Annotated in this window: 110 protein-coding genes, 1 tRNA gene and 1 riboswitch (2 of these 112 only partly in view); of the genes, 62 read left to right on the forward strand and 49 right to left on the reverse strand. The window is 68.6% G+C overall.

Features of this window, described 5'->3' with window-relative positions; genetic code table 11:
• Nucleotides 1-616, reverse strand: the 5' end (the start) of a protein-coding gene (locus tag AC07O8_RS17660) for a hybrid sensor histidine kinase/response regulator (RefSeq protein WP_495049281.1). Its footprint begins 1,577 nt before the window's first position; the window shows 616 of its 2,193 coding nt (coding positions 1-616); it begins with the start codon at nucleotides 614-616; its stop codon lies off the left edge, out of view.
• Between the two features lie 219 nt (nucleotides 617-835).
• Nucleotides 836-1,474, reverse strand: coding sequence for a CHRD domain-containing protein (locus AC07O8_RS17665; RefSeq protein WP_495049282.1), 639 nt, complete (start codon nucleotides 1,472-1,474; stop codon nucleotides 836-838).
• Between the two features lie 245 nt (nucleotides 1,475-1,719).
• Between AC07O8_RS17665 and AC07O8_RS17670 the strand changes: the two genes are divergently transcribed.
• Complete coding sequence (locus AC07O8_RS17670) at nucleotides 1,720-2,856, forward strand: acyltransferase family protein (RefSeq protein ID WP_495049283.1); 1,137 nt, start codon at nucleotides 1,720-1,722, stop codon at nucleotides 2,854-2,856.
• On the opposite strand, the gene AC07O8_RS17675 is transcribed toward AC07O8_RS17670, so the two are convergent.
• From AC07O8_RS17675 to AC07O8_RS17685, 3 genes are all read right to left on the reverse strand, one after another.
• Complete coding sequence (locus AC07O8_RS17675; protein WP_297526162.1) at nucleotides 2,843-3,949, reverse strand: Glu/Leu/Phe/Val family dehydrogenase; 1,107 nt, start codon at nucleotides 3,947-3,949, stop codon at nucleotides 2,843-2,845. The two genes, AC07O8_RS17670 and AC07O8_RS17675, sit on opposite strands and share 14 nt — an antisense overlap.
• A gap of 200 nt (nucleotides 3,950-4,149) precedes the next feature.
• Nucleotides 4,150-4,896: a 2OG-Fe dioxygenase family protein gene (locus AC07O8_RS17680; RefSeq protein WP_495049284.1), complete on the reverse strand. Its 747-nt coding sequence runs from the start codon at nucleotides 4,894-4,896 to the stop codon at nucleotides 4,150-4,152.
• A gap of 82 nt (nucleotides 4,897-4,978) precedes the next feature.
• A complete protein-coding gene (locus AC07O8_RS17685) occupies nucleotides 4,979-6,016 on the reverse strand; it encodes a CDP-6-deoxy-delta-3,4-glucoseen reductase (RefSeq protein WP_495049285.1) in 1,038 nt (345 codons plus the stop codon).
• Between the two features lie 54 nt (nucleotides 6,017-6,070).
• Here AC07O8_RS17685 and AC07O8_RS17690 point away from each other — a divergent pair, with 54 nt between their 5' ends.
• Nucleotides 6,071-6,994, forward strand: coding sequence for an NAD-dependent epimerase/dehydratase family protein (locus AC07O8_RS17690; protein ID WP_495049286.1), 924 nt, complete (start codon nucleotides 6,071-6,073; stop codon nucleotides 6,992-6,994).
• A gap of 88 nt (nucleotides 6,995-7,082) precedes the next feature.
• Here AC07O8_RS17690 and AC07O8_RS17695 read toward each other — a convergent pair whose 3' ends face one another.
• Complete coding sequence (locus tag AC07O8_RS17695) at nucleotides 7,083-7,670, reverse strand: rhomboid family intramembrane serine protease (protein WP_297526155.1); 588 nt, start codon at nucleotides 7,668-7,670, stop codon at nucleotides 7,083-7,085.
• Between the two features lie 248 nt (nucleotides 7,671-7,918).
• Nucleotides 7,919-8,003, reverse strand: a tRNA-Leu gene (locus tag AC07O8_RS17700).
• Between the two features lie 165 nt (nucleotides 8,004-8,168).
• Between AC07O8_RS17700 and cysM the strand changes: the two genes are divergently transcribed.
• The 3 genes from cysM (at nucleotide 8,169) to AC07O8_RS17715 (ending at nucleotide 10,024) form a co-directional block, all read left to right on the forward strand.
• Nucleotides 8,169-9,098, forward strand: coding sequence for a cysteine synthase CysM (gene cysM, locus AC07O8_RS17705; protein WP_495049287.1), 930 nt, complete (start codon nucleotides 8,169-8,171; stop codon nucleotides 9,096-9,098).
• Nucleotides 9,099-9,211: 113 nt separating this feature from the next.
• A complete protein-coding gene (locus AC07O8_RS17710; protein WP_297526153.1) occupies nucleotides 9,212-9,739 on the forward strand; it encodes an NUDIX hydrolase in 528 nt (175 codons plus the stop codon).
• Nucleotides 9,740-9,796: 57 nt separating this feature from the next.
• Complete coding sequence (locus AC07O8_RS17715; protein ID WP_495049288.1) at nucleotides 9,797-10,024, forward strand: sulfurtransferase TusA family protein; 228 nt, start codon at nucleotides 9,797-9,799, stop codon at nucleotides 10,022-10,024.
• A 154-nt stretch (nucleotides 10,025-10,178) separates the two neighbouring features.
• Here AC07O8_RS17715 and galU read toward each other — a convergent pair whose 3' ends face one another.
• Nucleotides 10,179-11,048 (reverse strand): UTP--glucose-1-phosphate uridylyltransferase GalU, encoded by an 870-nt coding sequence (gene galU, locus AC07O8_RS17720; protein WP_495049289.1) that lies wholly within the window; start codon nucleotides 11,046-11,048, stop codon nucleotides 10,179-10,181.
• Nucleotides 11,049-11,132: 84 nt separating this feature from the next.
• Here galU and AC07O8_RS17725 point away from each other — a divergent pair, with 84 nt between their 5' ends.
• On the forward strand, nucleotides 11,133-12,107 hold the full coding sequence (locus AC07O8_RS17725; RefSeq protein WP_495049290.1) for an NAD(P)-dependent oxidoreductase: 975 nt from the start codon (nucleotides 11,133-11,135) through the stop codon (nucleotides 12,105-12,107).
• On the opposite strand, the gene AC07O8_RS17730 is transcribed toward AC07O8_RS17725, so the two are convergent.
• Nucleotides 12,049-14,907, reverse strand: coding sequence for a valine--tRNA ligase (locus tag AC07O8_RS17730; RefSeq protein ID WP_495049291.1), 2,859 nt, complete (start codon nucleotides 14,905-14,907; stop codon nucleotides 12,049-12,051). The genes AC07O8_RS17725 and AC07O8_RS17730 overlap by 59 nt on opposite strands.
• A 325-nt stretch (nucleotides 14,908-15,232) precedes the next feature.
• On the opposite strand from AC07O8_RS17730, the gene AC07O8_RS17735 reads away from it, so the two are divergent.
• Genes AC07O8_RS17735 through AC07O8_RS17750 form a run of 4 tightly spaced genes read left to right on the forward strand, consistent with a single transcriptional unit; the run spans nucleotide 15,233 to nucleotide 18,219 of the window.
• Nucleotides 15,233-16,039, forward strand: coding sequence for a hypothetical protein (locus AC07O8_RS17735; protein WP_495049292.1), 807 nt, complete (start codon nucleotides 15,233-15,235; stop codon nucleotides 16,037-16,039).
• A complete protein-coding gene (locus AC07O8_RS17740) occupies nucleotides 16,039-16,362 on the forward strand; it encodes a 4Fe-4S binding protein (RefSeq protein ID WP_495049293.1) in 324 nt (107 codons plus the stop codon). Before AC07O8_RS17735 ends, AC07O8_RS17740 begins: the two co-directional genes overlap by 1 nt.
• Nucleotides 16,340-17,056 (forward strand): response regulator transcription factor, encoded by a 717-nt coding sequence (locus AC07O8_RS17745; protein WP_495049294.1) that lies wholly within the window; start codon nucleotides 16,340-16,342, stop codon nucleotides 17,054-17,056. The genes AC07O8_RS17740 and AC07O8_RS17745 overlap by 23 nt, the downstream gene beginning before the upstream one ends.
• Nucleotides 17,053-18,219: a HAMP domain-containing sensor histidine kinase gene (locus AC07O8_RS17750; protein WP_495049295.1), complete on the forward strand. Its 1,167-nt coding sequence runs from the start codon at nucleotides 17,053-17,055 to the stop codon at nucleotides 18,217-18,219. Before AC07O8_RS17745 ends, AC07O8_RS17750 begins: the two co-directional genes overlap by 4 nt.
• Before the next feature lie 9 nt (nucleotides 18,220-18,228).
• Here AC07O8_RS17750 and AC07O8_RS17755 read toward each other — a convergent pair whose 3' ends face one another.
• The gene (locus AC07O8_RS17755) at nucleotides 18,229-20,517 is read right to left on the reverse strand and encodes a S8 family serine peptidase (RefSeq protein ID WP_495049296.1); all 2,289 of its coding nucleotides are present in this window, start codon (nucleotides 20,515-20,517) and stop codon (nucleotides 18,229-18,231) included.
• Nucleotides 20,518-20,889: 372 nt separating this feature from the next.
• On the opposite strand from AC07O8_RS17755, the gene AC07O8_RS17760 reads away from it, so the two are divergent.
• The 4 genes from AC07O8_RS17760 to AC07O8_RS17775 all read left to right on the forward strand — a co-directional run bounded on the left by AC07O8_RS17760 (nucleotide 20,890) and on the right by AC07O8_RS17775 (nucleotide 24,798).
• On the forward strand, nucleotides 20,890-21,534 hold the full coding sequence (locus AC07O8_RS17760; protein ID WP_495049297.1) for a hypothetical protein: 645 nt from the start codon (nucleotides 20,890-20,892) through the stop codon (nucleotides 21,532-21,534).
• Between the two features lie 218 nt (nucleotides 21,535-21,752).
• Nucleotides 21,753-22,436, forward strand: coding sequence for a response regulator transcription factor (locus AC07O8_RS17765; protein WP_495049298.1), 684 nt, complete (start codon nucleotides 21,753-21,755; stop codon nucleotides 22,434-22,436).
• Nucleotides 22,408-23,913: a sensor histidine kinase gene (locus tag AC07O8_RS17770; RefSeq protein ID WP_495049299.1), complete on the forward strand. Its 1,506-nt coding sequence runs from the start codon at nucleotides 22,408-22,410 to the stop codon at nucleotides 23,911-23,913. The genes AC07O8_RS17765 and AC07O8_RS17770 overlap by 29 nt, the downstream gene beginning before the upstream one ends.
• 87 nt (nucleotides 23,914-24,000) lie before the next feature.
• Nucleotides 24,001-24,798, forward strand: coding sequence for an N-acyl homoserine lactonase family protein (locus AC07O8_RS17775; protein ID WP_495049300.1), 798 nt, complete (start codon nucleotides 24,001-24,003; stop codon nucleotides 24,796-24,798).
• A gap of 91 nt (nucleotides 24,799-24,889) precedes the next feature.
• Here AC07O8_RS17775 and AC07O8_RS17780 read toward each other — a convergent pair whose 3' ends face one another.
• The 4 genes from AC07O8_RS17780 to AC07O8_RS17795 all read right to left on the reverse strand — a co-directional run bounded on the left by AC07O8_RS17780 (nucleotide 24,890) and on the right by AC07O8_RS17795 (nucleotide 29,726).
• Nucleotides 24,890-25,714 (reverse strand): helix-turn-helix domain-containing protein, encoded by an 825-nt coding sequence (locus AC07O8_RS17780; protein WP_495049301.1) that lies wholly within the window; start codon nucleotides 25,712-25,714, stop codon nucleotides 24,890-24,892.
• 32 nt (nucleotides 25,715-25,746) lie between these two features.
• Nucleotides 25,747-26,487 carry a lipase secretion chaperone gene (locus AC07O8_RS17785; RefSeq protein ID WP_495049302.1) on the reverse strand — a complete coding sequence of 247 codons (741 nt, stop codon included), beginning with the start codon at nucleotides 26,485-26,487 and terminating at the stop codon, nucleotides 25,747-25,749.
• A 17-nt stretch (nucleotides 26,488-26,504) separates the two neighbouring features.
• Complete coding sequence (locus tag AC07O8_RS17790) at nucleotides 26,505-27,368, reverse strand: alpha/beta hydrolase family protein (RefSeq protein WP_495049303.1); 864 nt, start codon at nucleotides 27,366-27,368, stop codon at nucleotides 26,505-26,507.
• 144 nt (nucleotides 27,369-27,512) lie between these two features.
• A complete protein-coding gene (locus AC07O8_RS17795; protein WP_495049304.1) occupies nucleotides 27,513-29,726 on the reverse strand; it encodes an OsmC domain/YcaO domain-containing protein in 2,214 nt (737 codons plus the stop codon).
• Nucleotides 29,727-29,813: 87 nt separating this feature from the next.
• On the opposite strand from AC07O8_RS17795, the gene AC07O8_RS17800 reads away from it, so the two are divergent.
• The 3 genes from AC07O8_RS17800 (at nucleotide 29,814) to AC07O8_RS17810 (ending at nucleotide 31,296) form a co-directional block, all read left to right on the forward strand.
• Complete coding sequence (locus AC07O8_RS17800) at nucleotides 29,814-30,257, forward strand: helix-turn-helix transcriptional regulator (RefSeq protein WP_495049305.1); 444 nt, start codon at nucleotides 29,814-29,816, stop codon at nucleotides 30,255-30,257.
• A 74-nt stretch (nucleotides 30,258-30,331) separates the two neighbouring features.
• On the forward strand, nucleotides 30,332-30,745 hold the full coding sequence (locus AC07O8_RS17805; protein WP_495049306.1) for a VOC family protein: 414 nt from the start codon (nucleotides 30,332-30,334) through the stop codon (nucleotides 30,743-30,745).
• A gap of 173 nt (nucleotides 30,746-30,918) precedes the next feature.
• Nucleotides 30,919-31,296: a DUF1801 domain-containing protein gene (locus tag AC07O8_RS17810; RefSeq protein ID WP_495049478.1), complete on the forward strand. Its 378-nt coding sequence runs from the start codon at nucleotides 30,919-30,921 to the stop codon at nucleotides 31,294-31,296.
• Between the two features lie 45 nt (nucleotides 31,297-31,341).
• Here AC07O8_RS17810 and AC07O8_RS17815 read toward each other — a convergent pair whose 3' ends face one another.
• Both AC07O8_RS17815 and AC07O8_RS17820 read right to left on the reverse strand, forming a co-directional pair.
• Nucleotides 31,342-31,935: an alpha-ketoglutarate-dependent dioxygenase AlkB gene (locus AC07O8_RS17815; RefSeq protein WP_495049307.1), complete on the reverse strand. Its 594-nt coding sequence runs from the start codon at nucleotides 31,933-31,935 to the stop codon at nucleotides 31,342-31,344.
• A gap of 78 nt (nucleotides 31,936-32,013) precedes the next feature.
• A complete protein-coding gene (locus AC07O8_RS17820; RefSeq protein WP_495049308.1) occupies nucleotides 32,014-32,544 on the reverse strand; it encodes a gamma carbonic anhydrase family protein in 531 nt (176 codons plus the stop codon).
• A 172-nt stretch (nucleotides 32,545-32,716) separates the two neighbouring features.
• Here AC07O8_RS17820 and AC07O8_RS17825 point away from each other — a divergent pair, with 172 nt between their 5' ends.
• The 5 genes from AC07O8_RS17825 (at nucleotide 32,717) to AC07O8_RS17845 (ending at nucleotide 36,527) form a co-directional block, all read left to right on the forward strand.
• Nucleotides 32,717-33,004: a hypothetical protein gene (locus AC07O8_RS17825; protein ID WP_421033785.1), complete on the forward strand. Its 288-nt coding sequence runs from the start codon at nucleotides 32,717-32,719 to the stop codon at nucleotides 33,002-33,004.
• A gap of 57 nt (nucleotides 33,005-33,061) precedes the next feature.
• Complete coding sequence (locus AC07O8_RS17830) at nucleotides 33,062-34,066, forward strand: threo-3-hydroxy-L-aspartate ammonia-lyase (protein WP_495049309.1); 1,005 nt, start codon at nucleotides 33,062-33,064, stop codon at nucleotides 34,064-34,066.
• 201 nt (nucleotides 34,067-34,267) lie between these two features.
• A complete protein-coding gene (locus AC07O8_RS17835; protein ID WP_495049310.1) occupies nucleotides 34,268-35,245 on the forward strand; it encodes a M15 family metallopeptidase in 978 nt (325 codons plus the stop codon).
• 146 nt (nucleotides 35,246-35,391) lie between these two features.
• The gene (locus tag AC07O8_RS17840; protein ID WP_297529972.1) at nucleotides 35,392-35,859 is read left to right on the forward strand and encodes a hypothetical protein; all 468 of its coding nucleotides are present in this window, start codon (nucleotides 35,392-35,394) and stop codon (nucleotides 35,857-35,859) included.
• 44 nt (nucleotides 35,860-35,903) lie between these two features.
• Nucleotides 35,904-36,527, forward strand: a complete 624-nt coding sequence (locus AC07O8_RS17845; RefSeq protein ID WP_495049311.1) for a phosphohydrolase — start codon at nucleotides 35,904-35,906, stop codon at nucleotides 36,525-36,527.
• An 18-nt stretch (nucleotides 36,528-36,545) separates the two neighbouring features.
• Here the strand turns inward: AC07O8_RS17845 and AC07O8_RS17850 are convergent, their stop codons facing one another.
• Nucleotides 36,546-36,776 carry a hypothetical protein gene (locus tag AC07O8_RS17850; RefSeq protein WP_495049312.1) on the reverse strand — a complete coding sequence of 77 codons (231 nt, stop codon included), beginning with the start codon at nucleotides 36,774-36,776 and terminating at the stop codon, nucleotides 36,546-36,548.
• On the opposite strand from AC07O8_RS17850, the gene AC07O8_RS17855 reads away from it, so the two are divergent.
• Nucleotides 36,775-38,901 carry an amidohydrolase family protein gene (locus AC07O8_RS17855; RefSeq protein ID WP_495049313.1) on the forward strand — a complete coding sequence of 709 codons (2,127 nt, stop codon included), beginning with the start codon at nucleotides 36,775-36,777 and terminating at the stop codon, nucleotides 38,899-38,901. The genes AC07O8_RS17850 and AC07O8_RS17855 overlap by 2 nt on opposite strands.
• A gap of 74 nt (nucleotides 38,902-38,975) precedes the next feature.
• Here the strand turns inward: AC07O8_RS17855 and AC07O8_RS17860 are convergent, their stop codons facing one another.
• Both AC07O8_RS17860 and AC07O8_RS17865 read right to left on the reverse strand, forming a co-directional pair.
• The gene (locus AC07O8_RS17860) at nucleotides 38,976-40,871 is read right to left on the reverse strand and encodes a TonB-dependent receptor domain-containing protein (protein WP_495049314.1); all 1,896 of its coding nucleotides are present in this window, start codon (nucleotides 40,869-40,871) and stop codon (nucleotides 38,976-38,978) included.
• A gap of 82 nt (nucleotides 40,872-40,953) precedes the next feature.
• A riboswitch (cobalamin riboswitch) is annotated at nucleotides 40,954-41,205 on the reverse strand.
• Nucleotides 41,206-41,358: 153 nt separating this feature from the next.
• Nucleotides 41,359-42,336 carry a GMP reductase gene (locus AC07O8_RS17865; protein WP_495049315.1) on the reverse strand — a complete coding sequence of 326 codons (978 nt, stop codon included), beginning with the start codon at nucleotides 42,334-42,336 and terminating at the stop codon, nucleotides 41,359-41,361.
• Between the two features lie 245 nt (nucleotides 42,337-42,581).
• Here AC07O8_RS17865 and AC07O8_RS17870 point away from each other — a divergent pair, with 245 nt between their 5' ends.
• The 3 genes from AC07O8_RS17870 (at nucleotide 42,582) to AC07O8_RS17880 (ending at nucleotide 44,534) form a co-directional block, all read left to right on the forward strand.
• On the forward strand, nucleotides 42,582-43,703 hold the full coding sequence (locus tag AC07O8_RS17870) for a beta-ketoacyl-ACP synthase III (RefSeq protein ID WP_495049316.1): 1,122 nt from the start codon (nucleotides 42,582-42,584) through the stop codon (nucleotides 43,701-43,703).
• A 71-nt stretch (nucleotides 43,704-43,774) separates the two neighbouring features.
• Nucleotides 43,775-44,143: a hypothetical protein gene (locus AC07O8_RS17875; protein WP_495049317.1), complete on the forward strand. Its 369-nt coding sequence runs from the start codon at nucleotides 43,775-43,777 to the stop codon at nucleotides 44,141-44,143.
• Between the two features lie 205 nt (nucleotides 44,144-44,348).
• On the forward strand, nucleotides 44,349-44,534 hold the full coding sequence (locus tag AC07O8_RS17880) for a DUF3592 domain-containing protein (RefSeq protein WP_495049479.1): 186 nt from the start codon (nucleotides 44,349-44,351) through the stop codon (nucleotides 44,532-44,534).
• Nucleotides 44,535-44,823: 289 nt separating this feature from the next.
• Here the strand turns inward: AC07O8_RS17880 and AC07O8_RS17885 are convergent, their stop codons facing one another.
• The 3 genes from AC07O8_RS17885 to AC07O8_RS17895 all read right to left on the reverse strand — a co-directional run bounded on the left by AC07O8_RS17885 (nucleotide 44,824) and on the right by AC07O8_RS17895 (nucleotide 47,610).
• Complete coding sequence (locus AC07O8_RS17885; RefSeq protein ID WP_495049318.1) at nucleotides 44,824-45,927, reverse strand: potassium channel family protein; 1,104 nt, start codon at nucleotides 45,925-45,927, stop codon at nucleotides 44,824-44,826.
• Between the two features lie 108 nt (nucleotides 45,928-46,035).
• Complete coding sequence (locus AC07O8_RS17890) at nucleotides 46,036-46,674, reverse strand: glutathione S-transferase family protein (RefSeq protein ID WP_495049319.1); 639 nt, start codon at nucleotides 46,672-46,674, stop codon at nucleotides 46,036-46,038.
• 63 nt (nucleotides 46,675-46,737) lie between these two features.
• Nucleotides 46,738-47,610, reverse strand: coding sequence for a helix-turn-helix transcriptional regulator (locus AC07O8_RS17895; RefSeq protein ID WP_495049320.1), 873 nt, complete (start codon nucleotides 47,608-47,610; stop codon nucleotides 46,738-46,740).
• A gap of 159 nt (nucleotides 47,611-47,769) precedes the next feature.
• On the opposite strand from AC07O8_RS17895, the gene AC07O8_RS17900 reads away from it, so the two are divergent.
• Nucleotides 47,770-48,441 (forward strand): hypothetical protein, encoded by a 672-nt coding sequence (locus AC07O8_RS17900; RefSeq protein ID WP_495049321.1) that lies wholly within the window; start codon nucleotides 47,770-47,772, stop codon nucleotides 48,439-48,441.
• A 174-nt stretch (nucleotides 48,442-48,615) separates the two neighbouring features.
• Here AC07O8_RS17900 and AC07O8_RS17905 read toward each other — a convergent pair whose 3' ends face one another.
• The 6 genes from AC07O8_RS17905 to AC07O8_RS17930 all read right to left on the reverse strand — a co-directional run bounded on the left by AC07O8_RS17905 (nucleotide 48,616) and on the right by AC07O8_RS17930 (nucleotide 55,239).
• Complete coding sequence (locus tag AC07O8_RS17905) at nucleotides 48,616-48,894, reverse strand: hypothetical protein (RefSeq protein ID WP_495049322.1); 279 nt, start codon at nucleotides 48,892-48,894, stop codon at nucleotides 48,616-48,618.
• A gap of 19 nt (nucleotides 48,895-48,913) precedes the next feature.
• Complete coding sequence (locus AC07O8_RS17910; RefSeq protein WP_495049323.1) at nucleotides 48,914-49,669, reverse strand: hypothetical protein; 756 nt, start codon at nucleotides 49,667-49,669, stop codon at nucleotides 48,914-48,916.
• Nucleotides 49,670-49,692: 23 nt separating this feature from the next.
• Complete coding sequence (locus tag AC07O8_RS17915; protein ID WP_495049324.1) at nucleotides 49,693-50,715, reverse strand: ribonuclease T2 family protein; 1,023 nt, start codon at nucleotides 50,713-50,715, stop codon at nucleotides 49,693-49,695.
• Between the two features lie 128 nt (nucleotides 50,716-50,843).
• Nucleotides 50,844-51,665, reverse strand: coding sequence for a transporter (locus AC07O8_RS17920; protein WP_495049325.1), 822 nt, complete (start codon nucleotides 51,663-51,665; stop codon nucleotides 50,844-50,846).
• Between the two features lie 67 nt (nucleotides 51,666-51,732).
• On the reverse strand, nucleotides 51,733-54,204 hold the full coding sequence (locus tag AC07O8_RS17925; RefSeq protein ID WP_495049326.1) for a penicillin-binding protein 1A: 2,472 nt from the start codon (nucleotides 54,202-54,204) through the stop codon (nucleotides 51,733-51,735).
• 135 nt (nucleotides 54,205-54,339) lie between these two features.
• On the reverse strand, nucleotides 54,340-55,239 hold the full coding sequence (locus tag AC07O8_RS17930; RefSeq protein WP_495049327.1) for a CPBP family intramembrane glutamic endopeptidase: 900 nt from the start codon (nucleotides 55,237-55,239) through the stop codon (nucleotides 54,340-54,342).
• A 159-nt stretch (nucleotides 55,240-55,398) separates the two neighbouring features.
• Between AC07O8_RS17930 and sbcB the strand changes: the two genes are divergently transcribed.
• Both sbcB and AC07O8_RS17940 read left to right on the forward strand, forming a co-directional pair.
• Nucleotides 55,399-56,856 carry an exodeoxyribonuclease I gene (gene sbcB / locus AC07O8_RS17935; RefSeq protein WP_495049328.1) on the forward strand — a complete coding sequence of 486 codons (1,458 nt, stop codon included), beginning with the start codon at nucleotides 55,399-55,401 and terminating at the stop codon, nucleotides 56,854-56,856.
• 101 nt (nucleotides 56,857-56,957) lie between these two features.
• Entirely contained in the window at nucleotides 56,958-57,887 is a 930-nt protein-coding gene (locus AC07O8_RS17940; RefSeq protein WP_495049329.1) for a GGDEF domain-containing protein, read from the forward strand.
• Nucleotides 57,888-58,146: 259 nt separating this feature from the next.
• On the opposite strand, the gene AC07O8_RS17945 is transcribed toward AC07O8_RS17940, so the two are convergent.
• The gene (locus tag AC07O8_RS17945; protein WP_495049480.1) at nucleotides 58,147-60,402 is read right to left on the reverse strand and encodes a TonB-dependent receptor; all 2,256 of its coding nucleotides are present in this window, start codon (nucleotides 60,400-60,402) and stop codon (nucleotides 58,147-58,149) included.
• 227 nt (nucleotides 60,403-60,629) lie between these two features.
• On the opposite strand from AC07O8_RS17945, the gene AC07O8_RS17950 reads away from it, so the two are divergent.
• A complete protein-coding gene (locus AC07O8_RS17950) occupies nucleotides 60,630-60,935 on the forward strand; it encodes a flagellar basal body protein (RefSeq protein WP_331614553.1) in 306 nt (101 codons plus the stop codon).
• A 67-nt stretch (nucleotides 60,936-61,002) separates the two neighbouring features.
• Here AC07O8_RS17950 and AC07O8_RS17955 read toward each other — a convergent pair whose 3' ends face one another.
• Together AC07O8_RS17955 and AC07O8_RS17960 are read right to left on the reverse strand one after the other, a co-directional pair.
• Nucleotides 61,003-62,958, reverse strand: coding sequence for a bifunctional 2',3'-cyclic-nucleotide 2'-phosphodiesterase/3'-nucleotidase (locus AC07O8_RS17955; protein WP_495049330.1), 1,956 nt, complete (start codon nucleotides 62,956-62,958; stop codon nucleotides 61,003-61,005).
• A gap of 4 nt (nucleotides 62,959-62,962) precedes the next feature.
• Nucleotides 62,963-63,478 carry a GAF domain-containing protein gene (locus AC07O8_RS17960; RefSeq protein ID WP_495049331.1) on the reverse strand — a complete coding sequence of 172 codons (516 nt, stop codon included), beginning with the start codon at nucleotides 63,476-63,478 and terminating at the stop codon, nucleotides 62,963-62,965.
• Nucleotides 63,479-63,582: 104 nt separating this feature from the next.
• Between AC07O8_RS17960 and AC07O8_RS17965 the strand changes: the two genes are divergently transcribed.
• Nucleotides 63,583-64,278, forward strand: a complete 696-nt coding sequence (locus tag AC07O8_RS17965; RefSeq protein WP_495049332.1) for a hypothetical protein — start codon at nucleotides 63,583-63,585, stop codon at nucleotides 64,276-64,278.
• Between the two features lie 36 nt (nucleotides 64,279-64,314).
• Here AC07O8_RS17965 and AC07O8_RS17970 read toward each other — a convergent pair whose 3' ends face one another.
• The 5 genes from AC07O8_RS17970 to AC07O8_RS17990 form a co-directional block, all read right to left on the reverse strand.
• Nucleotides 64,315-64,791, reverse strand: a complete 477-nt coding sequence (locus AC07O8_RS17970; protein WP_495049333.1) for a DUF2269 family protein — start codon at nucleotides 64,789-64,791, stop codon at nucleotides 64,315-64,317.
• A gap of 9 nt (nucleotides 64,792-64,800) precedes the next feature.
• Nucleotides 64,801-65,190 carry a DoxX-like family protein gene (locus AC07O8_RS17975; RefSeq protein ID WP_495049334.1) on the reverse strand — a complete coding sequence of 130 codons (390 nt, stop codon included), beginning with the start codon at nucleotides 65,188-65,190 and terminating at the stop codon, nucleotides 64,801-64,803.
• Nucleotides 65,172-66,053, reverse strand: a complete 882-nt coding sequence (locus AC07O8_RS17980; protein ID WP_495049335.1) for an NAD-dependent epimerase/dehydratase family protein — start codon at nucleotides 66,051-66,053, stop codon at nucleotides 65,172-65,174. The genes AC07O8_RS17975 and AC07O8_RS17980 overlap by 19 nt, the downstream gene beginning before the upstream one ends.
• Nucleotides 66,050-66,613 carry a thiol-disulfide oxidoreductase DCC family protein gene (locus tag AC07O8_RS17985; protein ID WP_495049336.1) on the reverse strand — a complete coding sequence of 188 codons (564 nt, stop codon included), beginning with the start codon at nucleotides 66,611-66,613 and terminating at the stop codon, nucleotides 66,050-66,052. Before AC07O8_RS17985 ends, AC07O8_RS17980 begins: the two co-directional genes overlap by 4 nt.
• Nucleotides 66,614-66,684: 71 nt before the next feature.
• Nucleotides 66,685-67,215 carry a GbsR/MarR family transcriptional regulator gene (locus AC07O8_RS17990; RefSeq protein ID WP_331614561.1) on the reverse strand — a complete coding sequence of 177 codons (531 nt, stop codon included), beginning with the start codon at nucleotides 67,213-67,215 and terminating at the stop codon, nucleotides 66,685-66,687.
• 287 nt (nucleotides 67,216-67,502) lie between these two features.
• Here AC07O8_RS17990 and AC07O8_RS17995 point away from each other — a divergent pair, with 287 nt between their 5' ends.
• Nucleotides 67,503-68,978, forward strand: a complete 1,476-nt coding sequence (locus tag AC07O8_RS17995) for a hypothetical protein (RefSeq protein ID WP_495049337.1) — start codon at nucleotides 67,503-67,505, stop codon at nucleotides 68,976-68,978.
• On the opposite strand, the gene AC07O8_RS18000 is transcribed toward AC07O8_RS17995, so the two are convergent.
• The 4 genes from AC07O8_RS18000 to ygfZ form a co-directional block, all read right to left on the reverse strand.
• Entirely contained in the window at nucleotides 68,943-70,217 is a 1,275-nt protein-coding gene (locus tag AC07O8_RS18000; RefSeq protein ID WP_495049338.1) for an alpha/beta hydrolase, read from the reverse strand. The two genes, AC07O8_RS17995 and AC07O8_RS18000, sit on opposite strands and share 36 nt — an antisense overlap.
• Nucleotides 70,218-70,355: 138 nt before the next feature.
• Nucleotides 70,356-72,092, reverse strand: a complete 1,737-nt coding sequence (locus AC07O8_RS18005) for a cation:proton antiporter domain-containing protein (RefSeq protein WP_495049339.1) — start codon at nucleotides 72,090-72,092, stop codon at nucleotides 70,356-70,358.
• A complete protein-coding gene (locus tag AC07O8_RS18010; protein ID WP_495049340.1) occupies nucleotides 72,092-72,433 on the reverse strand; it encodes a DUF4936 family protein in 342 nt (113 codons plus the stop codon). The genes AC07O8_RS18005 and AC07O8_RS18010 overlap by 1 nt, the downstream gene beginning before the upstream one ends.
• Nucleotides 72,430-73,407: a CAF17-like 4Fe-4S cluster assembly/insertion protein YgfZ gene (gene ygfZ / locus AC07O8_RS18015; protein ID WP_495049341.1), complete on the reverse strand. Its 978-nt coding sequence runs from the start codon at nucleotides 73,405-73,407 to the stop codon at nucleotides 72,430-72,432. Before ygfZ ends, AC07O8_RS18010 begins: the two co-directional genes overlap by 4 nt.
• Before the next feature lie 121 nt (nucleotides 73,408-73,528).
• Between ygfZ and mltG the strand changes: the two genes are divergently transcribed.
• The 11 genes from mltG (at nucleotide 73,529) to AC07O8_RS18070 (ending at nucleotide 81,458) form a co-directional block, all read left to right on the forward strand.
• Complete coding sequence (gene mltG / locus AC07O8_RS18020) at nucleotides 73,529-74,512, forward strand: endolytic transglycosylase MltG (RefSeq protein ID WP_495049342.1); 984 nt, start codon at nucleotides 73,529-73,531, stop codon at nucleotides 74,510-74,512.
• A 93-nt stretch (nucleotides 74,513-74,605) separates the two neighbouring features.
• Nucleotides 74,606-75,217 (forward strand): dTMP kinase, encoded by a 612-nt coding sequence (gene tmk / locus AC07O8_RS18025; protein ID WP_495049343.1) that lies wholly within the window; start codon nucleotides 74,606-74,608, stop codon nucleotides 75,215-75,217.
• Nucleotides 75,211-76,275: a DNA polymerase III delta subunit-related protein gene (locus AC07O8_RS18030; RefSeq protein ID WP_495049344.1), complete on the forward strand. Its 1,065-nt coding sequence runs from the start codon at nucleotides 75,211-75,213 to the stop codon at nucleotides 76,273-76,275. Before tmk ends, AC07O8_RS18030 begins: the two co-directional genes overlap by 7 nt.
• A 76-nt stretch (nucleotides 76,276-76,351) precedes the next feature.
• Nucleotides 76,352-76,741 (forward strand): PilZ domain-containing protein, encoded by a 390-nt coding sequence (locus AC07O8_RS18035; protein WP_088407064.1) that lies wholly within the window; start codon nucleotides 76,352-76,354, stop codon nucleotides 76,739-76,741.
• A gap of 3 nt (nucleotides 76,742-76,744) precedes the next feature.
• Nucleotides 76,745-77,530, forward strand: coding sequence for a TatD family hydrolase (locus tag AC07O8_RS18040; protein ID WP_495049345.1), 786 nt, complete (start codon nucleotides 76,745-76,747; stop codon nucleotides 77,528-77,530).
• A 37-nt stretch (nucleotides 77,531-77,567) separates the two neighbouring features.
• Nucleotides 77,568-78,344: an ankyrin repeat domain-containing protein gene (locus AC07O8_RS18045; RefSeq protein ID WP_495049346.1), complete on the forward strand. Its 777-nt coding sequence runs from the start codon at nucleotides 77,568-77,570 to the stop codon at nucleotides 78,342-78,344.
• A gap of 188 nt (nucleotides 78,345-78,532) precedes the next feature.
• Nucleotides 78,533-78,799 carry a hypothetical protein gene (locus AC07O8_RS18050; protein WP_495049347.1) on the forward strand — a complete coding sequence of 89 codons (267 nt, stop codon included), beginning with the start codon at nucleotides 78,533-78,535 and terminating at the stop codon, nucleotides 78,797-78,799.
• Nucleotides 78,800-78,974: 175 nt separating this feature from the next.
• The gene (locus AC07O8_RS18055; RefSeq protein ID WP_495049348.1) at nucleotides 78,975-79,685 is read left to right on the forward strand and encodes an OmpA family protein; all 711 of its coding nucleotides are present in this window, start codon (nucleotides 78,975-78,977) and stop codon (nucleotides 79,683-79,685) included.
• Nucleotides 79,686-79,712: 27 nt separating this feature from the next.
• Nucleotides 79,713-80,423 carry a hypothetical protein gene (locus tag AC07O8_RS18060; RefSeq protein WP_495049349.1) on the forward strand — a complete coding sequence of 237 codons (711 nt, stop codon included), beginning with the start codon at nucleotides 79,713-79,715 and terminating at the stop codon, nucleotides 80,421-80,423.
• Nucleotides 80,424-80,685: 262 nt separating this feature from the next.
• Nucleotides 80,686-80,847: a DUF1328 domain-containing protein gene (locus AC07O8_RS18065; protein ID WP_067270282.1), complete on the forward strand. Its 162-nt coding sequence runs from the start codon at nucleotides 80,686-80,688 to the stop codon at nucleotides 80,845-80,847.
• A gap of 62 nt (nucleotides 80,848-80,909) precedes the next feature.
• Nucleotides 80,910-81,458, forward strand: coding sequence for a hypothetical protein (locus tag AC07O8_RS18070; protein ID WP_495049350.1), 549 nt, complete (start codon nucleotides 80,910-80,912; stop codon nucleotides 81,456-81,458).
• 196 nt (nucleotides 81,459-81,654) lie between these two features.
• Here the strand turns inward: AC07O8_RS18070 and AC07O8_RS18075 are convergent, their stop codons facing one another.
• The 3 genes from AC07O8_RS18075 to AC07O8_RS18085 all read right to left on the reverse strand — a co-directional run bounded on the left by AC07O8_RS18075 (nucleotide 81,655) and on the right by AC07O8_RS18085 (nucleotide 82,622).
• The gene (locus tag AC07O8_RS18075) at nucleotides 81,655-81,873 is read right to left on the reverse strand and encodes a hypothetical protein (protein WP_495049351.1); all 219 of its coding nucleotides are present in this window, start codon (nucleotides 81,871-81,873) and stop codon (nucleotides 81,655-81,657) included.
• Nucleotides 81,863-82,000, reverse strand: a complete 138-nt coding sequence (locus AC07O8_RS18080) for a hypothetical protein (RefSeq protein WP_495049352.1) — start codon at nucleotides 81,998-82,000, stop codon at nucleotides 81,863-81,865. Before AC07O8_RS18080 ends, AC07O8_RS18075 begins: the two co-directional genes overlap by 11 nt.
• 142 nt (nucleotides 82,001-82,142) lie before the next feature.
• The gene (locus AC07O8_RS18085; protein WP_495049353.1) at nucleotides 82,143-82,622 is read right to left on the reverse strand and encodes a carboxymuconolactone decarboxylase family protein; all 480 of its coding nucleotides are present in this window, start codon (nucleotides 82,620-82,622) and stop codon (nucleotides 82,143-82,145) included.
• A 152-nt stretch (nucleotides 82,623-82,774) separates the two neighbouring features.
• Here AC07O8_RS18085 and AC07O8_RS18090 point away from each other — a divergent pair, with 152 nt between their 5' ends.
• Entirely contained in the window at nucleotides 82,775-84,064 is a 1,290-nt protein-coding gene (locus AC07O8_RS18090) for an MFS transporter (RefSeq protein WP_495049354.1), read from the forward strand.
• Nucleotides 84,065-84,199: 135 nt separating this feature from the next.
• On the opposite strand, the gene AC07O8_RS18095 is transcribed toward AC07O8_RS18090, so the two are convergent.
• A complete protein-coding gene (locus AC07O8_RS18095) occupies nucleotides 84,200-84,421 on the reverse strand; it encodes a hypothetical protein (RefSeq protein ID WP_495049355.1) in 222 nt (73 codons plus the stop codon).
• Nucleotides 84,422-84,676: 255 nt separating this feature from the next.
• Here AC07O8_RS18095 and AC07O8_RS18100 point away from each other — a divergent pair, with 255 nt between their 5' ends.
• Nucleotides 84,677-84,880: a hypothetical protein gene (locus AC07O8_RS18100; RefSeq protein ID WP_495049356.1), complete on the forward strand. Its 204-nt coding sequence runs from the start codon at nucleotides 84,677-84,679 to the stop codon at nucleotides 84,878-84,880.
• Nucleotides 84,877-85,269, forward strand: coding sequence for a hypothetical protein (locus AC07O8_RS18105; RefSeq protein WP_495049357.1), 393 nt, complete (start codon nucleotides 84,877-84,879; stop codon nucleotides 85,267-85,269). Before AC07O8_RS18100 ends, AC07O8_RS18105 begins: the two co-directional genes overlap by 4 nt.
• Nucleotides 85,270-85,390: 121 nt before the next feature.
• Here AC07O8_RS18105 and AC07O8_RS18110 read toward each other — a convergent pair whose 3' ends face one another.
• Entirely contained in the window at nucleotides 85,391-86,086 is a 696-nt protein-coding gene (locus AC07O8_RS18110; RefSeq protein ID WP_495049358.1) for a Bax inhibitor-1/YccA family protein, read from the reverse strand.
• A 104-nt stretch (nucleotides 86,087-86,190) separates the two neighbouring features.
• On the opposite strand from AC07O8_RS18110, the gene AC07O8_RS18115 reads away from it, so the two are divergent.
• The 5 genes from AC07O8_RS18115 (at nucleotide 86,191) to AC07O8_RS18135 (ending at nucleotide 92,310) form a co-directional block, all read left to right on the forward strand.
• Nucleotides 86,191-86,592, forward strand: a complete 402-nt coding sequence (locus AC07O8_RS18115; RefSeq protein ID WP_495049359.1) for a GlcG/HbpS family heme-binding protein — start codon at nucleotides 86,191-86,193, stop codon at nucleotides 86,590-86,592.
• Nucleotides 86,593-86,850: 258 nt separating this feature from the next.
• The gene (gene carA / locus AC07O8_RS18120; protein ID WP_495049360.1) at nucleotides 86,851-88,011 is read left to right on the forward strand and encodes a glutamine-hydrolyzing carbamoyl-phosphate synthase small subunit; all 1,161 of its coding nucleotides are present in this window, start codon (nucleotides 86,851-86,853) and stop codon (nucleotides 88,009-88,011) included.
• Between the two features lie 18 nt (nucleotides 88,012-88,029).
• Nucleotides 88,030-91,296, forward strand: a complete 3,267-nt coding sequence (carB, locus tag AC07O8_RS18125) for a carbamoyl-phosphate synthase large subunit (RefSeq protein ID WP_495049361.1) — start codon at nucleotides 88,030-88,032, stop codon at nucleotides 91,294-91,296.
• An 85-nt stretch (nucleotides 91,297-91,381) separates the two neighbouring features.
• A complete protein-coding gene (greA, locus tag AC07O8_RS18130; RefSeq protein ID WP_088406621.1) occupies nucleotides 91,382-91,861 on the forward strand; it encodes a transcription elongation factor GreA in 480 nt (159 codons plus the stop codon).
• Nucleotides 91,862-91,872: 11 nt separating this feature from the next.
• Nucleotides 91,873-92,310, forward strand: a complete 438-nt coding sequence (locus AC07O8_RS18135; RefSeq protein WP_495049362.1) for a DUF4149 domain-containing protein — start codon at nucleotides 91,873-91,875, stop codon at nucleotides 92,308-92,310.
• A 114-nt stretch (nucleotides 92,311-92,424) separates the two neighbouring features.
• Here AC07O8_RS18135 and AC07O8_RS18140 read toward each other — a convergent pair whose 3' ends face one another.
• Entirely contained in the window at nucleotides 92,425-92,904 is a 480-nt protein-coding gene (locus tag AC07O8_RS18140; protein ID WP_495049363.1) for a YhbY family RNA-binding protein, read from the reverse strand.
• An 18-nt stretch (nucleotides 92,905-92,922) separates the two neighbouring features.
• Here AC07O8_RS18140 and AC07O8_RS18145 point away from each other — a divergent pair, with 18 nt between their 5' ends.
• The 11 genes from AC07O8_RS18145 (at nucleotide 92,923) to phoR (ending at nucleotide 105,417) form a co-directional block, all read left to right on the forward strand.
• The gene (locus tag AC07O8_RS18145; RefSeq protein WP_495049481.1) at nucleotides 92,923-93,597 is read left to right on the forward strand and encodes an RlmE family RNA methyltransferase; all 675 of its coding nucleotides are present in this window, start codon (nucleotides 92,923-92,925) and stop codon (nucleotides 93,595-93,597) included.
• Nucleotides 93,598-93,872: 275 nt separating this feature from the next.
• Nucleotides 93,873-95,777, forward strand: a complete 1,905-nt coding sequence (ftsH, locus tag AC07O8_RS18150) for an ATP-dependent zinc metalloprotease FtsH (RefSeq protein WP_495049364.1) — start codon at nucleotides 93,873-93,875, stop codon at nucleotides 95,775-95,777.
• A gap of 203 nt (nucleotides 95,778-95,980) precedes the next feature.
• Nucleotides 95,981-96,829, forward strand: a complete 849-nt coding sequence (gene folP, locus AC07O8_RS18155) for a dihydropteroate synthase (RefSeq protein ID WP_495049365.1) — start codon at nucleotides 95,981-95,983, stop codon at nucleotides 96,827-96,829.
• A 107-nt stretch (nucleotides 96,830-96,936) separates the two neighbouring features.
• Nucleotides 96,937-98,274, forward strand: coding sequence for a phosphoglucosamine mutase (gene glmM, locus AC07O8_RS18160; protein WP_297525767.1), 1,338 nt, complete (start codon nucleotides 96,937-96,939; stop codon nucleotides 98,272-98,274).
• Between the two features lie 314 nt (nucleotides 98,275-98,588).
• Nucleotides 98,589-99,623 carry a phosphate ABC transporter substrate-binding protein PstS gene (gene pstS, locus AC07O8_RS18165; protein ID WP_495049366.1) on the forward strand — a complete coding sequence of 345 codons (1,035 nt, stop codon included), beginning with the start codon at nucleotides 98,589-98,591 and terminating at the stop codon, nucleotides 99,621-99,623.
• Nucleotides 99,624-99,792: 169 nt separating this feature from the next.
• A complete protein-coding gene (gene pstC / locus AC07O8_RS18170; RefSeq protein WP_495049482.1) occupies nucleotides 99,793-100,806 on the forward strand; it encodes a phosphate ABC transporter permease PstC in 1,014 nt (337 codons plus the stop codon).
• The gene (gene pstA / locus AC07O8_RS18175) at nucleotides 100,803-101,663 is read left to right on the forward strand and encodes a phosphate ABC transporter permease PstA (RefSeq protein WP_297525765.1); all 861 of its coding nucleotides are present in this window, start codon (nucleotides 100,803-100,805) and stop codon (nucleotides 101,661-101,663) included. The genes pstC and pstA overlap by 4 nt, the downstream gene beginning before the upstream one ends.
• A 73-nt stretch (nucleotides 101,664-101,736) precedes the next feature.
• The gene (gene pstB, locus AC07O8_RS18180; RefSeq protein ID WP_067270340.1) at nucleotides 101,737-102,522 is read left to right on the forward strand and encodes a phosphate ABC transporter ATP-binding protein PstB; all 786 of its coding nucleotides are present in this window, start codon (nucleotides 101,737-101,739) and stop codon (nucleotides 102,520-102,522) included.
• Nucleotides 102,523-102,540: 18 nt separating this feature from the next.
• Complete coding sequence (gene phoU, locus AC07O8_RS18185) at nucleotides 102,541-103,248, forward strand: phosphate signaling complex protein PhoU (RefSeq protein ID WP_067064277.1); 708 nt, start codon at nucleotides 102,541-102,543, stop codon at nucleotides 103,246-103,248.
• 77 nt (nucleotides 103,249-103,325) lie between these two features.
• Complete coding sequence (gene phoB / locus AC07O8_RS18190) at nucleotides 103,326-104,027, forward strand: phosphate regulon transcriptional regulator PhoB (RefSeq protein WP_088406639.1); 702 nt, start codon at nucleotides 103,326-103,328, stop codon at nucleotides 104,025-104,027.
• A 10-nt stretch (nucleotides 104,028-104,037) separates the two neighbouring features.
• Nucleotides 104,038-105,417, forward strand: coding sequence for a phosphate regulon sensor histidine kinase PhoR (gene phoR / locus AC07O8_RS18195; protein WP_495049367.1), 1,380 nt, complete (start codon nucleotides 104,038-104,040; stop codon nucleotides 105,415-105,417).
• Between the two features lie 135 nt (nucleotides 105,418-105,552).
• Here the strand turns inward: phoR and AC07O8_RS18200 are convergent, their stop codons facing one another.
• The 3 genes from AC07O8_RS18200 to rho form a co-directional block, all read right to left on the reverse strand.
• Entirely contained in the window at nucleotides 105,553-107,202 is a 1,650-nt protein-coding gene (locus tag AC07O8_RS18200; RefSeq protein ID WP_495049368.1) for a hypothetical protein, read from the reverse strand.
• Nucleotides 107,203-107,424: 222 nt separating this feature from the next.
• The gene (locus AC07O8_RS18205) at nucleotides 107,425-107,688 is read right to left on the reverse strand and encodes a type B 50S ribosomal protein L31 (RefSeq protein ID WP_297525758.1); all 264 of its coding nucleotides are present in this window, start codon (nucleotides 107,686-107,688) and stop codon (nucleotides 107,425-107,427) included.
• Between the two features lie 214 nt (nucleotides 107,689-107,902).
• Nucleotides 107,903-109,039, reverse strand: partial view of a transcription termination factor Rho gene (rho, locus tag AC07O8_RS18210; RefSeq protein ID WP_067270357.1) — the 3' portion only. It continues 126 nt past the right edge of the window; only the last 1,137 of its 1,263 coding nucleotides appear in the window; its start codon lies off the right edge, out of view — the gene reads right to left on this strand; it ends in the stop codon at nucleotides 107,903-107,905.

A 109,039-nucleotide genomic window follows, 5' to 3' on the forward strand; every position in this document is an offset into this window, starting at 1 on the left:
GGCTCACGTAACCGTCGAACTGCGTCCAGACGACCTCGTCGTTGTCCGCGCGCGTGATCGGGCAGGCCAGGCTGAAACGACCGCCGCTCTGCGTGGCGTAGCGGTAGCGGTCGCGAAAACGCGCGGCGTCCTGCGCCGACATGCCGGCCAGCATGTCGTCGATCGACTTCCAGTGCTGGCCGAACAGCTGCCTGGCGCCGCCGCCGGTGGTGGCGAAGCCGGTCACCGCGTCCCAGTCCCAGGTGATCATGCGCCCCGCCGCCAGTGCGAGGTTGAGCCGCCGGCGGCTGTTGCGCTCCTTCTGCATCAGCCGGCCGGTCCACGCCGAGACCGTCGCGACCAGCGAGCCGGTCAGCAGGAACAGCACGACCAGCGCCGCGTCCGCCATCGAATTGACCGGGAACATCTGCCCGACGGGCTCGATCCAGAAGTAGAGGATCGCCAGGCTCGCGGCCACCAGGAAGGCCAGCGAGGGCGCCAGGCCGCAGACCAGGCCGACGATCACCAGCGAGGGGAAGTAGGGCAGCAGCGGCTCGCGGCTGCTGAGCGCCGGCTGGAGGGACAGGTTGAGCCACGTGGCCGCGACGAAGACGAGCACGGCAACGGGCCAACGCAACCAGAGCCTCTCGATGACCATTCTTGCCTGTCCTCCCTTGCACGCGCGGGCGCTCCGATCGGAGGCCCGGTCTTGGTGCGGGCTCCCCGTGGGCGGCGGAGCCAGGAGCATACCGAGGCGGGAAGCGGTTCGACCGTCGCGCGTGTCCCCGAGGTGTGTCGGACGATGACAGGCCGCCGCCGTCGGGCGGGCGGCGTTGGAGCGCCGCCGTAGGGGCGTTCAGCCCTGGCGCGCGCGTCGCCGCGCCAGTCCGCCGACCGCCAGGACGCCCGCGAGCATCAGGGCGTAGCTCGCCGGCTCGGGCACCGCGCTGGCCTGCAGGAAGCCGCGGATCTCGCCGCCCGGGGCGAAGGTCGAGTGCACGTTCAGATACGCATTGCCACCGGCCAGCCCGGTCGACAGGGCCGCGAAGGCGCTCGCGATCGTGCCGCCGTTGGCGGTGATGAAGGCCGCGTTCCAGCTGCTGGCCTGGGTCAGGTCGAAGGTCTGGTCGTACATGCCCGCGCTCACGCCCAGCGGGAAGTTCGGGAAGGTCGGCGTCGTCGTCGCCACGCCCGCGTTGCCGGCGCCCGCGGCAGCCGTGCAGCAATGGATGTGCGAGGCCGTCGTCGTGCCGGTCAGGCCGGCGAAGGTGACCTGCACGCGCATCGTGAAGTCGTCGTCGTTGAAGGTCACGGTCGCCAGGCCGGTGCCGGCCGAGGCGTTCGGCGGGAACTCCGCCGCACCGCTCAGGGGCGCGGTGTACACGATGTCGTGCGCGAACGCGGGCAGGGCGACGCTCGCGGCGGCGAGTGCCAGCGTCGATCCGAGGAGGGCAGGCAAGGACTTCAAACGCTTGAGGCGGGTCATGGACGTCATGGAGGTCTCCTGGGTGAGGCTCCGCAACGGGCTGCGCGGAACTCAGACGGCGGTATACGCCGATGGCATCGGGCTTGTGAGCGATCGGCACCGTCGCGTGGGGAGATGACCTTGCTCGCAGGGACGGGACGCAACCGGATCGCGCGAATCCGGTACAGGGTCCGATGTAACGGGACGTGCGGGCAGGCATCGCGCTTGCTTTCGGGCGGGGTTGCGCGCGGGCCGGTCCGCGGCGGAGGAATCCCATGGAGTCATCGACGTTCCGCCTCGGACATCGTCCGCCCCTGGACGGCCTGCGCGGCTTCGCCGTGCTCTGCGTGATGGTCTTCCACGCGCACACCGGCTTCCTGGAGGGCGGCGGCCTCGGCGTGGAGATCTTCTTCACGCTCAGCGGTTTCCTCATCACGACGCTGCTGTGCGACGAGCTCGACCGTTACGGCGACGTCAGCCTGAAGAATTTCTATGCGCGCCGCGCTCTGCGGCTCGCGCCGGCGCTGATCCTGCTGGTGTTCGTGTACGCCGTGTGGAGCTGCCTCGCGCTGGACGGCGGCAAGGCTCGCCAGAACCTGCTGGAGGCCGGCATCGCGCTGACCTACATGTCCAACTGGGCGCGCGCCTTCTGGTGGAACGCGCCCGACCTGCTGGGGCACACCTGGTCGCTGTCGATCGAGGAGCAGTTCTACCTGGTCTGGCCCCTGGTGCTGCTGCTGGCCAGCCGCTTCACGTCCAACCGGCGCACGCTGGCGCTGCTCGCGCTGGGACTGGCCGCGCTGTCCTTGACCTGGCGCAACGTGCTGCTGGAACAGCAGCGCAGTCCCGAGCGGCTGTTCAACGGCCTGGACACACGCGCCGACGCGCTGATGGTGGGCTGCGCGCTGGCGTTGTGGCTCAGCGGCCAGCGGGTCGACGCGCTGCGCCGGCGCTGGGCCGGACCGCTTTCGGTCCTGGGGCCGCTCGCGTTCGTCTTCATCGCCGCGGTGATGCTCGTCAGCGGCAAGGAGGAATGGCGCCAGCCCTACATGTACCGCTGGGGCTTCGCGGCCGTCGAACTCAGCGCCGTCGTGCTGATGGCGCACCTGCTGCTCAACGAGCGCGCCGGCCTGGCGCGGCTCTTCAGCCTCGGGGCGCTGCGCTGGTTCGGCGGCATCTCCTACGGGCTCTACCTCTGGCACTACCCGGTCTACCGGATGATGCGCGCGCACGGCGCCGCGCCTCTGACCCTCCTCGTGGCCGGCTCCGCGGTGACCATCGCCGTCGCGCTGGTCTCGTACCACGGGCTCGAGCAGCCGGTGCTCAAGCTCAAGAAGTTCTTCGACCGACGAAAAAACGGCGCCGTGGAGGCGCCGTCTTCCGCCGAGGGCCAGTCGGTCAGACCGGCTTGACCAGCAGCGAACGCGCCCAGGCGTCCGCCTCGCGGGCCGGCGTCTGGCCGCTGACCTGGATGCGGTCCAGCAGCTCGGCGACGCGGCCGCGGATCTGCCCGACTTCCGCCATCACGGCGTTCTCTTCGCCTTCGTTGCGGAACTCCCGCGCGACGCTGATGATGCCGCCGGCGTTCACCAGGTAGTCCGGCAGGTAGGTGATGCCGCGGGCCTGCAGCGCGTCGCCGTCGGCCGCCGTGGCCAGCTGGTTGTTGGCGGCGCCGGCGATCAGCGCGGCCTGCAGCAGGGGGATGGACTGCGCGTTCAGCGTCGCACCCAGCGCGCACGGCGCGACGACGTCGACGTCCGCGGCCAGGATCTCGTTGATGCCGACGGCCTTCGCGCCCAGCTCGGTCTGCGCGCGCGCGACCTTCTCGGCGTTGACGTCGGCGACGACCAGCTTGGCGCCGGCGCGATGCAGGTACTCGGCCAGGTGCCAGCCCACCGCGCCCAGGCCCTGCAGCGCGACGCGCACGCCTTCGAGCGACTCGCGGCGCAGCACGCGCTTGACGCCTTCGTCGATGGACACGAACACGCCGTAGGCGGTCTTGGGGCTCGGGTCGCCGCCGAAGGCGCCTTCGCGCGGAATGCCCGACACGTACTGCGTCTGAGCCATCATGCCCTTCATGTCGGCCGTGGTCGTGCCCACGTCCTCGGCGGTGATGTAGGCGCCCTGCAGCGATTGCACCGCCCGGCCGAAGGCCGCGAACAGCGCGGCGCGGTCGAAGTCGCCCTGCGGCTTGATGATCACGGCCTTGCCGCCGCCGAAGGGCAGGTTGGCCAGCGCGTTCTTCAGGCTCATGCCCTGCGACAGGCGCAGCGCGTCGTTCAGCGCGGCCAGCTCGTTGTCGTAGCTCCAGAAGCGGCAGCCGCCGAAGGCCGGGCCGCGCGCGGTGCTGTGCACCGCCAGGATCGCCTTGAGACCGGTCACCGGATCGGCGGCCAGCAGCACGCGTTCGTGCGGGGCCTGGTCGGGCAGACCGAAGAGGGAAGAGGGGATGGCGTCGGTCGAGCCGGCGGCGAGCGCGCGGGCGATGTCGGTGATGGCGTTCATGGGAACCTGCACTTGTGATGCTTGAAGAAGACCGGGCCGAGGCGGTCCGGCGGGGCCCGCCACGCTTGTGGCGCGGGGGTCCCGAAGTTTAGCGTCTTGCACTGGAGGCCTTGCGCTTGAGGCCTCGCGCTTGAGGCCTCGCGCTGGAAGCCTCGCGCTGGAAGCCTCGCGCTGGAGGCCTTGCGCTGGAGATCCTGCGCTCAGCGCCCCATGAAGGCGTCCGCCCGCAGCGTCACGACCAGCGTGTCGCGGTGGCCGGCATGGGCGGGATCGATCGGCTGGATGGGCGTGGTCTCGTGGATGACGCGCTCGTCGTCGAGCAGCAGCAGCGTCCACGGCTCCATCATCGTGAAGCGCTGGCCCCGCGGGCCGTCGGCCTCGAAGACGCGCGACTCGCCGCCCTTGATGCCGTGGCGCGCCAGCATGAAGACCGCCACCAGGTCCACGCCGTCGCGGTGCGCGCCCTCGGGCGTCGGCCGGCCGATGCCGCCCGCGGTGTCGATGCGGAACTGGTGCGCCTCGACGAACCAGGGCCGCGCGCCCTTGAGCCGGTCCGCCACCGAGGCCAGCCCCAGCAGCAGCCGCGGCCAGATCGGCAGGTCGACCGCGGCGGGGTCCATCGGCTCGAACCAGCGCTCGATGCCGCCGTGCAGCGCGTTGTAGTCCACCGGCTGCCAGTGTGCGCGATGCGGCGCCAGGCGCACCGTCGGATCGGCCTGCGAGTCCACCACGAAGCTGGCATGCCGGCGGAAGCGGTAGCGGCCGCCGTCGCGCAGGTAGGCGTCCGGGGGCAGGTCGTTCCAGTAGGTCTGCAGGCCGCGCAGCTCGGCGGCCTGGCAGTGCAGCCAGTGCGACAGGCTCTCGGGCGCGATGACGGTGTGACCGAGGTCCTGCAGTTGCTGTTCGAACTGCGCGGCGCTGGAGTAGGGCGGCGGGAAATGCTTCATGGCCGAAAGTATGGAACCTCGCGCCGCGGATGGCGCATGTCACGCCGCCAACGCGGGTTTCGCGGTGCGTTGGGCGTTCCGATCAGCCGGCGTGCTTGTCGGCTTCGGAGGTGAACGCGTCGGCGTAGAACTCCTCGGCCGGCAGGCCGCAGGCGGCGACGAAGTCGCGCTGCGCGGATTCCACCATCACCGGCGCGCCGCAGGCGTAGACCTGGTGCTTCGACAGGTCCGGCAGGTCCGCCATCAGGACCTGGTGGACGAAACCGGTGCGTCCGGTCCAGCCGTCCTCGGCCTTCGGCTCGGACAGCACCGGCACGTAGGTGAACGAGGGCATCGCGGCGGCGGTCGCCTCGGCCCAGTCGTGCAGGTAGAGGTCGGCCTTGGACCGGCAGCCCCAGTACAGCGTCACCGGGCGGGTGATGCCCTGGTCCTGGATGCGCTCCAGGATCGCCTTGATGGGCGCGAAGCCCGTGCCCGAGGCGAGCAGCACGATCGGCTTGTCGCCGTCCTCGCGCAGGAAGAAGCTGCCGAACGGGCCTTCCATGCGCAGGATGTCCTTCTCCTTGAGCGCGCCGAAGACGTGGTCGGTGAACTTGCCGCCGGGCATGTGGCGGATGTGCAGCTCGATCGCCGGCGGCGTGCCGACCCGGCTCGGCGCGTTGGCCATCGAGTAGCTGCGCCGCGCGCCGTCGCGCAGGATGAATTCCACGTACTGGCCGGCGCGGTACTGCAGGTTCTGGTTGGCCGGCAGCTGCAGCCTGATCACGGCGACGTCGCCGGCCGGCTTCTCGACCGTGATGACGCGGCTGGGCAGCTTCAGCACGGGGTACTCGCCGGCGCCGGGCACGGTGCGGGCCTCGACCACGCAATCCGTCTGTGGCTTCGCGCAGCAGGTCAGGATCATGCCGGCGGCTTCGTCCTCGGGCGGCAGCGCCTTGGTCTGGTGTTCGCCGTGCACGACCTGACCCTCGACCAGCTTGCTCTTGCAGGAGCCGCAGGCGCCGTCCTTGCAGCCGTAGGGCAGGCCGATGCCCTGGCGGATGGCCGCGGCCAGCACGGTTTCGTCGTCGTCGACGGTGAAGTTGCGGCCGGCGGGCAGGACGGTGACCTGGAAGCTCATGGTGGGGATATGACTAAACTGGCCCGCCATTTTGCCCCACCCCGCTTCGACCCCATGCCCGGTGCCTCTCCTGCTTCGCCTTCCCTCCACCGCCGGGGCCGTCGCGGCCGTCTGCTGATCGTCGGATGCGGCGATGTCGGGATGCGCGTGCTGCGGCAGCTGGCCGGGAGATGGACCGTGTTCGCGCTCACCAGCAGCGCGGCGAGGGTCGATGAACTGCGGGCTGCCGGGGCGATCCCGCTGATCGGCAACCTGGACGACGCCGCGTCGCTGGGCCGGCTGGCGGGACTCGCGGACCGCGTGCTGCACCTGGCGCCGCCGGCGGTGCAGGGGCGCAGCGATGAGCGCACGCGGCGACTGCTGCAGGCGCTGTCGCGCTCGGCGCCGCCGGCCCACTTGGTCTATGCGAGCACCAGCGGCGTGTACGGCGACTGCGGCGGCGCGCGCATCGACGAGACGCGCCGGGTGAATCCGTCCAACGACCGCGCCTGGCGCCGCGTCGATGCCGAAGGCCAGTTGCGCCAGTGGGGCCGCGCGACGGGCGCGCCGGTGACGATCCTGCGCGTGCCCGGCATCTATGCGTTCGATCGCGACGGCGGGCATCCCCGCGAGCGGCTCGGCAAGGGGCTGCCGGTCCTTGCCCGCGAGGACGATGTCTTCACGAACCACATCCAGGCCGACGACCTGGCGCGCGCCTGCGTGCTGGCGCTGGTGCGCGGCCCGACGCAGCGGATCCTGCACGCGAGCGACGACAGCGAGCTGCTGATGGGGGATTACTTCGAGCTCGCCGCGTCCCTGTGCGGCCTGGCGCCGCCGGCGCGCGTGACGCGCGCCGAGGCGCCTGGCGTGTTCACGCCGATGCAGATGAGTTTCATGAACGAATCGCGCCGGATGGACAACCGGCGCCTCAGGCGCGAGTTGCGCCTGCGGCTGCGTTACCCGACGCCGCGCGAAGGGCTGCTCGCCGTCGAGGGCTGACGCAGGCGGCTGACGTAGGGGGACTGAAACGCTGAAGCGCTGTGGCGCCGGAGCGCCGATGCCCCGCAGCCCCGAGGTGCCGAGCCGATCAGCGCCGGCGGCTGCCGCGCCAGTAGTTGATCATCAGCCAGGCGCCGAGCATGCCGCCCAGATGGGCGAAGTGGGCGATGCCGCTGCCGCCGGTGATGCCCAGGAACAGTTCGAGGGCGCCGAAGAGGGCGACGAAGTACTTGGCCTTCATCGGGATCGGCGGGAACAGCGGCATGATGATCCGGTCGGGGAAGAGCAGCCCGTAGGACAGCAGCAGTCCGAACAGCGCGCCGGAGGCGCCGACGGTCGGCGCGAACGAGCCCATCAGCAGCGTGAACACCAGTTGCGCCGCCGCGGCGGTCAGCGCGCTGGCCACCAGCAGCTGCGCGTAGCGCTTGCCGCCCCAGATCGTCTCCAGCTCGGAGCCGAACATCCAGAGCCCGAACATGTTGAAGAACAGGTGCCCGAAGCTGCCGTGCAGGAAGGCGTAGCTGATCGGCTGCCAGAACTCGAATCTGCCGGAGTTCAGCGGCCACAACGCCATCAGGACGTTCATCGCGCCCAGCGGCGGAATGACGATCGGGAGACAGAACAGGCCCACGCAGATCAGCATGAAGGCCTTGGTCACCGGAGGAATGAAGGGCATGGATCGGGCGTCTTCAGAAGGCACCGGGAGTGGCGCGTTGGGCCGTTGGGCCGTTGGGCCGTGGGCGTTAGGCAGGCGCAAGGGACAGGCAGTCCAGCCCATGCGTTCGGGCCAGTGTAGCCGCGCCGTGCGCAAGACCCGGCCCGCGACGCGTACGGCTTTCCTGGGGAAAGATGCGGAACGATGGGGAGAACCATCCGAAGGGGGAGGGACGCGTTGCAGTTGCCAAGACCTGACCACTTCGAGGGTGGTGCCCGGAGCCGGACTCGAACCGGCACACCTTGCGGCGGGGGATTTTGAGTCCCCTGCGTCTACCGATTTCGCCATCCGGGCGTCACGGCAAGCTGCTGCGTGCGAGGCTACCCGGAGGCGGCCTGCATGATCTGAACGATCTGTTTCGAGGCCCGGAAGCGTTGCCGCGGAGGCAACGGTGAGCCGCGAAATGAGAAAGACATTATGCCACGCAGGACGAGGGCTCCACTGAGAGAATGCGGGGCTATGAGTGATGCAAGCGCCTTCGACCCCACGAGCTATCCGACCCTGGAAGACGTCATCGGCAACACGCCGATGGTGCGGCTGCAGCGCATGCTGGGGCCGGAACTGGCGGCGCGCGGCAACGTGCTGCTGGCCAAGCTGGAGGGGAACAATCCGGCGGGCTCGGTCAAGGACCGCCCGGCCATCAGCATGATCCGGCGCGCCGAGGAGCGCGGCGAGATCAAGCCCGGCGACACGCTGATCGAGGCGACGTCGGGCAACACCGGCATCGCGCTGGCGATGGCCGCGGCGATCCGCGGCTACCGCATGGTGCTGATCATGCCGGAGGACCTCTCGGTCGAACGCGCGCAGACGATGAAAGCCTTCGGCGCCGAGCTGATCCTGACGCCGCGCTCCGGCGGCATGGAGTACGCCCGCGACCTGGCCGAGCAGATGCAGCGCGACGGCAAGGGCCGGGTGCTCGACCAGTTCGCCAACAACGACAACCCGCGCATCCACTACGAGACCACCGGGCCGGAGATCTGGCGCGACACGGGCGGGCGCATCACGCACTTCGTCAGCGCGATGGGCACCACCGGCACCATCACCGGCGTGTCGCGCTTCCTGAAGGAGAAGGATCCGGAGGTGCGCATCGTCGGCGCGCAGCCGGCCGAGGGTTCGCGCATCCCCGGCATCCGCAAGTGGCCGGCGGCCTACCTGCCCAAGATCTACCGCCCCGAAACCGTGGACGAACTGGTGCTGGTCGGCCAGTCGGACGCCGAGGACATGGCCCGCCGCCTGGCGCGCGAGGAAGGCCTGTTCGGCGGCATCTCCGCCGCCGGCGCGTGCTGGGTCGCGATGCAGATCGCGCGCCAGGTCTCGAACGCGACGATCGTGTTCGTGGTCTGCGATCGTGGGGATCGCTATCTCTCCACCGGGGTGTTTCCCGCCTGAGCGGCGGCACGGCGGATCGGGGATGATGCCGGTTCCGCGCGATCCGCGAGATCCGCGGCATCCGCAACACCCGCAACACCCGCAACACGCAGGCGCTCCGACGCCCACCCCTCATGAGCTTCCGCTTCTGCCCGCAATGCGCCAGTGAGCTGGCATGGATCGAACTGCCGGAAGACGGCGGCCCGAAGACGCGGCTGCGTTGCCCGAACTGCGACTTCACCCACTGGAACAACCCGACGCCGGTGCTGGCCGCCGTCGTCGAATGCGTCGACCGCGAGGGCCAGGTCTTGCTCGCGCGCAATGCAGCGTGGCCGGGTCCGTTCTTCGGCCTGATCACCGGCTTCATGGAAGCCGGGGAATCGCCCGAGGAAGGCATCCGGCGCGAAGTGCTGGAGGAGACCTCGCTGGAGGCGCTCGGCGCGACGCTGATCGGCGTCTACGACTTCCAGAAGAAGAACCAGGTCCTCATCGCGTACCACGTGCCCGCGCGCGGCGAGGTGGTGCTGTCGCCGGAGCTGGTCGAGTACACGCTGACGCCGCCGGAGCAACTCGAGTGCTGGCCCGCCGGCACGGGCCAGGCGCTGGCGGACTGGCTGCGCGGTCGCGGCATCGAACCGAAGTGGATGGCGCCTCGCGGTTGAGGTGCCTGACTAGAATCTGCTGCATCGCCCCCGGTCATCGGCGGCAAGGACGCTCTCATGGACATTCACAAGGAACTCGACACCCGCGGACTGAACTGCCCGCTGCCCATTCTCAAGGCCAAGAAGGCCCTGGCGGAAATGGAAAGCGGTCAGTTGCTGAAGGTCGTCGCGACGGACCCCGGTTCGACGCGCGACTTCCAGGCCTTCGCGCGGCAGACCGGCAACGAACTGGTCGAGCAGACCTCGGCGGGCGACGAGTTCATCCACGTGCTCAAGCGACGCTGAATCGAAGGCCGCGGAATCTAAGACCGCTGAATCGAAGACCGCGGAAACGAACACCGGAAACGAAGAAGGCCACGCTCTGCGTGGCCTTCGCGCTTCATGACGGGACAGTGACGGGAAGTCCTGCTGTCAGAAGTTCAGCACGGGTTCCGCGCGGTCAGATTTCCAAGGCCTTGAGGTATTCGCGGAAGCTGGCGCCGAGTTCCGGGTGGGCCAGCGCGAGTTCGACGTTGGCCTGCAGGAAACCTTCCTTGCTGCCGCAGTCGTAGCGCTTGCCTTCATAGCGGAAGGCGAAGACCTTCTCGCGGCGCATCAGCGCGGCGATGCCGTCGGTCAGCTGGATCTCGCCGCCGACGCCGCGCGGCTGGGTCGCGATCTCGCGGAACACGCCCGGCGTCAGGATGTAGCGGCCGGCCACGCCCAGGCGCGACGGCGCGTCCTCGGGCGCGGGTTTCTCGACCATGTGGGTGAGATCCATCAGGCGGTCGCTGATCGCCGCGCCGGCCACGATGCCGTAGCGCTTGGTGTGCTCGGCCGGCACTTCCTGGACGGCCAGGATGGAGGCCTGCCATTCGGAGAACTGGTCCACCATCTGCTTGAGCACCGGGGGCTTGCCGACCATCAGGTCGTCGGCCAGCAGCACGGCGAAGGGCTCGTTGACGACCACGCACTGCGCGCACAGCACCGCGTGGCCCAGGCCCAGGGCCTTGGGTTGGCGGATGTAGATGCACTCCATGTCGTCCGGCTTGATGGAATGCACCATCGCCAGCAGTTCCTTCTTGCCGGCGGCTTCCAGTTCGGTCTCCAGCTCGAAGGCCGTGTCGAAATGATCCGGGATGGCGCGCTTGTTACGGCCGTTCACGAAGATCATCTGACGGATGCCCGCCGCGTAGGCTTCTTCCACCGCGTACTGGATCAGCGGCTTGTCGACCACCGGCAGCATCTCCTTGGGCTGCGCCTTGGTGGCGGGCAGAAAGCGCGTGCCGAGTCCAGCAACCGGGAAGATTGCCTTGTTGATGAGGGCCATTTACGTACACTCCGACGGTAATTGCGCAGGCATTCTTGCACGGCGCAGCTGAAAGAAAATCAAACAAACCTCTCCAAACCACTCATGGCAGTGCTAGTCCTGGAACCGCTGGAGGCTGACGTCCTGGAATGGCTGGCGGAGCGCCATGTCATCCAGACTGCACCCGATCCGGCGGCGGCGCCGCTGACCTTGAGAGAGCATGTTGCGCAGGCCCAGGCAATTTTCTTGCCCGCCTCGATTGCACTGGATGCGGAGATGGTCCGACGCGCGCCGCGTCTGCGTGCCGTCGGTCGCATCGGCGCCGGCGCGGAGAACATCGATCTCGAAGCCTGCCGCGCCGCCAACATCGAGGTGGTGCGCGCACCGACCGCGGCGGCCTCGGCGGAAGCCGAGTTCGTCATCGGCGCGCTGCTGGCGCTGCTGCGCCGCGTGCCGGTGCAGGGGGCGGACGGGCATTGGGTCGGTCGTGAGCTCGGATGCGCCACGGTCGGCCTGGTCGGCCTGACGCCGTCGGCGCGCCAATTGGCGACGCTGCTGCCGGCCTTTGGTGCGCGCGTGATCGGTTACGACCCCAGCCTGCACCATGCCGACCCACTGTGGGGTCAATGGGGCATCGAGCCTTACGGTCTGCGCGAACTGATGCAGGCCGCGGATGCGGTCAGCGTGCAGCTCGCCTACTTCCCGCGTTATCGCGGCCTGATCGGCGAACGGGTGCTGAACTTCTGCAAGCCCTCGCAGGTGCTGGTGTCGACCTCGCACTCGGCCCTGTTCGATGAACAGGCGCTGGCCGACGCGCTGCAAGGCGGCCGGCTGCTGGCCGCCTGGCTGGACCTGATGGAGCCCGGCCTGATGGAAGCCGGGCGTCCCTTGCACGGCGTGCCCGGCCTGCAGGTCACGCCGCGGATCGCGGCGACGACGCGCGAGTCGCGGATGCGCGCCGCGTGGAGCGTGGCGCGGCGGATCTCGGAGATCCTGTCCACGCCCGCCGTGCTGCCTGAATTCAGGCCGACCCACCCAGGCGCGCTGCCTGATCTTTTAGCCGAACCACGGTGGCGCTGAAGTCGGCGATGCGCTGACGTTCCTGCTCCACCACCGCCGCCGGCGCGCGCGCCACGAAGCTCTCGTTGCCCAGCTTGGCGGTGGCCTTGCCCACTTCGCCCTCCAGACGTGCGATCTCCTTGGCGATGCGGGCGCGCTCGGCCTCGACGTCGATCTCGACCTTCAGCGCCAGGCGTGCCGCACCGTGCACCAGCACCGGCGACATCGCGCTCTGCGCGTTGAAGGCGGCCTCGTCCTCGATCAGCTCGACGCTCTGCAGCTTGGCCAGCACCTTCAGCGCCGGTGCGGCCTCGCGCAGGAAGGACAGGTCGCCGCCGGCCAGCAGCGGCACGCGGTCGGACGGGCTCAGGCCCATCTCGGCACGCAGGCTGCGGCAGGTGCCGACGATGGACTTCAGCTGCTCGACCCAGGCGATGGCCTGCGGGTCGATGCGCTCGGGCTGGGCGACCGGGTAGGCGGCCGTGACCAGGTACTCGGTGGCCTTGCGGCCCGCGATCGGGGCGACGGTCTGCCAGAGTTCCTCGGTGATGAAGGGCGCGATCGGGTGCAGCAGGCGCAGGATGGTTTCCAGCACGCGGATCAGCGTGCGGCGCGTCGCCCGCTGCGCGGCTTCGTTGCCCTCGGCCTGCGCGGTCTGCAACTGCACCTTCGCCAGTTCCAGGTACCAGTCGCAGTACTCGTCCCACACGAAGGAATAGATCGCGTTGGCGACCTGGTCCAGGCGGTAGTCCGCGAAGCCCTGCGCGACGGCCTGCTCGACCTTCTGCAGCTCGCTGACGATCCAGCGGTCGGCCTGCGAGAACTGCAGGTAGCCGTGGGCGCTGCCGCCGGGCGCGCATTGCTCCTTCGTGTGCTCCACCAGGCCGCAGTCCTGGCCTTGCGTGTTCATCAGCACGAAGCGGGTGGCGTTCCACAGCTTGTTGCAGAAGTTCCGGTAGCCCTCGCAGCGCTTGCTGTCGAAGTTGACGCTGCGGCCCAGCGTCGCCATCGCGGCGAAGGTGAAGCGCAGCGCGTCGGCGCCGTAACCGGGGATGCCCTCGGGGAATTCCTTCTCCGTGGCCTTGCGGACCTTGGGCGCGGTCTCGGGCTTGCGCAGGCCCTGCGTGCGCTTGTCCAGCAGCGGGGCCAGCTCGATGCCGTCGATCAGGTCGACCGGGTCGAGCACGTTGCCCTCGGACTTGCTCATCTTCTTGCCCTGCGCGTCCAGCACCAGACCGTGGATGTAGACATGCCTGAAGGGCACCTGGCCGGTGAAGTGCGTCGTCATCATGATCATCCGGGCGACCCAGAAGAAGATGATGTCGTAGCCGGTGACCAGCACCGACGACGGCAGGAAGAGGTCCTGCTCGAGCGTCCTGGCCGGCCAGCCGAGCGTCGAGAAGGGCACCAGCGCCGACGAGTACCAGGTGTCCAGCACGTCCTCGTCGCGCGTCAGCGGGCCGGTGTAGCCCGCCGCGGCGGCCTTGGCCTGGGCCTCGGCCTCGTCATGGGCGACGAAGACCTCGCCGTTGCTGCCGTACCAGGCGGGGATCTGGTGGCCCCACCAGAGCTGGCGCGAGATGCACCAGTCCTGGATGTTGTTCATCCACTGGTTGTAGGTGTTGACCCAGTTCTCGGGCACGAACTTGACCTCGCCGCTGGCGACCACGTCGATCGCCTTCTGCGCGATGGACTTGCCGTCCTTGCCCGGCTTGCGGGTGGCCACGAACCACTGGTCGGTCAGCATCGGTTCGACGATCTGGCCGGTGCGGGTGCAGCGCGGCACCATCAGCTTGTGCTTCTTGACCTCGACCAGCAGGCCCTGGTCCTCGAGCGACTTGACGATCAGCTTGCGCGCGGCGAAGCGGTCCAGGCCGCGGTATTCGGCCGGGATCTCGTCCATCGTGTCCACGACGGTCGCATCCAGCGTGAAGATCGTCAGCATCGGCAGCTGGTGGCGCTGGCCGACCTGGTAGTCGTTGGTGTCGTGCGCCGGCGTGACCTTGACGACGCCGGTGCCGAATTCCTTGTCGACGTAATCGTCCGCGATCACCGGCACCAGGCGGCCCGTGATGGGCAGCTTCACCTGGCGGCCGATCAGGTGCTTGTAGCGCTCGTCCTCGGGGTGGACCATGACGGCGGTGTCGCCCAGCATGGTTTCCGGACGCGTGGTCGCGACGACCAGCGATTCCTCGCCCTCGGCCATCGGATAGCGGATGTGCCACAGCGAGCCGTCCTCCTCCTCGCTCTCGACCTCGAGGTCGGAGACGGCGGACTTCAGGACCGGGTCCCAGCTCACCAGGCGCTTGCCGCGGTAGATCAGGCCCTCGTCGAAGAGCTTGACGAAGGTGTCGACGACGACGGGCGAGAGCTTCTCGTCCATCGTGAAGTACTCGTGGCCCCAGGACACGGAGTCGCCCATGCGGCGCATCTGCTGGGTGATGGTCGAGCCGGACTGCTGCTTCCATTCCCAGACGCGGGCGACGAAGTTCTTGCGGCCCAGGTCGTGGCGGCTCTGGCCCTGGCCCTGCAGCTGGCGCTCCACGACGATCTGCGTGGCGATGCCGGCGTGGTCGGTGCCGGGGACCCACAGCGTGTTGTGGCCGCTCATCCGGTGGTAGCGCGTCAACGAGTCCATGATGGTCTGGTTGAACGCGTGGCCCATGTGCAGCGTGCCCGTCACGTTCGGCGGGGGCAGCTGGATGCTGAACGACGGCTTGGCCGGATCGAGCGTCGGCTCGTAAAGGCCCTTGGACTCCCACAGCGGGCCCCAATGGGCTTCAAGAGAGGCGGGTTCGAAGGAGTTGGCGAGTTCGGTCATGGGGCGCGCCGCCTTTCAGCGGGGTAGAGCGGTGTCATCTGGGCGAGGGACAAGGTCAGCCCGCGATTGTAGGGCGGCGGGACCCCGCGACGCCCCGTCCGGACGCCCGGAGACGGGGGACACCCCAGAGCGGGATAGAGAGGGAGGGCACCCCACCGAGGAGGGGCTGTCGAAACCCGACTCCCTGACGCGTCGTGTCAGCAGAAACGTTGTTTGCCGCTGCGTTTCGCCCGGTTCCCCCCTTGGAGGCATTCCCTCGGACAGGGCAACGGCGATACAAAACGAAAAACAGCGATACCGCGGTGAGATGCCCTGGCGAGGGGGCATGGGAATCATGGCGACATGGATTCACCGCCCGGACACCCGGGCTTTACCGAGGAATTGCAACATGCATCTGTTTCGACGCTGGAGCCACCACCATGAACGTCAGCACGCTCACTTCGGCCACGATGATCGCTTCGGTCCTGTCGGCCCTGTGTGTGACCATGGCTACTACGGCCCGCTGCCCGTCTCCGGGCCCTGGTTCCGCCTCGGCGGTTTCGGTGGGTTCCCCTGGGGCTGGGGCGGTCTTGGACACCGGCATGGCGGGGGGGCTGGACGGCATGGACGCGGACACGGTCGCCACGGCCACCACGGTCGCCATGGTCACCACGGCGGTCATGGGGGGGACGGCTTCGGCGGGGGCCTGGGACCCGATGCCCACCACGCCGGTCGCGGCCAGAGGCTGCAAGCCCGGGCCCGCGCCTTTCTGGACCTGAGCGACAGCCAGTCCGAGCTGCTGGAGCGGCTGGTCGGTCGACTGGAAACGGCCAAGCGCGCGATGAAGGCGCTGGCGCGCGGTCCCGAGGTCGCGCGGCTCGTCGAGAGCGAGAACTTCCGCCGCGACGAAGCGCAGGAACTCTTCGACGGCCAGATCGAGGCGCTGCGCGCGACCGGCCCCGCGCTGGTGGCCGCCTTCGGCGACTTCTTCGACGCGCTGGACTTCGACCAGCAGCAGATGCTGCGCTTTTTGCTGCGCCGGTTGCGCCGCCGGGCGGGCCGCGATGGCCGCGATGGCCACGATCGCCGTGACGGCCGCGATGGCCGCGATGGGCGCGGCGGCAACGACCGCAACGACGACCGGGGCCTCTGATGGACAGCCGCGACTGCCGGCAGCCTCCGGGGCTGCTGCGGCCGGTCATCGACCGCAACCGCTGCGAGGGCAAAGGCGATTGCGTCGAGGTCTGCCCCTACGGTGTCTTCTCGGTCGGCACGCTGCCGGTGGACAGGCGCAAGGCGCTGAACCTGTTCGGCAAGCTGCGCGGGTATGCGCATGGCTGGCAGCAGGCCTTCACGCCGAACGCCGACGCGTGCCGCGCCTGCGGGCACTGTGTCAAGGCCTGTCCGGAACGGGCGATCACGCTGGTCCGGCACAGCCACAATGGACGCCACGATGCATCGATTGCTGCTGATTGACGACGACGAGGCGCTGGCCGCGCCGCTGGCGAGCTACCTGGCGCGCTTCGACTTCGCGTTGAGCGCGGTGACGCGGCCCAGCGCCGCGCTCGCCCGCCTGGCCGAGGAGCGCTTCGATGCGCTGATCCTGGACGGCATGCTGCCGGAGATGGACGGCTTCGCGTTCTGCAAGCGCGTGCGCGGCGGCACCGCGCCGTGGCGCGAGATCCCCATCCTGATGCTCACCGCGCGCGGCGACCTGACCGACCGCGTGGTCGGCCTGGAGCTGGGCGCGGACGATTACTTGTCCAAGCCCTTCGAGCCGCGCGAGCTCGCGGCGCGGCTGCAGACGATCCTGCGTCGCACGCGGCTGTCCCCTGCGGCGGCGCCGGCGCCGGCCGCGACGACGCTGCGTTTCGTGGGCCTGGACATCGATACCGCGCGCCGGCAGGTCACCGTGGCCAGCGGTCCGGTCGAGCTGACCAGCACCGAGTACGAACTGCTCGTGATGCTGGCGCGAGAACCCGGGCGCGTGTTCTCCCGTGACGAGATCCTCAACCAGTTGCGCGGCCAGGAGGCCGACATCTTCACCCGGGCGGTCGACATCCTGGTCAGCCGGATGCGCCGCAAGCTCGAACCGCTGGAGGCGCTCAAGACGCTGCGCAACGCGGGCTACTGCTTCGCGCTGCCGGCCGCGGGCGAGGAGGGCGCATGAACGATCCGCGCCATCCCTACGATCACTGGCACGACCTTCGTGAGCAAGAGCGTCGGCGCGACGGATGGCGTCGCCGGGAGCGGCATGTCCGGCGCCTGCACCAGCTGGAGAAGATGCGCCGCTGGGCCGAGATGGAGGCCAAGGGCATCCCGTTCCCGCGCGAGCGCGGCTGGCGCTGGCACATGCGGGCGCGCAACCGCTGGCACCAGCGCTGGCACCGGCATCACGCGCACTTCAAGCATTCGCTGGGCGCGCGGCTGATCGCGATCTTCGTCGTGCTGGCCTGCGCCGGCATCGCCATCCTGTGGGCGTCGATGCAGGTCGACTACGGCCTGCTGTGTGCGGTGCCGCTGCTGCTGCTGGTGACAGGTCTTGCCTATGGCGGCATCCGCCATCTGGTGGGGCCGCTGCGCGAGCTGGCGGCCGGCGCGGAAGCCTTCGGCCGGGGCGATCTCGAGCATCGCGTCCCGATCTACCACCGCGACGAGATCGGCGACCTCGCGCACCGCTTCAACCAGATGGCCGAGGACATCCAGGCGATGCTCGACGGCAAGCGGGCGCTGCTGCTGGCGATCAGCCACGAGTTGCGCAGCCCGCTGACGCGGGCGAGGCTGCATGCGGAGCTGGTCGACGAGGGGGCGTCGAAGGACGCGCTGCTGGACGAGCTCGCGCAGATGCGGGAGCTGATCTCCGCGCTGCTGGAGAGCGAGCGGCTGGGCAGCGGCCATCGGGCGCTGCAGGTCGGCGACTGCGACCTCGGCGCGCTGGCGCGCGAGCAGGACCAGCCGGGCGTGGCGCTGCGTATCGATCGCGACCTGCCGGTGCTGAAGCTCGACCGCATGCGGGTGCAGTTGCTGCTGCGGAACCTGGTGCACAACGCGCTGCGGCACAACGATCCCGACGCCGGGCCGGTGATGGTCAGCGTCGAACGCGACGGCGAGGGCGCGACGCTCACCGTGCGCGATCACGGACCCGGCGTGCCGCCGGAGGTGCTGTCGCAGCTCGGCCAGCCGTTCTTCCGGCCCGACGAGGCGCGGGTGCGCAGCGAGGGCGGCGTGGGCCTGGGCCTGTCGCTGTGCCGGCTGGTCGCCGAGGCGCACGGCAGCCGGCTCGAGCTGCGCAACGCGCAGCCCGGGTTCGAGGCCGTGGTGAGATTCCCCTGAGGGCCTGCCTCAGACCAGCACCGCCGCGATCGCGTAATCCTGCGGCCCCTGCACCACGTTGGAGGCGATCACGGTGACGGTCCACGCGCCCTTGCGGGCCTTGGCCACCTGCACGACCTCGACGTTGTTGCGCGTGTCCATCGCCAGCGCGCCGCTCGCACCACTCGCACCGCTCGCGTTGGTCGCCAGGTTGCCGACGTGTCGCGTGCCGTCCGGTGCGGTCACCACCAGGTTCAGGTTGTTGATCAGGCCCTTGCCGGGGAAGTCCGAATAGGCCATCACCACGCGCAGCGTGCGGCCGGCCTTGGTCACCGGCAGCGCCTGGTTCACCAGCTGTCCGCTGGCCAGACCCTTGCCGTCGAGGGTCAGCAGCACGTCCTTCGTCGACCGGTCCAGGTTCACGGCGCCGTGGCCCTGGTGGTTGTCCAGCAGGGTGCCGGCGGGCGCCGTCCTGGGCAGCCGCCGCGCGCCCGCGATCAGCAGCGCCTTCAACAGCGCGGCCTTGGGCGCGGCGATGGCGCGCTTCGTGCGCAGGAACTCGCGCAGCAGCGCCAGCGCGCCCGAGGTCAACGGCGTCGCCATGCTGGTCCCGCCCATGTGGAAGTAGAGCTTGCTCTTCGGGAAGGCCGCCCAGGCGAAGTTGTTGGCCGCGAGCTGCGTCGAGCGCGTCGACAGGATGAAGGTGCCCGGCGCCACGACGTCGGGCTTGATGCGGCCGTCGAGCGTCGGGCCGCGGCTGGAGAACGCCGCCACCTGGTCGGCGCTGTTGGCCATCGGATCGGCCTTGTAGGGCGCGACCGGGAAGTCGTCCGGCCACCAGCCGCCGTAGCGCTCGGCGTCGAACTCCGGCCGCAGGTTCTCGCTGGCGCCCACGGTGATGCAGTTCTTCGCGGTGCCGGGCGAGGTCACGCTGCCCGTGTTGATCTGGCCGTCGCCGTCCGAATCGGTGCCGTCGTTGCCCGCCGCGATCACGAAGCACATGTCCTTGCGTTTCCAGACGAAGGCGTCGAACTGGCTGCATTGCTCGTCGTAGTCGCCGGCGTCGCCGCCGCCCCACGAGTTGGAATGGATGCGCGCGCCCTTGTCGTACGCGAACTGGAACAGGCCGGCCAGGTCCGACGGCAGGCCGGCCAGCAGGAAGCGCTCGCCCCTGAGATCGGCCGGCGCGCCCGGCTTCCATTGCATCTGCTGTTCGATGGCCTGGAACACCAGCTTCGCCTGCGGCGCGTGCCCGCGGATCGGCTTGGGCAATGAGGCCGACGCGCCGCCGTTGCCGAGCACGGAGCCCGCGACGTGCGTCCCATGGCCGGAGTCCAGGTCGGCCGGGCCGTCGTCGGCGCCGGCGTTGGTGACGTAGACCTTCCAGTCGGGCGTGACCGGATAGCTCCTGATCGCGGCGATGCGGCCGGCGAAATCGGGGTGGATGGTCGCCGGATCGCCGGTGTCCAGGCCGGTGTCGCAGACGGCGACGGTTTCGCCCTGGCCGGTCAGCTTGAGCCCGCTGGCCTGGACGGCCGAGAAGGCATTGCCCATCAGCGTCGTCGCCACGTTGTTGGAGGTCCGCGGCACCACGCGCTCGCGGATGTAGCGCACGCCGTGCACGGCGGACAGCGCGCGGAGCTGGTCGCGCTGTTGCCTGGCCGTCGCGTCGGACCCGAAGCGGAGCTTGAGCACGCGGGCGCGCGGATTGGACGACACGACCGCGAAGCCCAGCCCGCGCGCGGCGCGCTCGATCGTGCCGAGGTCGGCCGCGTCGAAGACCTCGACGACGAGCAGGTCCGGCACGACCCGCCGGCGCGGCAGCTCCGGCGCGCCGCCGGGGGATGCCAGCGCGGGCGCCACGCGGTCCGAGTGGGGCAGGTGTCCGACCCAGCGCACCATCGGCAAGGCCTCGATGGCGCGGAGGGCGGCCTCTTCGGCCTTGACCACGTAGGCGAAGCCGCTCATCGGCTGACGCAGCGCGCCGCCGGCGCTGCGCAGCTTCGCCAGCCACGGCCGCTTGACCGGACCGATGAACTGGACGACGTAGTGGTGGGCCCCCGGCGGCAGCGCCGCCGCCTTGGTGGCGAGCGTGCGCGACTTGGCCGTGCGGGCAGTCGGGTCGGTCGCGCCGCCGCCACCGATCTCGAGCCGGTACTGGTCGGCCATCTCCTCGACGGGGAACTGGCGCACGAGGCGCGCCGCATCGGCGTCGGCGGCGTCGATGAGGACGAACGCCGGATAACGCTCGACCACGCGCGCGTCGGGTGCGATCGCGGCGACGTCGGCGGGGGCCGCGAAGACTTTGAGCATGGTCATGTCGGTTCTCCTCGGCGCGCCGCGTCGAATGCTGAAGTGTGGTGCACGCCCGTCCGGACTTCACCCTTCAATGTTGGGGTGCGGGCGGCGGCTGGCCGGGGACGACGCCCGCTGACGACGCCTGCTGACGACGGCCGACCGACCCATGCGAGTGGCATCTGGCGATCCGCCTACCGAGACGAGTCGGTGTGCCGGCCAGAACCTGTGTGGCGCCGGCGCCATCGATTTCATCGAATCGATTTCATTGATCTTTTCGTGCCAAGTCTTGCGGGTGTCGCGAGGAAGATCGCTCTCCCGCGTCGCCTGGCGCGGTCCATGTCATCCCGATGAAGGTGATGTTGATGAATTGATCCGATCTGACTGGAGTTGTCCATGTCCTCGATGTCCTTCCCGCAAGCCGGCACGTCCGGTTCCTCCGCCGCCCCGGCCCGTTTCCGCGGTCCGGCGAGCTTCCATCCCAGCCTCGACGACGAGCTCGACGACGAACCCGGCGCCGATCTTGCCGCGCTGGCCCTCGACGAGGGCACCGGCAGCGGCGCGCCGCCGGTGCCGCCGCCGGCGTCCGGCGCGACGGCCGCCGCCCCGGCGCCGCGTCCTCCCCGGACGCTGTTCATGCAGCGACGTCTGATGGAGCTCCGTCCGCTGCTGCGCCTGAACGGCGAGGAGTTCGAAGCCTTCCTCTACCAGTCGCGCATGTACCCGTCGCTGAGCCGCTTCGCGCCGGGCAGCGTCGAGTACTTCGTGCCGCGGCGCGACATCACCGTCGGGCTGGCGATGAAGACGCTGCGCGAGCGCATCGAGCATGCGGCGGTCATCGCCGAGCTCGTCTGCCGCCTCAAGCGCGACGACGAGGAGGAGGGCGCTCTGTGCAACGACGACGAGGCGGTCGTCGCCACCGCCGCGATCCGCGACGACCTGCGCGAGGCGCTGGGCATGCTCGGCGTGTACGAGCAGGCGATCCGCGAGGGCGTGGCGGTGGTGCAGTACCACGAGCCCATCGCCAGCGACGCGGCGTGACGCCGCGTGAGTCGGCGTGAGACGGCGTCAGTCGGCGTGAGTCGGCGTCAGTCGGCGTGAGTCGGCGTGAGTCGCGTGAGGCGGGTCGGGCCGTACCCGGGCGCCTGCAGGCCCGGGCGCTTGTGGCCTTGAGCGCTTGCTCGCCCGGTAAGCCCCGGGTAAGTCGCCGGGGCGGAGGATGCGCCCTTAACATCAGCGCTTCCGCCCTCCCTCCGCCCATGAATCGAATCGCCCTGGTCGAGGACCACGTCCGGCTCGCCGGCCTGATCCGTCAGGCCCTGCAGGCCGCCGGCATCCCGACCGACGTCTTCCATGCGATGGAGGCCGCCTGGGTCGCCCATCGCGACGTCGGCTACGCGGCGCTGGTCATCGACCGGGGCCTGCCGGACGGCGACGGCCTCTCGCTGGTCAAGCGCCTGCGTGCCGCGCATCAAGGCACGCCGTGCCTGATGCTCACGGCGCGCGACGCGCTGCATGACCGGATCGACGGGCTCGAGTCCGGCGCCGACGACTACCTGGCCAAGCCTTTCCCGATGGAGGAGCTCGTGGCGCGCGTGCGGGCGCTGATGCGCCGGTCGGTGGCGGTCCGGCCGCCGCGGGCCGTCTTCGGCGACATCGAGATCGTGATCGAGGAGGCGTTGCTGGTGCGCGGCGAGGTCTCGGTGGCGCTGGCGCCGGCGGAGTTGCAGATCGCGATCGTGCTGGTGCAGCAGCAGGGGCGCACGGTCCGGCGCGCGGCGCTGGAGGCGGCGGCGTGGGGCCTGTCCGAGGCGGTGACGCCGAATGCGCTCGACGTCGCCTTGCATCGCCTGCGCAAGAAGCTGAGCTCGCTGGGCTCGGTGCTGCGCATCGTCAATCTCAGGAATCACGGGTATGCGCTTCAAGATGCGGTGGCCGAATAGCTTGCGCAACCGCGTGCTGGCGGTGCTCGGTGCGAGCATGGTGCTCAGCGGCGTGGTGGTGGGCGTGGCCTCCATGGTGCTGTGGGAGCCCTTCACGCGCTGGGTGCTGCGCGACCAGATCGAGGACAACGGCGCCTCGCTGGCGCGGCATCTGCGCTTCGATGCCCAGGGGTGGCCGGTCGGCATCGACGAGAAGACGATCGAGCCCTGGATGTTCGACAGCCTGCGCAGCGAGGTCATGCTGCGCGTGGCCGACAAGGAAGGGCACGTCGCGTATTCGTCGGATGGCGTCAAGAGCACGATCGCGCCGGACGGCAGGGCCTTCGAGGCGCACCGCCATTCCTTCGTCTTCCGCCGCAACGGCATCTCGATGCATGGCGCGACCGTGCCGTTCGATCACGCCGGGCGGCGCTGGTACGTGCAGTTCGCCGTCACCGACCGCATGGTGCTGAAGATGCGGGAGTCGATCGGCTTCGACGTCTTCCGGCAGGGCGTGATCGCGCTGGGCGCGACCTTCGTGCTCATCTTCCTGGTCACGATCCACATGGCGCTGCGGCAGGCCTTGCTGCCGGTGCGCGCAGCGTCGGGCGCCGCGCGCCGCATCGCGCCGCGGACGCTGGCCGAGCGCCTGCCCACCGTGGACCAGCCGCGCGAGTTGCGGCCGCTGGTCGAGGCGTTCAACGCGGCGCTGGATCGCCTGCAGGGCGGCTTCAAGACGCAGCAGGAGTTCCTGTCGAATGCCGCGCATGAGCTGAAGACGCCGCTGGCGCTGATCCGCGCGCAGGTGGAGCTGGCGGAGGCCGGCCCGTGGCGCGACCAGGTGCTGGAGGACGTCGATCGCGTCGCGCGGCAGGTGCAGCAGTTGCTCCTGCTGGCGGAGGCCAGCGAGCAGCGCAACTACCGCGTCGAGGCGATCGGTCCGACGCCGGCGCTGCGCGAGGTCTTCGAGTTCATGGAGCGCGTGGCCGCGAGGCACGACGTGACCCTCGGCCTGCACGTGAGCCCGTCGCTCCGGTCCTGGCGCGCGGACCGTGGCGCGCTGTTCACGCTGCTGAAGAACCTGCTGGAGAACGCGATCCAGCACAGTCCGCGGGAGGGCGTGGTCACGCTGATGGCGGACCCGGACGGCTTCACGGTCGCGGACCAGGGCAAGGGCGTGGCCGAGCAGGACCTGCCGCGCATCTTCGAGCGCTTCTGGCGCGGCGCCGACCGGCGGGAGCAGGGCGCTGGGCTGGGGCTGGCCATCTGCACGGAGATCGCGTCGGCGCACGGCTGGCGCTTGAGCGCGCATCGGCGGGTGCCGGGGCCGGGGTTGGAGCTGCGGTGCGAGATGGCGGTGGCGACAGAGGCCGGTCCGGACCGTGAGGCGCCGTCCGTGATGCAGGGTCGCGAGGCAACGCCGGCGAGGTCCACCTCGCTGTCCGGTGCCGCCATTCAAACCGGCTATTCGCAGGCGGTGCGGCGCGCGTTGTTCTGACGGAGATCGGCGGCGAGCTGAAACGTCCTGCGGCTTCGTGCCCGATCTCGGGTTCATCGCTATCATCCCCGCGATCAAGGAGACGACATGACCTCACGCTTCTGGATGGCGCTCACCGCGGGCGCACTGTTCTCGTTGTCGGCGGCGGCCCAGGAGGTCACGTTGACGCGGCTCGATTGCGGCAACGGGACCAACGACCCTCGGCGCTTCAGCGACACCTTCGCCTACACCGAGACGTCCAAGCCCTTCACCTTCAGCTGCTACGTGATCCGGCACGGCTCGGACGTGATGGTCTGGGACACGGGCTACCTGCCGGGCTCCGCGCCCAACGCGACCAACAAGCCGCTGGGCGATCTGCTCAAGCAGATCAAGATCGATCCCGCGGACGTGAAGTTCGTCGGCATCAGCCACTTCCACGCCGATCACACCGGCCAGGTGAGCCTGTTCAAGAACGCGACGCTGCTGATCGGCAAGGCCGATTGGGAAGCCATCAACGCGACGCCGCCGATGGCCGGCGCGAACGCGAAGGGCTTCGCCGAGTGGATCGCCGAAAAGCGCAAGGTCGAGCCGCTCAGCGCGGACAAGGACGTCTTCGGCGACGGCACCGTCATGGTCCTGCGCGCGCCGGGCCACACGCCCGGACACAGCATCCTGCTGGTCCGCCTCAAGGAGATGGGGCCGGTGATCCTCAGCGGCGATTCCGTCCACTTCCACGAGAACTACGAGCACGACGGCGTGCCCGGCTTCAACGACGACCGCGCGCAGACGCTCGCCTCGATCCAGCGCGTCAAGCAGATCGAGAAGAACCTCAAGGCCACGGTCATCATCCAGCACGACCCGCGCGACATCGGCAAGCTGCCGGCCTTCCCCGCCGCGGCGAAGTAGACGCGCAGGGCGCGACGGCGGCCAGTCGACAACTGGCGCCGCCGGTTGCCGCCGCGTCCCAGGTCAGGGATCAAGGACCAGGGCTCAGGGCTCAGGGCCCGGTCGCCCCTTGCAGGCTGACCCGCTGCCGCCACGCGTGGTCCACGCGGCCGTCGTGGGTGCTGCCATGTTGCGCGAAGTAGCGCGACGGGCAGTCGCCGTAACACCGCATCCACACCTTGGCCAGATGGGCGGAGTCGGTGAATCCCGATGCCTGCGCAATGGCGGTCAGGGCGCGTCCGCTGCCGAAGAACATCGCCGCGCGCTGGATCTTCACGGCCAGCGCGTATTGCCGCGCCGAGATGCCCAGCGATCGCAGGAAGCCGCGCGACGCCTGCGCGGCGGACATCCCGAGCGGCGCGCCGAGCGCCGCCAGATCCTGCGCGGGGTCCAGCCGCAGACCCGCCATCATCTGCGCCACGCGCGGATCCAGCGGCCGATGCGGCGCGACGCTGTCGGCCACGCTGCCCACCAGCATCTGCACCGAGGCCCGCAGCCGCCGGCCGCTCAGCGCGTCGCGCGCGAAGGCGGCGGCGCAGTCCAGCAGGCCCGCGAAGTGCTGCGCGTCCAGCACGCGCACCGGTGCGCGGTCCGGCCAGCGGCTGAAGGTGTTGTAGCGCGGGTGGGTCGGCTCGAGGTCGATCAGCACCACCGGTGCTCCGCCGGAGTCGAGCGCGCGCGCCGCGAACGGACGCACCGCCACCAGGCGGCCTTGCCACTGCTGGCCGCCGACGCTGACGCTCAGCGGTCGCGGCGTCAGCGCGCAGGCCAGCGTCACCGAGTGCCGCCGCACCTGCGAGCGCACGGCGCCGCTCGCATAGATGAAGCTGTCGCCCAACAGGCCCAGGCGAGGCCCGACGAAGTTGCCAGACGTCATGGGGACATGCTGCGTCCAGTCTCGCCGCCGCGTCAAGGCGGGACCGCGCCGCGCTCCTGGTCATAGCGGACCTGCGCGCGCATGGCCTTCTCCTCCATGCTGCGCGCGGTGGAGGTGTCCTCGCGCATCAGCTCCAGGATGCGCCGCGCGACGGCGTCGTCCTGCGCGAACATCTGCTGCGCCGCTTCCGCGCCGAAGTGGGCGGCTCGCAGCGCCTGCATCGTCTTCAACTGCGCCAGTCCCTCCTCGGGCACCAGGAGCGCCTGACCCGGCGGGAACGCGGCCGCCTGGGCAGTCTGGTAGGCCTCGAACTGCGTCACCAGTTCGCGGGCGCGCGCGGCTGCGGGCGCCGGCAGGCCGGACAACTCCTCGTCCATGCGCGCGGCCAAGGCCGCGCCCTCGTTGAGCGCCAGCAGCGCTTCGGCGCGCAGGCGCATCGGCTGGTCGACGACGAGCCGCCCCCGTGCATCGGTGCGGAACACGCGTGGCGACTTGCCCTCAAGACCTGGCACCGCCACGGCCGGCGGGACATCGGAGCCCGCGTCGACCGGGGCCCGTGTCATCCGCTCCATTTGCGTCACGGCCGTCGGCGTGTCGACCGGCTCGGAAGCGGCGGACGAGCGCGACCAGGGGAAGGCGGTTGTCGGCTCCTCGGCGACCGCCGGGGCGAGAGCCCCGGCGGCCAGCCAGACGAGGAGGGCCACGGCGCCCAGGCCGGTGGCGAGGGCCAGCGCGATGCGCCGGCCCCGTGGGCGATCGGACAGGTGCGACATGGCGTCCTCCCTCGTGCTCAGTACGGGCAGTTCTGGCTGTAGCGGTCGAAGACCAGCGCGGTCGCATAGGCCGTGTGCGGCGCGCCGCACAGGAAGGGCGAGTAGCGCGTGTCCGCGTCCACGAAGCGCTTCATCCAGGTCACGCCGTAGCGGCCGATCGGCGTGTTGGTGCTGTTGGGCGTGAAGTGGGTGGCGGCGTTGAGCTCCGCATAGGCCTTGAAGGTCGTGGCCGGCAGGCTGGCGTAGAAGGGCCGCGCATGCGCGGCGACCGGGGCCACCGTGTCGCCGTCCGAGCCGACGATGAGCGTCGGCACCCGCACCTGGGTGAAACTGGTGCTGAGGTTCCACGGCGTCAGCGGCAGCGCGGCCTTCAGCGTCGGGTTGTCCTCGGCCGCGATCAGCGCGCCGCCGCCGCCCATCGAATGCCCGGCCACGGCCAGCCGGGTGCTGTCCACGCGGCTCCTGACGGTGCTGCTGGCGCTGTTGACCACGTGGTTGAGCGCCGCCATCAACTGCGTGGCGCGGCTGGCGGGCTGGTCCAGCGTGGTGTTGGTGTTCATCGTGATCACCACCAGGCCGTGCGTGGCCAGGCGGCGACCCAGCCAGGCGATGCTGGATTCCGTGGCGGTGAAGCCGGGGCTGATCGCCACCACGCCGTAGCGCCCGGCGGTCGTGGGGTAGTAGATGGTGCCGCCGCCGAAGCCGCGCGCGAGCGTCACGTTGCTGGTCGCGACCGCGAACGATCCGGCGGTGGCGTTGAGGCTGGCGGAGGTGGGATCCGGGCCGATCTGCGCCGAGGCGCTGCCCGCGGCGAAGCTGGCGAAGGCGACGCACAGGGCGGCGGCCCGCAGGGCGGTCCGCGGCGAAGCTGTCTGAGTCATGGTGTCTCCCTTGATGAGGTGGCCCGGCGCGAGATGCACCGGGCCGGCCCAGTCTAGGAAGCGCACCGTCGGAGTGCCTTGTACGCATCCGGGGGAAGCACCCCCTAGGATGCTTCAGGGAAAACCCGCGACGGACGACGCGGTTCAGCCCCGCTTGCCGTTGCGGGCCGCGGCGGCGGCCCGTGCCACGTGCAGCTTGCGGTAGCTGTCGATCAGGCGGTGGTGCCGGTCGAGGCCTTCCAGCTTCATGCTCGTCGGCGTCAGGCCGTGGAAGCGCACGCTGCCGTCCACGGATCCGAGCACGGCGTCCATGCGCGCGTCGCCGAACATCCGACGGAAATTGACGACGTAGTCGTCCAGGTCCAGCTCGTCGTCCAGCAGCACCTCCAGCACCACGTTCACGGCCTGATAGAACAGGCCGCGATCGACGGTGTTCTCGTTGTATTGAAGGAAGGCCCCGACCAGTTCCTGCGCCTCCTCGAGCTGCCCCAACGCGAGATGGATCAGCAGCTTCAGTTCCTGGAGGGTCAACTGACCCCACACCGTGTTCTCGTCGAAGTCGATGCCGATGAGCGTGGCGATGTCGGTGTAGTCGTCGAGCTCGCTGTCTTCGAGGCGCTCCAGCAGCGCCTCCAGCTGCTCATCGTCCAGCCGATGCAGGTTGAGGATATCCGCGCGGAACGCAAGGGCCTGGTTGGTGTTGTCCCAAATCAGGTCCTCGACCGGATAGATCTCCGAGTAGTCCGGCACCAGGATGCGGCAGGCCGTCGCGCCCAGCTGGTCGTACACGGCCATGTAGGACTCCTTGCCCATGCCCTCGAGGATGCCGAACAGCGTGGCGGCTTCCTCGGCGTTCGAATCGGCGCCCTGGCCGGAGAAGTCCCATTCGACGAAGTCGTGATCGGCCTTGGGGCTGAAGAAGCGCCACGACACGATGCCGCTGGAATCGATGAAATGCTCGACGAAGTTGTTGGGCTCGGTGACGGCGTTGCTGGCGAAGGTCGGCCGGGGCAGGTCGTTCAGGCCGTCGAAGCTGCGGCCCTGCAGCAGTTCCGTCAGGCTGCGCTCCAGCGCGACCTGCAGGCTGGGATGCGCGCCGAAGGAAGCGAACACGCCGCCGGTCCGCGGATTCATCAGCGTCACGCACATCACCGGGTAGACGCCGCCCAGCGACGCGTCCTTCACCAGCACCGGGAAGCCTTGTTCCTCCAGGCTGCGGATGCCCGCCACGATGCCCGGGTACTTGTCCAGCACGGCCTGCGGCACGTCGGGGAGGGCGATCTCGCCTTCCAGGATGTCGCGCTTGACCGCGCGTTCGAAGATCTCGGACAGGCATTGCACCTGCGCCTCGGCCAGCGTGTTGCCGGCGCTCATGCCGTTGCTGACGTACAGGTTCTCGACGAGGTTGGACGGGAACCAGACCACCTCGCCGTCGGACCGCCGCACATACGGCAGCGCGCAGATGCCGCGCGCCACGTTGCCGGAGTTGGTGTCGATCAGGTGCGAGGCGCGCAGCTCGCCGTCGGGGTCGTACCAGGCGAGGCAGCGCTCGTCGAGCAACCCCTCCGGGATGGCATCGTCAGGACCGGGCTTGAACCAGCGCTCGTCGGGGTAATGCACGAAGGCGGCGTTGGCGAGGTCCTCGCCCCAGAACACGCCCGCGTAGAAGTGGTTGTTGTTCAGGCGCTCGATGTATTCGCCGAGGGCCGAGGCCAGGGCGCTTTCCTTCGTCGCGCCCTTGCCGTTGGTGAAGCACATCGGCGAGTGCGCGTCGCGGATGTGCAGCGACCACACGTTGGGCACGAGGTTGCGCCAGGAGGCGATCTCGATCTTGATGCCGAGGTCCGCCAGGATCTTCGTCATGTTGGCGATGGTCTGCTCCAGCGGCAGATCCTTCCCCGGGATGAAGGTCGCGGCCGCCGCGTCCGGATTCAGCGTCAGCAGGGCCTGCGCGTCGGCATCGAGGTTCTCGACCTCCTCGATGATGAACGCCGGTCCGGCCTGCACCACCTTCTTGACCGTGCAGCGGTCGATGGAGCGCAGGATGCCCAGGCGGTCCTTCTCGGAGATGTCGGCCGGCAGCTCGACCTGGATCTTGAAGATCTGCTGGTAGCGGTTTTCCGGGTCGACGATGTTGTTCTGGGAGAGGCGGATGTTCTCGGTCGGGATGTCGCGGGTGACGCAGTACAGCTTGACGAAGTAGGCCGCGCACAGGGCCGAGGAGGCCAGGAAATAGTCGAACGGCCCCGGCGCCGAGCCGTCGCCCTTGTAGCGGATGGGCTGGTCGGCGATGACCGTGAAATCATCGAACTTGGCTTCGAGACGAAGCTTGTCGAGAAAGTTGACCTTGATTTCCATGCGATGACTCTTCTGCGGGTTATCCAGCATTATCGGCGGCGACCTTCGCGACCCGGGCGAGACGGGTCCGGCGGATAGGATGTGCGGATGACAGCGCCCGAGACCTCCGGCACCCGCTTGCGCGACCTCGCGCGCCTGCGGCGCGTGCGCGACCGCATCGACCGCGAGTACGCCCAGCCGCTGGACGTGGAGGCGCTCGCGTCGGGCATCGGCATGTCGGCCGGGCACCTGAGCCGCCAGTTCCGGCTGGCCTACGGCGAGTCCGTCTACGCCTACCTGATGACGCGCCGCATCGAGCGCGCGATGGCGCTGCTGCGCCGCGGCGACCTCAGCGTCACCGAGGTCTGCTTCGAGGTCGGCTGCGCCTCGCTGGGCACCTTCAGCACCCGGTTCACCGAACTGGTCGGCATGTCGCCCAGCCTCTACCGCCGCGACTCGGCGGCCGAGGCCGAGGGCCTGCCGTCCTGCGTCGCCAAGCAGGTGACGCGTCCGATCAGGAATCGAGAAGCGCCGGAAAAGACGTCCCCCTAGACTGCGTTCCAAGGGTCCGGACCCCGGCGGCGACGGCCGCCGATCCTTCTGACATCACCCACCTGGAGACAAGCATGGACATCACCATCCACTCGACCTTCCTGCCGCACACGGACGCCGAGGCGTCGCTGGCCTTCTACCGCGACGGGCTGGACTTCGAGATCCGCAAGGACGTCGCCTTCGGCGGCAACCGCTGGATCACGATCGGGCCCAAGGGCAAGCCGGACACCTCCATCGTCCTGTTCCCGCCGAACGCCACGCCCGGCCTCACCGACGAGGAGAAGCGCACCATCGCCGAGATGATGGCCAAGGGCACCTACGCGATGCTGCTGCTCGGCGCCAAGGATCTGGACGCCACCTTCGAGCGCCTGCAGTCGCGGGATGCGGAGATCGTGCAGGAGCCCACCGACCAGCCCTACGGCGTGCGGGACTTCGGCGTGCGCGACCCGGCGGGCAACATGATCCGTATCCAGCAGCTCAAGACCTGACCCCGGAGACTCGCATGCCCAGCACCACCGATCCGAAGAAGAAGCCGCTGACCGGCGCCGCCAGGCACGCCGAGAAGTACGTGGCGAAGAAGGCGGTCAAGCCTGTCGCCAAGAGCACGTTCAGGAACGCCGCGCCGAGCGACGACATCGTCCCCGGCGTGGATGCTTCCAAGATGATCGATGCCCGCATCGCGGAGCTGGGGGATTGGCGCGGCGAACTGCTCGCGCGGCTGCGCAAGCTGATGAAGGAGGCGGTGCCGGGCGTCGAGGAGACGTGGAAGTGGCGCGGCACGCCGGTGTTCGAGCACAACGGCCAGATCTGCACCGGCGAGACCTACAAGGAGGTCGTGAAGATGACCTTCGCGAAGGGCGCGAAGCTGGCGGATCCGGGCAAGCTCTTCAACTCGAGTCTGGACGGCAACGCGCGCCGCGCCATCGACATCCGCAAGGGCGAGAAGATCGATGAGACCGCGCTGAAGGCGCTGTTCAAGGCGGCCGCGGCGCTGAACGACGCGGCGGCCAAGCCGAAGAAGGCCAAGCCGGCGGCTTGAGTCGCCCGTCCTGGTGTTCTTGCGCGGTCCTCTTGCCCGGTGCGCCTACCGGTCCCGGCGCGCGGTCCGGAACGTGATCGACCAGCGCAGCCGTTCGACCGGTGCGACGCTGTGCTGCCACGCCCATCGCGACGGTCCTCGCAGCGCGTAGATCGATCGTGGCTCGACGCTCACCTTGATGACGTCGGCGCGCTTGGGGGCATTGGGCGGGTACGGCCGGAAGCGCAGAGTCGCGGACGCGCCGAGCGAAACGCCGAAGACCTCTTCGAAGTCGGGCACGTCGCGATGCCAACCCAGCGGCGTGCCGGGCGAGTACTCGGCCACCAGCGCATGCACGAGCGCTTCCGGCGCCATGCCCGCCCATTCCGCGACACGTTGCCGCAGCGGCTCCAACTCCTCGATGAGCGCCTGCGCCGGGCGAATCCGGTTGGTGTCGTAGTCGAAGCTGCCGCCATAGCTGACGACGCGGCGCCGCGCGGTGTACTCCTTGTACTGCGCGGCCTCCAGCGGCAGCGAGCGGATCAGCGCGATCAGCACGACTTCCTCGTCCGACGACAGGAAGCCTGAGCGATACGCCATGCCGTCAGGCAGCGCGTCGGAGGGCGGGTCGAGGTCGTCGAAGAGCTTGGATTGGTCCATGACGTGAGGCTGGCCGCGAGACAGCGCGAGACAGCGCGAGGCAGTGCGAGTCAGCGCGGGCGATCGCGAGGGATCGGTTCAGCCGCGCAGGTAGTTGTCCTTCACCCGGATGTAATGCTCGGCGGAGTACTTCAGGTAGGCGATCTCGTCGGTGGTCAGTTCGCGCACGGGCATCGCGGGCCGGCCGATGTAGAGGTGGCCGCTCTGGAGCACCTTGCCCGGCGACACCAGGCTGCCGGCGCCCAGCATCACGCGGTCCTCGATGACGACGTCGTCCATCACGATGCTGCCCATGCCAATGAGGCATTCGTTGCCGATGCGGCAGCCGTGCAGGATGACGGAGTGACCGACCGTCACGTGGTCGCCGATGATCAGCGGCGAGCCTTCCGGCTTCTTCGGGTTTTTGTGCGAGACGTGCCCCATCGTCAGGTCCTGCACGTTGGTGCCGGCGCCGATCACAATGCGGTTCACGTCGCCCCGCAGCACCGCGTTGCACCAGACCGAGCTGTCCGGGCCGAGGGTGACGTCACCGATCACCTGGGCGGATTCATGGACGAAGACGCGCTCGGCGAGCACCGGGGCAGTATCTAGGTAAGGGGACAGCGGCATGGCGGGCGAGGGCGGGCAGCGGAAGAAGAAGACCATTGTCGCGGCGTCGAAGAAGACCGCCGCGAAGCCTGCTGCCAAACGCGCGACGAAGCCCGCAGCGACATCGGCCGAGAAGCCCGCCGTCAAGGCCCCGCGCGAGAAGCGCCATCACCACTACGTCTACGTCGTCGAGCTGGCCGACCAGGTCTGGAACGAGCCGCGCTTCCGCAAGGCAAATCCGGACTACCGCCTCGGCATGCCCTTCGTGTACGTCGGCATGACGGGGCTGGATCCCGACCTGCGCTTCGACAAGCACAAGGCCGGCATCCAGTCCAACCGCTACGTCTTCGATTACGGCCTGCGCCTGCTGCCGCAGCTGTACGAGGTCTACAACCCGATGCCCTACGAGGCCGCGCGGGAGATGGAGGTCGAGCTCGCCATCGGTCTGCGCGAGGCGGGCTACGGTGTATGGCAGGCCTGACGCTGTTGCGATACAGCGCTGCGGCATGATGGTCCGGCCTTTCGTTCCGGAGCAGAGATGAGCGCCACGTCCCCCATCGCCGCCACGCCCGTGGCCCTTCCGACCTACGCCGACGTCGAGGCCGCCGCCCGCCGCATCGACGGCCAGGCGCATCGCACGCCGGTGCTGAGCTCGCGCACCGTCGACGAGCTGTTCGGCGCGCAGGTCTTCTTCAAGTGCGAGAACTTCCAGCGCATGGGCGCCTTCAAATTCCGCGGCGCGTTCAACGCGCTGTCGCGCTTCACGCCGGAACAGCGCCGCTTCGGCGTGGTCGCGTTCTCGTCGGGCAACCACGCGCAGGCGATCGCGCTGTCGGCGCGCCTCCTCGGCATGCCGGCGACCATCGTGATGCCCAAGGACGCGCCCGCCGCGAAGATCGCCGCCACACGCGGCTACGGCGGCCAGGTCGTCCTCTACGACCGCTACACCGAGGACCGCCAGCAGATCGGCCGCGATCTGGCCGGCAAGCACGGCCTGACCCTCATCCCGCCGTTCGACCATCCCGACGTGCTGACCGGGCAGGGCACCGCGGCGAAGGAGCTGTTCGACGAGGTCGGCCCGCTCGATGCCGTCTTCGCGCCGCTGGGCGGCGGCGGTCTGCTGTCGGGCACCGCGCTGTCGACCCGCGCGCTCTCGCCCAAGGCAAAGCTGTACGGCGTCGAGCCGGAGGCAGGCAACGACGGTCAGCAGTCCTTCCGCAGCGGCCGCATCGTCACCATCGAGACGCCCCGCACCATTGCCGACGGCGCGCAGACGCCGCACCTCGGCGATATCACCTTCGCACTGATCCGCCAGCATGTCGACGATGTCCTCACCGCCACGGACGCGGAACTGGTCGACGCCATGGGCTTCTTCGCGTCGCGGATGAAGATGCTGGTCGAGCCCACCGGCTGCCTGGGGTTCGCCGCCGCGAAGGCGATGAAGGATCAGTTGAAGGGCCAGCGCGTCGGCATCGTGATCAGCGGCGGCAACGTCGACATGGCGCGCTTCTGCGAACTGGTCGGCACGGCCTCGGCGGCCTGAGCGGGCGAGACAGGCGGTCCGGGCGCGATGAGCGCCCCGGGGCGCTTGGACGGTCCGCGCGCTTTGGGCGCTCCGCGTTACCGCCCGTCACAGCTGCGAGGGACGCGAGGCCGTGCGCGTGACCTTGGTCAATGTCGCGCTTGGGGCCGGATGCCCAGAATGCGATCGCCATCCGACTTCAGACAGCAGGGGGATCCTCGCGTGCAAGCCCATCTCATCGACTCCGTCGGCGCCGCCGGCAAGAACCGCAAGGCCGACGTCGAATCCGTACAGCGTCTGCTGACGGCGCGCCATCTCTACCGGGGCCGCGTCGACGGCCTGTGCGGCCCGCTGACGGTCGACGGCATCCTGCGCTTCCAGCGCGGCTTCATGAGCAAGCCCGACGGTCGCGTCGACCCCAACGGCGGCACCTTCCGCCGCCTGACGGCCGCCGCTCCGGCCGCGAACACGCAGGCCGCCACGCCCGCCGCCCGCGTGGCGCCGGCCGCGGCCTCGCGTCCTGCCGCCGCGGCGCGTCCCGCGGCCTCGGCCACGCCGGCGCATGCGGCCACGACCGCGCCGGCCACCAGCGCCGGCAGCACCTCCGCCGCGACCCCGCAGAACGTCGCGGCCAGCGGCGATGCCGGCAGCGCCCGCGCCCTGCTGACCACCCTGGTGCCGCGTCCCGACGCGCACACGATGAACCCCGGCCTGGTGGCCGTGTCCTCGTCCTACATGGTCCAGGCGCTGGGCCAGCCGCGCCATTCGTACTCGCAGGACTGCCAGCCGCTGACCAACGAGAAGCTCAAGAAGCACATCGTGTCGAAGTCGGTCGGCCCCTTCCGGGCCACCGGCCTGGACCTGGCCGTCGAGAGCCTGGCCGCCGTGATGGAGGACATCCGCAAGGAGCAGCCCGCCGTCTACGCCGCGCTGGGCACCGCCGGCATGCTCTGCTGCCGCAACATCCGCGGCTCGACCACCGGCATCTCCAACCACTCGTGGGGCACGGCGATCGACCTGACCCTCAACGGCGTGCTGGACCGCCGCGGCGACAGCAAGGTGCAGGTCGGCCTGACGCTGATCGCGCCGATCTTCAACCGCCACGGCTGGTACTGGGGCGCCGCGTTCCGCACCGAGGACGCGATGCACTTCGAGGCCAGCCGCTCGCTGGTCTCGCAGTGGGCGCCGCGCCTGACCTGAGCGGATCCCGTCCGGCCGGCGACTGCGGTCGCCGGTGCTGACCGCAGGCTCCGGCCCCATCGGGTGACGCTTGCCGCGACACCCGTTGTTTCAATCTCCGCGCCGCTCGCCCACCGGCGTGCGGCGCTGCGTGGATACTCGTCGTCATGAAGCTCCGCCTGATCTCCGCTTTCCGCCTGCTGGCCCTGTCGGGCCTGGTGATGACCGCCGCCTGCCAGCCCACGCTGGCCGCCTGCAACGTGGCCACGCTGCCGGACGGCTGGGCCGCGGGCTCCGCGCGCTGGGACGGCGCCTGCGCCGCCGACCGGGCCGACGGCCTGGGCGTGCTCAAGGAGCAGCAGGGCGCCGCCGTGAAGCGCATGTTCCTCGGCCGCGTCGCCAAGGGTGAACTCGCGCTGGGCGTCGTCGACATTCCCGACCAGGGCTACATGGCCGGCCGCTTCGAGCAGGGCAAGCTCGTGCCCAGCGAAGACCGCCAGGTCTTCATCCAGGCCTTCGACGAAGCCGCCAAGGCCGCCACGTCGGTCGCGGACCGTTTCGAGAAGGCGGGCAACGCCGCTTCGGCGAAGTTCTATCGCGCCAAGGCCAAGGCCCTGCGCGAGCAGATGGACTGAGCGCTGCTGACAGCGGGCGCCAAGGCGCTCGCTACAGTCGGTTCATGACCGACAGCCCCCGCGCCTGGATCCGCCTGCCCTCCGGGGCGGCGCTCGACCTGATCAATCCGTCCCCCGACGCCTGGACCGACGAGGACCTGGCGCTGCGCCTGGCCCGCACCTACCGCTGGGGCGGCGAGTCCATCTGGCCCTGGCCGCTGTCGGTGGCGCAGCATTCGCTGCTGGTGCTCGCGCTGCGCCGCCGATGGGCGCAAGAGGACGGCGCCCCGCTGTCCGCGGCGCTCCAGCGGGCCGAACTCCTGCACGACGCCGAGGAAGGTTTCCTTGGCTTCGACTGCATCTCGCCGCTCAAGCGCGTGCTGGGCGAGCCGTTCCGCATCGTCGGCGACCGACTGATGGCGGCGATCGCGGTCCGTTACCGGTTGCCCGCGTGGACGCCCGACACGCACGCGACGCACAAGCGCGCCGACAGCATCGCCGCCGCGACCGAGGCCGTGCGCTGCACGGGCTGGTCCGAGCGCGAGGTGCGCGAGGTCCTGGGCATCACGCATCCGGTGCTGGCGGAGGATCCGCTGCAGGCCGCGTACGGCGGTACCCCGTGGGAGCCCTGGCCGGCGGACATCGCGGCGGGACGGTTCCTGGAGGAACTGCGCCGGCTCAAGGACTGACCGGCCACCTGGTGCCGTTCAGATGTGCCGCGCGATCGACCGCCTGGCAGTCTCGGCCAGCACGGCCGCGCGGTCCTCCGGGTAGGCGGCCCTCAGCACCTGCTCGGTCCTCGCGACGGCCTGGGCGGTCTTCGTGGGCAGGTTTGGAATACGCTTCTGGAGTTGTCGGCAGTCCCGCCCCGGCGTCTGGTCGATCGGGGGGCGACAGGCGCGATCATCCCTCAACGGCCACGGGATCCACGCACGCATGAAACCCTCCTTGCTCCCCGTCCTGAACGCCCTGGGTGTCCTGGACCACCGAAACCGGCATCTGCGGGTCTGCGCGGCGATGGTCATCTCGCTCTGGGCGCCGGTCGCCCGCGCGCATGACGATCCGGCGCGCCAATGGGCGCCGACCGCCGCCGACGTCCAGGCGGCGCAAGCCGCCTTGCCCGCGCCGCAGGTGCTGCCGGGCGCGAAGGCGCTGCTGACGCAGGTCCGGATCCACGGCATGACCGTCGGCCGGCAGGCGCTGAGCCGCCAGGGCGACGAGGTGATGGTCGACTACGCCTTCAGCGAGCGCGGCCGCGGCGACCAGCTCCGCGCGCGATGGACGCTTGATGCGCGCGGCCTGCCGCTGCGTTACGAGGCCGAGGGCAACGACTACTGGAAGGTCCCGCTCACCGAGCGCTTCGACCGTGCCGACGGCAAGGCGTCCTGGAAGAACCGCGTGGAGCAGGGCGGGGCGGCGTGGCCGGAGGCCGGTGCCTTCTACCTGCCCGCCAACGCGCCGCCGGAGTTCACCGGCGTACTGGCCCGCGCGCTGCTGAAGGCGCCGGGGCAACGCCTGACCCTGCTGCCGGCCGGCGAGGCGACGCTCACGAAGGGTCCGACGATCGTGGCGGGCGGGCGCCGGCTGACGCTGCATCAGATCTCCGGCATCGACTTCACGCCGGTGGCCGTGTGGCTGGACGAGCGCCAGCAGACCGCCGCCGTGGTCGACGACTGGTTCGAGGTGCTGGAAGCGCGCGACCTGCCGGCGCTGGCGCGCCTGACGGCCGCGCAGCGCGATGCGGACAAGCGCTGGTCCGCGGACCTGGCGAAGCGGCTGACACACGTGCCGCAGGGCGACTTGGTGATCCGCCATGCGCGGGTGTTCGAGCCGCGCGACCTGGTCGCGCGCGAGGACATGCGGGTGCTGGTGCGCGGCGGCTTCATCGTGCGCGTCGAGCCCGACGACGCCTTGCCGGCGCCGGCCGGCACCGAGGTCATCGACGCGGCCGGACGTTTCCTGATGCCGGGGCTGTGGGACGTGCACCAGCATTTCTCCGGCACGGACGGGGTCTTCGACCTGATCGCGGGCGTGACCAGCGCGCGCGACATGGCCAACGACAACGTCGCGCTGATCGAGCGCGTGCAGCGCTTCGACGCCGGCACCGAGCTCGGTCCGCGCGTGGTGAAGGCCGGCATCGTCGAGGGCGTCGGTCCGCTGGCCGCCCCGACCGACGTGCGCGTCGAGACGGTCGAGCAGGCGCGCAAGGCGGTCGACTGGTATGCCGACCGCGGCTACGCGCAGATCAAGCTCTATTCGTCCTTCAAGCCGGAGCTGGTGCGTCCGATCGCCGACATGGCGCATGCGCGCGGTTTGCGCGTCAGCGGCCACGTGCCGGCGTTCATGCGGGCGGAGCAGTTCATCGATGCCGGCGCGGACGAGATCCAGCACCTGAACTTCATCGTGCTGAATTTCTTCCCCGAGGTCGCCGACACGCGCGGCAAGGACCGCTACACGGTGATGGCGGAGAAGCTGCTGCAACTGGACCTCGACAGCGCGCCGGTGACGGGCTTCATCGCGGAAATGCGACGTCGGCACACGGTGCTCGACCCGACGGTGGCGATCCTGGAGGGGCTGTACTCGGGCGCGCCGGGCGAGCCGCCGGCGGCGCTGCAGGGCCTGGTCGAGCGCTTCCCGCCGATCGTGCGGCGCCGGCTGCTGTCCGGCGCGGTGGCGGTGCCGCCGGGCAAGGAGGAAGCGTATCGGCAGGCCTTGCCGCGCCTGCTGCAGCTGGTCAAGCGGCTGCACGACGGCGGCGTGACGCTGATGCCGGGCACGGACGCGTTCGCGGGCTACACGCTGCACCGCGAGCTGGCGCTCTACGTGCGCGCCGGCATTCCCAACGCCGAGGTGCTGCGCCTGGCGACGCTGACGCCGGCGCAGGTGCTGGGCGTGGCCGGCCAGCGCGGCGAGATCGCGGCGGGCCGGCAGGCCGACATGGTGCTGCTGGACGGCGATCCGCTGAAGGACATCGCCGCGCTGCGGCAGGTCGTGAAGACGATCAAGGCGGGCCGGGTGTTCGATCCGGCGCAGCTGGAGGCGGCGATGGGAATGGCGAAGTGAGGGGATGAGGCCCCGAACCGCGAGCGCTGCGCTCGGGGGGCCGCGCGAACGTTCTGCCCGCGCGGCCCGCGGGCTCAGAAGCCCTTCATGTCGTAGCGCACGCCGATCCAGGCTTGACGGCCCAGGCCCTGGTACGAGTAGACCGGCTCCACGTCGCGGTCGGCGGCGTTGAGGACCTTGGCTTCCAGGCGCCATTGCGGCAGGAAGCGCCAGGTCGCGCGCAGGTCCAGCAGCGCGTAGCCGCCCAGGTTGCCCGCCGTGTCCAGGCGCTTGCCGATGTCGGTCACCGTCGCGCCGGCGCTCCACGCGCCGGTGTCGTAGTCGACGGAGACGCTTTCCTGATGCGCCGCGCGACGGATCAGGCGCGCGTCGGTCTCGTCGTTCTTCGCATCGAGGAAGTCGACGTTGGCGGCGAAGTTCCAGTTGCCCAGGCGGTGCGCGCCGGTCAGCGTCGCGCCCTTCAGCGTGGCCTTGCCGACGTTGGCGGCGCAGCCGAAGGCGAAGTCGTCGTTCGCCGGGCACAGCGTCGCATCGGGGGTGTACACGATCAGGTCCTTGACCTTGTTGCGATAGACCGTCGCCGAGGCGCTACTCGCGCCCGAGCGCCAGTTCAGTCCCAACTCCGCGCTGCGGCCCTTCTCAGGACGGATGTCGTGATGGCCGTAGAAGGGAAAATCGGTGTCGTTGAAGGTCGGCGCGCGGAAGGTCTTGCCGGCCAGCGCGCGGACCTTCAGCGTCGAGCTCAGCGCGTAGCTGCCGCCGAGGCTGCCCGTCGTGTTGTTGCCGTAGAGCGAGTTGTCGTCCCGGCGCAGGTTGGCTTCAAGCGCCGCCCGGCCGAACAGGCCGCTGTAGCCGGCGATGTAGGCGTTGTTGGTGCGCTTGAGCGTGCCGTCGGTGACGCCGTCCGCCTTCTCCTCGAGGCGCTCGTAGGCCAGCACCACCTGCTGGTCCGGCGCGATGCGCAGCGCGTTCTGCCAGGTGGCCTGATCGCGCGTGGTCTTGAAGCGGCCGGCGTCGGCCAGGCCGGTCACGGAGTCATCGGTGCCGTGCGCCACCTGCAGCGTCGTGGTCCAGATCGGCGACAGCGTGCCGCGGTAGTCGACCGCGACTTCGCGCGTCTTGAGCCGGTTGCGATAGTCGCCCGACGGGTCGGCCGGCGGGCCGAACTCGTAGCTGTCGTACTGCGCGTTGAGGCGGCTCTGCGTCGCGCTGACGCCGATGCGGTGGCCTTCGGCGGGGGTGAATCCCAGACGTGCGGTCGCGACCGTGCGGTGGTAGCCGTCGTCGTCCGGGTTGTAGGAGGGGCTGCCGCGATCGCCGCGCACGGCGGTCGTGCCGTCGCTGGTTTCGCGGCTGATGCTGGCGGCGTAGTCGAAACCGGCCTGCGACCCGCTGACACCGAAGTCGCCCTGACGCGAGCTGTAGTCGCCGACGGCCAGGCCGCCGGTGACGTTCAGCGCGCCCTGGCCCTTCTTCGTGACGATCTGGATCACGCCGCCGACCGCGTCCGTGCCGTACAGGCCGGAGGCGGGACCGCGCAGCACCTCGATGCGCTCGATGCTGGCCAGGCTCATCGATTCGAAAGCCGCCTGGCCCAGCGTCGCGGAGCCCACGCGCACGCCGTCGATCATGACCACGGTCGAGCTCGTGTTGGCGCCACGCAGGAAGTAGCCCGTGGTCTGGCCCGGGCCGCCGTTGGACGCCAGTTGCACGCCGGCGTAGCGGCGCAGCACGTCGGCCACGCTGCTCGCGCCGCTGTTGCGCAGCGTGTCGGCGTCGATCAGGACCACGTCGGCCACGCTCTTGCTGAGGGGCTGTGCCTCGCGGGTGCCGATGACGATGACAGGATCTAGGGAGGACTGCGCGAAGGCGTTCGACGGAGCGAAGGACAGGGCGGGCAGGGCGACCAGCGCGGTCGCCGAAGCACGGGCGACAGCGCGCAGCGTGGCGCGGGGAGAAGAGGCTTGCATGTCGGAATCGGATGAGCAGCGGCAGACGGCCGCTTCCCCGCGGCCGCATGCGGAATGGACGCGCCATGCTCCTGGAAGCACGGCGACGATCCGCCTGTTGGCCGGTATCCGGGCTGTCGGAAGAATGAACCCGTGTTGCCTTCCCGGACGACCGTCCAGTGGTCTCAGACACGAGCCGCGCACCCTCTGCGTTCAGAAGCGGCGCGCCTTCCGCTTACCGTTGCGGGGGCAGCTCAGGTTGGGGCCACGACCGCGTGGGTGCAGCCCCTCCTGATTCCCGTTGAACTGCTCCGGCGGAAGGCCGGGCGCGAGCACCAACGGGGCGGATCATAACGGGAGGCCTCTCGACTTCGAGTCGTCTGGCGCGGGCTCTCCACGATGCAGGAGGCCTCCCTCCGGGAACCTCCAGCATCATTCCGGCCCCAGCAGCACTCGCTGTCCGCGGGCCTTGGGCCTTGGGCCTGCGGGCTGACTGCTGGCCTTTGGCTTACATGAACAGGTGTTCGCCGGCGTTCTCGCCGCCCAGGACCACGTAGTTCACCTTGCGCAGATCGCCGAGGGCACGGCCGCCGGCGTAGGAGATGGAGCTCTGCAGGTCCTCCTCCATCTCGCGCAGCGTGTCGGCCAGGTGGCCCTTCACGGGCTCGAGGATGCGCTTGCCTTCGACGTGCTTGTACTCGCCCTTGTTGAAGTCGGACGCGGAGCCGTAGTACTCCTTGTAGCGCTTGCCGTCGACCTCGACGGTGTTGCCGGGCGACTCCTCATGACCCGCGAAGAGCGAGCCGATCATCACCATCGCGGCGCCGAAGCGCACGCTCTTGGCAATGTCGCCGTGATGGCGGATGCCGCCGTCGGCAATGATGGGCTTGGTCGCGACGCGGGCGCACCACTTCAACGCCGACAACTGCCAGCCGCCGGTGCCGAAACCGGTCTTCAGCCGCGTGATGCAGACCTTGCCCGGACCGATGCCGACCTTGGTCGCGTCGGCGCCCCAGTTCTCGAGGTCGATGACGCCTTCGGGCGTGCCGACGTTGCCGGCGATGACGAAGGTGTCAGGCAGCTTGTGCTTGATGTGGGCGATCATGCGCTGCACGGCGTCGGCGTGGCCGTGGGCGATGTCGATGGTGATGTAGTCGGCGCCGACGCCTTCGGCGGCGAGGCGGTCGATGATGGCGTAGTCCGCGTCCTTGACGCCGGCGCTGAGGGAGACCAGCAGGCCCTTGTCGCGCATCGTGCGGGCGAAGGCGACGGCGTCCAGGTCGAAGCGGTGCATCACGTAGAAGTAGCCGTTGGCGGCCAGCCATTCGGTGATGGACTCGTCGACGACCGTCTTCATGTTCGCGGGCACCGCCGGCAGCTTGAAGCGGCGGGGGCCGAACTCGACGGAGGTGTCGCACTCGCTGCGGCTGTTGACGCGGCACTTGCGCGGCAGCAGCAGGATGTTGTCGTAGTCGAAGATTTCCATGGTCCAAAGTCGCAAAGTCGGGCTGCGTTGATGCAGTGCACGCCCTGGGCTGCGAGCGCTTGACTTGGGACCCGGCCAAAAAAAACCGGGTCCCAAAATTTGGGCCCGGTGACCCATTCTACGCGTGCTGCGGGGCGCCGCTGCCGCGCTGCGGTGCAGCATGCATCGATCAGGGGCTTTTGGGCGCAGTTCGCTAAACTTCGCCCCCTTGGCCCTTCAACGGGCGACATCCGAAGACCAGCCACATGCATTCCGTCGTCATCAGCGGCACCGGGCTCTACCAGCCCCCGCACGTCATCACCAACGCCGAGCTGGTGGACTCGTTCAACCGCTACGTGGACCTGCAGAACGCCGAGCACGCCGAGGCGATCGCCGCCGGCACGCGCGAGGCGCTGGTGCACTCCAACGTGGAGTTCATCGAGAAGGCCTCGGGCATCAAGCAGCGCTACGTGATCGAGAAGGACGGCGTGCTGGACCCGACGCGCATGTACCCGCGCTTCGAGGAACGGGCGGACGACCAGTTGTCGCTGATGGCGGAGATCGCGGTCGACGCGTCGCGCAAGGCGCTGGCGGCCGCGGGCAGGCAGCCCGAGGACGTGGACGCGGTGTTCTGCTCGGCGGCGAACATGCAGCGCGCATATCCCGCGATGGCGGTGGAGATCCAGCAGGCGCTGGGCGCGGGCGGCTACGGCTTCGACATGAACGTGGCGTGCTCGTCGGCGACCTTCGCGCTGGAGCAGGCGTACAACGCGGTGCGCTCGGGCGCGTCGAAGTGCGTGCTGATCGTGAATCCGGAGATCACGTCCGCGCATCTGGAATGGAAGGACCGCGACTGCCACTTCATCTTCGGCGACGTGTGCACGGCCATCGTCGTGGAGCGCGCCGACCTGGCGACGGCGCCGGAGCAGTGGGAGATCCTGGGCACCAAGCTGGCGACGCAGTTCTCCAACAACATCCGCAACAACTTCGGCTTCATGAACAAGGCCGAGGACAGCGATCCCGAGGCGCGCGACAAGACCTTCCGCCAGGAGGGCCGCAAGGTCTTCAAGGAAGTGGTGCCGATCGCCGCGGCGCACATCGAGAACCACCTGGCGTCGCTGCACATCCAGCCGACCGACGTCAGCCGCTACTGGCTGCACCAGGCCAACCTGGGCATGAACCAGCTGGTGATCAAGAAGCTGGTCGGCGGCGAAGCCGGCGCGGAGATCGCGCCGCTGATCCTGGACACGTATGCGAACACGGCGTCGGCCGGTTCGGTGATCGCGTTCCACGAGCACCGCGCCAACCTCAAGCAGGGCGACCTGGGGGTGATCTGCTCGTTCGGGGCGGGGTACTCGGTGGGGAGCGTGATCGTCAAGAAGCGCTGATCAAGGCGCAGGAGGAGGGCGACCCGCCGGCAAAGGCGGGCGCACGTTCGAGGATATCGAGGGAGGATTGAATGCCATTGGCAGACCAGACTGAGAGCCTGGCCGACAGGACCTGGCGCGGGCCGCCGCATCCGAGTTCGCGGGTGTCGTCCATGCACATGATCATCGGGGTCCTGTATCTCCTGACGACGGCGATGCTGACCATCGGCCTGCTGACGAAGATCCGGAACGGCACGCTCTCCGAGGGCCTGGTGATCGTCTGGCTGTTCCTGCTGGCGTTCTCGCTGGGGCACATCTGGCTGTCGCGCGTGAGCGCACGCCGCGTGCCCTGGTCGCGCGGGGTCAGCGTCGCGATTGTGCTGCCGCTGTTGCTGGCTTTCCCGATCGGGACGATCGCGGCGGGCTGGGTGATCTACCACGCGATGAAGGATTGGGACTGAGCGGACGGGGAGGGTGGTGCGGCTGAAGCGCCTTCTTCTCCAGGCATGCGATCGGCGGTTGCCCTGGCTGCTGATCGTGAGCTCATTCGCAGTTTGCTTGTTCATCGGAAGGGCAGCGGCGCGCCAGGGCATAGACATGTGCGTGGCCCAGGTTTCCAGCAGGGACTGGAAATCGACACATGCCACCGTGGAGCAGGTGTACTTGATGCCAGGTTGTGCGAATCGGTTTGGCTCCCGGTACTCGCTGCGCGTCGCGTACGCCTACGAGGTGCAAGGCCACCGCTTCAGGAACAATGAACTGGGGTTTGGTGTCAGTCCTTGCACGAGTCGGTCAGACGTTGAGTCCAGACTAGATCACTTCCCTGTGGGCGCGCAGATGGACATCCACTAAGACCCGCGAGCCACTTCCCACTCGGTGCCATTTTTGCGGTGGCTCGGGAACTGGCGCAATCTTCACTTCCATCCTGATATGTGCGCTGAGCTTTGCTGGCCCGTTGTGGCCAATCAATGTGCTGCGCGCTTGGTATATGGATTCTTCGAACGCCAGAGCGGAACGCACCTAAGCATCGAGTCTCCATTACATGAGCAGACCTTCTTGCAGAAGCTTGAGAATTAGACTAAGTCGATCGCAGTGTTCAGTCTTGATCGAAGCAGGCTTTGATTAAGTATGCGGGTTGCCTTCATTTTTTCGGAAGCCACTTTCGTTCAACCAGCTCCTTGATACCTTTTGCTGCCAGTGAGTTTGAGATGTTCAGTTGTTTGGCTACAGACTTGTGCATATCTTTGGGCCACGAAGCAGGTGCCCCAGTTGGCATATGTCTGAACACCTGCTCTAAGCGAGTCTCGGTTAAGTGTGTCGCTGCCCATTGCACAAGTGCCGCAGAGGCCTCCTCCATCGATCTCGCAATCGATAGAGGTGCGCTGCTTTTGAGCTCAACCGTTGAGACGCTGGCCGAGCGTCCGAAGGTTTTGGCCACCCATTGCAAAACCTGGCTGTTGTATGACTGGTGAAGCGGGCGCAGCTGGTGGAATTTCAAGACGATTGCCATCATCCCAGCAAGGCGAGTCGTGATGGAGAACGTGCGGTCGCTGACGGTCAGGTCCCGTAGCTGTTCAGTGTGAATTCGAATGCAAAGCTGTTGAATCTGTCGAAATTGAAAGTAGACGGAATTCAAAGCACTTGTGTTGCCGAATTCGATCAGGCGCGCTTGGCTTGCATTGAACAACAAGTAGTTGAACGCGGCTTCGAGAAGGCTGGCAAGGCTCTTTGTTGACTCACGCAATTGATTTAGATTCTTTCTTTTGAAGTCGTCTTCAGCCTTTGTTCTCAATTCTTCGAGCTGTGTGGCGAATCCCTCCAGCCTTCTCTGGGCGTCACTTGTGTAGAGCAGTAGAAGCGTTGACTGCTGTCGCTCGGACGCGAATTTTCCGACTAGAAGCGCTGTCAGCACCAGGCCGGACATCGCCACGCACGTGGCGATGACTCTTCCAAATCCAATTGGGGAGAGATCTCCGTAGCCAAGCGTTGTGAATGTCACTAGGCTGAAGTACAGCGCGTTAAAAAAAGTCGGGCTGGTCGGTGCGCCGTTCGCGATCAACGAATGAGAAGGCGGCGCCACGCTGTAGTACGTCGCCGCGAATATCAATACGAATGACGCTGCAACCAGGAGGTCAAGGTATGAGGCGCGTTCCACCCGTCTCCCCAACTTGGTCGTGAGAGGACCCTTGGGGTGTGGCGAGACGGGTCTTGTGGATAGTGAGAGTGGAGTCTCTTCTTCGGCCATCAATTCCTCCCTTGTTTTGGCCGAAAGTGTAGAAGCTGCCCATCGAAAAAGGGGAATCGATGCCGACCCCTCGTGACGTGTCGCCTCAGCAACATCCAAGCTCCGCCACTAGGTCAACTGTGTCGTCAGATCCGGATCTCCCTTCGCCATGGCCAACTGGTAAGCAGGCCTCTCGCCGATGCGCTGCAGATACGCTCGGATGCTCGGATACGGCGCCAGATCGATCGGCAGGAACAGCCGCATCGTGGTGAGCGAGAACACGCTCATGATGTCCGCCGCCGTGAACTCGTCGCCCGCGAAATAGCGCGCCTGACCGAGCCGCTCCTCGACGAGTGCGAGGACCTTGTCGAGGCGCTCTTGTGTCGCCGCCAGGACCGGATGATCGGCTGGCAACGCGCGTCCCAGCGTCATCCGTCGCAGCATTACCGGCTGCAGATTGCCGTTGGCGAAGTGGAACCAGTAGAGGAACGATGCGAAGTCCGGATGCTCTGCGTCGGGTTTCAACCGCCCGTTGCCGTGCCTGGCGATGAGGTACTCGACGATCGCGGCGGACTCCGCGAGTAGCAGGTCGCCGTCCTCGATCAGCGGCGCGGCGCCGAGAGGATGCAGTGCCTTGAGCTCGGGCGGCGATAGCCGCGTCACAGCGTCGCGCGCGTAGCGCTTGAGCTCGTAGGGAATGCCCAACTCTTCGCAGAGCCAGAGGATGCGTTCCGATTGGGAATGGCCGAGGTGGTGGAGGGTGATCATGGCGTTGCGTTGGCGTCGTTGAATTCGTTGAAGCCTCCGAGCGAGGCGATGCAGAACGAGGCGTCAGGCCGCGCGCTCGTGGCCGCGGACGGACGTCGGCGCGAAACCGAAGCGCTCGCGGAAGCGCACGGCGAAGCGCGAGGGAGAGTCGTAGCCCACAGCGCGCGCGATCTCGGACACGGGCTGCGTGGTGGCCTGAAGCAGCGTCAACGCGGAGGCCATGCGGGCGTCGACGATCAAGGTCGTCATCGAGGCGCCTTCGGCGACCAGCCGGCGCCGCAGCGTGGCCTCGGACATCGCCAGCGCGGCGGCGACGCGAGCGGTCGTCCAGTCCTCGTCCAAGCGACCGGCGATCAGCGCGCGCACGCCAATGGAGACGCTGGCATCGACGGGCGCGGATTGCAGCACGACACCGTCTTCCAGCAGCCAGTGCATTACCTCCAACACGCGTTGGCGGGCGATGGCATCGGGCAAGGCGAGGGCCGGCGAGAGCGCCTGCCTGGCGCGCTCGAAGGCATCGGCCAGTCCCGGCCGAACTTTCGACAGCAGACGCGCCGGAGATGGCCGGATTCCCGAACGATCCAGCTGCGCGACGCGTGCGGCGTAGAAAGGATCGTCGAGCAACCCGGCGTCGAAGAGGAGCCAGCGCGCTTCGTATTGCGAGCCCTGGACGACGAGGTTCGTGAAGTCGACGGTCTGGTTGCCGCTCAGCAGCAGCGCCTGCCCGGGTTGGGCCCGGACGCCGGCTCCACGCGCGGGCTTGACCGTCTTGATGCCCCGGTCGACGAGGATCAGCGCGGGCAGGTCGACTCGCATCCGCAGGATTTGCAAGCCGCGGCCTTGCAGCACGTGCGCCGCGACGCCGACGCCGGGGCGGAGGTACAGCTCGCGCGCAAGCGTGGCGCCGTCGGGCGGCTGGATCGTGCTCGGCTTCACATCGACTCCTCTTGAAGAGATGAATCGATCCTAGCGGGCGCACTTCACGCCGACGGTGCGGCGGCGATCAGGTTTGGTGCCGATCCGATCAAGCGCGGGCGCAGCGGGCGGCCCGCGCGGGCGCCGTGTCCGCGTGCCCGTTCATGCTCCAATTCCACGATGAACTCGATCACCCGCCATTTCGCCTCTGCCACGATCTGCTCGCTCGCCGCGCTGACAGCGGTCGCTTCCGCCGCCTCGCCGGAGCCGGGCACCTTCCCGCCGCTGACGGCCTCCACGCCGATCTTCGACGAGATCTTCGTGCAGCAGCTCCCGCCGGGCTTCAAGCCGCAGGTGGAGAAGACCGACGGCCCGTTGTACATGCGCTCGATGGTGCTCGCCGGCGATCCCGTCGATGGTCGATGGACGCAACGCTTCCTCCTGACGGCGGTGAAGGACGCCGCGCTCGCGCCGAACGCGACCGCCGCGGGTTATGCGATGAACGTCGCCGCGGGCTTCAAGCAGGCCTGTCCGACGAGCTTCATGGGCGCCCGCATGCTCGAAGGCCGCATCGAGACCGGACATGACGGCTACATCCTGATCATCGGCTGCGGCACGCACACGATGACGAACGACAAGTCGCCGACCAGCGAGTTCACGATCCTGGCCGTCTACAAGGGCGACAAGAACATGTACACGATCCAATGGTCGGAGCGCGGCGAGCCGACGAGCACGCCCCCGCATCCCGATCGTGCGCTGCTGCAGCAGCGCCTCAGCGCGATGTCGCCGGTGCGCATCTGCGCGAAGCAGCCCGGCGAGGCGCCGCCGTTCGCGAGTTGCCTGAAGAAGTGAGGCGTCGCGACCCGCATCGCCGTCGGCGGGTGACTCGCATCCGTCCGCCAGGATTCCGATCGGGACGCCGCCCGATGGCTGTCAGAGAAGACGGTTCAATGGCCGCGGCCATGCCTCGCTCCCTGGATCGTTTTATTGGACGCGGAGCATACAAGTCGCCCCGAGACGCGCCGATCAGGATTTCACCAGCCAGATGACGACGCCGATGGCCACCCACAGCATCATTCCGAACAGGGACCCCAGCTCCGCCTCCACCAGATAGAAGCCGCCGGGCTGCTTCACGATCCGCCCGAAACCCGGTTTGACGAACCCGCCGTTGGTACTGGGCTCGACCCGGAAGCGCCCCAGCGTCAGTACCGGCAGCAGCAGCCAGGCCGTGCCGAAGCCGGCGAGCTGGATCACGATCTCGACGATCGGCTGGATGAAGAATTCGACCAGGGCTTCAACGATCATGGATTCACCAGCGGGACGCTCAGATGTCCAGGCCATCGTCCATGTTGAACACGAACTCCCGCTCCACGAGCGAGACGATCGGCAATCCGGCGTAGCTCGCCGGAGCGAAGCGCGAGCGCTTCGTGGCCGCGATGCAGAGCTTGTGGAAGGCGCTCGGCGCGTCCGAGATGACCAGGAAGTCGGACGCCGTGCCGTCCAGGTTGAGCAGGAACAACAGCTTGACCTTGAACACGCCGGCATACAGCTGGGCTTCCGAGTCGAGCTCGACCTGCACGTCGTCCAGGATGGCGACCTCCCGGTAGGCGGCGAAATCGAGGGCGGGCAGGGCAAGCAGCGCGTCGACACGCGTCGGGAAGTGCTCGCGGAGGAAGGCATTGCGGGCCGCCACGCCCTCGCTGCCCGGCGCCAATTCCGGCAAGGCGCTCGGGGTCGTGCCCGAGAACACGAGCGTCATCCGCAGCGTGCGCGTTTCGTCGAGCTTCTCGCAGCGCAGCTCCCGCAGCCGGCTCTGCGCCGCCAGCAGCAGGTCGGCCCGCCCAGCCAGGAAATCGACGCTGTCCACACGACCGCGCACGAAACGCGCCTCGACGGTGATCTCGCCCGAAACACGCCGGCCGTTCGCGTCGATCGGCGCATTCGCTTGCAAGACCCGATCGCAGGAGAGCGGCTTCTGGCCGTCCACCTCGACGGCGTGCGCCGACGCCATCGCGAGGGCCGTCGTCAAGACCGCCAGCAAACCCGGCTTCAAGTGGCACATCGCGCGTTTCGAGATCACTGCGCGCTCCGGGCCTGTCGCGCTCACCGCCCGCTCGCCTCGATCCTGATCTCATCCCGGCGGCAGGTGCCGCCGCCGCTGCCGCTCGGCTGATCGCCCAGCAGCTGCTTCAGCGTTCCCCCGGCCTTGTAATCGCGCGGCAGCTTCACCTGGATCTCGGTGAGGTACTGGCCCGAGCACATCAGCTTCACGCTGTCGCGGTACGCGTCGCTGCCGGTCTCGGCCTGCAGCTTCTCGTAGAAGGTGTTGCGCGAGATCGCGCCGCCGATGTTCTGCCGGATGTACTTGCCGACGCCCGAATCGTTGAACTGCTTCACCAGGTCAACCGCGCGGCGGAAATACGCGTCGGGATTCAGCGTCGTCTGGCAGGTGCCGTGCTTGCGCCATTCGTGCTCGCCGAATCCCTTCTCGTACAGGAAATTCGGCATCCACGGACCGATGTAGGCGACCGTCTCCTTCGACAGGGTCATCGGCGCGTTGCCGCAATCGCCGTAGCTGATCCCGCACTGTTGCCGGTTGGGCCACAGGCCGTGCAGCGTCAGGTTGGTCACCTTGAGCTTGCCGTCCTCCATCGCCTCGCACTCGGGCTTGCCCCGCCGCCCGCCCGCCGTCCATTCGCAGAAGCCGGGCTGCCACGACATCGCCAGCACGAAGCTGTCGTACTGGTCCGGCGTCTTGCACATGCCTTGACCGCTGTTCGCCGCCGCGGTGTCGGCCGTTGGAGCGCGCGTGCCGGGGGAGGTCGACGTCGACGTCGACGGAGCACCACCGCCCGCGGCCGCGCCGCAGTCGTTCTGCACCCAGCGCTCCGGCGGTCGGGCGCCCGGCACCTGCACGCGGGTCCAGCCCGCGTTGTGCGATTCCAGTATCGTGTAGCCCGTCCCCGGCGCCAGCTTCGCGCCGTCCGGGTTGGTGCTCTTCCTGAAAGACTGGAACGCCTCGCAGGCCCGCGAGGCGGTGAAGGTGCCGCTCGCGGGATCGGCCCAGGCCGAGGGCAGGACGCTGATCACCAGCGACAGGGCGGCGATTCGGAGGGCAAGGCGCATGGGAGTCAGTCAGTGCTGTCAGGACAGCCGGCTTTGTACGTCATCCGCGCGCTCGGGGGAATTAGCCCGTGGCTAACAGCCTGCCAAGGTCCGGCTAACGTCTGGCCAAGTTCTGGCCGACGTCCGCGTCAGAAGCCGATCGAGATCCCGACGCCCAGCACCCAATCCGCCGTCTGCTTCGTCAGGCCGCGGTTGATCGACGCGTCCAGCTGCAGCTTGCGGTCGACCAGCCAGGTGACGCCGGTGCCCGCCGAGATGCTGCGCCCGCCGTTGCGCTTGGACGCGAGCTGATCGCCCGCGACCTCGACGTAGCCTTTCCACGATTCGGCGATCGGCCAGCCCAGCGAGGCGCCGAGGATGCCGCCGACGAAGTGCTTGCCGTCGTCGCGGCTGTCGCGGTAGAGCCCGCCGATCAGGCCGGCCGACCAGTCGTGCGGCAGGTCCCATTCCGACGTCAGGCGCAGCGACGGACGCAAGCCGTGACCCCGGAAGGCCGACGAGCCGCTGTCCATGTCCACGTTGAGCAGCCAGGCCAGCCCCGGCGTGTTGCGCTCGCCGTCGCCGTCCTGCACGTGCCACTTCACGCCGAGCGCCGTGTCGGCCCAGCCGCTGGCCTTCACCGTGCCGCCGCCGTCCGACGCCCGCAGGCGCTGGTAGCCGTCGGTCTCCACGCGGAACTCCCAGTCCTCGGCGAAGCCGAAGCGCAGCAGCGTCGGCGTCGACCACAGCCGGCTGCGCACGCCGTCGCTCTTGTCGCGTTGATAGCCGAGCCCCGTCTCCAGCAGCGCGCGTCCCTTGCCCACCGTGCTGCTCGATTCGACGAGGCCGGGCTGGTCCGGTTCGATCGCGTCGTCCGGCCCGTCCGCCGCAAGGGCGGGTGCCGACAACGCCGAGAGGGCGGCGAAAAGAAGGCCCGCCAGCGAGCCTCCGGACAGGAAAACGGTGTTCATCGCAAGCTCCCTCCGAATCAGGATGTCGAGGCCATGATCCGTGTTGTCGTCATGGCTGTCGATCCGGTCATTGACCGCCGCTGCGTTCGCCGCCCATCCACCACGACGGCGGCACGCCGGAGGCACCGGTCGCGGGCCCCGAGGCCGCGCCCGACGCCGCTTCCGCGGCCGGCAAGGGCGGCGGCATCGGCCCGATCGTCTTCAGTCCCGCGGCGCCCGCGTACTCGCTGAAGACCCAGTCGGGACCGAAGGGGCCTTCCTCCTGCACCAGCCCGCCGTCCTTGGGCGGCTCGATCTCGGACGGCTTGATGTCCTTCAGCGCGACCTGCATGTACTCGATCCAGGCCGGTAGCGCGACGCCGCCGCCCGACTCGCCCGCACCCAGGCTGCGCGGCTGGTCGTAACCGATCCACACCACCGTCGCCACGCGCCGCTGGAAGCCCGCGAACCAGGCGTCCACCGCGTCGTTGGTCGTGCCGGTCTTGCCGTACAGGTCGTAGCGCTTGAGCGACGCGCTCGCCTTGTAGGCCGTGCCGCGGATCGCCACCTCGCGCAGCAGTGAGCCGGTGATGAAGGCATTGCGCTCGCTGATCGCGCGGCGGTCGTCGGTGAGCTTCTCCGGCTCGGCCTGGAACAGCACCTGGTTCTGCGCGTCCACGATCTTGGTCACCAGCAGCGGCTTGAGCAGATAACCGCCGTTGGCGAAGACCGAATACGCGCTCGCCATCTGCAGCGGCGTCACCGAGCCCGATCCCAGCGCCAGCGTCAGGTTCTCGGGCTGCTTGTCGACGTCGAGGCCGAACTTGCCGGCCCAGGTGCGGCCGCGCGCCGGCGTGAGCTGCTCCAGCACCCGGATCGTGACCATGTTCTTGGACTTGGCCAGCGCCTGGCGCAGCGTCATCGGGCCGTCGAAATTGCCGTCGGAGTTGCGCGGGTTCCAGTCGCCGACCGAGATCGGCGCGTCGTCGACCAGCGTCGCCGGGCTCGCGCCGATCTCCATCGCGCCGGAGTAGAGGAAGGGCTTGAAGCTGGACCCCGGCTGCCGCCAGGCCTGCGTCGCATGGTTGAACTGGTTGCGGTTGAAGTCGAAACCGCCCACCAGCGCCAGGATCTTGCCGGTGTCGGGCTCGACCGAGACCAGCGCGCCCTCGGCCTCCGGCGACTGCGTCACCACCCACGCTCCCTTGGGGAACGCCTTGGTCGGCGCGCCGCGCAGCACGCGGATGATGGAGCCGCGCTGGATGCGCAGGTCGGCCTTGGCCTTGGGCGACAGCGCCGACTGCACCGAGCGCAGGCCTTCGCCCGTGATCTCGATGTCGTCGCCGTCGGACAGGCTCGCCTGGAGCTTGTTGTTCGCGACCTGCGTGACGACCGCCGTGCGCAGGTCGTCGTTGTCCGGATGCTCGTTGAAGACCTGCGAGATCGCGGCATCCTGCTCCTGGGCGTCCATGCCGTCGGGCAGGTCCACGTCTCCCTCCGGACCGCGCCAGGCCTTGCGGCGCTCGTAGTCCATCAGCGTGCGGCGCAGCGCCTTGTACGCGGCGACCTGGTCGTCCATGCGCAGCGTCGTCGTCACGCGCAGGCCGCGGTTGTAGGCGTCCTCGCCGTACTGGGCGTGCACCACCTGACGGACCATCTCCGTCGCGTACTGGCCGTAGGGCAGGCGCTGGTCCTGCACGCTGCGCAGCTTCAGCGGTTCCTCGCGCGCCTGCTTCGCCTGCTCCGGCGTGATCATGCCGACGTCCACCATGCGCATCAGCACCGTCGCCTGGCGGCGCTGGGCCAGCTTCAGGTTGGTGATGGGATTGGCGCGGTAGGGGCTCTGCGGCAGGCCCGCCAGCATCGCCGTCTCCGCGATCGACAGGTCCTTCAGCGACTTGCCGAAGTAGGCCTGCGCCGCCGCCTCGAAGCCGTAGGCCCGCTGACCCAGATAGATCTGGTTCATGTAGACCTCGAGGATCTTGTCCTTGGACAGCTGGCTCTCGATCTTGAAGGCCAGCAGGATCTCGACGATCTTGCGGGTGTAGAGCTTCTTCTTCGTCAGGTAGAGGTCGCGCGCCAGCTGCTGCGTGATCGTCGACGCCCCCTGGCTGCGCGAGGACGAGAACAGGTTGACCCAGAACGCCCGCAGCATCCCCGGCACGTAGACGCCCTGGTGGTCGTAGAAGTTGGTGTCCTCGACGGCCAGCAGCGCCAGCTGCATCTGCTTGGGGATCTTCTCCAGCGGCAGGTAGCTGCGGCGCTCGGTGCCGTACTCGGCGAGCAGCTGGCCGTCCTCCGAGTAGACGCGCAGGGGCTGCTTGGGGTTGTAGTCGGTCAGGCGGTCGAGGTCGGGCAGGCCCGGCCAGATGACGGCCGCCGCGCCGGCCGCCAGCAGCACCACGGCCAGCACGCCGGCGCCGGTCCACACGGCGATGCGTTTCCACGTGGGCAGCTGGCGCAGCGACTCCCGCATCGGCGCGGTGCGGCGCCAGAGCGCGAGGAAGAAGCCGGCCACGGTATGGGCGACCTTGCGGGCGAATTGAGCAATCTGCTGCATGCGGGGCGCACGAGTTCAGGTCGGCGGATTATCGTCAGACATCCGGGGCTGTCCCGGGCTCGGTGCGCACGGCAACAATCCGTACACATAAGACACACCGCCGACCCACAAGGGTGGAAATCGGCGGTCAGGGCATCAACCGTGCCCGAGGTTCAAGGTCAGGAAGACCAGGGCGTTGAGCGCGAAGTGCAGCAGGATGGCCACCTCGATGCGACCGGACAGCGCGTAGGCCAGGCCGTAGCCGAGTCCGGCCAGCATCGCCAGCGCGACGTAGGCGGTCCCGCCAGCCGCGTGGGCCAGGCCGAAGAGCAGGGCGGCCAGCAGGATCGGCAGCCAGCCGTTCATCGTGCGCAGGTCGCTGCCCAGGCGGCGTGCCAGCAGGCCCTGGATGACGCCGCGGAAGGCCACCTCCTCGGCCACGCAGGTCAGGAACAGGTTGGCCGCCAGGAACAGCCCGGCGTTGTCGGGCCAGCGCAGCGTGGGGCGGCCGAGGCCGCCGATCGCGGCCGCGAGCCAGGGCAGGGCGAGCGTCGCGACCAGCACCGCCCAGAGCGCCCAACCGGGCAGGCCCGCCGTGCCGGGCGAAGGCATCGGCAACAGGCCTTCTGAACGGCCTTCGTAACGGCCCTCGGACCGGCGCCGCTGCTGCGAGGCCAATACCGCCAGCATCAGCATGCCGGCGACGCCCTTGTCGAAGTTCAGGTACTTGAGCGTCGGCGGCCGGGCGTCGGAGCTTGTGGTCAGGTAGGTCGGATTCAGGAACCCCGGCAGCAGGTGCAGCGCCAGCGCGAAGCCGATCACCAGCATCAGCAGCATCAGCACCGCCTCGCGACGCGGGCGGTGCCGGGCCTCGATCGCCATCCAGGCCAGGGCGGCCAGCGCGGCCACGGGCACCATCGCGACGATCGTGAGTTGCCCGTGCACCAGCCCGGCGGTGACCGCCATGATCAGCAGGGACAGCCAGGGCCAGGGGGCGCGCACCGGCAGCAGGGTCGCGGCGATCGACAGGCACAGGAGCAGGTGGCTGAGCGGCATCGGGGTGAGGGCGGGGTAAGGGGCGGAGTCGGGTTGTCAGGAGGCAATCGCGCCGCAGTATCCGCGAAGCGGACCGTCTTCCTCCAAGGGGCCTGGCGCAGGCGCCATGGCCTGGCGCTTCCTCTGCCTCGCCGCCTCGCTGAGGTATCGTCCCGCCCCATGCACGAGATGACTTTCTACTGGCACGACTACGAGACCTTCGGACGCGTGCCGCGCCGCGACCGGCCGGCGCAGTTCGCCGGCATCCGCACCGATGCGGACCTGAACGAGATCGGCGATCCGCTGATGGTGTATTGCCAGCCGCCCACCGATTCGCTGCCCGATCCGGAGTCCTGCCTGCTGACCGGCATCCTCCCGCAGACCTGCGCCGAGCAGGGGCTGGCCGAACACCGCTTCGCCGCCGACATCCATGCCGAGCTGTCGCGTCCCGGCACCGTCGGGCTGGGCTACAACACGATCCGTTTCGACGACGAGGTCACGCGTTTCCTGTTCTGGCGCAACCTGATCGATCCCTACGGTCGCGAATGGCAGAACGACTGCGGGCGCTGGGACCTGCTGGACGTCGTGCGCTGCGCCTATGCGCTGCGGCCGGAAGGCATCGAGTGGCCGAAGCACGAGGACGGCCGCCCGTCCTTCAAGCTGGAGCACCTGACCGCCGCCAACGGCCTGGCCCACGAGGCGGCGCACGATGCGCTGTCGGACGTGCGCGCGACGATCGCGCTGGCGCGCCTGATCAAGGAGAAGCAGCCGCGGCTGTGGGACTTCTGCCTGAAGCTGCGCCGCAAGGACGCGGTCTGGGCCGAGATCGGCACGAACCGGCCCTTCCTGCATGTCTCGGGCATGTACGGCACGGAGCGCGGCTGCATCGCGCTGGTCTGGCCGCTGGCGCCGCATCCGACCAACAAGAACGAACTGATCGTCTGGGACCTGGGCAGCGATCCGGCGGAGCTGCTGGCGCTGGACGCCGAGGCGATCCGCCTGCGCATGTACACGAAGCAGGAGCTGCTGCCTGAGGGCGTGACGCGGCTGCCGATCAAGACGATCCACGTCAACAAGTCGCCGATCGTGATCTCGTCGATGAAGATCCTGTCGCCCGAGATGGCGGCCCGCTGGGGCCTGGATCTGGCGCAGGGTCAGGCGCATGCGCAGACGCTGGCGGCGCGCGGCGGAGAGCTGTCGCGGCTCTGGCCGCAGGTGTTCCAGCGTCCGGCGGGCGAGGGCGGCGTGGATGTCGACGAGGACCTGTACGGCGGCTTCGTCTCTAACGAGGACCGTCGGACGCTGGAACGCCTGCGCGGCCTGTCGCCCGAGGCGCTGGCCGACCGCGTCGCACAGGGCAAGGTCGCCTTCGAGGACGGCCGGCTGGACGAGATCCTGTTCCGCTACCGCGCGCGCAACTTCCCCGACAGCCTGACGGCGGACGAGCAGGCGCGCTGGGAGCACCACCGCGCCGCCCGCCTGCACCTGGGCGAGGGCGGGGCGCAGACGCTGGAAGCCTTTTTCGAACGCATCGACACCCTGGCCCAGACCGCCGAGGAGTCGGAAGACGAACGCGCCAGCGACATCCTCTCCGCCTTGTACGACTGGGCGGAGCAAATCGCCCCGCCGCCCCCCTGAAAGCGTGTCCAGCCGCTGACGAGGCCCGGGAACCGGGTCCTTTCCGGGCTTTCCAGGATGGGGCAAAACGGGTACACCTTCGGCATACGCCAGGAGACGACATGCAATCCCAACACGACGCCGCCGACCCGAACGCCGCCCGCATGCGGGCCATGCTGGTGCGGGCGCCGCTGGCCGTGGCCTTCGTGGCCGCCGGCCGCTTCGAGGTGGTCAGCGAGCACTTCAACCACCTGTTCGGCCACGGGGACGAAACCGACCTGACCGGCACCGACCAGCGCGCCTCGGTCGTGTCGGACTCGGCGCATCAGGCGCTGCAGGCCCGCATCGGCACCGCCTTCGGCGCCGGACGGCCGCTGGACGAGGAGGTGGAGTTCGTCCGCCGCGACGGCTCGCGCTTCTGGGGCCGGCTGCAGGCGACGCCGGTGCACTGGGAACAGCCCGCGGGCGAGGCGATGTGGATCCTCGACGACGTCACCGCCGCCCGCCAGCAACGGCTGCAGCCGACCTGGTCGGCCAAGCACGACGACATCACCGAACTCGCCAACCGCCGCGAGATCGAACGCCGCCTCGCCGAACACGTCGGCAGCCGCCGGCACGAGCCGGTGTCGGTGCTGTTCGTCGACATCGACAAGTTCAGCGAGATCATCCAGGGCATGGGGTCGGAGGTCGCCGACCACTTCCTGTACGGGCTCGGTCAGATGCTCATCACCAAGGTGCGCGCGTCCGACACCGTGGCGCGGCTGGAGGACGACCACTTCGTCGTGCTGCTGCCGGACTGCGACCAGCATTACGCCCAGATCGTCGCGGAGAAGATCCGCTCGTCCATCGCCGGCTACCGGCTGCGCTGGGGCCTGCACCGGGCGCGCGTGAAGGCGAGCCTGGGCGTGGTGCAGCTGCAGACGTCGCTGGATACCGTGGACGCGGTGCTCGGCGCCGGGCAGTTGGCCTGCACCGAGGCCAAGGCCGCCGGCGGGGATTCGGTCCGCGTGTTCATCTCGAGCGGGAGCTACGAGGAACTGGCGGGGGCTTGAGGCTCGGTTGAGCGCTTGAGGCTCAGCGCTGGTCGAAGCGCTCTCCCTTTGAGGCGCTCGATCGGACTCCCTCTCCCGCTTGCGGGAGAGGGCGGGGGTGAGGGCCAGCGGCGGTGGCAGTACGCAAGCCTTCTTGCTGACTGCCCAGACCGCGCGCGCTGCGCGCGCTGCGCGCGCCCCTCACCCCACAACCCTCTCCCGCAAGCGGGAGAGGGAGAACACTAGACACGGTCCGTGGGGTGCGGGCGACCGGCTTGGCTCAGTACTCGAACGACGCGTTCACGCTGACCGTGCGCGGCGTGCCGAGCACCAGGTAACCGCTGTTCGGGAAACCGCCCGACGACGCCCAGTAGTTGCGGTCCGCGACGTTGTCGACGCGGGCCCGCAACGTGACCAGGTGACCCCGGACGTCCATCGCGTAACGCGCGCCGACGTCCACGCGGCCCCAACCCGGCACGCTCAGCGTGTTCGTCGCGTTGGCGTAGACGCTGCCGGTGGCGATCACGCGGGCATCGAGGGTCAGGCCTTGCACGCCCGGCACGTTCCATTCGGTGCCGAGGTTCAGCATCGTGCGCGGCACGCCGATGACGCGCTTGCCCTCGGTCGTGGCGACGCCGGTGCTCATCTGCTCCGCATCCAGCCACGTCAGCCCGCCCAGCAGCTTCATCCCGGCCATCGGCTCGCCGAAGGCGGTCAGCTCGATGCCCTGGTGGCGGTCCTCGCCCTGCGCCTCGAAGCCCAGCGTGCTCGTCACCACGCCGCGCGGCTTGGCCGTCGAGAAGAACGCCAGCCCGCCGCCCACGCGCCCGGCGTCGACCTTCAGACCGACTTCCTTCTGCTTGGACAGGTAGGGATCCAGCACCTTGCCGATCGCGGCCGTCGCGGTCGAGGGCGCCGAGTCGCCCTGCGTCAGGCCTTCGATGTAGTTGCCGTAGACCGAGAGCCACTGGCTGAACTTGAACACGACGCCGCCCATCGGGCTGGTCTTGCTGCGGTCGTAGGGCGCGCCCGGCGCGCCGGTGTTGTACGCGTAGGTCCGCAGGTCCAGCGACTGGTGCCGCGCGCCCAGCGTCACGCGCAAGGAGTCGTCCAGCATCACCAGCGTGTCGGCCACGGCGAGGCTGCGCAGGCGGGTCATGCCGGTCGTGGCGGGATCCTCCAGCCGGTTGCTGATCGAGATCAACGCCGGCAGCGGCGCCGAACCCTCGCCGTAGAGGTTGGTCGGGATCAGGCGCGGCGTGGCGGTCGTCGTGGAGACGCCGAAGGCGGCGCGCTTGTCCAGCCGGAAGGCGTTCGCCGACACCACCAGCTCATGCTTCACCGGCCCGGTGGTCAGCAGGCCGCGCAGGCCGACCTCGCCGGTGCGGACGCGGTCCTCGCGGGTGTTGTCGAAGCGGGAGGTCGTGCCCGCGCCGGTCGTGCTGTTGGTCAGCGTCAGGTTGGCCAGCGAATTGGCCTCGTCGCTGCTGCGCGCGCCGGCAGCGAACCACGCGGTCCAGCCGGTGCCGAGCCAGCGGTCCAGATCGACCTCGCCGCGCAGCGTGCCGAACAGGTCGCGCTCGTTCGAATAGGTCCACGGCTGCGCCCAGTTGGACTCGCTGTCCGGCGCCGTCGGCACCGCCGTCGCGGTCGCGCCCAGCGTGACATTGGTGCGGGTGCGCTTGAGCTTGTGGTCCTGGTAACCGACATCGGCGGACAGGCGCACATCGCGGCTGCGCCAGTCCAGGCCGACCGAGGCCATGCCGAGGTTGACGCTTTCCTTGTCCACGCTGGTGTCGCCCGCGCGCGAGGCCAGGTTGACACGCACCCCAGTGGCGTTGTCCGGGCCGAAGCGCCGGGCGACGTCCACCGCAAGGATGGTCTGCCCGCCGCTGGCGGTGCCCACCGTCATCTGCGTCAGCGGCTGGCTGGGCGCGCGCTTGGGCAGCAGGTTGATCGAGCCGCCGATGGCGTCGCTGTTGGGCGTGGAGCCGTTGAGGAAGGCCGAGGCGCCGCGCAGCACCTCGACGCGTTCGAACAGTTCCGCCGAGATGTACTGGCGCGGCAGCAGGCCGTACAGGCCGTTGTAGGCGACGCTGTCGGAGTTCAGGATGAAGCCGCGGATGAAGTAGCTTTCCTGGAAATTGCCGAAGCCGCGCGCGACGCGCACGCCGGGGTCGTTCAGGAGCACGTCGCCGACGCTGTGGGCCTGCGTGTTCTGGATCAACTCGTTGGTGTAGGCCGTCGTGCTGAACGGCGTGCTCATGAGGTCCTGGTTGCCCAGCAGGCCGACCCGGCCGCCGCGCGCCACCTGGCCGCCGGCGTAGGACTTGATCAGGCCGCCGCGCGAGGCGTCCGCGCTGGCTTCGACGACGACCTTCTGCAACTGGGTCGTGGCGGCCGCCGAGGCCGACGAGGCCGCGGCTTCTGGCGGGGGCGGCACCGCCTGGGCGAAGGCGCCGCCGTGGACGGCGGCGGTCAGGGCAAGCGCCAGCGGCGCAAAGACAGGTCGGAAGGCAGCGGAAGGCGTCACGATGAGAAAGGTTCGCAGATAAGAATTACTCTCATTATCTGGACATCCCTCTCGTCAACCCGACCCGAAAGGAGGAGGTCGGCGGATCAGCAACAGGTGTTGTGCGCTGGACGGATCGTCGATCGACAGAAAAAGCGGGAATTTCAATTTCTTTTCTAAAGATCGCCCAGGAAGTGCCGATGACGGCGGGATACCTGGTCGCTTGAGGCCGGGAACCTGGGAAAAACGCCATGTCCAACGTCAGCCTGTCGACCGCCTTGTCCGGCATGTCCGCCGCCAACGAGCGCCTGCGCGCCTCGGCGAACAACGTCGCCAACGCCGCCACGCCGGGCTACCGCCGAGAGCGGATCGAGGCCCAGACGGCCGAGGACGGCAACGGCGTCACGACCAAGGTCGAGAAGCTGCCGGAACCGGGCGCCGACCTCGCGGCGGACATCGTCGAACAGAAGTCGGCGACCTATGCCTTCGTCGGCAACCTGCGGGTGCTGCAGACGCAGATCCGGGCCGAGGGCGCGCTGCTCGACATCCACGTCTGATCTTTCGCTCCCAATGACAAACGGCCGCTTCGAGCGGCCGTTGTCGTTTCTGGAGACAAGGCCCCGTTCAGGGCTTCAACTCGAACAGCGAGGACCCGTCGCCGTTGTCCCGGACCCGGGTCACCTGCGGCGTGTCCTTCAGGTGCGCCGCCGCGCCGTTGCCGGACACGAACTGCATCGCCACGCCCGGCACGGGTCGGATGCGCCAGGACGAGGCGGCGACCGCCGCGCTCAGCGACGGCTGGGCCGCCAGGAAGTGCGCCAGGGCTTCGCGCGTCTCGTCCGGGGCGTCGACGACGACCTTGTCCGACGCCAGCGCCGGGAAATGCCCGCCGCCGTAGGCGCGGTAGTTGTTCGTGACGACGAGGAAGTCCGCGCGCTCGTCCAGCGGCTGGCCGCGCCAGCTCAGGTTCACGACGCGCTGTCCGTCGCCCACGCGTTTGCCATCCTTGTCGAAGCGCGCGGGCTGCGTCAGGTCGAGCTCGTAGCGCAGGGCGCCGTCCTGCCCCAGCATCATGTCGAAGTTGAAGCTCGGATAGCTCGTGTCCACGACGTCCTGACGCGCGGGCCCCTGCGGATCGATGCGGCGGAACTGCCCGGCGGACATCTCCAGCCAGTCGCGCACCTGCGCGCCGCTCAGCTTCACGACCTTGATCGTGTTCGGGTAGACGTAGAGGTCGGCCACATGCTTGATCGCGACCGGTCCCGCCGGGATGTCGGTGTACTGCGTCCATCCCTGGCGTCCGCCGGACTTGAACGGCGCGGCGACGCTGAGCATCGGCAGCTTCTCCAGCGCCGTGCCCTGGACGGCCTTCAGCGCGTAGGCCAGTTGCGCCTGCGCGACCAGGCGCACGGCGGTGCCGTCGAGCACCTGCGAGAAGTAGCTCTGGATCGGCTGGTCGGCGACCGCGACTTGGCTGCGGACGTAGTCCAGCGTCGCCTGATGCTCGGTGGCGATGACGGCGGCCGGCATCGGGTCGGCCTCGACCAGCGGCTTGCGCGCGGTCCGGTCGAAGATCGGGCGCAGGCTCGACTGGCTGTCCACCACGTGCCAGGTCTTGCCGGTCTGCTTCAGCGTGAGGTCGACGATGCCGAGGTGATCGCCCCAACGACCGGGCATCACAGCCGGCGTTCCATAGAGCTGGCCCTTGGCGAGGTCCACGCCCGGATAACCGGCGAAGGTCGGACCCGGGAACTCGGTATGGGCGTGCCCCAGCAGCAGCGCGTCCACGCCCTTCACCCTGGCGAGCTGGGCGGCCATGTTCTCGGACAGCTTGGGCAGCTCGGTCTTGTCGATGCCGGTGTGGGCGATGACGACGACCAGGTCGGCGCCGCGCCTGCGCAGCTCGGCGACCTGCTCGGCGGCGGCGTCGACCATGTCGCGCACCCGCACCTTGCCGGCGAGGTTCTGGCGGTCCCATTCCAGGATCTGCGGCGGCGTCACGCCGACGACGCCGATCTTGAGCCCGTGGTCCTTGCCGGTCTCGTCGCGCATCGTGCGCTCGAGCATCACGCTGGGCGTGAACGCATGACGGCGGCCGTCGGCCTCCATCACGTTGGCGTTGAGGTAGGGGAAGTTGGCCCCGGCGATGGCCTGGCGCAGGAAGGGCAGGCCGTAGTTGAACTCGTGGTTGCCGAGGTTGGCGGCGTCCACGTCCAGCAGGTTCAGGATCTTGTAGGCGGGGTGGACGTCCCCGGCCTTCAGCGGTTTCACGCGCGCGACGACGTCGCCCAGCGGATTGCCCTGCAGCAGGTCGCCGTTGTCGAACAGCAGGCTGTTGGGCGCCTCGGCGCGGGCGCGGTGGATCAGCGTGATCGTCTTGGCCAGGCCGAACTCCTGGGCCGGGCGGTCCTGGTAGTAGTCGTAGTTCAGCAGGTTCATGTGGATGTCGCTGGTCTCCAGCACGCGGAGCTTGAGCTCCGCGGCGGACAGCGGCATCGGCAGGACACCGAGTCCGGCCAGGGCGATCAGCGCCAGCACCCCGGCCTTGGCGCGGCAGGCGCCCGTGGACGTCGCGCGCATCGGGTCAGGCCCAGTCGGTGCCGGCGACCAGCGCGGCGATCGCGCGCTGGAAGCCGTCGGCGTCGATCGCGTCGAAGCGCGCGGGCTCGGGGCTGTCGAGGTCGAAGACCCCGCGCAGCCGGCCGCCGGCGACGAGGGGCAGCACCAGTTCCGATCGCGAGGCCGCGTCGCAGGCGATGTGGCCGGGGAAGGCGTGCACGTCCTCGACGAGCTGGACCTCCTGTGTCCGTGCGCAGGCGCCGCAGACGCCGCGGCTGAAGGCGATGCGCACGCAGGCGACCTTGCCCTGGAACGGGCCGAGGACGAGTTCCTGGTCGTTCTTCGGATTCACGAGGTAGAAGCCGGCCCAGTTCAGCGTCGGGACGGCGTTGAAGACCAGCGCGGAGAACTGCGCCAGGTTGGCGAGCCAGTCGCGCTCGCCATGCAGCAGGGCCTGGGTCTGGGCGACCAGGGTGTCGTACGAGGCGCGCTTGGCCTCGGGGCTGGACATGTCCAGCAGCGGAGTGGGTTCGAAGCTCATGGGGCGGGATTGTGGCGGAGGTCATGCCGGACGGTCGTCCGTCACGGCGAGAATGCGCCCCGCTTCCAGGGAGATTCCAGGGAGGTTCAAGGGAGATCGGAACGATGAACGCACGAGGGAAGGCGGCGCTGCTGGCCGTCGCGATGGGGGTGTCGATCGCGGTCGGCGGCCGCGCTCAGGCCGACACGACGGCGACCGACGCGGTCCCCGCATCCGCGGCGGCGCCGGCTTCGCCGCTGCTGGGCCCGGACGAGCAGGTGGGCTGGGTGACGCAGGCCGAGTGGTCACGCCGCTGGTGGGAATGGGCCATGTCCTTCGACGACGACCTGAGTCCCGTGGCCGACCGGACCGGGATCCAGTGCGGCAATCGACAGTCGGGCGACGTGTTCTTCCTCGCGGGCACCTACGGCACGGCCCGCACCGTGCGCACCTGCCGCGTCCCCGCGGACAAGTACCTGTTCTTTCCGCTGATCAACTATGTCTTCACGCCGACGCGCACCGGCATGCCGAGCTGCGCGCAGGTGACGCGTGATGCCGAGCGGATCACCGAGGGGGCCGAGATGCTGGTGCTGGAGGTGGACGGCGTGCGCTACGCCGATCTCCGCCGCCACCGGCAGGCCAGCCCGGAATGCTTCAACGCCTGGGCGCGGCATCCCAGCGGCGCGCGGCTCTTCCCTTCCGCATCGAACGGCTACTACGTGATGCTGAAGCCGCTTCCGCGCGGCCGGCACACGCTGAACTTCGGCGGCGCGCTGCCGCGCATGTCGCAGGCGGTCAGCTATACGTTGATCGTCGAGTAGTCTCGTTGCAAGCGCTGACCCGGTGCGTCGCGCCGCTCAGCCCCACAGCGCGGGCTTGTTCACCATCAGGTAGAAGACGACGAGCACCGCGATGAAGGCCGGGTAGCCCAGGCCTTCCCACCAGCGCGCGTAGCGCCAGTACAGCGCCGGCAGCGGCTGGCCGCTGGCGAGCGCCGCGTCGGCCATCCGCGACAGCCGGATCTGCAGCCACACCACCGGCAGCCAGCAGGCGCCGGCGATCAGGTAGAGCCCGATGGACAGCGCCAGCCACGGCGTGTCCAGCGCCCAGCCGGCGGTCATCGCCAGCCAGACGCCGGTCACCGGCTGCACGATCACCGCGGGCGTCGTGAACCAGAGGTCCGCGCGCTTGACCAGCCGCGCCACCACCGCCTGCGCCGCCAGCGAGCCGCTGCGGTTCGCGAAGAACAGGTAGAAGGCCGAGCCGAAGCCGGTGCCCGCCAGCAGCACGCTCGACACGATGTGCAGCCACTTGATCACGAGGTAGGTGTTCATTTTTTTTCCTCAGGCCGGCGCGTCCTCGTCGAGGATCAGCAGCAGGATCGCCACCGGCAGGTTCTTGGTCAGGCCGCCCAGCGGGTCCAGCCACAGCGCGGGCAGGATCACCGTCGCCACCGCCGTCATCAGCAGCATCATCCCGCCCGCCAGGCGGTACACCCAGCGGCGATGCCAGCGCCACATCGCCGCCCCGATCAGCAGGTCGACGAGGGCGCCCGCCACGATGACCGGCGCGATCCAGGCTTCGGGCGTCTGGGCGGCCACCATCAGGTCGCGGCTGCGGCCGTCGAGTTCGACCAGGCTGGCCGCGCCGGTGGCGAGCCACAGCGCGATCAGTCCCGCCCGCGCGACGACGCGCGTGCGGCGGTGCCGGAAGTTCACACGTCCGATGCCCATGCGGCCTCCACGAAGCGTTCGACGGGCAAGGCCGGCCGGCCGAGCAAGCGCCCGAACACGGCGGCGTCGCCGACGTTGTCCTGCTCCAGCAGGGCCAGGCTCTCGCTGCTCCACGGCTGGCTGCTGACGAAGTCGCCCAGGCGGGCGCTCCAGCGGCTGGGCGCGTCGGGGAGCGGGATCACGCGCGCGGGCGGCTGCCCGCGCTGGCGCCGGAGTTCGCCGATGAAGGCCGACAGGCTCAGCGCGCGCGGGCCGACGGCCGTCACGATCTCCGGCCCGCCGTCCTGCAGCAGCCGCAGCACCGCCTGCGCGACATCGGCGACGGCGACCGGCTGGACCTGGGCCTGGACGGCCGCGCGGGGCAGCACCAGCACCGGCAGCCGGGCCAGGTTCATGAACAGCGCGGCGCTCGCGCCGCCGCGACCGAAGACGATGCTCGGGCGCAGGACGTTGCCGTTGAGGCGGCCTTCGGCGCGCAGGCGCAGCAGGACCTCGTCCGCGGCGCGCTTGGTGCTCGCGTAACGCGTGGGACTGTGCGCCACGCCGTTCGCGGAGATCTGGATCACCCGTGCCACGCCGGCCCGGGCGCAGGCCTCGAACAGCGCGGCGGGCGCCCGGTGGTGGATAGGTTCGAGCTGGCGGCGCGGCGTGTCGCGCAACACGCCGACCGCGTTGACGACGGCATCGAAGCCGGTCACCCGTGGCAGCCAGACGTCGGGGGACAGGTCTTGCTGGAAGTCCTGCGTGCGGGAATCGCCTTCGGTCACGGCCAGGCCCGCCTCGCGCAGCGAGCGCACGACGCGGCGCCCGACGAAGCCGCTGGCGCCGCAGACCAGGACCGATCGGATCGCGGGGGTGCTCATGAGGCGTCTCCAGTGTTGTCACGCCGCACGTGGTGCGGATGCGGGTGGGGATGGAATTCGCAGGCGTCGTCGCGGCACGCGGAGCGCCCGGCGCGCCGTTCCGCCGCGCGGCGCAAGCCGGTCTCGAAGACCAGCCGCACGATCGGACGAGGGATGCGGTAGCGGTTGCGGGCGACGACCGGGTAGGCGCGGTCGCACAGGGTCCGCAGCACCGGCAGGTCCATGATCCGCGCGATCCAGCCGAGTTGCGCGCCGCGGTAGGCCAGACGGATTGCGTCGGCGCCGATCGCAAGGCCGCCGTCGGCGCGCACGCCGTGCATCAGGTCCATCAGCGCGCGCAGGTCCGTGCCCGGTGGGAAGGCGGTGAATCCCGGCTCCGAGATGTCCACGAAGCGCAGCAGGCCGGCCGTGTTGCGCAGCATCAGGTTGTGCATCTCGCCGCTGCAGACGGGGCAGGCGCCGTCGAAATACAGGGTCAGCGGATAGACCGCCAGATCATGGCCGGGGCCGGGGCCGGGGCCGGGACCGGGGTCGGCGAGGGGAGTGGTGCTGGCTCGCATGGCGTCCTCCTGTTGTGGTGTGTTTGATATTTCAGTAGAGACAGAAATTCGTGCTCAAAAAAAGGGGCGGGTCAGGTCCCGTCCCCGCGCACGAAGCGCTGCACGCTCGCGCCGAGTTTGAGCACCTTTTCCAAGGTCGACGGCGAGAGCCGCATCATTTCCTCGGACCAGGCGCCCAGCGTCTGCATCAGGCGCAGGCACTCGCGCACGCGGTCCTGGGCGTCGGGGGATTCATCCTGGAACCCCTCGTCGGCGACGAGTTCCGAGAGCATGCGCACGGTCGGGTCGAACTCCCGGTGCTTGCGCTCGCGGACGATGGTGCGCAGCAGCTCCCAGACGTCGGCGGTCGTCTCGAAATAATCGCGCCGGTCGCCCAGCACATGGGTCACGCGGATCAGGTTCCAGCTCTGCAGTTCCTTGAGGCTGGTGCTGACGTTCGAGCGGGCGACCGACAGTGTCTCGGCCAGTTCCTCCGCGTTGAGCGGCCGGCCATGGAAGTAGAGCAGCGCATGGATCTGCGCCACGGTGCGGTTGACGCCCCAGGCGCTGCCCATCTCGCCCCAATGCAGGACGAAGCGGCGGGCGGTGTCGGTGAGTTCCATTGCCTCGCACTTTAGCTTGTCAGATGTTTCTGTCAATACAGAAACGACGGGTTCGCGAACCTCGCCGACCTGGATCCGGCGCGCGCGACCTGGGCGTGTCAATGGCGCGCGACCCGCCACGATCGTCTGCGAGTGCCGACGCGACGCCGCCTTCCCATACTTTCGCGTTTCATGACTCTGGGCTGAATGAGATGGACGGACAAAGGCGGGGACGGTCGGCGGTGGACGCGCAGGCGGCGCCCAGGACCCGGGGGCCCCGGGGTGGCAAGCGCAGACGTCTCGAGGGGATGCCGGCGGACGAGGGCGAGCAGGGGCACGGCGAGGCGCCGGCTGGGCCGGTGGTCCCGCCCGACGAGGCGCCCACGCCGGACGGGCTCCTGCCGCTGGCCTGGGGCGCCGTTTCGACGATGACCTTCGCGGCGCTGGCCGCGAGCACCGTCGGTGCGGCGCGGCCACCGCTGCCGTCGGTGCTGCCATTCGCGGAGCAACGATCCCGGACCATGAAGTCCGGGGACACGGCGTCCCCGGGGGCGCAGATCCAGGCCAAGCCGGTCGAGGAAAAGCCCATCCAAGAGAAGCTCATCCAAGAGAAGCTCATCCAGGAAAAGCCCATCCAGGAAAGACAGATCCAGGAAAGACAGATCCAGGGAACGCGTTTGCAGGAGATGCCGGTCCAGGAGAGTGCGGTGTTGGAGACGAGGATTCAGGAAGCGCCGGTCCAGAAGGCCTCGGCGGCGGAGCAAGCCGCCGACGAAAACCTCGTGGAAGAGATCGCCGAGGACAGGATCGCTCGCGACGAGCGCGACGAGCGCGACGAGCGCGACGAGCGCGACGAGCGTGACGACGACATGGCGCTCGACATGGATCTCCCGCCTGCGGAGACCTTTGAGATCCAGCGCGTGCAGGCAGATACGCAGATCAGCGTCAGCGGGGATGCCACGACGTTTGACGATGCGCCCATGCCCCTGCGCCGCACCGCGCGTCATAGCGTGAAGGACGACATCGGCATGCGCCCCGAGGAGACGGCCGAGCGCCTCACCGCCGATGCGACGCTGCAGGTCCAGCGCGCCGACGAGCAGCACGGCAGCAGCGAATCGAGTGGTGGTCTCCCGCCGGCGATCCGGCCGGAGGGAATGACGGACGGGACTCACCCGGAAGCACTGGCTCGCCTGGTGGTCGTGCACGATCGTGGTCGGGTCGTCGGCCGGACGTGGACAGGCGATCTTGTCGACTTCGTGCTGACCGGACAGCCCGAAGTCCGCCTGCCCGGCGTGGAGGGCGGTCTGGTCTTGGAGATCAGCCGCATGTCCCGTGACGCCCAGGGGGCGATCCAGAGATCCCACGTCGACGTCGACGCGAGCACCGAGCTGATCCCTGCCGACCTGTTTGTCGAAGGGCCCCAGATTTTCGTCGTCGGGGCGCGGAACCCTGCTGATGCCGCGCCCCTGCGCCTGCTGCGCGTGGAACACGTCTGGCTGGACACGCAGCCGCCGCAAGCACCTACCTTCCGCCCGATTGCGCAGGAGGTCACCGATGCCCTGCTGTCAGTCTCCAACCTCGAAGATCACGCGCAGCTCCAGTACCGCGCCGGGGGCGCTTCCGACTGGGTGACCGCCCATGCCGGCAGCAACCTCAAGGGACCGGTGGAGGTCCGTCAGGTCGACCGCGCGGGCAATGCGGGCCCGGCTTCCGAGTTGCCCGCCCATCAGATGATCCACGTCCTGCAATCAGTCCCGCCGACGTTCTCCGACGCCGTCCTGTGAGGCGGTGAGCGTCCCGCGCGTGCCCAACCAGGCGCGGACCGGTCCGGCCAGCCACGCGCGGGCCGTGTCGGCCCGCTTCACCTGCAGATCGAGGAAGGCCACGCTGACCTGCTGGGCCGCGGTCATGCCGAGTTGCTGCTCGTGCAACTGCCGGTAGTCCGGCACCGCAGGGACCGGCGCCATGCGCGTCGGTCCTTCCTGGCCGCGTCCGCCACGGCCGCCGCCGCGTCGACCCTGAGGCTGCGATTGCGCCTGGTCCTCGGCGGCGCGGATGCGTTTCTGCTCGCGCTCCGTGTCCTCGGGGCGAGGCTCGTTGCCGCCGAGCGCGGCGTGCCGGACCTCGTTCACGCTGAGCAGCCAGCCGCGCTCCACCGGCATCGCGGCGAACGGTGCCTGGCGCCATGGCACCTCCCGCACGAGGCCGAGCACGTCGCTGTCGTCCGGGCCGGTCAGGCCGAGCACCGGCATCGCGATGTCCCGGTACCTCGCGGCGTCCGGCGGTCCGAAGACCTGCGGGCTGATCACGATCGCGGCCACCGGCTGCACGGACTTCAAGGCCAGCACCGATCCGTCGGGCTGCCGCTCGCCCGCCAGCGCCAGCGCCGTCTGCGCGCCGAGTTCATAACCCGCGATCACCGTCTTCGACCAGTCCAGGGCGCGCCATGGGACGTCGCCTGGGCCCTGGCCCTGGCTCTGGCCTTGGCCTTGGCGACCCAAGCGCTGCGCTTCGGCGAGCAGCTCGTCGAGCCGCGCCAACCGCTTGCGCATCTGCGCGTCGGCGTAGTGGCGCCGGCCCAGCTCGGTGAACTCCGCCGAACGCGCCAGGTCCGACGACCAGGCGCTCGCGTCGTCCTCCAGCGGCTGCAGCGACAGCACCGCATAACCGGCCGCTGCCCAGGCACGGCGCCAGCGGATGCCCGCGGTGTCCGATTCGCCCAGGCCCGGCAGGTACACCACCACCGGGCGCGGCGTCGCGCCCGCGCTGGCCGGCAGCGTCAGGCTCAGGCGCACGTCGTCGCCGCGCATCCGCCACAGGATCGGCCACGCCGTCACCGCCTCGCCCTGCGGCGCGTAGCCGCGGGCGGCGAACTCGCGCTGCAGCTGTTGTTCCTCGACGCGTGCCTTCGGCGGTCCGCCGCCGCAACCGGCGAGCAGCGCGGCCGCGACCAGCGCGGCGGCGCTTCCGAGGGCCAGGAAACCAGCGCGGGCGCGCGGGCGAGGGCGGGTCAATTCGATCATGGGCGGCGACGCTAAGCGGACGATGTAAAGCGGCGATTGCTGGGAGGGCGGTCAGGCCGGCGGGCAAGAAAAAGCGACCCCGGAGGGTCGCTCATCATCGCCGCAACGGACATCGTCGCGAGGTCCGCCTGCCGGCGCTCAATGCGCCGGCGCCGCCATCGGCGACAGGCCTTCCGGGATGTCCGCGTTGAAGCGCTGCAGCACGTGCCGGCTCATGCCCTTGGCGAGTTCCTCCTCGCCGTAGAACACGGTGCCGAGCTGCTCCTTGCGCAGCAGCTCGGATTCTTCCTCGCCATGGGTGCGCAGCACGATCTCGATGCCGGGGTTCAACTGCCTCGCCGTGTCGGCCATCTGCCGCGCCTTCATCGAGTCGGGCACCGCCACCACCAGCATCGCCGCATTGGCGATGTGGGCCTGGACCAGCACCATGGGCTCGCTCGCGTCGCCGCTGACCGCCGCCATGCCGCGCTTGCGCAGCGCCTCGACGGTCTCGCGGCCCTCGTCCGCGACGACGAAGGGGATGCCCTGCTCGGTCAGCGCGTCGGCGATGCGCCGCCCCACGCGGCCGTAGCCGACCAGGACGACCTGACCCTCCAGGAACTGGCGATCGGTCGTCTGCGGCAGCTCGGCGTAGGGGTCGTCGCGCGCCTCGAGCGCCCGCGCGAACGACGAGCGCGCCAGCACCCAGCGCTGCAGCGGCGCGATCATCGCGAACATCACCGGATTCAGCGCGATCGAGATCAGCGCCGCCGCCAGCACCAGGTTCATCCCGGCCTTGGGCAGCAAACCCAGTTGAACGCCCAGCCCCGCGAGGATGAAGCTGAATTCGCCGATCTGCGCCAGGCTGGCCGAGACCGTCATCGCCGTGTTCAGCGGATAGCGGAACACGATCACCAGCGCCGCCGCGGCGATCGCCTTGCCCAGCATCACGATCGCGACCACGCCCAGCAGGTGCAGCGGCTGGTCCACCAGGGTCATCGGGTCGAACAGCATGCCCACCGACACGAAGAACAGCACCGAGAACGAGTCCCGCAGCGGCAGCGATTCCTGCGCGGCGCGGTGGCTGTACTCGGATTCGCGCATCACAGTGCCGGCGAAGAAGGCGCCCAGCGCGAAGGACACGTGGAACAGCTCGGACGCGCCGTAGGCGATGCCGATCGCCACCGCGATGACCATCAGCGTGAACAGCTCGCGCGACCCCGTGCGCGCCACCTGCCACAGCATCCACGGCAGCACGCGCCGGCCCACGACCAGCATCAGCACGACGAACGCGGCCATCTGGGCCAGCGTCTCGGCGATGGTGCGCCACAGCGGCGCGTCGGCGGAGGCGCCCGGCGCGGCGTTGCCGCCCAGCACCGTGGACAGCGGCGGCAGCAGCACCAGGATCAGCACCGTGGCCAGGTCCTCGACCACCAGCCAGCCGACCGCGATGCGGCCATTCATGGATTCGAGCGAGCCCCGCGATTCCAGCGCCTTCAGCAGCACCACCGTGCTGGCGCAGGACAGCGTCAGTCCGAAGACCAGCGCCTGGCCCGCCGGCCAGCCCCACCACATCGCCAGGCCCATGCCCAGCGCCGTGGCGGCGGCCATCTGCACGACCGCGCCCGGCAGCGCGATGCGCTTGACCGCCATCAGGTCCTTCAGCGAGAAGTGCAGCCCGACGCCGAACATCAGCAGCATCACGCCGATCTCCGACAGTTGCGCGGCGATGCCCACATCCGCGACGAAGCCCGGCGTGGCCGGGCCGATGGCGATGCCCGCGAGCAGGTAACCCACCAGCGCCGGCAGCTTCAGCCGCTCGGCGATGAACCCCAGGATCAGCGCCAGGCCGAAGCCCGCCGCCAGCGTGGAAATCAGGGAGACGTTGTGTTCCATCAGTGCGCCGCTCCCGGACCGGCGACGGCGGCGAAGGCCTCGCGGTGACGGGGACCCTGCGCGAAGGCGCCCAGGGCGGCGGCGATCCGGCGTTCCGCGTCCGCCGCGTCGGGCAGCTCGGGGCCGTAGATCTCCATCCAGGTCTGGAAGACCGGATCGTTGTCATGGCGCTGGAGCAGCCGCACCGGCTGCGCCTCACGCGCCTGTTCGAAGGCGGCCAGCGCGGCCGTCAGCTGGTCCGCGTGGACGCGGTAGTAGACGTAGAGCTCGACCGGCGGGGTCGAGCGGGGGACAGGATGGATGGGGCGCGCGGCAGGGCGCGTCGGCGGCGATGCATTCATTCAGGTTCTCCAATGACGTAAGGCAGGGGACGCGGGGTCAGGACGGCGCCGGATGCGCTGCCCAGGTGCAGGGTGCCGGATTCGAGCGCGGCGAGCTTCACCTCGGCCAGCAGCAGCGGGCGGCCTTCCTGGCGGCCGAATCCGGCGACCAGACCCGCGGGCTGCTCCGGATCGGCGCTGTGGAAGATCTCCTGCCCGGGCGTGGCGTCGGCATCGCTGCCTTCCATCGCGAACAGGTGAGTGCGTCTTTTGATCGTGCCGCGGTACTGGCTGCGCGCCACGATCTCCTGGCCCGGGTAGCAGCCCTTCTGGAAGTTCACGCCGCCCAGCACTTCGAGGTTGAGCATCTGGGGCACGAACTGTTCCACCGTGCCCTGCCGGACCCAGGCCAGCCCGGCGGTCACGTCCAGGCCCTGCCATTCCTCGGGATCGACCACGGGCAGCGCCGGCGCGGGCGCGTCGGCGGGCTGCAGCAGCAGGAAGCGGGGCGTGAGCCCGTCGTCGGGCAGGCGCGTCGCCAGCGCCAGGCGGCCGTCGGCCAGCGCGAGGCGGCCGACCGACCAGACGTCCGCGGGGGCCGCCTCGGCGAGCCAGTCGCGGGCCTGCGCGCCGGACAGGCCCCAGACCGCCCAGGCCGCGCTGTCGTCGCTCAGCTTGCACTTGGCGCGCAGCACGAACATCGACAGCCGCTTGACGGTCGCCGGCAGCACGTCGGCCGGCAGGGCCAGCAGCACGGACTGGTCGTCCGGCTTGAGCGCCAGCAGGGTCGCGAGCAGGCGGCCCTTGGCCGAGCAATAGCCCGCCAGCCGGGCCTGTGCCGTCGTCTGCAGGGCCAGGTCTTGCGTCAGCTGGGTGTGCAGGAACTTGGCGGCTTCCTCGCCCTGGGCGCGGATCACGCCCCAGTCGGCGAGCCGGACGGCGCCCAGCGCCGAGGACGGCACGGGCGGCGGAGCGTGGTGGAGGTCTTCGATCATGGTCCGATTATCATCAGCCCCCGCATTTCACGAAGGGCACCGGGTCTTGTCACGCGCGAAAAACAGATCTCGCGGCACCGCGAGAAAGACGAAGAGGCAGTCGGGCCGCATCGGGCGCTGGTTGCTGTCCCTGCTGGTGGCGGGCGTGGTGCTGGTCGGCGGCGGCGCGGGCGCGGTCTGGTGGTGGCTGCAGGCGCCGCTGCTGCTGGAAAAGTCGGGGATCGAACTGTCGATCGAACCCGGCACGCCGCCACAGCAGGTCGCGTCCGCCTGGGTGGCGGCCGGGGTGCAGACGGATCCCCGTTTCCTCTACGCCTGGTTCCGGTATTCCGGGCAGGCGCGCAAGATCCGCGCCGGCAGCTACGAGATCCACGCCGGCGTCACTCCGCGCGAGCTGCTCGACAAGATGGTGCGCGGCGACCAGGTGCTGGAACAGCTGCGCCTGATCGAGGGCTGGAACTTCCGCCAGCTGCGCGCCGCGATCGCGGCCGCGCCGGCGCTGAAGCAGACCACCGCGTCGATGACGGATGAACAGATCATGGCCGCGCTGGGCGCGCCGGGACAGGCTCCGGAGGGGCGGTTCTTCCCCGATACCTACGCCTACAGCCTGGGCGTCAGCGACCTGACGGTGCTCAAGCGCGCGCACGCGCTGATGCAGAAACGGCTGGAGAGCGCCTGGTCCGGCCGCAGCGACGGCCTGCCGCTCAAGAGCGCGGACGAGGCGCTGGTCCTGGCGTCCATCGTCGAGAAGGAAACCGGCGCCGCCGCCGACCGCGGCCTGGTCGCGGCGGTGTTCGTCAACCGGCTCAAGGCCGGCATGCCGCTGCAGACCGATCCGACGGTGATCTACGGCCTGGGCACGGACTTCGACGGCAATCTGCGCAAGGTCCATCTGCAGACCGACACGCCGTTCAATACCTACACCCGCGGCGGCCTGCCGCCGACGCCGATCGCGATGCCGGGGCTGGCCGCGCTGCAGGCGACGCTGCATCCGACGCCGTCCAAGGCGCTGTACTTCGTGTCGCGCGGGGACGGCACCAGCCAGTTCAGCGAGGACCTGGCCGCGCATAATCGGGCGGTCAACAAGTACCAGCGCGGCCGCTGAAGCGACCGCGCTTCGCTTTTTGCGCTTGTTTTGCGCTTGTTCCATCTGCGCTTCTTCCATCCGGGTTCCGAGCGAGCCGAGAGAGCACCACGCGTGAGCGGTCGATTCATCACCTTCGAAGGCATCGACGGGGCGGGCAAGTCCACCCACATCGAGTCCGTCGCCCAACACCTGCGCCAGCGCGGCGCCGAACTGGTCCAGACCCGCGAGCCGGGCGGCACGCCGCTGGCCGAGTCGCTGCGCGGCCTGTTCCTGCACCAGGACATGGACGGCCTGACCGAGGCGCTGCTGGTCTTCGCCGCGCGCCGCGACCACGTGCAACGCGTCATCGCCCCGTCGCTGGCGCTGGGCCAGACGGTGCTGTGCGACCGCTTCACCGACGCGAGCTTCGCCTACCAGGGCGGCGGCCGCGGCATGGACGTCCAGGTGCTGGCCACGCTGGAGCAATGGGTGCAGCAGGGACGTCAGCCGGACCTGACCTTCTGGTTCGACGTGGATCCGGCCGTCGCCGCGCAGCGCCGGGCGCAGGCCCGGGACGCGGACCGGCTGGAGCAGCTGGATCTCGAGTTCTTCGCCCGCGTGCGGGCCGGTTATCAGCGCCGGGCCGAGGCGTCCCGGGGGCGCATCGTCCGCATCGATGCGGGCGACACGATCGAAGGCGTCGCGGGCCAGATCCGCGCCGAGCTGGAGCGCCGCGGATGGTGACCGACACCTCCCTGGACGCGGACGGCGCCGCCGCGCTGGCCGAAGGCGGCCGGCTGCCGTTGCCCTGGCTGGCCGGGCCCTTGCACCAGGCGCTGACGCAAGGCCGCAGCCATGCGCTGCTGCTGCAGGGGCCGGCCGGTGTCGGCCAGTTCGACCTGGCGCTGCTGCTGGCCCAGGCCTGGCTCTGCGAGGCACGCACCGCGAGCGACCAGCCCGGCTGCGGCCGCTGTGCCAGCTGCCACCTGTTGCGCTCGCGCTCGCATCCCGACTTCCAGGTCCTGCTGCCCGAGGCGCTGCGCGAGGCCCTGGGTTTCGGCGCGATGGAGGCGGAGGGCGAAGGCGTGTCCTCGGCCAAGGCCAGCAAAGCCAAGCCCAGCCGCGAGATCAAGATCGAGGCGGTCCGCCAGATGCTGTCCTTCGCGCAGGTCAGCGCGGCGCGGGGCAAGGCCAAGGTGGTGCTGGTGTATCCGGCGGAGGCGCTGAACACCGTGGCCGCCAACGCGCTGCTGAAGACCCTGGAGGAGCCGACCGGGCTGCTGCGCTTCGTGCTGGCGAGCGCCGCGCCGCAGCAACTGCTGCCGACCATCCGCAGCCGTTGCCAGCCGCTTCAGATGGCCTTGCCCGCGCGCGACGCGGCGCTGGCCTGGCTGACGGGGCAGGGCGTCGACCAGCCCGGCGTGCTGCTGGACGCCACCGGCGGCCGCCCGCAGGAGGCGCTGCAGTGGAGCGAGGAGGGCATCGCCGCCAGGACCTGGCTGGAGCTGCCGCGCCGCATCGCCAAGGGCGAGGCCGTGGCGTTGACCGACTGGCCGGTGCCGCGCGCGATCGCGGCGATGCAGCGCCTGGTCCACGACCTGATGCGCATCGCCCACGGCGCGGGCCCCGCCTACTTCCCGCGCGACGCGCTGCCCAAGCTGCCGGCGGTGCGCACGGCGCTGGACCAGTGGGCGAGGACGCTGCAGCAGGCGGCGCGGCACGCCGACCATCCGCTCAACGCCGGTCTGCTGATGGAGTCGCTGGTGGCCCAGGGGCAACAGGCGATGCGGCCGGCACGCTGATCCACGCGGTAACCAAGTCTGACCTCGGGGCGCGGCGAGTAGACTTGCCGCCATGAGCGAACTCACCCTGAAACCGATGAGCACCACGCCCCCCGCGTCCGCCCCCGTCCCGGCTCCCGCCGGCGGTGCCCGCCCCAGCGTGATCCAGCTGGTCTTCAAGGAGAAGGGCGCGCTCTACGCGGCCTACATCCCGATCTTCTCGGAAGGCGGCGTCTTCGTCCCGACGACGCGCGACTACAAGCTGGGCGAGGACATCTACCTGCTGATGACGCTGCCCGAGGATCCCAACCGCTATCCGGTCGCCGGCAAGGTGGCCTGGCTGACGCCGGCCAACGCGTCGGGCGGCCGCACGCAGGGCGTCGGCGTGCGTTTCCCGGGCGACGAGAAGACGCGCGTGATCAAGCTCAAGATCGAGGAACTGCTGGGAACGGCAATTTCTTCGGCCAAGCCTACCCAGACGATCTAGACGGTGTACATCGATTCCCATTGCCACCTGAGCTTCCCCGAGCTCAAGTCCCAGCTCCCCGACCTGCTCGCCGCGATGGACGCGGCCAAGGTGACGCAGGCCGTCTGCATCTGCACGACGATGGAGGAGTTCCCCGAGGTCCGGGCCATCGCGGACGCGCATCGGCAGCTGTTCGCGACCGTCGGCGTCCATCCGGACAGCGACGAGGTCCATGAGCCCAGCGTCGACGAGCTGGTCGCCGGCGCCGCGCATCCCAAGGTCGTCGCCATCGGCGAGACCGGGCTGGACTATTACCGCCTGAACGGCCGGACCGTCGAGGACATGGAATGGCAGCGGGAACGCTTCCGCAACCACATCCGCGCCGCGAAGCGGACGGCCAAACCGCTGGTGATCCACACCCGCTCGGCGGCCGAGGACACCCTGCGCCTGATGCGCGAGGAGGACGCCGGCCAGCCTGGCGGCGTGGTGCACTGCTTCACCGAAACCATGGACGTGGCCAGGGCGGCGCTGGACCAGGGCTTCCACATCTCCTTCTCCGGGATCGTGACCTTCAAGAACGCGGCCGATCTGCGGGAAGTCGCGAAGATCGTTCCGGAGGACCGCCTCCTGATCGAGACCGACAGCCCCTATCTGGCGCCGGTGCCTTACCGCGGCAAGCTGAACCAGCCGGCCTATGTCCCTCACGTGGCCAAGCTGATCGCCGAGCTCCGCGGCGTGTCCGTGGAGACGCTGGCCGCGCAGTGCACGGCGAACACGCGGCGGCTGTTCCAGCTGCCGGAGGCCGCCTGACATGGCCGGCCGTTCGCCTCGGACAGCTTTGGACGGCGTGAGCGACTTGAGGGGCCTGAGCGACCTGAGGGGCCCGAGGGGTCTGAAGGCCCGGGCGATCTTCGCTGTGGGCGGTGCGGTCGCCGGCCTGATGTTGGCGGCGATGCCCGCCGGGCCGGCCCTGGCCCAGGGGCGATTCGGATCGCAGGCGCCGACGCCGGCGTCCGCGACCGCGGCGGCGCCGGAATTGCATGTCGCCGCCCGCAACGACCACGCCGCCACGGTGATGAAGCTGCTGCTGGCGGGCGTCGATCCCAACGTCCGCGATGCGCAGGGCAACACGGCCCTGCACGTGGCGATCCGCGAAGAGTCCGGCAAGGCCTTCGAGACCCTGCTGAAGAGTCCCGGCACCGACGTCAGCGCGATCAACCAGGCCGGCGAGACGCCGCTGATGCTCGCGGCGCTCAAAGGCCAGCTGGATTGGGTGAAGGAACTCGTCAAGCGCGGCGCCTTCGTGAACGAGCCCGGCTGGTCCGCGCTGCACTACGCGGCCGCGGGACCGAACGAGCAGGTGGTGCGCTGGCTGGTGGCGCAGGGCGCCGACATCGACGCCCGGTCGGCCAATGGCACGACGCCGCTGATGATGGCGGCTGGTTACGGCGGTCTCAGCGGCGCCGAGGTGCTGATCGCCGCCGGCGCCGACGTCACGCTGAGCAACGACCACAAGATGACGGCGGCCGACTTCGCCCGCCGCGCGGGGCAGGACGAGATGGCCGAGAAGCTCGACAAGCTGGCCCAGGCGCGGCATCCGTCACGCCCGCGCGCGTCGCCGTGAGGCGGCTGCTGGCAACCCCCTAGGAATCTGTCTGACACGCGGTTTGGCCCGCCGCCCACTGTCGGCGGACCGGGTCGGTCCCTACAGTTCATTCCATGCCGACACGGTGTCGGCGACGCCCTCAGGCCCTCGCAGGCTGGTCCTCGCGAACTGCCCTCGGAACGAACTGAATCCCCCTGGAGACCGACATGCAGACCACGACCCAAGACTTCGCCGCCAACCCGTTCGCGATGCTGCTCGATCCCGAGCGCGTCGCCCACGAAGTGGCCGCCTCCGAGCGTCTGGCCCGCCTGCGCAGCCGCATCTACCGCCCGCTGGACAAGCCGCTGATCGCGCACCGCGGCGCCGACGACCAGGCCGCTTTCGATGAGGAAGTCGACGCCGCCGAGCTGTCCGAAGCTGACCTGCTGCCGCTGGATGACGAACCGTCCGCCGGTGCCATGCTGAGCGCCTGATCGCTGCCGCGGCAAGCAACACGCCGTCGCGCGCGTCGAGCGCGTTTTGTCAGCCCCGTCTGACTTGCGCTTCCGACAGCCGACTACACCCGCCGCCCCGCGATCTCCCTAGCATGACGCTCATCAAGGTCGCCGTATCGTGTGACCGAGCCCCACAGCCCTCCTGGAGACTGTCATGCGTCGCCGCCCCCGCGTCCTCACCGTCCACGCCGCCGACGCCTTGCCTGTTGCGCGTGCTGAGCGAGTTGAGCGAGTCGAGCGTTTCGTACGAGCTTCCGCCGAGAGCCGCCAGCGATTGATGGCGGCGCTCAGCCTGCCGGTCCTGGCGGTCGGCGTGCTGCTGGCGCTGGGCGGATGCACGACGATGGACGGCCGGTCCGGTCCGGACGGCACCAACGCTTCGGCCGGGACCGCCCCGGGCGCAGCGCCGTCGGCCATCGGCGGCAATGTCTGGACATCGCGGATGGAAGAACGCCGTCAGGCCCTGGCCCAGATGGGCGCCGGGGCAGGCATCAGCGTTGCCCGTACCGCGGACAACCAACTCAAGCTGAGCGTGCCTGCCGATGCGACCTTCGACATCGGTCGTTCCGAACTGAAGCCGGCCCTGCGACCGATGCTCGATGAAGTCAGTCGCAACCTGGACGACACCGTGCGCGTCACCATCGTGGGTCACACCGACAGTTCGGCGGGCGACGCGGTCAACGGCCCCTTGTCGCTGGATCGAGCGGAAGCGGTGCGTGAATACCTGGTCCATCACGGCGTCCGGCGTGGCCGATTGCTCGTGGAGGGCCGCGGCGGTCGGCAGCCGGTGGCCAGCAACGCCACTGAGGCCGGGCGGGCTGCCAATCGTCGGATCGAGATTTTCCTGTCGCAACCCGCGTCCTAAGTTGTTCTCAAGAACGGGAGTTGAGCCATGAATGCTTTCTGCCCCCGCAACGTCCTCCGTGCCGCGTTGATGCCGGCGACCCTCTCGCTGGCTTCGCTCGTCCAGGCGGCGCCCGCCGTCGACGCGACGCCCAGTTCGCTCGATGACCCTGTCGAGCTCTCCGGTCGGAGCCTGTCGGAGCGCGCGCGCCAGCCCGCCTTGCGCGATGCGTCTTCGGGTTCCCGCTACACGGTGACCCAGAGCGCCGCTGAACCGCTGGCCACTGCCAACCAGTCCGCGGGAGCTGCCGGCTGGTACGGTCGCGCGCCGCATGCGACACAGACGATGGTCTGGGCCAAGCCGCTGTCCGGCAGTGGGTTGCGGCTGGGGGTGGGTGTCGAGCAACGCGGTGCCGCATTCGGCGGTGGGCTGTATGCGACGCCCTATCAGAACCTGCGTCCCGGCGCGGCCGGGGACGCCGGCGTGCTGGTCGGGCTGGCGATGCCGACCGGTCCCCGATCCCATGCCTTTGTCCAGACGCCGCTGGTCGATGCGCAGCGCGCGCAGATCGACGACCTCAATGTGCCGGGACTCAACAACCGGGATCAGCGCCAAGTGCGCGTCGGCCTGACCTTCAACAGCCGCAAGGCCTACGCGGACCTCCGCAAGGGCTTCAAGATGGAACTCAGCGGGCAGTCGTCGCTGACCTTCCGCCCCCGGGGCGGGCGCGTCGGGGTGACCTTCCAGAAGATCTGGTGAGGCGGGCCGCGGCAGCGGCGCTCCCACTCCTCCTCACGAAAGCCGGCGCGAGCCGGCTTTTTCATTGGTGCGGGTCGGTGTGCGGTCCTCGATGGAGGGACGTCCTCGCCGCCGCGATGCCCGCAAGGGGGCGGTAGGTCCTCTCCTACAGCGCATCGGTTGCGGCTCCGACGCGGGCTCGCGGTGCGGGACTGCCCCAGGCGGACCGGCCAGTCCCTAAAGTTCATTCCATCGCGGCACGGTGCCGCGCAGGAGAACCGAGATGCTGCACTACGCCGTCGTCTTTTTCGTCATTGCCTTGATCGCCGCGCTGTTCGGTTTTGGTGGCATCGCCGCCGGCGCCGCGAGCATCGCGAAGATCCTCTTCTTCGTCTTCGTGATCATGGCCGTCGTCACCTTCGTGATGAGCCTGTTGCGAAAGTGACGTTGCCGGATTTCCCGTCGATCGCCTCACTGCCTCCCTCCAAAAACAAGCAAAGGATGACCATGAACAAGCCCGCAACCACCGCCCTGATTGCTGCTGCCCTGAGCCTGTGCGCCGGCATGGCGCAAGCCGCCAACTTCTCCAAGTCGGTCTACGACGGCGCGAAGGACGACATCAAGAAGACCTACAAGGTCGACAAGGATGCGTGCGACCAGCTGTCGGGCAATGCCAAGGACATCTGCGTCAAGGAGGCCAAGGGCCGCGAGGATGTGGCGCTGGCCCAGCTGGAATACAACTACAGCGGCAACGCCAAGGATGAGGCCAAGCTGATCGAGGCCCGCTACGAAGCCCGTTACGACGTGGCCAAGGAGCGTTGCGACGACCGTTCGGGCGAAGCCAAGGACGTGTGCCAGCGCGAGGCCAAGACCGCTTACGAGAAGGCGAAGGCCGAACTCAAGATGAACAAGAAGGTGGCTGCGGCCGTCGATGACGCGGAAGAGACCCGTGTGAAGGCCGACTACAAGCTGGCCTCCGAGAAGTGCAACACGCTGTCCGGCGATGCCAAGGACGTCTGCGTGAACTCGGCCAAGGCGCGCTACAACCAGCGCTGATCGGTCGAAGACGTTTCATCCCCGGCGGGAGGCCCGTTCGACGCCATGTCGCTCGTGCCTGACGTTGAACCGGCGGATCCGGGTCGACAACTCGAACATTGCCCGGATCCCCCTGTCGACACCCATTGGAACGGCGCCCCACAGGGCGCCGTTTTTCTTTGGTTCGCCGAAGGCCGGGAGGACGTCGTGCGCTCGGTCAAGAACCGTCGCCTCTGGGCGCCGGCTCGGTCGCAGCACCCTCCAATGGCGATGCGGCTGTCGAGTGTGCGCTGGTGGGCAGGGCGGCGAGGTCGTCGGCGGACCACACCGGCGCGGTGAGGATCAACGCACTGGCGCCCGCGGCCACGACAATGCACAGCACCGTGCCGAGGTAGCGCGAGATGCGCCGGCTCTGCGTCGGGATCTCATTGATCATGGGCGGACTCCGGGCCGATGCGCCGGTCGACCAGGGCGCCGAACAGCAGGGGTGTCGCGCCGGCGGACAAGGCCGGACGAGCCAGCCAGTCGGCGAGCAGGCGGATCAGGAAGAAGGGTCGTGTCATCAAGGAACTCCGAGGGTCAGGCTTCAAGGTGAAGCGAAACACCGATGGTCGGAATTCCTCGAGTCGGGGCCTATGACCTTTCTTGGTGGCACATGACAACCCACTAGCAGATTCAAGGGGGTTGACCTGCTGACTTGCGTGGTCAGGCCAGGTCGGCCTTGTCCAGTCCGAAGGCCTTGTCCTGCGAGCCTGGCACGGTCTGGAACGCGACGTTGAGGCGGTTCCACGCGTTGATCGACGACACCAGCCAGGTCAGGTCGCACAGTTCCTTGTCGCTGAACTGTTCCCGGGCTTCGGCATAGGCGGCATCGGACACGCCGGCTTCGGGCAGGCGCGTGAGCGTCTCGGTCCAGCGCAGCGCGGCGCGCTCGCGGACCGAGAACAGCGGCGACTCCCGCCAGATCGCGACATGGTGCAGGCGCAGCGGGCGCTCGCCGCCGATGACGGCCTGCTTGACGTGCATGTCCAGGCAGAACGCGCAGCCGTTGAGCTGGGAGGCGCGGATCTCGACCAGGACCTGCAGGCCGTGCTCGAGGCCGCTCTCCTTCAAGGTCATGGACAGCTCGACCAGCTTCTTGAAGGCGGCGGCCGACTGTTGCATGTAGTTCAGACGTTGGCTCATGGGGGCTCCGTGATGAGGAAAGACAGTGAAGGGGGTATCCACAAGACGGCGCAGCCTCCGCACTTGTGACATCGCCTTGCGCCCAAGCCGGGGAGCCGCCTCGCTAAACTGGTCGGTGCCCGCCCAAGAAGGCCTTGAACACTTCCCGCGCCGTGACAGCACCTTCCTCACCGACTTCCCCAGCTTCCGGCACCACGCCGGCCCCCAGGACCAGCGTCTTCCGCCACCCCGGCTTCACGGCGTTCCTGATCTGCCGCCTTGCGGCGGTCTTCGCCGGACAGATCCAGGCGGTGGTCGTGGCCTGGCAGGTGTACGACCTGACGCGCGAGCCGTTGGCGCTGGCCTACGTCGGCCTGGCGCAGTTCATCCCGATGCTGCTGCTCCTGTTGCCGGCCGGCGACCTGATCGACCGCTTCAGCCGCAAGCCGATCCTGGCGATCAGCTGGGGCGTGAGCGCAGGCTGCAGCCTGGCGCTGTGGTGGCTGTCCGGTCACGGCCATGCGGGCGTGGCCGGGATCTATGCCGTGCTGGTGGTCTTCGGATGCTCGCGCGCCTTCTCCGGACCGGCGCTGCAGAGCTTGCTGCCGCAGATCGTGCCGCGAGAACAATTGGCCCAGGCGATTGCCGCCAACAGCATGCTGCTGCGCGTGGCCAGCATCGGCGGCCCGTTCCTGGGCGGGCTCCTGTACGGCTTCGGCGGATCAGGCCTGACCTACCTGGTCTGCCTGGCCTGTTTCGCGTTGGGCACCGCGCTGCTGGTCGGCGCCGTGCCGGTACGCTTCGCCGCGCCGCCTTCGCCCGCGGGCGGAAACATCTGGCAGCGTTTCGGCGCCGGCATCCACTTCATCCGGTCGCGGCCCATCATCCTCGGCACGATCTCGCTGGACCTGTTCGCGGTCCTGCTGGGCGGGGTCGTCGCGCTGCTGCCGATCTATACCCATGAAGTGCTGCATGCCGGTCCGGAGGGGCTCGGCGCATTGCGCAGCGCCATGGCCGTGGGCGAAGTCACCGCCGGCTTCTACTTGAGCCTGCGGCCCTTCAACCGGCACGTCGGCAAGGCGATGTTCGCGGCGGTGGCGGTGTTCGGCCTGGCCAATCTGGTGTTCTCGCTGTCGACGACCTTCTGGCTGTCCTTCGCGGCGCTGGCGATCGCCGGCGCGGCGGACATGGTCAGCGTCTACATCCGCGGCGCGCTGGTGCAGTTCTCGACGCCCGATGAGATGCGCGGCCGGGTCAATGCGGTGAACATGCTCTTCATCGGATCGTCCAACGAGCTGGGCGAGTTCCGCGCCGGCAGTGCGGCGGCGGCACTGGGCGCGGTGCCCGCAGCCGTGACGGGCGCGGTGTGCACGCTGGGGGTCGTCGCGGCCTGGGCGGCCTTGTTCAAGCCGCTGCGCACGGTCGACCGCTTCGAGGAAGCGACGCCGGCCGTCACGCGCTGATTCCGCGACTCCCCAAAAAAAGAGCCGCGCCGGCCGTGAGGCGCAGCGCGGCAACAGGGAGGATGCAGGGAGGTTTCGGCAAACGGCGAACCTGCCTTGTGACCATGGCGGCGTCCGCCGCGGCGGTGGGGCGGATCAGTGGTTGTTGCGGCCGCGCACGGCGGGCGGCAGGTAGTCCTTGCCGACCATGGCGCGGGCAAACAGATAGTTGTTGCGCGCCCGGGCAGGCAGGCTGTCGAGGTCGACGTGGCCTTGCTGATCGCAAGGGAAGGACATGGCACGTCCGGCGTCGAAGAGGGATTCGAAACGGATCTCGAACTGCGACGCAGCGGCGTCAACGGCAATCTGGAGGCTCATTTGGGTTCTCCTGCTGAGTTCCTTTGCTTTGACTATCGGCGCTGGGCCGTCCGCTTCCCATCAGTGCAGCGCGGTGCGTCGTGTCGGTGCTGGGAGGTGGGTCATGTGCGACGTCGTCCTACAGCCTGTGGGCACAACGGTCATGCGTCGGAGGCCGTTGACGGCCCGGTCAAGGATCGCCCTCGACTTCACACAGGTTTGCAGGGGCGGCCGGGCCCGGCGATTGCTGTGGGACAGCACCTACAGTGCGTTGCGGTGGCCGCCGCTTCGCCGCTGGAGCACCGACGGCGACGATGCCGTCATCGCAACCTGATCCCCCTGCGGTTCGAGGTCACCATGGACGACAACATGCTCATGCTGATGACGTTGGCCACCTGCACTGCCACTGCGTTGGCGGTGCGCATGTGGCAGTGGCTCGATGAACTGCCGCGGGATCACTCCCAGGAGGACCTTCCATGAGCGCCCGACCCCCTCTGCCACCCGAGCATCCCGCCGACGCGTCCACGGTCGATCCTTCCGTCGAACGTCAGGCGAGTGAAGACCAGCCGTTGAGCCAGTCCGCCTTCATCTGCGGCGAGGTGACCTACCGGACCGGTGACGGTCCGATGATGGCCATCCGTCCCGGCGCCGTGAAGGTCGAGATCAACGAGCACGACGTGACCCTGGGCTGGGAGGAGGGCGATTCCCGGCTGAGCGCCCTCATGCCTCGCAGCGAGTACGCCCGCTTCATCGGCACCGGGGCGATCAAGCCCGTGGTGACGCACCGTCCGGATGAGGCCGGCACTGCCGGGGAGGCCTCGAGCGCGCAGCCAGAACTGGACAAGGCGCAAGGCAAGACCGGGCATTGAGCCCGACGCACGCCCGGGTGCCGTGTCCGCCCGCGCGATACGGTCGCGCAATGAAAAACGCCTCGGGAAACCGAGGCGTTGTCGTTTGGGATCGTTGGGGCCGTGGGGGCTGCCGGCACGCTCAGTCGCGATCGCCGCCGAAGATGCCCAGCAGTTGCAGCAGCGCGGTGAACACGTTGTAGAGGTCCAGGTAGATGTTGAGCGTCGCGCTGATGTAGTTGGTCTCGCCGCCGTCGATGACGCGCTTGACGTCGACCAGCATGAAGGCCGAGAAGATGCCCAGCACGGCGACCAGCAGCGCCAGGTGCACGCCGGTGGACTGCAGGAAGACGTTGGCGATGCCGGCGATCATCGCGATCACGGCGCCGACGAACAGGAACTTCTGCAGGCCGGAGAGGTCGCGCTTGACGACGGTCGCGAGCGAGGCCATCGCGAAGAAGATGCCGGCGGTGCCGCCGAAGGCCGTCATGATCAGCGTGCCGCCGTTCTTGAAGCCCAGGATCGTGGCCAGCAGGCGCGACAGCATCAGGCCCATGAAGAAGGTGAAGGCCAGCAGCGAGGCGACGCCGGCGGCGGAGTTCTTGGTCTTCTCGACCAGGAACATCAGGCCGAACGCGCCGACGAAGAACAGGATCATGCTCGCGCCGGTCCCCATGGCGGCGAGGAACCCGGTGCTCACGCCGATCCAGGCGCCGAGCACGGTCGGGATCAGCGACAGCGCCAGCAGGGCGTAGGTGTTGCGCAGGACGCGCTGGCGGTCGGTGGAGAGCGAAGAGCCGTAGCCGCCGGGGTGGAGGTCGATGATGCGGTCGTTCATGTGCGTGCGCCCCATGAAGTGGGAGTTGCAGTCATTGTAGGCGCGGGCCTTAAGGCTTCGTTAAAGTGGTCTTCCTTCCTTCAATGATTCCGACGAGGCCGCAGATGAAACAGAAGCCCTTCCTGACCCTGGACGACGTCAAGCGCATCGCCGCCGCCGCGGAAGCCGAAGCGCTCAAGAACAACTGGCCCGTCACCATCGCCATCGTCGACGACGGCGGCCATCTGCTGTGGCTGCAACGTCTGGACAACGCCGCGGCCACCTCGGCCGTGATCGCGCCCGCCAAGGCCCGGACCGCTGCGCTCGGCCGCCGGGAATCCAAGGTCTACGAGGACATCGTCAACAACGGTCGCAACGCGTTCCTCAGCGTGCCGCTGGACGGCATGCTCGAAGGCGGCGTGCCGGTGATGGCCGAGGGGTTCTGCGTCGGCGCGGTCGGCGTCAGCGGCGTGAAGTCGAACGAAGATGCGCAGGTGGCCAAGGCCGGCATCGCGGCGCTGGGGTGAGCGCAGGCGCATGACGGGCCCATGACCCGTTTGCGCAAATCTTCTCCGTGAATACCCTGGCGGGTTATACTCGTCAGGTTTACCCGCAACCTACCGCGTCCCGCAAACTTCACCCCCGATCGCATCGGATCCCCCTCGGATCGACTCCCTCACAGGAGACCCGGTCGCACCCGCGCGCCAGCCGTCCATGGCGCGTGCCGGCGGCGAATCCAGGGCCCTGAAGCAGAGCCGGGCGCGCGCACAACAACGGAGTTTCCCGTGCTGCCCGATCTGCTTTCCGCTCCCCCCGCGATTCTTGCCCTGGCAGACGGCACGGTCTTCAAGGGTTCCGCGCTCGGCGCCGCCGGCCGGACCGTTGGTGAGGTGGTGTTCAACACCGCGCTCACCGGCTACCAAGAAATCCTCACCGACCCCAGCTACTGCCGCCAGATCGTCACCCTGACGTATCCGCACATCGGCAACTATGGCGTCAATGACGAGGACGTCGAGGCGTCGAAGATCTTTGCCGCAGGCCTGATCATCAAGGAGGCGCCGGTCCTCGACTCGAACTTCCGCAAGGGCCGCACGCTGCGCCAGTACCTGAAGGACGAGGGCACCGTCGCCATCGCCGACCTGGACACGCGTCGCCTGACGCGCGTGCTGCGCGAGAAGGGCGCCCAGAACGGCTGCATCCTGGCACTGGGCGCGGGCGAGCAGATCACCCAGGCGCACATCGACGAAGCCATCGCGCTGGCTAAGGGCGCGCCCAGCATGGCCGGCCTGGACCTGGCGAAGGTGGTCAGCCGCACCGAGCGCGAAGTCTGGACCGAGACCGAGTGGACGCTCGGCAAGGGCTACGGCGAGCAGACCTCGCCGAAGTTCCACGTCGTCGCCTACGACTTCGGCGTCAAGAGCAACATCCTGCGCATGCTGGCCTCGCGCGGTTGCAGCATCACCGTGGTGCCGGCGCAGACGCCGGCCTCGGCGGTCTTCGACCTCGAGCCGGATGGCGTGTTCCTGTCCAACGGCCCCGGGGATCCGGAGCCTTGCGACTACGCGATCAAGGCCACCGCGCAGTTGATCGAGGCCGGCATCCCGACCTTCGGCATCTGCCTGGGCCACCAGATCATGGCGCTGGCCTCCGGCGCGAAGACCTTCAAGATGAAGTTCGGCCACCACGGCGCGAACCATCCGGTGAAGGACCTCGACAACGGCCGCGTCAGCATCACCAGCCAGAACCACGGTTTCGCGGTCGATCCCGACACGCTGCCGTCCAACCTGCGCGCCACGCACGTCAGCCTGTTCGACGGCACGCTGCAGGGCCTGGCCCGCACCGACAAGCCCGCGTTCTGCTTCCAGGGTCACCCGGAAGCGAGCCCCGGCCCGCACGACATTTCGTATCTGTTCGACCGCTTCATCGGTCTGATGTCCAAGGCCTGATGAAGAGGGAGACGACTCATGCCCAAGCGTTCTGATATCAAAAGCATCCTCATCATCGGCGCCGGCCCGATCATCATCGGTCAGGCCTGCGAGTTCGACTACTCGGGCGCCCAGGCCTGCAAGGCGTTGCGCGAGGAGGGCTACAAGGTCATCCTGGTGAACAGCAACCCGGCGACGATCATGACGGACCCGGACACCGCGGACGTCACCTACATCGAACCGATCACCTGGCAGATGGTCGAGAAGATCATCGCCAAGGAGCGTCCCGACGCGATCCTGCCGACGATGGGCGGCCAGACCGCGCTGAACTGCGCGCTGGACCTGCACAAGCACGGCGTGCTGGACAAGTACCAGGTCGAGATGATCGGTGCCAACGAGCACGCCATCGAGAAGGCCGAGGACCGTCTGAAGTTCAAGGACGCGATGACCAAGATCGGGCTGGGCTCGGCCCGCTCGGGCATCGCGCATTCGCTGGAAGAGGCTTGGTCGGTGCAGAAGCGCATCCACGCCGAGATCGGCGGCGACGGCTTCCCGATGGTGATCCGTCCCAGCTTCACGCTGGGCGGCACCGGCGGCGGCATCGCCTACAACCCGGAGGAGTTCGAGGAGATCTGCAAGCGCGGCCTCGACCTCTCGCCGACGAACGAGCTGCTCATCGAGGAGTCGCTGATCGGCTGGAAGGAATACGAGATGGAAGTGGTCCGCGACAAGGCGGACAACTGCATCATCGTGTGCTCGATCGAGAACCTGGATCCGATGGGCATCCACACCGGCGACTCGATCACCGTGGCCCCGGCGCAGACGCTGACCGACAAGGAATACCAGCTGCTGCGCAACGCCTCGATCGCGATCCTGCGCGAGATCGGCGTCGACACCGGCGGCTCCAACGTGCAGTTCTCGATCAACCCGGTCGACGGCCGCATGGTCGTGATCGAGATGAACCCGCGCGTGTCGCGCTCGTCGGCGCTGGCCTCGAAGGCCACCGGCTTCCCGATCGCCAAGATCGCCGCGAAGCTGGCCGTCGGCTACACGCTCGACGAACTGAAGAACGACATCACCGGCGGCATCACGCCGGCCTCGTTCGAGCCCAGCATCGACTACGTCGTCACCAAGATCCCGCGTTTCGCCTTCGAGAAGTTCCCGATGGCCGACTCGCGCCTGACGACGCAGATGAAGTCGGTCGGCGAAGTGATGGCCATGGGTCGCAACTTCCAGGAATCGTTCCAGAAGGCGCTGCGTGGCCTGGAGACCGGCATCGACGGCCTGTCCGAGATCAGCACCGACCGCGAGGAGATCGTGCAGGAGATCGGCGAGCCCGGTCCGTCGCGCATCCTGTTCCTGGGCGACGCCTTCCGCATCGGCATGACGCTGGACGAGGTCTTCGAGGAAACGAAGATCGATCCGTGGTTCCTCGCCCAGATCGAGCAGCTGATCAAGATCGAGCTGTCGCTGGCCGGCCGCACGCTGGCCTCGCTCAGCGTCGACGAGCTGCGCCTGCTGAAGAAGAAGGGCTTCTCGGACAAGCGGCTGGCCAAGCTGCTGGGCACCAACCAGCACGAGGTGCGCAAGACGCGTCACGCGCTGAACGTGCGCCCGGTCTACAAGCGTGTCGACACCTGCGCAGCCGAGTTCGCGACCCAGACGGCCTACATGTACTCCACGTACGACGAGGAGTGCGAGGCCAACCCGATCGACAAGAAGAAGATCATGGTGCTGGGCGGCGGTCCGAACCGCATCGGCCAGGGCATCGAGTTCGACTACTGCTGCGTCCATGCTGCCCTCGCGATGCGCGAGGACGGCTACGAGACCATCATGGTCAACTGCAATCCCGAGACGGTCTCGACCGACTACGACACCTCGGACCGCCTGTACTTCGAGCCGGTGACGCTCGAGGACGTGCTGGAGATCGTGGCCAAGGAGAAGCCGGTCGGCGTGATCGTGCAGTACGGCGGCCAGACGCCGCTGAAGCTGGCGCTGGACCTGGAGGCCAACGGCGTGCCGATCATCGGCACCTCGCCGGACTCGATCGACATGGCCGAGGACCGTGAGCGCTTCCAGAAGCTGCTGCATGAGCTGGGCCTGAAGCAGCCGCCCAACCGCACGGCGCGCAACGAAGACCAGGCCGTCGCGCTGGCCAACGAGATCGGCTACCCGCTGGTGGTGCGTCCCAGCTACGTGCTGGGCGGCCGCGCGATGGAGATCGTCCACGGCGACAAGGACCTCGAGCGCTACATGCGCGAGGCCGTGCGCGTCAGCGAGAAGTCGCCGGTGCTGCTGGACCGCTTCCTGGAGGACGCGGTCGAGGTCGACGTCGACTGCATCTGCGACGGCGAAGACACGATGATGGGCGGCATCATGGAGCACATCGAGGCCGCCGGCATCCACTCCGGCGACTCGGCCTGCTCGCTGCCGCCGTACACGCTGTCCAAGGAGCTGCAGGACGAACTGCGTCGCCAGACCGCGGAGATGGCCAAGGCGCTGAAGGTCGTCGGCCTGATGAACGTGCAGTTCGCGATCCAGGGCGACGTCACGAAGGGCCTGTCCGAGAACACGGTCTACGTGCTCGAGGTGAACCCGCGCGCGTCCCGCACGGTGCCGTTCGTGTCCAAGGCAACCAGCCAGCCGCTGGCCAAGATCGCCGCGCGCTGCATGGCCGGGGTCAAGCTCAAGGACCAGAGGGCCGCCGGCGGCAAGCCGCCGGTCGAGATCCAGCCGCCGTATTTCAGCGTCAAGGAAGCCGTCTTCCCGTTCAACAAGTTCCCCGGCGTGGATCCGATCCTCAGCCCTGAAATGCGTTCGACCGGCGAAGTCATGGGCGCCGGCCGGACCTTCGGCGAAGCGATGCTGAAGAGCCAGCTGGGCGCGGGCTCGCGTCTGCCGCGCCAGGGCAACGTCCTGATCACCGTCAAGAACAACGACAAGGACCGCGCCGTGGCGTTGGCGCGTGATCTGGCGGCGCTGGGCTTCGGCGTGGTGGCCACCAAGGGCACGGCCGCGGCCATCGAGGCGGCCGGGGTGCCTGTGCGCGTGGTCAACAAGGTCAAGGACGGTCGCCCGCACATCGTCGACATGATCAAGGGCGGCGACATCCAGCTGGTGTTCACGACCGTCGACGAGACCCGCACGGCGATCGCCGACAGCCGTCACATCCGCCAGGCGGCGCTGGCCAACCGGGTGACCTACTACACGACGATGGCCGGCTGCGAGGCCGCCGTCGAAGGCATGAAGCACAAGGACGGCCTGCTGGTGCAATCGCTGCAGGAACTGCACGCGGAACTGCATTAAACTGGCTCCATCCCATTCCGCCGCCGCTGCTCAGCGATCCTGAGCGGCAGCGGCGGTTTGTTTTGTTACTCAAGGTTCTAGAGACATGGCCACGACGATTCCATTGACCAAGCGCGGCGCTGAGAAGCTCAAGGAAGAACTGCATCGGCTGAAGACGGTCGAGCGGCACGCCGTGATCAACGCGATCTCCGAAGCCCGCGCGCAAGGCGACCTGTCGGAGAACGCCGAGTACGAGGCAGCCAAGGACAAGCAGGGCTTCATCGAGGGCCGCATCCTGGAGATCGAAGGCAAGCTGTCGTCGGCGCAGGTGATCGATCCGTCGTCGGTGAATGCCGGCGGCAAGGTCGTGTTCGGCACGACGGTGGACCTGGAAGAGGAAGAGTCCGGCAACGAGGTCACCTACCAGATCGTCGGCGATGACGAAGCCGATCTGAAGCAGGGCCTGATCTCGATCAGCTCCCCGATCGCGCGCGCGCTGATCGGCAAGGAAGCCGGCGACGTCGCGGAAGTGGTGGCGCCCGGCGGCATCAAGCGCTACGAGATCGTCGACGTCCGCTACATCTGAGGCGCCGGGCGATGCTGCTGCGGATCCGCGCGTTGCTGGCCTCGCTGTGGGCCGGCGAGCTGCTGGCCGTGGCGCTGCTCGCGGCGCCGAACGCATTCGCGACCCTCGAGCGGGCCGCGGCCGGCAAGTACGTGGCGCGTCTGTTCGAGATGGATGCGCGTGTCGCGCTCGCCGCCGGCGTGCTGCTGATCCTGATGGAGCGGCGGCTGCACCGTGACGGCGTGGTCGGCGGTTCGGCGATGAGTCCGGATTTCTGGCTGCCCCTGCTGGCCATCGGCTGCACCGCGGCGGGCTTCTATGCGCTGCAGCCCTTGATGGAGGCGGCGCGGCAGGGGCAGGGCGCCTGGACCTTCCTGCAGCTGCATGCGGTGTCGCTGGCGCTCTTCGGGGTGAGAACCCTTGCCGTGCTGGCGCTGGCTTGGCAGGTGAGCCGGCCGGCCTCCCGCTGACCGCCGTCTTCCGTCCGCGGCGGGCCAGGAGGCTGCGAGGGCAAAAAGAAAGACGGCCCGCGGGCCGTCTTGTCGTTGGTGTCCAGGCGCGGCGCCGCCGACGCCATGTCGGGTTCAGCCTTGGCTGGCCTTCTTCACGCTGGTCTGGCGCGGCTTCTTGGCGCGCTTGACCTCACCGCCCTGGGTGACGCGCTGGTTGCCCAGGACCGTGACCTTCTTGATCTGCGGGCGGTTGTTGCCGCTCTTCGAGAACTTCACGATCTTGACGACCTTGGGTGCCGAGCGGGCATCGTCCCGGGTGGCGGCCTTTTCCTTCTCCGGGACCGGGCGCCACAGGATGAGCAGCTTGCCGATGTGCTGGATGGGCGCGGCGTCGAGTTCCTCGGCCAGGGTGGCGAGGATGGCCTCGCGACCTTCACGGTCGTCGGACATCACGCGCACCTTGATGAGTCCGTGGGACGTGAGCGCGTGGTCGACCTCCTTGGTGACGGCGGCCGTCAGGCCATCGCCGCCTATCATCACCACGGGGTCCAGGTGATGAGCGTCGGCGCGTTTTTCCTTGCGCTGGGCAGGGGTCAATTGAATAGCAGGCATCTGCTTATTATCGGTGCAATGAAAGTCGATACCAAAAGCAAGAAGGTGAACAAGGCGTGGTTGAACAACCACGTCAACGATCCTTACGTCAAATTGGCCCAGAAAGAGGGCTATCGCTCACGGGCGGCCTACAAGCTCAAGGAGATCGACGAGGAGTTCCAGTTGATCCGCCCGGGTCAGGTGGTGGTCGATCTCGGCGCGTGCCCCGGTGCATGGAGCCAGTACCTGCGCCGCCGTTTCGCGCCCAAGGAGGCGGGCGCCGGCGGCGCCGCCGTGGGCGAACTGAACGGACGCATCATCGCGCTGGACCTGCTGGAGTTCGAGCCGATCGAGGGCGTGGAGTTCGTCCAGGGCGATTTCCGCGAGAGCGAGGTGCTGGCCCGGCTCGAGGGCATGCTCGACGGCAGGAAGGTGGACCTTGTCGTGTCGGACATGGCGCCCAACCTGTCGGGCATCGAAAGCACCGATGCGGCGCGCATGGAGCATCTGATCGAACTCGCGCTGGACTTTTCCCAACAACACCTGAAGCCGGAAGGCGCGCTGGTTGCCAAGGTGTTCCACGGCAGCGGCTATGACCAGCTGGTGCATGCCTTCCGGGCGCAGTTCAAGCGGGTGAAGACCGCCAAGCCGAAGGCGTCGCGGGAAAGATCGGCGGAGAACTTCCTCGTCGGTATCGGACTGAAGAAGGCTTGAGCGCGGTGGAAAGAAGTTCGGCATCCGGTTGGAATGGCGCCGTGCGGCCGGCCGGACGAGGCCGAAATCGACTGAAAGCGCGATGAGGCGTCAAAGTCAGGGGCGCTTCGACCGGTCCGCCGGCAGGGCGCGTGGCAATATCTATCGTGGTGTATGGGAATGCCAATCAGGTCTGGGGACTTGACTGGCCTAGAATCCTCCCCATATGCCGTGAAAGTCCGCTGCCTGAGGCTGTATTCATGGGCATGCGGTGATGGAATGACAAAGGAGTCGCGGTGAACAATCAGTGGTTCTCGAAAGTGGCTGTATGGATGGTGATCGCCCTGGTGCTGTTCACTGTCTTCAAGCAGTTCGATCGCAGCGCAACCCAGGGGAATCCGATCGTCTACTCTGACTTCCTCGATGAAGTCCGTGCGAAACGCATCAAGCAGGTCACGCTGCAGGAAACCCAGGCGGGGACGGAAATCGTGGCGCAGACCAGCGATGGCAACAAGCTGCGCACGACCGCCCCGTACATGGATCGGGGCCTGATCGGTGACCTGATCAACAACGGTGTTAAGTTCGACGCCAAGCCGCGGGAAGAACCCTCGGTGCTGATGAACATCCTGCTCAGCTGGGGCCCGATGCTCCTGCTGATCGCCGTGTGGGTGTACTTCATGCGCCAGATGCAGGGCGGCGGCAAGGGCGGCGCGTTCAGCTTCGGCAAGTCGAAGGCGCGCATGCTCGACGAGGCCAACAACACCACGACCTTCGCCGACGTCGCCGGGTGCGACGAGGCCAAGGAAGAGGTCAAGGAGCTGGTCGACTTCCTGAAGGACCCGCAGAAGTTCCAGAAGCTGGGCGGCCGGATCCCGCGCGGCGTGCTGCTGGTCGGCCCTCCGGGGACCGGCAAGACGCTGCTGGCCAAGGCCATCGCCGGCGAGGCCAAGGTCCCGTTCTTCACGATCTCCGGCTCCGACTTCGTCGAGATGTTCGTCGGCGTGGGCGCGGCCCGCGTGCGCGACATGTTCGAGCAGGCCAAGAAGAGCGCCCCGTGCATCATCTTCGTTGACGAAATCGACGCGGTCGGCCGTCATCGCGGTGCGGGCCTGGGCGGCGGCAACGACGAACGCGAGCAGACCCTCAACCAGATGCTGGTCGAGATGGACGGCTTCGACACCAACCTGGGCGTCATCGTGATGGCCGCGACCAACCGTCCGGACATCCTGGATCCGGCGCTGCTGCGTCCGGGCCGTTTCGACCGCCAGGTCTACGTGACGCTGCCGGACGTGCGTGGTCGCGAGCAGATCCTGAACGTCCACATGCGCAAGGTGCCGGTCGGTCAGGACGTGCGTGCCGACATCCTGGCACGCGGCACCCCGGGCTTCTCGGGCGCCGATCTGGCCAACCTGGTCAACGAGGCCGCGCTGTTCGCTGCCCGCCGCAGCGGCCGGGTCGTCGACATGCAGGACTTCGAGAAGGCCAAGGACAAGATCATGATGGGCCCCGAGCGGAAGTCCATGGTCATGCCCGAGGAAGAGCGCAAGAACACCGCGTACCACGAGGCCGGTCATGCGCTGGTGGCGCGCCTGCTACCCAAGACGGATCCGGTGCACAAGGTGACGGTGATCCCGCGGGGTCGCGCCCTGGGCGTGACGATGCAGCTGCCGGAAGGCGACCGCTACAGCATGGACAAGGAGCGCATGCTGTCGACGATCTCCGTGCTGTTCGGCGGTCGTATCGCTGAAGAAGTCTTCATGAACCAGATGACGACCGGCGCCAGCAACGACTTCGAGCGCGCCACCGCCATCGCCCGCGACATGGTCACCCGCTACGGCATGACCGACGAGCTGGGCCCCATGGTCTATGCCGACAATGAAGGGGAAGTCTTCCTGGGCCGCTCGGTCACGAAGACGACCAACATGTCGGAGGAGACGATGCGCAAGGTCGACCAGGAGATCCGCAAGATCATCGACGAGCAGTACACGACGGCCCGCGACCTGATCGAAGGCAACAAGGACAAGATGCACGCGATGGCGACGGCGCTGCTCGAATGGGAAACCATCGACGCCGAGCAGATCAACGACATCATGGAAGGTCGCCCGCCGCGTCCGCCCAAGGACTGGACGCCGCCGGCCAACAAGCCGGACAACGGTGGCACCCCCGCGGTCGCCACGGGCAGCGCTCCGGCAGCCGCTTGATGCGGCCCCCGCCAGTGAGCCCGTGAGGGCGCCTGGCGGTTGATTGATCCTCGAAAGGCCGGTCTTGTGACCGGCCTTTCTGCTTGTGCGATCGCCCTCGCCCAGCCTCGCGGGTTCTTTCAGGCTTGCGTCATACTTGTCGTCTGGCGTGGCAGTCCATGGCGCATCGAGCGCGCGACCGCGCCGTCGACACTCAGCCGCCCATGATTTCTCCTTCCATCTGGCAGACCACGCGCTTCGACCTCGATCTGGCGGAGCGGCCGTTGGTCATGGGCATCGTCAACGTGACGCCCGATTCCTTCTCGGACGGCGGCCAACACGCCGACGCCCTGGGCGCGATCAATTTCTGTGAGCGCCTGCTCGGCGAGGGCGTCGACATCCTCGACCTGGGCGGTGAATCGACGCGCCCCGGTGCCCCCCGGCTCGATGTGGACGAGGAATGGCAACGACTGGAGCCGGTGCTGCGTGCCGCGCTGAACTTCGGCGTGCCGGTCTCGGTCGATACCTGCAAGACCGAGGTGATGCGTCGCGCGCTGGACCTGGGCGTCGACATCATCAACGACGTGCAGGCCCTGCGCGACGAGGGCGCCGACATGCTGCTGGCCGGGCACGGCAGCGCCGGGATCTGTCTGATGCACATGCGTGGTCAACCTGCGGGGATGCAGCAATTGACCGATTACGGCGACGTCGTCGACGAGGTGGCCGACTTCTTGCGGGAGCGTTTGCACCATCTGGTCGAGCGCGGTGTGGCGCCGGAGCGCATCACGCTCGATCCTGGCTACGGCTTCGCGAAGACGGTCGAGCAGAACCTCGAACTGCAACGTCGCCAGCGCGAGTTGCTGGCGTTGGGGCGGCCGCTGCTAATCGGCTGGTCGCGCAAGTCGACGCTCGGCGCGGTCACCGGCAAGGCGGTCGACGAGCGCATGCCGGCCAGCGTCGGCGCGGCATTGGCCGCGGTGGCGCTGGGCGCGCGCGTCGTGCGCGTGCACGACGTCGGCGCGACCGTCGACGCGCTCAAGGTCTGGCAAGCCTTCGGAGGGCCTCAAGGCTGAAGGTTCGTGCTCCCCCGAGGGAGCGGGGGCGCGGGCGAGCAGCGACCACCTCGGCATCGGCGACAATCTGCGAATTCAAGATCGAGAAGTCGCAGGAGATCGCCTCAATGAGCCGAAAGTATTTCGGAACCGACGGAATCCGTGGAACCGTGGGCCGCACGCCCATCACGCCGGATTTCATGTTGCGGCTGGGACATGCGGTGGGTCGTGTGCTCAAGCGCAGCTACGCCAAGCCCAGCGTGCTGATCGGCAAGGACACCCGCATCTCCGGCTACATGCTGGAGTCCGCGCTGGAGGCCGGCTTCGCATCCGCCGGGGTCAACGTGCTGCTGACCGGTCCGCTGCCGACGCCCGGCGTCGCCTACCTCACCCGTGCGCTGCGTCAGCATCTGGGCGTGGTGATCTCGGCGTCGCACAACCCCTTCGCCGACAACGGCATCAAGTTCTTCTCGTCCAAGGGCGAAAAGCTGCCCGATGCCTGGGAACTGGACGTCGAGGCCGTGCTGGACGAGCCGCCGGTCTGGGTCGATTCCGCCAGCCTGGGCCGTGCCCGGCGCCTGGACGATGCGCAGGGCCGCTACATCGAGTTCTGCAAGGCCAGCTTCAGCAGCGATCTCAGCCTGCGCGGCATGAAGCTCGTGGTCGATGCGGCGAACGGCGCGGCTTACCAGGTCGCGCCATCCGTGTTCCATGAGCTCGGCGCCGAACTCATCGCGATCGGCAACAAGCCCGACGGCTACAACATCAACGACAAGGTCGGCGCCACCGCGCCCGAGGCCCTGGTCGCCGCGGTCAAGGAGCACCAGGCCGACTACGGCATCGCGCTCGACGGCGACGCCGACCGTCTGCAGATGGTCGACGGCGAAGGTCGCCTCTACAACGGCGACGAGCTGCTCTACGTGATGGTCGCGGACCGGCTGGCCCGCGGCGAGCGCGTTCCCGGCGCGGTCGGCACGCTGATGACGAACATGGCGGTCGAACTGGCGCTGCGTCAGCGCGATGTCGAGTTCGTCCGCGCCAAGGTCGGCGACCGCTACGTGCTGGAGGAACTGGCCGCCCGCGGTTGGCAACTGGGCGGGGAGGGCTCCGGCCACCTGCTCTCGCTGGATCGTCACACGACCGGCGACGGCATCGTCAGCAGCCTGCTGGTGCTGGAGGCCGTCTGCCGCAGTGGTCGCCGCCTGGCGGACCTGCTGGACGGCGTCACGCTGTTCCCGCAGACGCTGATCAATGTCCGCCTGCAGGCGGATCACCAGGACTGGAAGAGCAATCCGGCGCTCGCCCGCGTCGAGGCCGAAGTCACGGCCGAGTTGGGCGACCGGGGGCGCGTGCTGATCCGCAAGTCGGGCACCGAACCGTTGCTGCGGGTCATGGTCGAGGCCAGCGATGCCGACCTCGCGCAGCGCTGCGCCGAGCGTCTGGCGGACGCCATCCGCGGCGGCTGACCCTCTCCACCGACCAAAAAAGAAGGGCCGCCGACGCGGAAGCGTCCGCGGCCCAATTTGCATTGGTCGGGTCGCGTCGAGCGCGACTCTTCGGGGTATTCCCTCACCTCCGGTAGGCTAGGGAACAAAGATGACAGCGGGGTGAATCGAATATGACAATGCTCGTTCGACGCCCCGCCAAGGCCCGTTTCTCCTCTGGGCGCTCTACGTAACGGCATTTTTCCGGTTCACGGGCTGCGTCACGGATGTGTCACATTGAGGTCATAGCATCCGCTCCGTTCGCCAACCAACCCAAGCGATAGGACTGAATGATCATGAATCAACTGCGTGCTGGCCTGCTGTTCGCCGCCTGCGCCGCGATGTTCTCCGCGGCCCATGCTCAAGAAGTGACCGGTGCGGGTGCTTCGTTCCCGGCTCCCGTGTACGCCAAGTGGGCTGACGCCTACAACAAGGCCACCGGTGTCCGCATCAACTATCAATCGGTCGGTTCCGGCGCCGGCATCAAGCAGATCCAGGCCAAGACCGTCGACTTCGGCGCGTCCGACGCTCCCCTGAAGGACGACCAACTGGCCAAGGACGGCCTGGTCCAGTTCCCGACCGTGATCGGCGGCGTCGTGCCCGTGATCAACGTCAAGGGCATCAACCCCGGCCAGCTGAAGCTGGACGGCAAGGTCCTGGCCGACATCTACCTCGGCAAGATCACCAAGTGGAACGACCCCGCCATCGCCGCCCTGAACTCGGGCGTCGCGCTGCCGGACGCCGCCATCGCCGTGGTCCGTCGCGCCGACGGGTCGGGCACCAGCTTCCTGTTCACGAACTACCTGTCCAAGGTCAACCCCGAGTGGAAGGACAAGGTCGGTGAGGGCACGGCCGTGAACTGGCCGACCGGCGCCGGCGGCAAGGGCAACGAAGGCGTGTCGGCGTTCGTGACGCGCCTGCCGAACTCGATCGGTTACGTCGAGTACGCCTACGCCAAGCAGAACAAGATGACCTACGTGCTGCTGAAGAACGCGAGCGGCGCCTTCGTCAGCCCGAGCGACGACGCCTTCAAGGCCGCCGCCGCCGGCGCCAAGTGGGACCAGTCGTTCTACCAGGTGCTGACCGAGCAGGCTGGCAAGGACAGCTGGCCCATCACCGGCGCCACCTTCATCCTGATGCACGTCGCCCAGGACAAGCCGGCCCAGGCCGCCGCCGCCCTGAAGTTCTTCGACTGGGCCTACACCCAGGGCGACAAGATGGCCGACGATCTGGACTACGTGCCGCTGCCGGCCAGCGTCAAGGACCTGGTCCGCAAGCAGTGGGCGGCCAGCGTGAAGGACGGTTCGGGCAAGGCGGTCAGCTTCAAGTGATCGTCTCCTGACGCAGACGGCCCGGTGCTCTCCCTGAGGACACCGGGCTTTCGCACAGGACCTCGAGAAGATCTCGACACAGACGTCGTGACGGACGCGTCGGACCGGCCGGAGGAGGCGGGCGGCGCGCCAGGATTCCAAACACTCCAGCGGAGGCCCCGTGGCCGCAATACTTCCAGCCCATTCCATTGACCGAGAGCGCGGCGAGGAGCGCGTCAAGCCCGGTGGCAGCCCGACGCCGCGACGCCGTGTCGCGCCCTGGGCCGACGCGGTGTTCTCGCTGCTGACGCATGGCGCGGCCTGGCTGACGCTGGCGTTGCTGGCGGGCATCATCGGCTCGCTGCTGATCGGCGCGGCGCCCGCGATCAAGCAGTTCGGCCTGAACTTCCTGATCACCGCGGAATGGGATCCGACCAAGGAGCAGTTCGGCGGCCTCGTGATGATCTACGGCACGCTGATGACCTCGTTCATCGCGCTGCTGATCGCCGTGCCGGTGAGCTTCGGCATCGCGCTGTTCCTGACTGAACTCTCCCCGGGCTGGCTGCGCCGCCCGCTGGGCATCGCCATCGAGCTGCTGGCCGCGGTCCCCTCGATCGTCTACGGCATGTGGGGCCTGCTGGTGTTCGGCCCCATCCTCGCCACCTATGTGCAGCAGCCGCTGCAGTCGCTGTTCGGCGGCATCCCCTACCTGGGCGCGCTGGTGTCCGGCCCGCCGGTGGGCATCGGCATCCTGTCGGCCGGCATCATCCTGGCGATCATGATCATCCCGTTCATCGCCTCGGTGATGCGCGACGTGTTCGCGGTCACGCCCGCGATGCTGAAGGAATCGGCCTACGGCCTGGGCTCCACGACCTGGGAAGTGGTCTGGAAGGTCGTCCTCCCGTACACCAAGACCGGCGTCGTCGGCGGCATCATGCTGGGACTGGGTCGCGCGCTGGGCGAGACCATGGCCGTCACCTTCGTGATCGGCAACATGAACCAGCTGAATTCGCTGTCGGTGTTCGAAGCCGCCAACAGCATCACCTCGGCGCTGGCCAACGAATTCGCCGAAGCCGGCGCGGGCCTGCACCAGGCCTCGCTGATCTACCTGGGCCTGGTCCTGTTCTTCATCACCTTCGTGGTGCTGGCGTTCTCCAAGGTCCTGCTCAACAAGCTGAAGAAGAACGAAGGAGCCCGCACATGAGCGCCACCGACGCCAAGCGCCTGGCGATGTACAAGAAGCGCCGGCGCATCAACACGATCGCGCTGTCGCTGTCCCTGGCCGCCATGGCCTTCGGGCTGGTCTGGCTGATCTGGATCCTGCTGGAGACGCTGATCCAGGGCGTGGGCGGCCTGACGATCGCGACCTTCACGCAGATGACGCCCGCGCCGATGTCCGAGGACGGCGGCCTGGCCAACGCGATCTACGGCTCGCTGGTGATGGTGGGCCTGGCGACCTGCATCGGCACGCCGATCGGCGTGCTGGCCGGCGTCTACCTGGCCGAGTACGGCCAGAAGACCTGGCTCGGCGCCGTCGTGCGCTTCATCAACGACATCCTGCTGTCGGCGCCGTCCATCGTCGTGGGCCTGTTCATCTACACGGTCGTCGTCACGCGCATGAAGTCGTTCTCGGCGCTGGCCGGCATTCTGGCGCTGGCGCTGATCGTGATCCCGGTGGTGATCCGCACGACGGAGAACATGCTGAGCCTGATCCCCAACGCGCTGCGCGAAGCCGCCTACGCGCTGGGCACGCCGAAGTGGAAGGTCATCATGACCGTCACGCTGAAGTCGGCCCGCGCCGGCGTGATCACCGGCGTGCTGCTGGCCCTGGCCCGCATCTCCGGCGAGACCGCGCCGCTGCTGTTCACCGCGCTGTCCAACCAGTTCTGGACCAGCTCCCTGGGCAGCCCGATGGCGAGCCTGCCGGTGACGATCTTCAAGTTCGCGATGAGCCCCTACGAGAACTGGCAGAAACTCGCCTGGGCGGGTGTCTTCATCATCACGATCGGCGTGCTGGTGCTGAACATCCTGGCGCGTGTGCTGTTCAAGGAAAAGCATTGACCGGTTGAGCCGCGTCGGGGTCCGATGGCCCCGGCGACTCACGATCCACGAATCCAACGAATCGAGAAACAACATGGACGTCAAAGTCGACATGCCGGTGACCGAGAAGGCGAAGCTCTCGGTGAAGAACCTGAACTTCTACTACGGCAGCTTCCACGCGCTGAAGAACATCAACCTGGACATCCCCGAGAACAAGGTGACCGCCTTCATCGGTCCGTCGGGATGCGGCAAGTCCACGCTGCTGCGCACGCTGAACCGCATGTTCCAGCTCTACCCCGAGCAGCGTGCCGAAGGCCAGATCCTGCTGGACGGCGAGGACATCCTCACCAGCAAGGAAGACGTCTCGCTGATCCGCGCCAAGGTCGGCATGGTGTTCCAGAAGCCGACGCCGTTCCCGATGTCGATCTACGACAACATCGCCTTCGGCGTGCGCCTGTTCGAGACGCTGTCGCGCGTCGAGATGGACGAACGCGTCGAATGGGCGCTGAAGAAGGCCGCGCTGTGGAACGAGGTCAAGGACAAGCTGAACCAGAGCGGTTCGGGCCTGTCGGGCGGCCAGCAGCAGCGCCTGTGCATCGCGCGCGGCATCGCGATCAAGCCGGAAGTCCTGCTGCTGGACGAGCCGTGCTCGGCGCTGGACCCGATCTCGACCGGCAAGATCGAGGAGCTCATCCATGAGCTCAAGCACGACTACACCGTCGCGATCGTGACCCACAACATGCAGCAGGCGGCGCGCTGCTCCGACTACACCGCCTACATGTACCTGGGCGACCTGATCGAATTCGGACCGACCGCGGAGCTCTTCATGAAGCCCAAGCGCAAGGACACGGAAGACTACATCACCGGTCGTTTCGGCTGATCAACGGGAGCACACACCATGACCGACAAGCATCTGTCTACCCAATTCGACGCCGAGCTGAGCGGCATCTCCACGCGCGTGCTCGAGATGGGCGGCCTGGTCGAATCCCAGGTGGCGCAGGCCGTCGAGGCGCTGGGCAGCTTCAGCGGCGACATCGCCAGCCACGTGCTCAAGCAGGAAGAGATCGTCAACACGATGGAGATCGAGATCGATCGCGACCTGTCGACGATCATCGCCCGCCGCCAGCCGACCGCGCGCGACCTGCGCCTGCTGATCGCCGTGTCCAAGACGATCGCCAACCTCGAGCGCGTCGGCGACGAGGCGGCCCGCATCGCCCGCACCGTGCAGCGCCTGATCAACACCGGCGTGTCGAGCCGGCTGCGCCTGCCGATGTCGGACCTGTCGTACGAGGCCGAGCTGGCCACGGCGCAGCTGCGCAAGGCGCTGGACGCGTTCGCGCGCCTGGACGTCGACCGCGCGCTGGAAGTGCTGAAGGCCGACGACCAGATCGACAAGGAGTTCGACGGCCTGATGCGCAAGCTCATCACCTACATGATGGAAGACCCGCGCACCATCTCGTCGTCGATCGACCTCGTGTTCGTCGCCAAGGCGATCGAGCGCGTCGGCGACCATGCCAAGAATCTCGCCGAAGTCATCATCTACGTGGTCAAGGGCACCGACGTCCGTCACAACACGCCGGACGCCGTCGAGAACATGGTGCGCTGAGCACCGACTAGCGATCACCCGTCCGGCCCGCCCGCCACGGGCGTCCCGGCGGGACCCAATAAGAGGAGTTACCCCGCATGAGTCGCATCCTGGTCGTCGAGGACGAATCCGCCATCGCCGAGCTGATCTCCATCAACCTGCGTCACGCCGGTTACGAGGTGACGCTGGCCGGCAACGCCGAGCAGGCGCAGCTGGAAGTGGATCGCGTGCTGCCTGATCTGGTCGTGCTCGACTGGATGTTGCCGGGTCAGACCGGCCTGGCGCTGGCGCGCCAGTGGCGCGGTGCCGCCCGTACCCGCGAGCTGCCCATCATCCTGCTGACCGCGCGCGCCGAAGAGGTCGACAAGGTGTCCGGACTGGACGCCGGCGCGGACGACTATCTGACCAAGCCGTTCTCGACGAACGAGCTGCTCGCGCGCATCCGCGCGGTGCTGCGCCGCAAGGCGCCCGAGGCGCTGGACACGGCCGTGGAGGTCGGCGGCCTGGTGCTCGATCCGGGCACGCGTCGCGTCAGCCGCGAGGGCGTCGAGGTGAAGCTCGGTCCGACCGAGTTCCGCCTGCTGCACTTCTTCATGACGCACCCGGAGCGCGTACACAGCCGCTCGCAGCTGCTGGACCGCGTCTGGGGCGACCACGTGTTCATCGAGGAACGCACCGTGGACGTCCACGTCAAGCGCCTGCGCGAGGCGCTCGAGAAGGTGAGCTGCGCGCGCATGATCGAGACCGTCCGTGGCGCCGGCTACCGGTTGACCCAGCAGAGCAGCGCCCTGTCGGCCTGAGGACGCATCCATGGCATGGATGTTGTCTCGCGTCCTGATGCTGGTGCTGGGCACCGGCGTCGCGGGCGGCTTGGGGTACTGGCTGGGCGAATGGACGGGGATGCCGCAGCTGGCGGCGGCGCTGGCCGCGGCGGCGGCGGTCATCCTGATGGCGGTGTGGGACGCGGCCCGGGCGCACCGGCTCGTGACCTGGCTGCGCGGCGAGCAGAAGGACGATGCGCCGCGTGTCGGCGGCCTGTGGGGCGAGATGGCCTACCGGGTCGAGCGCGGTCTGCGCGACCGCGAGCGCCGCTACGAGCGCGAGCGCCAGCAGCTCGAGCAGTTCCTGCTGGCGATCGAGGCCTCGCCCAACGGGGTGATCCTGCTCGACGGGCAGGACCACATCCAGTGGTGCAACGTGGTCGCGGGCGACCATTTCTCGCTGGATCCACAGCGCGACAAGCTGCAGCGCATCACCAACCTGGTCCGTTATCCGGCGTTCGTCTCCTATCTCCAGAACGGCAACTTCCAGCAGCCGCTGACGCTGACCAACACCCGCGCGAAATCGACGCTGCAGGTGCTGGTGCGCGATTACGGCGTGGGCGGGGAGTCGCGCAAGCTGGTGCTGTCCTTGGATGTGACCGACCGGGAGCGCAACGAGGCGATGCGGCGCGACTTCGTCGCCAACGTCTCGCATGAGATCCGCACGCCGCTGACGGTGCTGGCGGGCTTCATCGAGACGATGGCGAGCCTGCAGCTGACCGAGGCCGAGCGCAAGCGGGTGCTGCACCTGATGCAGCAGCAGACGACACGCATGCAGACGCTGGTCGGCGACCTGCTGACGCTGGCGCAACTCGAAGGCAGCCCGCGGCCGGGCGCGGATCACTGGATCTCGCTGGATCCGCTGCTGCAACGCATCGGCGCGGACGCGCAGGCCTTGTCGAACGGGCGGCACGAACTCGTCTGTGAGCGCCAGACCGGCGTGGAGCTGGCGGGCATCGAGACGGAGATCCTCAGTTCCATCGCCAACCTGGTGAGCAACGCGGTGCGCTACACGCCGGAAGGCGGTCGCATCGAACTGCAATGGCGCTGGCTGCCGGACAACGGCGGAGAGATCGCGGTGATCGACAACGGGCCGGGCATCGCGCGCGAGCACCTGCCGCGCCTCACGGAACGCTTCTATCGCGTCGACGGCAGCCGCTCGCGCGACACCGGCGGCACCGGGCTGGGACTGTCGATCGTCAAGCACGTCGTGCAGCGCCATGGCGGTGAACTGCGCATCGAGAGCGAGCCCGGGAAGGGCTCCAAGTTCAGGCTGCTGTTCCCCGCAGCGCGGGTACGGCTGGTTGATGCGACGGCGATGGGCGATGAAGCGGCACCCGCTTTGCTGGCAGGGCGCGACGAGCTCTGATTCCTGCGGCGATCAGCGCGCTTGGCCGCGGATGCATGGGGCCTTGCCGGCAAGCGGCAAAACCCCAAGCATCCCCGTCCCTGAACGACCGAGGACTTTCCCGGTCCGGGATCGAGAACTTCTTGGCGTCTCGGGTCAGCGATCTTTCTGCATGACCAGGTAGGTGCCGGAACGGTCGGTGGGTCGTCGGACCACGCCCAGCACGCGCCAGCCACTCGGCGGCATCGGCGTGCTCTCGGCCTGCACCGTGATCGCGACGGGGCAGGTCGTGCTGTTCAGGTCCTGCGTCGCATCGACCTTCCAGTGGCCTTGGAACTCGAAGGCCGCCAAGGCATGCATCGGCAGGCCCGGCGCGGCGATGCAGTCGACCGGGGTCGGCAGGTGCGCCGCGATGCGGTCGATCAGCGGCATGTTGCTGCGCGCGTAGTTCAGCGTGTGCAGTCCCAGCGTCATCGCCAGCAGCCAGGCCAGCGCCACGCCGCCCGCGGGCAGCGCGAGACTCTTCCAGATCGCATGGCGGTGGCGCGCGGTGCGCCAGCGCACCAGCCACAGCCAGGCCAGCGTGCCCAGCACGGCCGCCACGAAGGTCAGCAGGCTGAATTGCGGCTCGTACCCCTGCGCCAGCTTGCGGACGTTGGCCAGCAGCTTGGCCGGCCAGCCGATCTGCAGTGCCATGTAGTACAGCCACAGGAAGATCGCCCCGACGGTGAAGAAGAAGACCGAGAACCAGTCGAGCAGGGCGCTCGCGCTGCGCTGGAAGGTCGGCAGCGCGAAGCTCGCCAGCACGGCCAGCGGCGGCAGCGCGAGCAGCATGGCGCGGTCGTCGGCCCCCATCAGCAGGCTGGTCAGCAAGGGCACCAGCGAGGCCAGCAGCGGCACCGACAGGTGACGGCGCATCAGGTGCGAACGCCAGCGCCACAGCGACCAGGCCGCCAGCGGCCACACCGGCCAGCAGAACCAGCCCAGGAGCCGCAACCAGTCGAGCACGCTGCGTTCGCTGGCCTTCACGCGCCAGGCCCAGCCGTGCATCGGCCAGGCCACCAGGGCGGCCAGGACCATCGCGGCCAGGATCCAGGGCAGGAACTTGCGCGCATCCTCGTAGGTCGAGCGGAAGCAGAGCCACAACGCGCCGACGGCCAGCGCGAGCGCGACGGCGGGCGCGCCGCTGGTGGCGAGCACCGGCAGCGCGATCAGCATCGCCGTGCGGGCCTTCCAGGCGCGGAACGGCAGCGCCGAGAGGCTGTAGACGAAGAGCGTGATGCCGAGCAGCTGGAGGATCTCCGGCGTGATCTCATGGCCCAGGCGCAGCAGCCCGAGGCTGGCGATCAGCGCGAGCAGGCAGCCGTCGGCCATGGCGCGGGCGTAGTCGACCGCGTGAGCCTCGCCGCCGAAGGCGAAGGCGACCGGTTGGGCGGCCTCGGTGCGCGCCAGGTGCAGGCAGCTGTACCAGGCCAGCGCCAACACGGCGGCCAGCATCAGTCCGAATGGAATGCGCGCTGCGACGGAGGGATCGAGGAAGGGGAGCAGCTTGACGCCGAACGCGCCGACCCAGTACGGCAGCAAGCCCCCGTCCGCCGGCAGGCCCGCGATCGCGGGCTGCAGCCACGGTGCGTGGCCCTGCGCGATGCTGGCGATGAAGCCGAAGGCGGTGAGATCGGCATTGCGCCAGGGGTCGCGACCGAACAGGCCGGGCAGCACATAGGCCGCGCACAGCAGCAGCAGGGCCCAGCGCGGGATCGGGTGCGTGCTTCGCTCGGCCACGACGGCCGGGGTGGGCAGATTCATGCGCGTCTGTCTCGTTGTCTTTGTGGATGCCGGTGCGCATCATGCCGCAGCTTCGCCGGGTCCAGGACGAGTCTCCTGACAGTGCACGGTAAAGGGGGACGAAGAGGCGGCACCGAGGGCGAAGGGTTCGCGCGGGCGCCACCGGACGCGCCATGAAAAAAGGCAGCCGAGGAGGCTGCCTTCTTTGCCGGGACCGGATCAGATCCGGTCGGGGAGGGCCGTTCAGGCCTTCTTGCGCAGGTTCGCAAACTTGTTGCGGAACTTCTCGACGCGACCGCCGAGGCTGTCGACGCTCTTCTGCGTGCCCGTGTAGAACGGGTGGGATTCGCTGGAGGTTTCCAGCTTGACCAGCGGCAGTTCGCGGCCGTCGTCCAGCTTGATCGATTCCTTCGTCTGCACCGTCGAGCGGATCACGAATTGGGAACCATTGGACTGGTCAACGAAGACCACGTCGCGATAGTTGGGGTGAATGCCTTCTTTGGCCATTTGAAAATCCTCGCTGCAGTGCCGCCAGCCACACTGCCCCTTGCAGCGCACTTGTCGACAGCGGAAAAACGCGGAGTATAGCTGAAATGAGAGAAGCCGCCCAGAGGCGGCTCCTTTGAAGTCCTGCGAAGAGCTCCCCGGCTGCTGCGCGCGAGACGCGCATCAGCCTTCGATCGGCGTCGGACAGGCCGCAGGGCCTGTCCTCGGTCCGATCTCAGCCTCCACGTCTCATCATGTCGAAGAAATCGTGGTTGTTCTTCGAGGACTTCATCTTGTCGAGGATGAACTCCATCGCCTCGATCTCGTCCATCGGGTACAGCAGCTTGCGCAGGATCCAGGCCTTCTGGAGGATTTCCGGCTTGAGCAGCAGCTCCTCGCGGCGGGTGCCCGACTTGTTCAGCAGGATCGACGGATAGACGCGCTTCTCGGCCATGCGACGGTCCAGATGGATTTCGCAGTTGCCGGTGCCCTTGAACTCTTCGTAGATCACCTCGTCCATCTTGGAACCGGTGTCCACCAGCGCGGTGCCGATGATGGTCAGCGAGCCGCCTTCCTCGATGTTGCGCGCGGCGCCGAAGAAGCGCTTGGGGCGCTGCAGGGCGTTCGCGTCCACGCCGCCGGTCAGCACCTTGCCGGAGCTGGGCAGCACGTTGTTGTAGGCGCGGGCCAGGCGGGTGATCGAGTCCAGCAGGATGATCACGTCCTTGCGCAGTTCCACCAGGCGCTTGGCGCGCTCGATGACCATTTCCGCGACCTGCACGTGACGCGCGGCCGGTTCGTCGAAGGTGGAGCTGATGACCTCGCCGCGCACGGTGCGCTGCATCTCGGTCACTTCCTCGGGGCGTTCGTCCACCAGCAGCACCATCAGGTGGGCGTCGGGATAGTTGGCCGCGATCGAGTGCGCCAGATGCTGCATCATCATCGTCTTGCCCGACTTGGGCGGGGCGACGAGCAGCGCGCGCTGGCCTTTACCCAGCGGGGCGATCAGGTCGATGATCCGGCTGGTGATGTTGTCGTCGCCGCGGATGTCGCGCTCGAGCTTGAACTGCTCCTTCGGGAAGAGCGGCGTCAAGTTCTCGAACATGATCTTGTGCTTGGACTCCTCCGGCGTCAGGCCGTTGACGCGGTCCACCTTGACCAGCGCGAAGTAGCGCTCGCCGTCCTTGGGCACGCGCACTTCGCCTTCGACCATGTCGCCGGTGTGCAGGTTGAAGCGACGGATCTGGCTCGGGGACAGGTAGATGTCGTCCGTCGAGGCCATGTAGCTGGCCTCGGGCGAGCGCAGGAAGCCGAAGCCGTCTGGAAGGACTTCCAGCACGCCGTCGCCGAACACCTGCTCGCCGGCCTTGGC

The organism is Roseateles sp. GW821-FHT09G09, assembly GCF_059415965.1.

Coding starts and splice junctions, on each gene's coding strand:
- AC07O8_RS17950 (WP_331614553.1), top strand. CDS start 60,630: ATGTCCAACGTCAGCCTGTCGACCGCCTTGTCCGGCATGTCCGCCGCC.
- AC07O8_RS17980 (WP_495049335.1), bottom strand. CDS start 66,053: ATGAGCACCCCCGCGATCCGATCGGTCCTGGTCTGCGGCGCCAGCGGC.
- AC07O8_RS17815 (WP_495049307.1), bottom strand. CDS start 31,935: ATGGACCAATCCAAGCTCTTCGACGACCTCGACCCGCCCTCCGACGCG.
- AC07O8_RS18095 (WP_495049355.1), bottom strand. CDS start 84,421: ATGAGCCTCCAGATTGCCGTTGACGCCGCTGCGTCGCAGTTCGAGATC.
- AC07O8_RS17680 (WP_495049284.1), bottom strand. CDS start 4,896: ATGAAGCATTTCCCGCCGCCCTACTCCAGCGCCGCGCAGTTCGAACAG.
- AC07O8_RS18105 (WP_495049357.1), top strand. CDS start 84,877: ATGAGCGCCCGACCCCCTCTGCCACCCGAGCATCCCGCCGACGCGTCC.
- AC07O8_RS17755 (WP_495049296.1), bottom strand. CDS start 20,517: ATGACCATGCTCAAAGTCTTCGCGGCCCCCGCCGACGTCGCCGCGATC.
- AC07O8_RS17670 (WP_495049283.1), top strand. CDS start 1,720: ATGGAGTCATCGACGTTCCGCCTCGGACATCGTCCGCCCCTGGACGGC.
- AC07O8_RS17985 (WP_495049336.1), bottom strand. CDS start 66,613: ATGCGAGCCAGCACCACTCCCCTCGCCGACCCCGGTCCCGGCCCCGGC.
- AC07O8_RS18060 (WP_495049349.1), top strand. CDS start 79,713: ATGAATGCTTTCTGCCCCCGCAACGTCCTCCGTGCCGCGTTGATGCCG.
- phoU (WP_067064277.1), top strand. CDS start 102,541: ATGACCGACAAGCATCTGTCTACCCAATTCGACGCCGAGCTGAGCGGC.
- AC07O8_RS17820 (WP_495049308.1), bottom strand. CDS start 32,544: ATGCCGCTGTCCCCTTACCTAGATACTGCCCCGGTGCTCGCCGAGCGC.
- AC07O8_RS17960 (WP_495049331.1), bottom strand. CDS start 63,478: ATGAGCTTCGAACCCACTCCGCTGCTGGACATGTCCAGCCCCGAGGCC.
- galU (WP_495049289.1), bottom strand. CDS start 11,048: ATGGCCCTCATCAACAAGGCAATCTTCCCGGTTGCTGGACTCGGCACG.
- AC07O8_RS18145 (WP_495049481.1), top strand. CDS start 92,923: ATGAAAGTCGATACCAAAAGCAAGAAGGTGAACAAGGCGTGGTTGAAC.
- pstS (WP_495049366.1), top strand. CDS start 98,589: ATGAATCAACTGCGTGCTGGCCTGCTGTTCGCCGCCTGCGCCGCGATG.
- AC07O8_RS17765 (WP_495049298.1), top strand. CDS start 21,753: ATGAATCGAATCGCCCTGGTCGAGGACCACGTCCGGCTCGCCGGCCTG.
- AC07O8_RS18035 (WP_088407064.1), top strand. CDS start 76,352: ATGAGCACCACGCCCCCCGCGTCCGCCCCCGTCCCGGCTCCCGCCGGC.
- AC07O8_RS17790 (WP_495049303.1), bottom strand. CDS start 27,368: ATGACTCAGACAGCTTCGCCGCGGACCGCCCTGCGGGCCGCCGCCCTG.
- AC07O8_RS17855 (WP_495049313.1), top strand. CDS start 36,775: ATGAAACCCTCCTTGCTCCCCGTCCTGAACGCCCTGGGTGTCCTGGAC.
- AC07O8_RS17875 (WP_495049317.1), top strand. CDS start 43,775: ATGCCATTGGCAGACCAGACTGAGAGCCTGGCCGACAGGACCTGGCGC.
- AC07O8_RS18200 (WP_495049368.1), bottom strand. CDS start 107,202: ATGAATCTGCCCACCCCGGCCGTCGTGGCCGAGCGAAGCACGCACCCG.
- AC07O8_RS17730 (WP_495049291.1), bottom strand. CDS start 14,907: ATGACCGAACTCGCCAACTCCTTCGAACCCGCCTCTCTTGAAGCCCAT.
- AC07O8_RS17865 (WP_495049315.1), bottom strand. CDS start 42,336: ATGGAAATCTTCGACTACGACAACATCCTGCTGCTGCCGCGCAAGTGC.
- AC07O8_RS17965 (WP_495049332.1), top strand. CDS start 63,583: ATGAACGCACGAGGGAAGGCGGCGCTGCTGGCCGTCGCGATGGGGGTG.
- phoB (WP_088406639.1), top strand. CDS start 103,326: ATGAGTCGCATCCTGGTCGTCGAGGACGAATCCGCCATCGCCGAGCTG.
- AC07O8_RS17685 (WP_495049285.1), bottom strand. CDS start 6,016: ATGAGCTTCCAGGTCACCGTCCTGCCCGCCGGCCGCAACTTCACCGTC.
- AC07O8_RS18050 (WP_495049347.1), top strand. CDS start 78,533: ATGCAGACCACGACCCAAGACTTCGCCGCCAACCCGTTCGCGATGCTG.
- AC07O8_RS18010 (WP_495049340.1), bottom strand. CDS start 72,433: ATGAATGCATCGCCGCCGACGCGCCCTGCCGCGCGCCCCATCCATCCT.
- AC07O8_RS17760 (WP_495049297.1), top strand. CDS start 20,890: ATGTCCTCGATGTCCTTCCCGCAAGCCGGCACGTCCGGTTCCTCCGCC.
- AC07O8_RS17750 (WP_495049295.1), top strand. CDS start 17,053: ATGAACGATCCGCGCCATCCCTACGATCACTGGCACGACCTTCGTGAG.
- sbcB (WP_495049328.1), top strand. CDS start 55,399: ATGCACGAGATGACTTTCTACTGGCACGACTACGAGACCTTCGGACGC.
- AC07O8_RS18075 (WP_495049351.1), bottom strand. CDS start 81,873: ATGATCAATGAGATCCCGACGCAGAGCCGGCGCATCTCGCGCTACCTC.
- AC07O8_RS17715 (WP_495049288.1), top strand. CDS start 9,797: ATGGACATTCACAAGGAACTCGACACCCGCGGACTGAACTGCCCGCTG.
- AC07O8_RS17675 (WP_297526162.1), bottom strand. CDS start 3,949: ATGAACGCCATCACCGACATCGCCCGCGCGCTCGCCGCCGGCTCGACC.
- AC07O8_RS17840 (WP_297529972.1), top strand. CDS start 35,392: ATGAAGCTCCGCCTGATCTCCGCTTTCCGCCTGCTGGCCCTGTCGGGC.
- AC07O8_RS17770 (WP_495049299.1), top strand. CDS start 22,408: ATGCGCTTCAAGATGCGGTGGCCGAATAGCTTGCGCAACCGCGTGCTG.
- AC07O8_RS17725 (WP_495049290.1), top strand. CDS start 11,133: ATGGCAGTGCTAGTCCTGGAACCGCTGGAGGCTGACGTCCTGGAATGG.
- AC07O8_RS17780 (WP_495049301.1), bottom strand. CDS start 25,714: ATGACGTCTGGCAACTTCGTCGGGCCTCGCCTGGGCCTGTTGGGCGAC.
- greA (WP_088406621.1), top strand. CDS start 91,382: ATGGCCACGACGATTCCATTGACCAAGCGCGGCGCTGAGAAGCTCAAG.
- AC07O8_RS17805 (WP_495049306.1), top strand. CDS start 30,332: ATGGACATCACCATCCACTCGACCTTCCTGCCGCACACGGACGCCGAG.
- AC07O8_RS18030 (WP_495049344.1), top strand. CDS start 75,211: ATGGTGACCGACACCTCCCTGGACGCGGACGGCGCCGCCGCGCTGGCC.
- AC07O8_RS18135 (WP_495049362.1), top strand. CDS start 91,873: ATGCTGCTGCGGATCCGCGCGTTGCTGGCCTCGCTGTGGGCCGGCGAG.
- AC07O8_RS17850 (WP_495049312.1), bottom strand. CDS start 36,776: ATGCGTGCGTGGATCCCGTGGCCGTTGAGGGATGATCGCGCCTGTCGC.
- AC07O8_RS17775 (WP_495049300.1), top strand. CDS start 24,001: ATGACCTCACGCTTCTGGATGGCGCTCACCGCGGGCGCACTGTTCTCG.
- AC07O8_RS17740 (WP_495049293.1), top strand. CDS start 16,039: ATGGACAGCCGCGACTGCCGGCAGCCTCCGGGGCTGCTGCGGCCGGTC.
- AC07O8_RS17970 (WP_495049333.1), bottom strand. CDS start 64,791: ATGAACACCTACCTCGTGATCAAGTGGCTGCACATCGTGTCGAGCGTG.
- AC07O8_RS18055 (WP_495049348.1), top strand. CDS start 78,975: ATGCGTCGCCGCCCCCGCGTCCTCACCGTCCACGCCGCCGACGCCTTG.
- AC07O8_RS17745 (WP_495049294.1), top strand. CDS start 16,340: ATGCATCGATTGCTGCTGATTGACGACGACGAGGCGCTGGCCGCGCCG.
- AC07O8_RS17810 (WP_495049478.1), top strand. CDS start 30,919: ATGATCGATGCCCGCATCGCGGAGCTGGGGGATTGGCGCGGCGAACTG.
- AC07O8_RS18140 (WP_495049363.1), bottom strand. CDS start 92,904: ATGCCTGCTATTCAATTGACCCCTGCCCAGCGCAAGGAAAAACGCGCC.
- AC07O8_RS18080 (WP_495049352.1), bottom strand. CDS start 82,000: ATGACACGACCCTTCTTCCTGATCCGCCTGCTCGCCGACTGGCTGGCT.
- AC07O8_RS17690 (WP_495049286.1), top strand. CDS start 6,071: ATGCCCGGTGCCTCTCCTGCTTCGCCTTCCCTCCACCGCCGGGGCCGT.
- AC07O8_RS17995 (WP_495049337.1), top strand. CDS start 67,503: ATGCCGGCGGACGAGGGCGAGCAGGGGCACGGCGAGGCGCCGGCTGGG.
- AC07O8_RS18000 (WP_495049338.1), bottom strand. CDS start 70,217: ATGATCGAATTGACCCGCCCTCGCCCGCGCGCCCGCGCTGGTTTCCTG.
- AC07O8_RS18065 (WP_067270282.1), top strand. CDS start 80,686: ATGCTGCACTACGCCGTCGTCTTTTTCGTCATTGCCTTGATCGCCGCG.
- AC07O8_RS17735 (WP_495049292.1), top strand. CDS start 15,233: ATGGGAATCATGGCGACATGGATTCACCGCCCGGACACCCGGGCTTTA.
- AC07O8_RS17975 (WP_495049334.1), bottom strand. CDS start 65,190: ATGGGCATCGGACGTGTGAACTTCCGGCACCGCCGCACGCGCGTCGTC.
- AC07O8_RS17885 (WP_495049318.1), bottom strand. CDS start 45,927: ATGGCCGAAGAAGAGACTCCACTCTCACTATCCACAAGACCCGTCTCG.
- pstA (WP_297525765.1), top strand. CDS start 100,803: ATGAGCGCCACCGACGCCAAGCGCCTGGCGATGTACAAGAAGCGCCGG.
- AC07O8_RS17870 (WP_495049316.1), top strand. CDS start 42,582: ATGCATTCCGTCGTCATCAGCGGCACCGGGCTCTACCAGCCCCCGCAC.
- AC07O8_RS17940 (WP_495049329.1), top strand. CDS start 56,958: ATGCAATCCCAACACGACGCCGCCGACCCGAACGCCGCCCGCATGCGG.
- AC07O8_RS17845 (WP_495049311.1), top strand. CDS start 35,904: ATGACCGACAGCCCCCGCGCCTGGATCCGCCTGCCCTCCGGGGCGGCG.
- AC07O8_RS17710 (WP_297526153.1), top strand. CDS start 9,212: ATGAGCTTCCGCTTCTGCCCGCAATGCGCCAGTGAGCTGGCATGGATC.
- folP (WP_495049365.1), top strand. CDS start 95,981: ATGATTTCTCCTTCCATCTGGCAGACCACGCGCTTCGACCTCGATCTG.
- AC07O8_RS18070 (WP_495049350.1), top strand. CDS start 80,910: ATGAACAAGCCCGCAACCACCGCCCTGATTGCTGCTGCCCTGAGCCTG.
- AC07O8_RS18005 (WP_495049339.1), bottom strand. CDS start 72,092: ATGGAACACAACGTCTCCCTGATTTCCACGCTGGCGGCGGGCTTCGGC.
- AC07O8_RS18085 (WP_495049353.1), bottom strand. CDS start 82,622: ATGAGCCAACGTCTGAACTACATGCAACAGTCGGCCGCCGCCTTCAAG.
- pstB (WP_067270340.1), top strand. CDS start 101,737: ATGGACGTCAAAGTCGACATGCCGGTGACCGAGAAGGCGAAGCTCTCG.
- AC07O8_RS17860 (WP_495049314.1), bottom strand. CDS start 40,871: ATGCAAGCCTCTTCTCCCCGCGCCACGCTGCGCGCTGTCGCCCGTGCT.
- AC07O8_RS18115 (WP_495049359.1), top strand. CDS start 86,191: ATGAAACAGAAGCCCTTCCTGACCCTGGACGACGTCAAGCGCATCGCC.
- AC07O8_RS17930 (WP_495049327.1), bottom strand. CDS start 55,239: ATGCCGCTCAGCCACCTGCTCCTGTGCCTGTCGATCGCCGCGACCCTG.
- AC07O8_RS18205 (WP_297525758.1), bottom strand. CDS start 107,688: ATGGCCAAAGAAGGCATTCACCCCAACTATCGCGACGTGGTCTTCGTT.
- AC07O8_RS17785 (WP_495049302.1), bottom strand. CDS start 26,487: ATGTCGCACCTGTCCGATCGCCCACGGGGCCGGCGCATCGCGCTGGCC.
- AC07O8_RS17925 (WP_495049326.1), bottom strand. CDS start 54,204: ATGCAGCAGATTGCTCAATTCGCCCGCAAGGTCGCCCATACCGTGGCC.
- AC07O8_RS17695 (WP_297526155.1), bottom strand. CDS start 7,670: ATGCCCTTCATTCCTCCGGTGACCAAGGCCTTCATGCTGATCTGCGTG.
- ygfZ (WP_495049341.1), bottom strand. CDS start 73,407: ATGATCGAAGACCTCCACCACGCTCCGCCGCCCGTGCCGTCCTCGGCG.
- AC07O8_RS17665 (WP_495049282.1), bottom strand. CDS start 1,474: ATGACGTCCATGACCCGCCTCAAGCGTTTGAAGTCCTTGCCTGCCCTC.
- AC07O8_RS17890 (WP_495049319.1), bottom strand. CDS start 46,674: ATGATCACCCTCCACCACCTCGGCCATTCCCAATCGGAACGCATCCTC.
- AC07O8_RS17795 (WP_495049304.1), bottom strand. CDS start 29,726: ATGGAAATCAAGGTCAACTTTCTCGACAAGCTTCGTCTCGAAGCCAAG.
- carB (WP_495049361.1), top strand. CDS start 88,030: ATGCCCAAGCGTTCTGATATCAAAAGCATCCTCATCATCGGCGCCGGC.
- AC07O8_RS17915 (WP_495049324.1), bottom strand. CDS start 50,715: ATGCGCCTTGCCCTCCGAATCGCCGCCCTGTCGCTGGTGATCAGCGTC.
- AC07O8_RS17880 (WP_495049479.1), top strand. CDS start 44,349: ATGCCAGGTTGTGCGAATCGGTTTGGCTCCCGGTACTCGCTGCGCGTC.
- AC07O8_RS17955 (WP_495049330.1), bottom strand. CDS start 62,958: ATGCGCGCGACGTCCACGGGCGCCTGCCGCGCCAAGGCCGGGGTGCTG.
- AC07O8_RS17830 (WP_495049309.1), top strand. CDS start 33,062: ATGAGCGCCACGTCCCCCATCGCCGCCACGCCCGTGGCCCTTCCGACC.
- AC07O8_RS17920 (WP_495049325.1), bottom strand. CDS start 51,665: ATGAACACCGTTTTCCTGTCCGGAGGCTCGCTGGCGGGCCTTCTTTTC.
- phoR (WP_495049367.1), top strand. CDS start 104,038: ATGGCATGGATGTTGTCTCGCGTCCTGATGCTGGTGCTGGGCACCGGC.
- cysM (WP_495049287.1), top strand. CDS start 8,169: ATGAGTGATGCAAGCGCCTTCGACCCCACGAGCTATCCGACCCTGGAA.
- AC07O8_RS17900 (WP_495049321.1), top strand. CDS start 47,770: ATGAACTCGATCACCCGCCATTTCGCCTCTGCCACGATCTGCTCGCTC.
- AC07O8_RS18110 (WP_495049358.1), bottom strand. CDS start 86,086: ATGAACGACCGCATCATCGACCTCCACCCCGGCGGCTACGGCTCTTCG.
- AC07O8_RS17990 (WP_331614561.1), bottom strand. CDS start 67,215: ATGGAACTCACCGACACCGCCCGCCGCTTCGTCCTGCATTGGGGCGAG.
- AC07O8_RS17905 (WP_495049322.1), bottom strand. CDS start 48,894: ATGATCGTTGAAGCCCTGGTCGAATTCTTCATCCAGCCGATCGTCGAG.
- AC07O8_RS17800 (WP_495049305.1), top strand. CDS start 29,814: ATGACAGCGCCCGAGACCTCCGGCACCCGCTTGCGCGACCTCGCGCGC.
- glmM (WP_297525767.1), top strand. CDS start 96,937: ATGAGCCGAAAGTATTTCGGAACCGACGGAATCCGTGGAACCGTGGGC.